Annotated in this window: 118 protein-coding genes, 6 tRNA genes and 1 other annotated feature (1 of these 125 running past the window's edge); of the genes, 13 read left to right on the forward strand and 111 right to left on the reverse strand. The window is 50.3% G+C overall.

Features of this window, described 5'->3' with window-relative positions; all coding sequences use genetic code 11:
• From BM159_RS00005 to glmM, 5 genes are all read left to right on the forward strand, one after another.
• A partial coding sequence (locus BM159_RS00005; RefSeq protein ID WP_143089364.1) for an autotransporter outer membrane beta-barrel domain-containing protein occupies positions 1-1,793 on the forward strand: 1,793 nt, incomplete at its 5' end.
• Positions 1,794-1,829: 36 nt separating this feature from the next.
• On the forward strand, positions 1,830-2,723 hold the full coding sequence (locus tag BM159_RS00010; RefSeq protein ID WP_177205828.1) for a radical SAM protein: 894 nt from the start codon (positions 1,830-1,832) through the stop codon (positions 2,721-2,723).
• Between the two features lie 425 nt (positions 2,724-3,148).
• Positions 3,149-3,952, forward strand: coding sequence for a glucosamine-6-phosphate deaminase (nagB, locus tag BM159_RS00015; protein ID WP_093912236.1), 804 nt, complete (start codon positions 3,149-3,151; stop codon positions 3,950-3,952).
• A 3-nt stretch (positions 3,953-3,955) separates the two neighbouring features.
• Positions 3,956-4,618 carry an acyltransferase gene (locus BM159_RS00020; protein ID WP_093912237.1) on the forward strand — a complete coding sequence of 221 codons (663 nt, stop codon included), beginning with the start codon at positions 3,956-3,958 and terminating at the stop codon, positions 4,616-4,618.
• 1 nt (position 4,619) lies between these two features.
• Positions 4,620-5,966: a phosphoglucosamine mutase gene (gene glmM / locus BM159_RS00025; protein WP_093912238.1), complete on the forward strand. Its 1,347-nt coding sequence runs from the start codon at positions 4,620-4,622 to the stop codon at positions 5,964-5,966.
• 72 nt (positions 5,967-6,038) lie between these two features.
• On the opposite strand, the gene BM159_RS00030 is transcribed toward glmM, so the two are convergent.
• From BM159_RS00030 to BM159_RS00110, 17 genes are all read right to left on the reverse strand, one after another.
• On the reverse strand, positions 6,039-9,116 hold the full coding sequence (locus tag BM159_RS00030) for an efflux RND transporter permease subunit (RefSeq protein WP_093912239.1): 3,078 nt from the start codon (positions 9,114-9,116) through the stop codon (positions 6,039-6,041).
• Complete coding sequence (locus tag BM159_RS00035; protein ID WP_093912240.1) at positions 9,113-10,225, reverse strand: efflux RND transporter periplasmic adaptor subunit; 1,113 nt, start codon at positions 10,223-10,225, stop codon at positions 9,113-9,115. The genes BM159_RS00030 and BM159_RS00035 overlap by 4 nt, the downstream gene beginning before the upstream one ends.
• Positions 10,226-10,344: 119 nt before the next feature.
• Positions 10,345-10,980 (reverse strand): TetR/AcrR family transcriptional regulator, encoded by a 636-nt coding sequence (locus tag BM159_RS00040; protein ID WP_093912241.1) that lies wholly within the window; start codon positions 10,978-10,980, stop codon positions 10,345-10,347.
• 208 nt (positions 10,981-11,188) lie between these two features.
• Positions 11,189-12,349, reverse strand: coding sequence for a S41 family peptidase (locus tag BM159_RS00045; RefSeq protein WP_245763590.1), 1,161 nt, complete (start codon positions 12,347-12,349; stop codon positions 11,189-11,191).
• A gap of 131 nt (positions 12,350-12,480) precedes the next feature.
• Positions 12,481-13,617, reverse strand: coding sequence for a murein hydrolase activator EnvC family protein (locus tag BM159_RS00050; RefSeq protein WP_093912242.1), 1,137 nt, complete (start codon positions 13,615-13,617; stop codon positions 12,481-12,483).
• Between the two features lie 13 nt (positions 13,618-13,630).
• Positions 13,631-14,518: a permease-like cell division protein FtsX gene (gene ftsX / locus BM159_RS00055; RefSeq protein ID WP_093912243.1), complete on the reverse strand. Its 888-nt coding sequence runs from the start codon at positions 14,516-14,518 to the stop codon at positions 13,631-13,633.
• A complete protein-coding gene (ftsE, locus tag BM159_RS00060; protein ID WP_093912244.1) occupies positions 14,502-15,194 on the reverse strand; it encodes a cell division ATP-binding protein FtsE in 693 nt (230 codons plus the stop codon). Before ftsE ends, ftsX begins: the two co-directional genes overlap by 17 nt.
• Before the next feature lie 96 nt (positions 15,195-15,290).
• Positions 15,291-16,382, reverse strand: coding sequence for a polysaccharide pyruvyl transferase CsaB (gene csaB / locus BM159_RS00065; RefSeq protein WP_093912245.1), 1,092 nt, complete (start codon positions 16,380-16,382; stop codon positions 15,291-15,293).
• Positions 16,375-18,522, reverse strand: coding sequence for a DUF5693 family protein (locus tag BM159_RS00070; RefSeq protein WP_093912246.1), 2,148 nt, complete (start codon positions 18,520-18,522; stop codon positions 16,375-16,377). The genes csaB and BM159_RS00070 overlap by 8 nt, the downstream gene beginning before the upstream one ends.
• Positions 18,523-18,583: 61 nt before the next feature.
• Positions 18,584-19,709, reverse strand: a protein-coding gene (gene prfB / locus BM159_RS00075; protein ID WP_177205854.1) for a peptide chain release factor 2 whose coding sequence is annotated in 2 segments (ribosomal slippage) — positions 18,584-19,639 and positions 19,641-19,709 — 1,125 coding nt in all. Because the reading frame shifts where the segments join, the coding sequence is not laid out codon by codon here.
• Between the two features lie 34 nt (positions 19,710-19,743).
• Positions 19,744-22,281, reverse strand: a complete 2,538-nt coding sequence (gene secA / locus BM159_RS00080) for a preprotein translocase subunit SecA (protein WP_143089375.1) — start codon at positions 22,279-22,281, stop codon at positions 19,744-19,746.
• 226 nt (positions 22,282-22,507) lie between these two features.
• Complete coding sequence (gene hpf / locus BM159_RS00085; protein WP_093912248.1) at positions 22,508-23,059, reverse strand: ribosome hibernation-promoting factor, HPF/YfiA family; 552 nt, start codon at positions 23,057-23,059, stop codon at positions 22,508-22,510.
• 254 nt (positions 23,060-23,313) lie between these two features.
• Positions 23,314-24,132 carry a hypothetical protein gene (locus BM159_RS00090; RefSeq protein WP_093912249.1) on the reverse strand — a complete coding sequence of 273 codons (819 nt, stop codon included), beginning with the start codon at positions 24,130-24,132 and terminating at the stop codon, positions 23,314-23,316.
• 80 nt (positions 24,133-24,212) lie between these two features.
• A complete protein-coding gene (locus BM159_RS00095; protein WP_425443203.1) occupies positions 24,213-24,950 on the reverse strand; it encodes an amino acid ABC transporter ATP-binding protein in 738 nt (245 codons plus the stop codon).
• Positions 24,947-25,603, reverse strand: a complete 657-nt coding sequence (locus BM159_RS00100; protein WP_093912250.1) for an amino acid ABC transporter permease — start codon at positions 25,601-25,603, stop codon at positions 24,947-24,949. Before BM159_RS00100 ends, BM159_RS00095 begins: the two co-directional genes overlap by 4 nt.
• A 214-nt stretch (positions 25,604-25,817) precedes the next feature.
• Positions 25,818-26,591 carry a basic amino acid ABC transporter substrate-binding protein gene (locus tag BM159_RS00105; RefSeq protein ID WP_093912251.1) on the reverse strand — a complete coding sequence of 258 codons (774 nt, stop codon included), beginning with the start codon at positions 26,589-26,591 and terminating at the stop codon, positions 25,818-25,820.
• A 135-nt stretch (positions 26,592-26,726) separates the two neighbouring features.
• Entirely contained in the window at positions 26,727-27,542 is an 816-nt protein-coding gene (locus BM159_RS00110) for a basic amino acid ABC transporter substrate-binding protein (protein WP_093912252.1), read from the reverse strand.
• Positions 27,543-28,193: 651 nt separating this feature from the next.
• On the opposite strand from BM159_RS00110, the gene BM159_RS00115 reads away from it, so the two are divergent.
• Positions 28,194-28,916 carry an HD-GYP domain-containing protein gene (locus BM159_RS00115; protein ID WP_093912253.1) on the forward strand — a complete coding sequence of 241 codons (723 nt, stop codon included), beginning with the start codon at positions 28,194-28,196 and terminating at the stop codon, positions 28,914-28,916.
• Between the two features lie 47 nt (positions 28,917-28,963).
• Here the strand turns inward: BM159_RS00115 and BM159_RS00120 are convergent, their stop codons facing one another.
• Complete coding sequence (locus BM159_RS00120; protein ID WP_093912254.1) at positions 28,964-30,094, reverse strand: CaiB/BaiF CoA transferase family protein; 1,131 nt, start codon at positions 30,092-30,094, stop codon at positions 28,964-28,966.
• Between the two features lie 148 nt (positions 30,095-30,242).
• Here BM159_RS00120 and BM159_RS00125 point away from each other — a divergent pair, with 148 nt between their 5' ends.
• Positions 30,243-30,719 carry a YbaK/EbsC family protein gene (locus BM159_RS00125; RefSeq protein WP_093912255.1) on the forward strand — a complete coding sequence of 159 codons (477 nt, stop codon included), beginning with the start codon at positions 30,243-30,245 and terminating at the stop codon, positions 30,717-30,719.
• Between the two features lie 160 nt (positions 30,720-30,879).
• Here BM159_RS00125 and BM159_RS00130 read toward each other — a convergent pair whose 3' ends face one another.
• The 6 genes from BM159_RS00130 to BM159_RS00155 all read right to left on the reverse strand — a co-directional run bounded on the left by BM159_RS00130 (position 30,880) and on the right by BM159_RS00155 (position 37,707).
• Positions 30,880-32,355 carry a tripartite tricarboxylate transporter permease gene (locus BM159_RS00130; protein WP_093912256.1) on the reverse strand — a complete coding sequence of 492 codons (1,476 nt, stop codon included), beginning with the start codon at positions 32,353-32,355 and terminating at the stop codon, positions 30,880-30,882.
• A 10-nt stretch (positions 32,356-32,365) separates the two neighbouring features.
• A complete protein-coding gene (locus BM159_RS00135) occupies positions 32,366-32,836 on the reverse strand; it encodes a tripartite tricarboxylate transporter TctB family protein (protein WP_177205829.1) in 471 nt (156 codons plus the stop codon).
• A 102-nt stretch (positions 32,837-32,938) separates the two neighbouring features.
• A complete protein-coding gene (locus tag BM159_RS00140) occupies positions 32,939-33,901 on the reverse strand; it encodes a tripartite tricarboxylate transporter substrate binding protein (protein ID WP_093912258.1) in 963 nt (320 codons plus the stop codon).
• Positions 33,902-33,980: 79 nt separating this feature from the next.
• Entirely contained in the window at positions 33,981-35,123 is a 1,143-nt protein-coding gene (locus tag BM159_RS00145) for an exo-alpha-sialidase (RefSeq protein ID WP_093912259.1), read from the reverse strand.
• 212 nt (positions 35,124-35,335) lie between these two features.
• Entirely contained in the window at positions 35,336-36,421 is a 1,086-nt protein-coding gene (gene serC / locus BM159_RS00150; RefSeq protein WP_218149463.1) for a 3-phosphoserine/phosphohydroxythreonine transaminase, read from the reverse strand.
• 32 nt (positions 36,422-36,453) lie between these two features.
• Positions 36,454-37,707 carry a DUF1015 domain-containing protein gene (locus BM159_RS00155; RefSeq protein WP_093912261.1) on the reverse strand — a complete coding sequence of 418 codons (1,254 nt, stop codon included), beginning with the start codon at positions 37,705-37,707 and terminating at the stop codon, positions 36,454-36,456.
• Between the two features lie 335 nt (positions 37,708-38,042).
• Here BM159_RS00155 and BM159_RS00160 point away from each other — a divergent pair, with 335 nt between their 5' ends.
• The 3 genes from BM159_RS00160 to BM159_RS00170 all read left to right on the forward strand — a co-directional run bounded on the left by BM159_RS00160 (position 38,043) and on the right by BM159_RS00170 (position 40,870).
• The gene (locus BM159_RS00160) at positions 38,043-38,738 is read left to right on the forward strand and encodes an AzlC family ABC transporter permease (RefSeq protein WP_093912262.1); all 696 of its coding nucleotides are present in this window, start codon (positions 38,043-38,045) and stop codon (positions 38,736-38,738) included.
• A gap of 75 nt (positions 38,739-38,813) precedes the next feature.
• Positions 38,814-39,143 carry an AzlD domain-containing protein gene (locus tag BM159_RS00165; RefSeq protein WP_093912263.1) on the forward strand — a complete coding sequence of 110 codons (330 nt, stop codon included), beginning with the start codon at positions 38,814-38,816 and terminating at the stop codon, positions 39,141-39,143.
• Between the two features lie 62 nt (positions 39,144-39,205).
• Positions 39,206-40,870, forward strand: a complete 1,665-nt coding sequence (locus BM159_RS00170) for a serine hydrolase domain-containing protein (RefSeq protein WP_093912264.1) — start codon at positions 39,206-39,208, stop codon at positions 40,868-40,870.
• A gap of 145 nt (positions 40,871-41,015) precedes the next feature.
• Here BM159_RS00170 and BM159_RS00175 read toward each other — a convergent pair whose 3' ends face one another.
• Entirely contained in the window at positions 41,016-42,860 is a 1,845-nt protein-coding gene (locus BM159_RS00175; RefSeq protein WP_093912265.1) for an HAD-IC family P-type ATPase, read from the reverse strand.
• Between the two features lie 241 nt (positions 42,861-43,101).
• Between BM159_RS00175 and amrA the strand changes: the two genes are divergently transcribed.
• Positions 43,102-44,493 carry an AmmeMemoRadiSam system protein A gene (amrA, locus tag BM159_RS00180; RefSeq protein ID WP_093912266.1) on the forward strand — a complete coding sequence of 464 codons (1,392 nt, stop codon included), beginning with the start codon at positions 43,102-43,104 and terminating at the stop codon, positions 44,491-44,493.
• A gap of 84 nt (positions 44,494-44,577) precedes the next feature.
• On the forward strand, positions 44,578-45,405 hold the full coding sequence (gene amrS / locus BM159_RS00185; protein ID WP_093912267.1) for an AmmeMemoRadiSam system radical SAM enzyme: 828 nt from the start codon (positions 44,578-44,580) through the stop codon (positions 45,403-45,405).
• Positions 45,406-45,494: 89 nt separating this feature from the next.
• Here the strand turns inward: amrS and BM159_RS00190 are convergent, their stop codons facing one another.
• The 79 genes from BM159_RS00190 to recD2 all read right to left on the reverse strand — a co-directional run bounded on the left by BM159_RS00190 (position 45,495) and on the right by recD2 (position 108,152).
• Positions 45,495-47,399 carry a fructose-1,6-bisphosphatase gene (locus BM159_RS00190; RefSeq protein ID WP_093912268.1) on the reverse strand — a complete coding sequence of 635 codons (1,905 nt, stop codon included), beginning with the start codon at positions 47,397-47,399 and terminating at the stop codon, positions 45,495-45,497.
• A 281-nt stretch (positions 47,400-47,680) separates the two neighbouring features.
• Positions 47,681-48,118, reverse strand: a complete 438-nt coding sequence (locus BM159_RS00195) for a hypothetical protein (protein ID WP_093912269.1) — start codon at positions 48,116-48,118, stop codon at positions 47,681-47,683.
• A gap of 83 nt (positions 48,119-48,201) precedes the next feature.
• A complete protein-coding gene (locus tag BM159_RS00200) occupies positions 48,202-49,386 on the reverse strand; it encodes an MFS transporter (protein ID WP_093912270.1) in 1,185 nt (394 codons plus the stop codon).
• Positions 49,387-49,559: 173 nt separating this feature from the next.
• Positions 49,560-50,012 carry a hypothetical protein gene (locus tag BM159_RS00205; RefSeq protein ID WP_093912271.1) on the reverse strand — a complete coding sequence of 151 codons (453 nt, stop codon included), beginning with the start codon at positions 50,010-50,012 and terminating at the stop codon, positions 49,560-49,562.
• Positions 50,013-50,104: 92 nt separating this feature from the next.
• A tRNA-Val gene (locus BM159_RS00210) sits at positions 50,105-50,181 on the reverse strand.
• Positions 50,182-50,263: 82 nt separating this feature from the next.
• Positions 50,264-50,656, reverse strand: a complete 393-nt coding sequence (gene rpsI / locus BM159_RS00215; protein WP_093912272.1) for a 30S ribosomal protein S9 — start codon at positions 50,654-50,656, stop codon at positions 50,264-50,266.
• A gap of 19 nt (positions 50,657-50,675) precedes the next feature.
• The gene (gene rplM / locus BM159_RS00220; RefSeq protein WP_093729224.1) at positions 50,676-51,113 is read right to left on the reverse strand and encodes a 50S ribosomal protein L13; all 438 of its coding nucleotides are present in this window, start codon (positions 51,111-51,113) and stop codon (positions 50,676-50,678) included.
• Positions 51,114-51,466: 353 nt separating this feature from the next.
• Positions 51,467-52,222, reverse strand: a complete 756-nt coding sequence (gene truA / locus BM159_RS00225) for a tRNA pseudouridine(38-40) synthase TruA (RefSeq protein WP_093912273.1) — start codon at positions 52,220-52,222, stop codon at positions 51,467-51,469.
• 93 nt (positions 52,223-52,315) lie between these two features.
• Positions 52,316-53,125 (reverse strand): energy-coupling factor transporter transmembrane component T family protein, encoded by an 810-nt coding sequence (locus tag BM159_RS00230; RefSeq protein ID WP_093912274.1) that lies wholly within the window; start codon positions 53,123-53,125, stop codon positions 52,316-52,318.
• Positions 53,126-53,983, reverse strand: coding sequence for an energy-coupling factor transporter ATPase (locus BM159_RS00235; RefSeq protein ID WP_093912275.1), 858 nt, complete (start codon positions 53,981-53,983; stop codon positions 53,126-53,128). It lies immediately after the preceding gene.
• A 106-nt stretch (positions 53,984-54,089) separates the two neighbouring features.
• Entirely contained in the window at positions 54,090-54,920 is an 831-nt protein-coding gene (locus BM159_RS00240) for an energy-coupling factor transporter ATPase (protein ID WP_093912276.1), read from the reverse strand.
• 335 nt (positions 54,921-55,255) lie between these two features.
• On the reverse strand, positions 55,256-55,594 hold the full coding sequence (gene rplQ, locus BM159_RS00245; protein WP_093912277.1) for a 50S ribosomal protein L17: 339 nt from the start codon (positions 55,592-55,594) through the stop codon (positions 55,256-55,258).
• Between the two features lie 15 nt (positions 55,595-55,609).
• On the reverse strand, positions 55,610-56,596 hold the full coding sequence (locus BM159_RS00250; protein ID WP_093912278.1) for a DNA-directed RNA polymerase subunit alpha: 987 nt from the start codon (positions 56,594-56,596) through the stop codon (positions 55,610-55,612).
• Positions 56,597-56,665: 69 nt separating this feature from the next.
• Positions 56,666-57,259: a 30S ribosomal protein S4 gene (gene rpsD, locus BM159_RS00255; protein ID WP_093912279.1), complete on the reverse strand. Its 594-nt coding sequence runs from the start codon at positions 57,257-57,259 to the stop codon at positions 56,666-56,668.
• 25 nt (positions 57,260-57,284) lie between these two features.
• Positions 57,285-57,677: a 30S ribosomal protein S11 gene (rpsK, locus tag BM159_RS00260; protein ID WP_093729232.1), complete on the reverse strand. Its 393-nt coding sequence runs from the start codon at positions 57,675-57,677 to the stop codon at positions 57,285-57,287.
• Between the two features lie 24 nt (positions 57,678-57,701).
• Entirely contained in the window at positions 57,702-58,064 is a 363-nt protein-coding gene (gene rpsM / locus BM159_RS00265; RefSeq protein WP_093912280.1) for a 30S ribosomal protein S13, read from the reverse strand.
• A 17-nt stretch (positions 58,065-58,081) separates the two neighbouring features.
• The gene (rpmJ, locus tag BM159_RS00270) at positions 58,082-58,195 is read right to left on the reverse strand and encodes a 50S ribosomal protein L36 (RefSeq protein WP_009015366.1); all 114 of its coding nucleotides are present in this window, start codon (positions 58,193-58,195) and stop codon (positions 58,082-58,084) included.
• 28 nt (positions 58,196-58,223) lie between these two features.
• Entirely contained in the window at positions 58,224-58,442 is a 219-nt protein-coding gene (infA, locus tag BM159_RS00275) for a translation initiation factor IF-1 (RefSeq protein ID WP_093729234.1), read from the reverse strand.
• Positions 58,443-58,448: 6 nt separating this feature from the next.
• The gene (locus BM159_RS00280; protein WP_093912281.1) at positions 58,449-59,105 is read right to left on the reverse strand and encodes an adenylate kinase; all 657 of its coding nucleotides are present in this window, start codon (positions 59,103-59,105) and stop codon (positions 58,449-58,451) included.
• 14 nt (positions 59,106-59,119) lie between these two features.
• Positions 59,120-60,376, reverse strand: coding sequence for a preprotein translocase subunit SecY (gene secY, locus BM159_RS00285; protein ID WP_093912282.1), 1,257 nt, complete (start codon positions 60,374-60,376; stop codon positions 59,120-59,122).
• A gap of 2 nt (positions 60,377-60,378) precedes the next feature.
• Positions 60,379-60,819, reverse strand: coding sequence for a 50S ribosomal protein L15 (rplO, locus tag BM159_RS00290; RefSeq protein ID WP_093912283.1), 441 nt, complete (start codon positions 60,817-60,819; stop codon positions 60,379-60,381).
• A gap of 19 nt (positions 60,820-60,838) precedes the next feature.
• A complete protein-coding gene (gene rpmD, locus BM159_RS00295) occupies positions 60,839-61,024 on the reverse strand; it encodes a 50S ribosomal protein L30 (RefSeq protein WP_093912284.1) in 186 nt (61 codons plus the stop codon).
• 17 nt (positions 61,025-61,041) lie between these two features.
• Positions 61,042-61,560, reverse strand: coding sequence for a 30S ribosomal protein S5 (rpsE, locus tag BM159_RS00300; RefSeq protein ID WP_093912285.1), 519 nt, complete (start codon positions 61,558-61,560; stop codon positions 61,042-61,044).
• Positions 61,561-61,577: 17 nt separating this feature from the next.
• Positions 61,578-61,937 carry a 50S ribosomal protein L18 gene (gene rplR / locus BM159_RS00305; protein WP_093912286.1) on the reverse strand — a complete coding sequence of 120 codons (360 nt, stop codon included), beginning with the start codon at positions 61,935-61,937 and terminating at the stop codon, positions 61,578-61,580.
• Positions 61,938-61,958: 21 nt separating this feature from the next.
• Positions 61,959-62,507 carry a 50S ribosomal protein L6 gene (gene rplF / locus BM159_RS00310; RefSeq protein WP_093912287.1) on the reverse strand — a complete coding sequence of 183 codons (549 nt, stop codon included), beginning with the start codon at positions 62,505-62,507 and terminating at the stop codon, positions 61,959-61,961.
• Positions 62,508-62,531: 24 nt separating this feature from the next.
• Entirely contained in the window at positions 62,532-62,930 is a 399-nt protein-coding gene (gene rpsH, locus BM159_RS00315; RefSeq protein ID WP_093912288.1) for a 30S ribosomal protein S8, read from the reverse strand.
• 30 nt (positions 62,931-62,960) lie between these two features.
• Complete coding sequence (locus BM159_RS00320) at positions 62,961-63,146, reverse strand: type Z 30S ribosomal protein S14 (RefSeq protein ID WP_093729243.1); 186 nt, start codon at positions 63,144-63,146, stop codon at positions 62,961-62,963.
• A gap of 17 nt (positions 63,147-63,163) precedes the next feature.
• Positions 63,164-63,709, reverse strand: a complete 546-nt coding sequence (gene rplE, locus BM159_RS00325) for a 50S ribosomal protein L5 (RefSeq protein ID WP_093912289.1) — start codon at positions 63,707-63,709, stop codon at positions 63,164-63,166.
• 27 nt (positions 63,710-63,736) lie between these two features.
• Positions 63,737-64,066, reverse strand: coding sequence for a 50S ribosomal protein L24 (gene rplX / locus BM159_RS00330; protein WP_093729245.1), 330 nt, complete (start codon positions 64,064-64,066; stop codon positions 63,737-63,739).
• A gap of 38 nt (positions 64,067-64,104) precedes the next feature.
• Positions 64,105-64,473, reverse strand: coding sequence for a 50S ribosomal protein L14 (gene rplN / locus BM159_RS00335; RefSeq protein WP_093729246.1), 369 nt, complete (start codon positions 64,471-64,473; stop codon positions 64,105-64,107).
• Positions 64,474-64,516: 43 nt separating this feature from the next.
• On the reverse strand, positions 64,517-64,777 hold the full coding sequence (rpsQ, locus tag BM159_RS00340; protein ID WP_093729247.1) for a 30S ribosomal protein S17: 261 nt from the start codon (positions 64,775-64,777) through the stop codon (positions 64,517-64,519).
• Positions 64,778-64,809: 32 nt separating this feature from the next.
• Positions 64,810-65,004: a 50S ribosomal protein L29 gene (gene rpmC, locus BM159_RS00345; protein WP_093912290.1), complete on the reverse strand. Its 195-nt coding sequence runs from the start codon at positions 65,002-65,004 to the stop codon at positions 64,810-64,812.
• Complete coding sequence (gene rplP, locus BM159_RS00350; protein WP_093912291.1) at positions 65,001-65,456, reverse strand: 50S ribosomal protein L16; 456 nt, start codon at positions 65,454-65,456, stop codon at positions 65,001-65,003. Before rplP ends, rpmC begins: the two co-directional genes overlap by 4 nt.
• A 1-nt stretch (position 65,457) precedes the next feature.
• Positions 65,458-66,129: a 30S ribosomal protein S3 gene (gene rpsC, locus BM159_RS00355; RefSeq protein ID WP_093912574.1), complete on the reverse strand. Its 672-nt coding sequence runs from the start codon at positions 66,127-66,129 to the stop codon at positions 65,458-65,460.
• A 27-nt stretch (positions 66,130-66,156) separates the two neighbouring features.
• Positions 66,157-66,489, reverse strand: a complete 333-nt coding sequence (gene rplV / locus BM159_RS00360; RefSeq protein WP_093729251.1) for a 50S ribosomal protein L22 — start codon at positions 66,487-66,489, stop codon at positions 66,157-66,159.
• 10 nt (positions 66,490-66,499) lie between these two features.
• Positions 66,500-66,781 (reverse strand): 30S ribosomal protein S19, encoded by a 282-nt coding sequence (gene rpsS / locus BM159_RS00365; protein ID WP_093912292.1) that lies wholly within the window; start codon positions 66,779-66,781, stop codon positions 66,500-66,502.
• Positions 66,782-66,806: 25 nt separating this feature from the next.
• Positions 66,807-67,637 (reverse strand): 50S ribosomal protein L2, encoded by an 831-nt coding sequence (rplB, locus tag BM159_RS00370; protein WP_093912293.1) that lies wholly within the window; start codon positions 67,635-67,637, stop codon positions 66,807-66,809.
• 13 nt (positions 67,638-67,650) lie between these two features.
• On the reverse strand, positions 67,651-67,941 hold the full coding sequence (rplW, locus tag BM159_RS00375; RefSeq protein ID WP_093912294.1) for a 50S ribosomal protein L23: 291 nt from the start codon (positions 67,939-67,941) through the stop codon (positions 67,651-67,653).
• Positions 67,941-68,570, reverse strand: coding sequence for a 50S ribosomal protein L4 (gene rplD / locus BM159_RS00380; protein WP_093912295.1), 630 nt, complete (start codon positions 68,568-68,570; stop codon positions 67,941-67,943). The genes rplW and rplD overlap by 1 nt, the downstream gene beginning before the upstream one ends.
• A 29-nt stretch (positions 68,571-68,599) precedes the next feature.
• Positions 68,600-69,238 carry a 50S ribosomal protein L3 gene (gene rplC, locus BM159_RS00385; protein WP_093912296.1) on the reverse strand — a complete coding sequence of 213 codons (639 nt, stop codon included), beginning with the start codon at positions 69,236-69,238 and terminating at the stop codon, positions 68,600-68,602.
• A 13-nt stretch (positions 69,239-69,251) separates the two neighbouring features.
• Entirely contained in the window at positions 69,252-69,563 is a 312-nt protein-coding gene (rpsJ, locus tag BM159_RS00390) for a 30S ribosomal protein S10 (RefSeq protein WP_093729257.1), read from the reverse strand.
• Between the two features lie 181 nt (positions 69,564-69,744).
• Positions 69,745-70,938, reverse strand: a complete 1,194-nt coding sequence (gene tuf / locus BM159_RS00395; protein ID WP_093912297.1) for an elongation factor Tu — start codon at positions 70,936-70,938, stop codon at positions 69,745-69,747.
• 62 nt (positions 70,939-71,000) lie between these two features.
• On the reverse strand, positions 71,001-73,109 hold the full coding sequence (gene fusA / locus BM159_RS00400) for an elongation factor G (protein WP_093912298.1): 2,109 nt from the start codon (positions 73,107-73,109) through the stop codon (positions 71,001-71,003).
• 37 nt (positions 73,110-73,146) lie between these two features.
• The gene (rpsG, locus tag BM159_RS00405) at positions 73,147-73,617 is read right to left on the reverse strand and encodes a 30S ribosomal protein S7 (RefSeq protein WP_093729260.1); all 471 of its coding nucleotides are present in this window, start codon (positions 73,615-73,617) and stop codon (positions 73,147-73,149) included.
• Positions 73,618-73,679: 62 nt separating this feature from the next.
• The gene (gene rpsL, locus BM159_RS00410; protein WP_093729261.1) at positions 73,680-74,060 is read right to left on the reverse strand and encodes a 30S ribosomal protein S12; all 381 of its coding nucleotides are present in this window, start codon (positions 74,058-74,060) and stop codon (positions 73,680-73,682) included.
• Positions 74,061-74,124: 64 nt separating this feature from the next.
• Positions 74,125-74,376 (reverse strand): ribosomal L7Ae/L30e/S12e/Gadd45 family protein, encoded by a 252-nt coding sequence (locus BM159_RS00415; RefSeq protein ID WP_093912299.1) that lies wholly within the window; start codon positions 74,374-74,376, stop codon positions 74,125-74,127.
• A gap of 307 nt (positions 74,377-74,683) precedes the next feature.
• Entirely contained in the window at positions 74,684-78,718 is a 4,035-nt protein-coding gene (gene rpoC / locus BM159_RS00420; protein WP_177205830.1) for a DNA-directed RNA polymerase subunit beta', read from the reverse strand.
• A gap of 18 nt (positions 78,719-78,736) precedes the next feature.
• Positions 78,737-82,525, reverse strand: a complete 3,789-nt coding sequence (gene rpoB, locus BM159_RS00425) for a DNA-directed RNA polymerase subunit beta (RefSeq protein ID WP_093912300.1) — start codon at positions 82,523-82,525, stop codon at positions 78,737-78,739.
• 321 nt (positions 82,526-82,846) lie between these two features.
• Positions 82,847-83,221 carry a 50S ribosomal protein L7/L12 gene (gene rplL, locus BM159_RS00430; protein ID WP_093912301.1) on the reverse strand — a complete coding sequence of 125 codons (375 nt, stop codon included), beginning with the start codon at positions 83,219-83,221 and terminating at the stop codon, positions 82,847-82,849.
• Between the two features lie 76 nt (positions 83,222-83,297).
• Positions 83,298-83,828: a 50S ribosomal protein L10 gene (gene rplJ / locus BM159_RS00435; RefSeq protein WP_093912302.1), complete on the reverse strand. Its 531-nt coding sequence runs from the start codon at positions 83,826-83,828 to the stop codon at positions 83,298-83,300.
• Between the two features lie 37 nt (positions 83,829-83,865).
• Positions 83,866-84,010: a sequence feature (ribosomal protein L10 leader region), on the reverse strand.
• 18 nt (positions 84,011-84,028) lie between these two features.
• Positions 84,029-84,733, reverse strand: coding sequence for a 50S ribosomal protein L1 (gene rplA / locus BM159_RS00440; protein WP_093912303.1), 705 nt, complete (start codon positions 84,731-84,733; stop codon positions 84,029-84,031).
• A gap of 57 nt (positions 84,734-84,790) precedes the next feature.
• Positions 84,791-85,216 carry a 50S ribosomal protein L11 gene (gene rplK, locus BM159_RS00445; RefSeq protein ID WP_093729274.1) on the reverse strand — a complete coding sequence of 142 codons (426 nt, stop codon included), beginning with the start codon at positions 85,214-85,216 and terminating at the stop codon, positions 84,791-84,793.
• 18 nt (positions 85,217-85,234) lie between these two features.
• Positions 85,235-85,840 (reverse strand): transcription termination/antitermination protein NusG, encoded by a 606-nt coding sequence (gene nusG / locus BM159_RS00450; protein ID WP_093912304.1) that lies wholly within the window; start codon positions 85,838-85,840, stop codon positions 85,235-85,237.
• Between the two features lie 39 nt (positions 85,841-85,879).
• The gene (secE, locus tag BM159_RS00455) at positions 85,880-86,104 is read right to left on the reverse strand and encodes a preprotein translocase subunit SecE (protein WP_093912305.1); all 225 of its coding nucleotides are present in this window, start codon (positions 86,102-86,104) and stop codon (positions 85,880-85,882) included.
• A 40-nt stretch (positions 86,105-86,144) separates the two neighbouring features.
• The gene (gene rpmG / locus BM159_RS00460) at positions 86,145-86,294 is read right to left on the reverse strand and encodes a 50S ribosomal protein L33 (RefSeq protein WP_093912306.1); all 150 of its coding nucleotides are present in this window, start codon (positions 86,292-86,294) and stop codon (positions 86,145-86,147) included.
• Between the two features lie 212 nt (positions 86,295-86,506).
• Positions 86,507-86,583 (reverse strand) — tRNA-Met (locus tag BM159_RS00465).
• 8 nt (positions 86,584-86,591) lie between these two features.
• Positions 86,592-86,667 (reverse strand) — tRNA-Thr (locus tag BM159_RS00470).
• A 10-nt stretch (positions 86,668-86,677) separates the two neighbouring features.
• Positions 86,678-86,753 (reverse strand) — tRNA-Met (locus BM159_RS00475).
• A gap of 6 nt (positions 86,754-86,759) precedes the next feature.
• Positions 86,760-86,844: transfer RNA gene (locus tag BM159_RS00480), tRNA-Tyr, on the reverse strand.
• Positions 86,845-86,856: 12 nt separating this feature from the next.
• Positions 86,857-86,932, reverse strand: a tRNA-Thr gene (locus BM159_RS00485).
• A 127-nt stretch (positions 86,933-87,059) separates the two neighbouring features.
• Positions 87,060-88,163: a 6-phosphofructokinase gene (locus tag BM159_RS00490; protein ID WP_093912307.1), complete on the reverse strand. Its 1,104-nt coding sequence runs from the start codon at positions 88,161-88,163 to the stop codon at positions 87,060-87,062.
• A 15-nt stretch (positions 88,164-88,178) separates the two neighbouring features.
• A complete protein-coding gene (gene brxF, locus BM159_RS00495; RefSeq protein WP_093912308.1) occupies positions 88,179-88,637 on the reverse strand; it encodes a BREX-3 system P-loop-containing protein BrxF in 459 nt (152 codons plus the stop codon).
• Positions 88,638-88,814: 177 nt separating this feature from the next.
• Complete coding sequence (sigH, locus tag BM159_RS00500) at positions 88,815-89,537, reverse strand: RNA polymerase sporulation sigma factor SigH (RefSeq protein WP_093912309.1); 723 nt, start codon at positions 89,535-89,537, stop codon at positions 88,815-88,817.
• Between the two features lie 178 nt (positions 89,538-89,715).
• Entirely contained in the window at positions 89,716-90,228 is a 513-nt protein-coding gene (locus BM159_RS00505) for an NYN domain-containing protein (RefSeq protein ID WP_093912310.1), read from the reverse strand.
• The gene (gene rlmB / locus BM159_RS00510; protein ID WP_093912311.1) at positions 90,225-90,974 is read right to left on the reverse strand and encodes a 23S rRNA (guanosine(2251)-2'-O)-methyltransferase RlmB; all 750 of its coding nucleotides are present in this window, start codon (positions 90,972-90,974) and stop codon (positions 90,225-90,227) included. The genes BM159_RS00505 and rlmB overlap by 4 nt, the downstream gene beginning before the upstream one ends.
• 120 nt (positions 90,975-91,094) lie before the next feature.
• Positions 91,095-91,826, reverse strand: a complete 732-nt coding sequence (thyX, locus tag BM159_RS00515) for an FAD-dependent thymidylate synthase (RefSeq protein ID WP_093912312.1) — start codon at positions 91,824-91,826, stop codon at positions 91,095-91,097.
• A gap of 45 nt (positions 91,827-91,871) precedes the next feature.
• Entirely contained in the window at positions 91,872-92,252 is a 381-nt protein-coding gene (locus BM159_RS00520; protein ID WP_245763591.1) for a Mini-ribonuclease 3, read from the reverse strand.
• 83 nt (positions 92,253-92,335) lie between these two features.
• Positions 92,336-93,781, reverse strand: coding sequence for a cysteine--tRNA ligase (gene cysS / locus BM159_RS00525; protein WP_093912313.1), 1,446 nt, complete (start codon positions 93,779-93,781; stop codon positions 92,336-92,338).
• A gap of 20 nt (positions 93,782-93,801) precedes the next feature.
• Positions 93,802-95,274, reverse strand: coding sequence for a glutamate--tRNA ligase (gene gltX / locus BM159_RS00530; RefSeq protein WP_093912314.1), 1,473 nt, complete (start codon positions 95,272-95,274; stop codon positions 93,802-93,804).
• Between the two features lie 129 nt (positions 95,275-95,403).
• On the reverse strand, positions 95,404-95,883 hold the full coding sequence (gene ispF / locus BM159_RS00535; RefSeq protein WP_093912315.1) for a 2-C-methyl-D-erythritol 2,4-cyclodiphosphate synthase: 480 nt from the start codon (positions 95,881-95,883) through the stop codon (positions 95,404-95,406).
• A gap of 94 nt (positions 95,884-95,977) precedes the next feature.
• The gene (ispD, locus tag BM159_RS00540) at positions 95,978-96,688 is read right to left on the reverse strand and encodes a 2-C-methyl-D-erythritol 4-phosphate cytidylyltransferase (RefSeq protein WP_093912316.1); all 711 of its coding nucleotides are present in this window, start codon (positions 96,686-96,688) and stop codon (positions 95,978-95,980) included.
• Positions 96,685-97,887 carry a PIN/TRAM domain-containing protein gene (locus BM159_RS00545; protein WP_093912317.1) on the reverse strand — a complete coding sequence of 401 codons (1,203 nt, stop codon included), beginning with the start codon at positions 97,885-97,887 and terminating at the stop codon, positions 96,685-96,687. The genes ispD and BM159_RS00545 overlap by 4 nt, the downstream gene beginning before the upstream one ends.
• Before the next feature lie 196 nt (positions 97,888-98,083).
• Positions 98,084-98,572 carry a CarD family transcriptional regulator gene (locus BM159_RS00550; RefSeq protein ID WP_093912318.1) on the reverse strand — a complete coding sequence of 163 codons (489 nt, stop codon included), beginning with the start codon at positions 98,570-98,572 and terminating at the stop codon, positions 98,084-98,086.
• A 165-nt stretch (positions 98,573-98,737) separates the two neighbouring features.
• A complete protein-coding gene (gene radA / locus BM159_RS00555) occupies positions 98,738-100,102 on the reverse strand; it encodes a DNA repair protein RadA (protein ID WP_093912319.1) in 1,365 nt (454 codons plus the stop codon).
• On the reverse strand, positions 100,095-102,665 hold the full coding sequence (locus BM159_RS00560; RefSeq protein ID WP_177205831.1) for an ATP-dependent Clp protease ATP-binding subunit: 2,571 nt from the start codon (positions 102,663-102,665) through the stop codon (positions 100,095-100,097). The genes radA and BM159_RS00560 overlap by 8 nt, the downstream gene beginning before the upstream one ends.
• Before the next feature lie 60 nt (positions 102,666-102,725).
• The gene (locus BM159_RS00565) at positions 102,726-103,133 is read right to left on the reverse strand and encodes a CtsR family transcriptional regulator (protein WP_093912321.1); all 408 of its coding nucleotides are present in this window, start codon (positions 103,131-103,133) and stop codon (positions 102,726-102,728) included.
• 466 nt (positions 103,134-103,599) lie between these two features.
• The gene (locus BM159_RS00570; protein ID WP_093912322.1) at positions 103,600-105,042 is read right to left on the reverse strand and encodes a hypothetical protein; all 1,443 of its coding nucleotides are present in this window, start codon (positions 105,040-105,042) and stop codon (positions 103,600-103,602) included.
• A 37-nt stretch (positions 105,043-105,079) separates the two neighbouring features.
• The gene (locus BM159_RS00575; RefSeq protein WP_093912323.1) at positions 105,080-105,850 is read right to left on the reverse strand and encodes a ComF family protein; all 771 of its coding nucleotides are present in this window, start codon (positions 105,848-105,850) and stop codon (positions 105,080-105,082) included.
• 151 nt (positions 105,851-106,001) lie between these two features.
• On the reverse strand, positions 106,002-108,152 hold the full coding sequence (gene recD2 / locus BM159_RS00580) for an SF1B family DNA helicase RecD2 (protein ID WP_093912324.1): 2,151 nt from the start codon (positions 108,150-108,152) through the stop codon (positions 106,002-106,004).
• Between the two features lie 199 nt (positions 108,153-108,351).
• Here recD2 and BM159_RS00585 point away from each other — a divergent pair, with 199 nt between their 5' ends.
• A complete protein-coding gene (locus BM159_RS00585) occupies positions 108,352-108,804 on the forward strand; it encodes an S-adenosylmethionine decarboxylase family protein (RefSeq protein WP_177205832.1) in 453 nt (150 codons plus the stop codon).
• Positions 108,805-108,935: 131 nt separating this feature from the next.
• Here the strand turns inward: BM159_RS00585 and BM159_RS00590 are convergent, their stop codons facing one another.
• The 7 genes from BM159_RS00590 to holA form a co-directional block, all read right to left on the reverse strand.
• Entirely contained in the window at positions 108,936-109,391 is a 456-nt protein-coding gene (locus BM159_RS00590) for a hypothetical protein (protein WP_093912326.1), read from the reverse strand.
• Positions 109,392-109,535: 144 nt separating this feature from the next.
• On the reverse strand, positions 109,536-110,087 hold the full coding sequence (gene pyrR / locus BM159_RS00595) for a bifunctional pyr operon transcriptional regulator/uracil phosphoribosyltransferase PyrR (RefSeq protein ID WP_093912327.1): 552 nt from the start codon (positions 110,085-110,087) through the stop codon (positions 109,536-109,538).
• A gap of 137 nt (positions 110,088-110,224) precedes the next feature.
• Positions 110,225-111,154 carry an RluA family pseudouridine synthase gene (locus BM159_RS00600; protein WP_093912577.1) on the reverse strand — a complete coding sequence of 310 codons (930 nt, stop codon included), beginning with the start codon at positions 111,152-111,154 and terminating at the stop codon, positions 110,225-110,227.
• A gap of 65 nt (positions 111,155-111,219) precedes the next feature.
• A complete protein-coding gene (gene lspA / locus BM159_RS00605; RefSeq protein ID WP_093912328.1) occupies positions 111,220-111,663 on the reverse strand; it encodes a signal peptidase II in 444 nt (147 codons plus the stop codon).
• A gap of 120 nt (positions 111,664-111,783) precedes the next feature.
• Complete coding sequence (locus tag BM159_RS00610; protein ID WP_093912329.1) at positions 111,784-112,923, reverse strand: acyl-CoA dehydrogenase family protein; 1,140 nt, start codon at positions 112,921-112,923, stop codon at positions 111,784-111,786.
• 227 nt (positions 112,924-113,150) lie between these two features.
• The gene (locus BM159_RS00615; protein ID WP_093912330.1) at positions 113,151-115,055 is read right to left on the reverse strand and encodes a type I glutamate--ammonia ligase; all 1,905 of its coding nucleotides are present in this window, start codon (positions 115,053-115,055) and stop codon (positions 113,151-113,153) included.
• Positions 115,056-115,275: 220 nt separating this feature from the next.
• Positions 115,276-115,343: the 3' end of a DNA polymerase III subunit delta gene (holA, locus tag BM159_RS00620; RefSeq protein ID WP_093912331.1), read on the reverse strand. It continues 1,030 nt past the right edge of the window; 68 of the gene's 1,098 nt are visible here — the last part of the coding sequence; its start codon lies off the right edge, out of view — the gene reads right to left on this strand; it ends in the stop codon at positions 115,276-115,278.

Raw genomic sequence — 115,343 nt, forward strand, 5'->3', positions numbered from 1 at the left:
TTACGGCGACCATTGAGACGGATGGCATGACCGTTCCCACGGTGAATCCCGGAAAACATATCGATATCCTCCAAAGCGATACGGACCATTTCTTTGCCGGCGCAGCCATCAACGGGGCTAACGCATACAAGACAACGCCGTTTACGGAACAGGATACGGCGCAAAGCGTGACGGTAGCAGGAACCCAGAGTAAAGGCGTGACCCTGAATTCCGAAAAGAAGCATATCATCTACGCCGTGAGTACGAAAGATGTGAATACCGTCACCTTTGGTAAGGCGGACTTTGTGAAGGACGCTGTACTGCTGGACCGCAGCGGCGCGGAGTATAATTATGCACCGGTAACGGCGTTAGGCACAGATGGCTTTAACGTTACCTATGCCGCGCCGGAAACGGTAACGGCAGGAGAATCCATGACGCTGCTGAAGGCGAATGCAACGCTGAAAGAGATGGCGGCGCTGACAAAAGAGACGGCTTACAGTTTCGCACCGCTTTCCGGCGTGACGATTGACGCGAGCATCACCGGCAGTCTTACCACCAGCAAGGGCATGGTGACCTACACGCCTTCGGCGAACCGGGCATCGAAACTGACCTTTGGCAGCGTGGCGTGGGATGAAAGCAAACCGTTGCTGACCCGTCCGGCCAACATCACCTTCGCAGGGGCGGACGTGGATACTTCGAAAATCAGCTTTACCGGCGTTACCTCGCTGGAAGCAGACAAAAAGATGACGCTGGTTGCTGATTTCGGCGACAGCGTGGGAACCGTCACCGGCACTACGTACAAGATAGGTACAGGATTTGTAGGCGAAGGTTCGGCAGAGATCTCCGGAGACGACCTGATCTTTAAGACGAAGAGAGGAGCCAAAATTTCTGATGAGACCCACAACGCCGTAATGGCTATGGAAGCGGGTATGGCAACATTGGTTGCGGGTACTGAACACCTGGGCAACGTAATGGACGGGCTGGGCCAGGCGGCCAACGCGGGTACGGACGGCACATCCACCGCGGCCTCCGTGGGCGGCGAATCTTCCCGTTACAAGACAGGAAGCCATGTGAATACCCGCAGTTGGAACGCGGCAGTAGCAGTAGGCCGGAATAATGAGACAAAGAAAGGCAGTCTGGAATATGGCATCTTCGGGGAATACGGCAAAGGCAGTTACACCCTCCACAGCGATGCGGGCCGGGGGGATGGCGACGGCCATTACGCAGGCGGCGGTCTCCTGGCCAGGTGGACGAATAAACACAATGTGTACACCGAGGCCAGCTTCCGTCTGGGGCGCATGAGCGACACCGCTTCCGATATCCTGCACGACGTGGCAGACAACAGATACGGCTATGATGTACATGCCAATTATTTCGGTGCCCATGTAGGAATTGGTCTGGTGACCAATTACAGAAACGGCAGACGTCTGGACGTGTACGGGAAGTATTTCTATACAAGACGGGAGGGCGTAAGCTTTGACGCAGGCGCGGATCATTATGACCTGGACAGCGTATCCAGCAGCCTATTGCGTATTGGTGCCCGCTACGGTACTACGGTAAAGAGGTGGAACTGGTACAGCGGACTGGCGTTTGAATACGAGTTCGACGGCAAATCGGAAGGCACGGTAAGTACCGGAGGCAACAGCGCGGCAATCCGCGCGGCCAGCGTGAAAGGCGGCAGCGTCCGGGGTGAGATCGGCCTGCGTATGGACGCCACGAAGGACAACCCCTGGAAAGCAGATATTGCTATCTACGGATACGGCGGTAAACACCAGGGCTTCGGCGGCAACGTGACCGTGGCCTATACGTTCTGATAATGAGTCGTTTAAAAGGAAAGGAAGTCATCCATTATGTTATGTTACGTTTGCCCTCACCGCTGCGGAGTTGACCGTCCTGTCAGCATCAACGATACCGACGGCATGTTCGGCTGCTGCGGCGTGGGAATCCTGCCTGTTGTTTCCCGGGCCGGTGTCCATATGTGGGAAGAGCCCTGTCTCAGCGGTACGCGGGGAGCCGGTACCGTGTTCTTCACCGGTTGCAATCTGCACTGTTGTTATTGCCAGAATTACGAGATCAGTTGCCTTAACAAGGGGAAAGAAATCTCCGTGGCACGACTGAAAGAAATCTATCACGAACTGATTGCCAAGGGCGTACACAACATTGATCTGGTCACCCCTACACATTTCGCTTATTCCATCCTGCAAAGCCTGGAAGAAAAGCTGCCGGTTCCCGTGGTATACAATACCAGTGGTTTTGAAGCTACGGACACGCTGCTGAAATTCGAAGGAAAGATACAGATCTGGCTGCCGGACCTGAAGTACAGCGACGATATGCTGGCACTGAAATACAGCAACGCATACGATTACTGGAACATCACCCGGAAAGCCATTCTGGAAATGTTCCGGCAGGCCGGCCCCTACAAACTGGACGCAGACGGCATCATGCAGAGCGGCGTAATAATCCGCCACCTGGTATTGCCGGGTTTTATGGACAACACGAAACGCGTCATTGACTGGGTGGCTCAGACCTTTAAACCCGGAGATGTGATGTTCAGCCTCATGCACCAGTATATACCCTGCGGCCGTGCGTCAGAATACCCGGAGTTAAACCGCAAGGTTACTATGGAAGAGTACAAAGAAGTGGAAGATTATCTCTTTGCCAGTGGCATTGAAGACGGCTTCGTGCAGGAAGAAGACTCTGCCTGCGGCGAGTTTATCCCCTGTTTTGACGGAACCGGAGTGTAATGCTCCGGTTTTTCGCTTCAGAGAGTACCTTCGGAAAGTTTTGAAATGTTTGTAAAAACAGTGATTTTTCATTGACTACATTGCGATTTCTTACTATAATTAGTAGTGGTTTGTATGTTACCATTCAACATATAGTTTTGGAACCATTGCAGTGTTTCTGACAGAATCATTGCCTGACCAGGTTCCTTAACAGTAAATGGAATCTCTGACCGGGGAGGATAAGCAGGAGATTCTATAGCGCCAGGCCCTGAACGGGTGACGAGGAATGGCAGTTGTCGAAAGACTCGGCGGATGCTGCCACGGCGTACAGTGCGTCGTGAAAGGGAAAGCAAAAAGCGGAATCAAAACCGTAACAGAGGTTCCCTCATCACTGACAGAAGTTACTAAATTATTAAACCGTAAAAGGACAAAAGGAGAATGAAATAATGAGAGTCGTTATTCAGGATAATTATGAAAAAATGTGCCTCTGGGCCGCTAACTATATCGCAAAACGCATCAAAGAACACAACGCCGGTCCCGAAAAGGACCGCCCGTTTGTACTGGGTCTGCCCACCGGTTCTTCCCCCATCGGCGTGTACAGGGAACTGGCCCGCATGAACAAGGCCGGAGAGCTGAGCTTTGCCAATGTGGTGACTTTCAACATGGACGAATATCTGGGCCTGCCCCACGAACATGACCAGTCTTACTGGTACTTCATGCACGACAATTTCTTTAACCACCTGGTGGACATGAAACCGGAGAACATCAACATCCTCAACGGTATGACCACCGACCCGGTGAAAGAATGCGCGGATTACGAAGCCAAGATTGCTTCCTACGGCGGTATCGACCTGTTCATGGGCGGCATCGGCGTGGACGGTCACATCGCTTTCAATGAGCCTTTCACCAGCCTGGCTTCCCGTACCGGTCTGCGGAATCTGACCACGGACACCCGTATCGTCAACTCCCGTTTCTTCGGCAACGATCCGGAAAAGGTTCCGTCCCTGGCTCTGTCTGTCGGTGTTGGCACCGTTACGGATTCCAAAGAGGTGCTGATCCTGATCAACGGCCATAACAAAGCCAGAGCCCTGGCCGCTACCGTAGAAGGCAGTATGTCCCACAAATGGACCTGCAGCGCCCTGCAGATGCACAACGGCGCCATCATCGCCTGCGATGAAGCAGCCTGCGGCGAATTGACTGTAGATACCTACAAATATTTCCTGGATATCGAAAAGAAGGAGAGATTGTAATTCATGTATACCATTACCGATCTGTATGATCTGGATCATACCCTGGCTGCCGATTATCTGAAAGGCTTCACCTATCCCTGGGAAGCCCTGAAAGGCATCAAGGAACTGATCCTGAAGCTGGGTCCCACTCTGGGCGCTGATTATGAAGAGGTAAAGCCCCAGGTCTGGGTGCACAAAACCGCAACCGTCTTCCCTACCGCTTACCTGGGCGCGCCCTGCATCATCGGGCCCAACACGGAAGTCCGTCACGGTGCTTTTATCCGTGGTACCGCGTTAGTCGGTGCGGACTGCGTAGTGGGCAACTCCGTGGAATTGAAAAATGTAATTTTATTTGATCACGTACAGACTCCCCATTACAATTATGTCGGCGACAGCATCCTGGGCTATTACAGCCACATGGGCGCCGGCAGCATAACCAGTAACGTAAAGGCAGATAAAAAGCTTGTTATCGTCCACAACGGGACGGAACAGATTGAAACCGGCATCAAAAAGTTCGGTGCCATGCTGGGTGATCATGTGGAAGTTGGCTGCAATGCGGTTATGAATCCGGGCACGGTCATCGGCCGGAACAGCAATGTCTATCCCACCTCCTGTGTGAGAGGCGTTGTACCTGCTGATTCCATCTGGAAGAACAACGGGGAAATCATCCATAAGGGGGAAATGTAACATGGGTAAATATTTCGGTACAGACGGCTTCCGCGGCGAAGCCAATAAAGACCTGACCTTTGAACATGCGGTAAAAATCGGCCGTTTCCTGGGCTGGTACTACGGCGCCAGACTGGGCAAAAAGGCCAAAATCGTTATCGGTAAAGATACCCGCCGCAGTTCTTACATGTTTGAATCGGCCCTGTGCACGGGCCTGGTAGCATCCGGTGCGGATGCCTACATCATGCATGTGACTACTACGCCCTCCGTAGCTTACATCACCCGGGTGGATGATTTTGACTGCGGTATCATGATTTCCGCCTCCCACAACCCGTTCTATGATAACGGCATCAAACTGCTGAACAGCAACGGCGAAAAGATGGACGAAGAAACCATCCTGAAAGTGGAAGACTATATTGACGGGAAGCTCGAAGTTCCCATGGCGGAACGTGCCGCCATCGGCCGCACGGTGGATTACGTGGCAGGCCGCAACCGTTACATCGGTTACCTGATTTCCCTGTCCAAATTCAGCTTCAAAAATGTGAAAGTAGGCCTGGATGTGGCCAACGGCGCTGCCTGGCAGATTGCCAAAGCGGTGTTTGACGCCCTGGGAGCCAAAGTATATGTGATCAACAACCAGCCGGACGGCTGCAACATCAACACGGACTGCGGCAGCACCCATATCGAACACCTGCAGAAGTTCGTAGTGGATAACAAGCTGGACATCGGCTTTGCCTTCGACGGCGACGCAGACCGCTGCCTGTGCGTGGATGAAAAAGGCAACGTAGTCACCGGTGACCACACCCTGTACATCTATGGCCTGTACATGAAAGAACGGGGCAAGCTGCTGAACAACAAAGTGGTGACAACCATCATGTCCAACTTCGGTCTGTACAAAGCACTGGATAAGGTGGGCATCGAATACGAAAAGACCAAAGTCGGCGATAAATATGTATATGAAAACATGGTAAATACCGGCAACCGCATCGGCGGCGAACAGTCCGGCCACACCATCTTCATCAAATACGCCACTACCGGCGACGGCATCCTCACTTCCCTGAAGCTGATGGAAGTTATGCTGGCCAAAGAAAAGCCCATGAGCGAACTGGCAGCGCCTGTTGTGTTCTATCCGCAGGTACTGAAGAATGTAAAAGTCAAGAGCAAACCGGATGCCCAGAACGATCCGGACGTACAGGCAGCCGTTGCCAAAGTGGCAGAAGCTCTTGGAGACACCGGCCGCATCCTGGTACGGGAAAGCGGTACCGAACCGGTCATCCGCGTCATGGTGGAAGCGGAAAGCGATGAGGTCTGCGAGAAATACGTGGATGAAGTTATCGAAGTTATTAAAGCCAAAGGACACATTGCGTAAAGGAATCTTACAAAAATATAGAGGCTGGACAAAAGTCCAGCCTCTTTTTAATTATAAATGTTGTAAATCTTCTTATTCCTCATTGCCTATCTTAAACACCATGCAGTAAACAACGGGCAAAACAATCAATGTAATCAGCGTAGCCACGGTAAGCCCGCTGGAAATGGCTATAGCAAGTCCGCGCCAGAAGGCGCTGGGGAACATGGGAATCAGCCCCAGAACAGTAGTAAGGGCTGTCAGCATAATGGGACGAAACCTCACCACCGCAGATTCTTTTACAGCTTTCAGCGGAGGCATTCCGGCCGCCAGGTGCTGGTCGATCTGATCTACCAGCACAGTAGCGTTTCGGATGACCGTACCGATTAGGGCCAGGGCCCCTACCACCGCCATTATGCCAAGGGGTGTATTAAAGAGGAACAGCCCCAGGAAGACACCGATAATACCCAGTGGCGCAGTACACAGTACCACAAAAACTTTTTTCACGTCCATCAGCATCAACATCAACAGCACCAGCATGATGACGAGCATTATGGGAACCGGCCCCAAAATAGAGCGTAGAGAATTGGCGCTCTTTTCCGACGGACCGTCCAGCTCGATGCTGACGCCCGCAGGCAGGTTTTTCCGCAGTTCTTTGGCCTGTTCCATTATTTGTTCCGCAACGTCGTTTCCGGTTACGCCGTCAATGATACCGGCGTTGACCGTAATGGTAGGAAGCAAGTTTCGCCGCCAGATCATGCCGTCTTCTTTTTCATAACTCAGATATGCCACCTGGTTCAGCTGCACTGCGCCTCTGGCAGTGGGTATGCTCATAGCTCCCAGGTCGCTGATATTCTCATGGTTCCTGGGTTCCAAACGGAAGACCATGTCGATGGCCTGATCCCCTTCATAGTACTGACTCACGGTGTAACCGCTGATTTCCGCATACAGAGCGGAAGCTACTGTCTTGCGTGTCAGTCCCATCTGCCGCAACTTGTCATCATCCAGTTCCACCTTCACGGCAGGAGCTTTTTCCATCCAGTCATACCGCACCATGGTAACATTCTTGTTCTGCAGCATAATCTGTTTCAGCTGCCCCGCATATTCTTTTGCCTGGGCATCTGTTAATGCACGGACGCGAATCATGACCGGGTATGGTGTAGGCGGACCAAGGGGAATAGATCGGGAATAACTCTGCACATTGGGAAGCTGTTCTTCCACCATAGTTTTAATCTTCTTTTCCAGCGCCATCCGGGATTGCAGGTCTTCGGCCACTACCACCAGCTGGGCGTAATTATCACGGGGTTGCACCGGATCCAGTACCAAAACAAAACGTGGACTGCTTTTCCCAACGTACGTTGAAATACTGGCTACGCCTTTTTCTTTCATTACCAGCTGCGTCAGCTTTTTCGCCGCCTCGTCACTGGCCTGCAAGCTGGAGCCTTCGGGCAGGTTCAGCTCCACCAGCAGTTCCGGCCGCACAGATGCCGGGAAAAACTCCCGTTTCAGAAGTTTACTGAGCAGCAGCGACCCACAGAAAATGCAGACCGTAATGATAAGAACGGCAACGCGGTGCTTGAGCGCCCAGTCCAGTAATTCCCTGAACACGCCGTAAAACCCGCTTTCGTATTCCAGGCTTTTGTTTTCGTTCCCTTCTGTTACGCCCGTCTTTTTTTTATCATTATTTAAATCGGGTGGCACAAGCCAGGCGTGGGCCAGGGCAGGCGCTACCGTAGCCGATACCAGCCAACTGCTCATCAGGGTAACAGTGATTACGGCAAACAGGCTGCCGGCATATTCCCCTACATTAGATTTGGCAAAAGCAATGGGCATAAAGCTGACGCAGGTAATCATAGTCCCGGTCAGCAACGGCCTGGCGCAACTTTCAAAGGCAAAAGAGCAGGCCCTGATCCGATCCCATCCCTCATTGATCTTGGTTTCAATCATTTCCACCACGACCACGGAATCATCCACCAGCATCCCAAGAGAAACAATCAGAGCGCCGAGGGACAGCTTATGTAAATCTATGCCCAGCAGGAACATGCCAGCCATGCTGCACATCAGCACCAGCGGTATGCAGGCGGAAATCACATATCCGCTCTGCCGGCCCAGGGTCATCAGACTTACCACGAGTACGATCATGATAGCTTCGATCAGGCTTTCCATAAATTCACTGATGGAATTTTTTACCACCTGGGGCTGATTGAGCACCTGGTTGAGTTCAAAACCAAGGGGCAGGCCTTTGCGGATCTCCCTGCATTTTTTATCCAGGTTTTCTCCCAGCGTTAAGTTGTTTCCTCCGTCTACCATGGAGATTGCAATTCCTACCGCGGGCTTTCCGTTAAAATACATCTTCGGTTCTGCCGGATCCGCGTAATCACGCTTTACAGCCGCCACGTCGCCCAACCGCAGGGTGCGCCCGTTGCCACTGATGGGAAGATTTTCTATATTTTTTACCGTATCCGGTATGCCTGTAAGACGCAGGTACACGTTGCTTTGATCATCGTGCTTCATGGCCGCCGGGGCAACGGATGTTTCCGCCTGGATGACCGCGGCGAGCTGATCCACGCTCATGCCCAGCTGGGACAGCTTGGCGTTATCCAGCTGGATATAGATTTTTTCAGGCTGAACCCCCAGCAGTTCCACTTTTTTTACGTCCGGCACCAACACAAACTGATCCTTGATCCGGCTGGCCACCTTCCGCATCTCTTCATAGGAAAAGCTGTCGGAGGTGATTGCGTAGACGTTCCCGAATACGTCATCAAAGTGGTCGTTGAAAAACGGCCCGTACAAATCGGAAGGCAGTGTGCGCCTGCCGTCGTTCACCAGGTTCCGTACTTCCTGCCAGCGCAGCCGTGTGGTTTCCGGGGAAACAGAGTCCTTCAGGTATACGTTGACTACACAGGTCCCGGGGCGCGAGTAACTGGTAATATAGTCCACGTCTGGCACGGTCTGTATGATTTTTTCGATTTTATCGGTAACCTGCATCTCCATCTGCTTCGCAGTAGCTCCAGGCCAGGCAGCGGATACCACCATCTGCTTGACAGTAAAATTCGGATCTTCCTGGCGTCCCAGTATCAGGTAGGAAAAAATGCCCATAATGGCAATAAGTACGGAAAAAAAGTAAACAACCTGCTTATGTTTAATCGACCATTCCGCCCAGTTTGTGTTCATTTCGTATCACTGCCTTCCAGCCGTACTTCCTGCCCTTCCGCCAACTTATTGACGCCACCCGTCACCACAACGTCACCATTGGCAAGACCGCCGGCAATAATTACGTTGCTGCCCTCATAGCCTGCTGTCTTTACATTTACCAGTGTTGCTTTTTTATTCCGGATTACCCATACCTGGGGCTGTTCCCCAGTCTGGTATACTGCACCGGAAGGAATCGCTATCACGTTTTCTGTACCGTTTTGCAATGTCACCTTGGCTGTCATGCCCAGTTTTACCGCTTCCGGCATAGTATCTACGGCCACTTTTACTTTATAAGTGCGGGTCACAGAATCCGCCATGGGCGCGATCTCGCTGATGTGCCCGGAAGCCATGCTGTCATTCAATGCCCAGAATGTTATTTTGGCAGGCTGGTTGGGACGGATCTGACCTAACCTGTTTTCCGGAACATAAATCTGGATTTCACGGCTGCCATCTCGCACAATGGTAACCACAGGCGTGCCGGCGCCTACTACCTGGCCTATCTCACCGGAAATGGCTGCTACTGTGCCGTCATGGTCGGAAACCAGCTGTGTATATTCCATCTGATTCCGGCTGGCGTTCCATTTAGCCCGTGCGCTTTTCAGTGTCGCATCTGCCGCATCAAGCTGCGTTTTGTATTGATCCCGTGCCATAGCGCTTACAGCGTTCTGCTCATACAGTTTGCTGTAACGGGCGTAGTTCTCTTTTGCCAAATTGTAATTAGAAAGAGCCGCCTGATAGGCCGCCTGGTCCGCATCATAGCTCTGCCGTACATCCTTGGGATCAAGCTCCATCAACACCTGCCCGGCGCGGACCGTATCTCCCAGATTAACGGACCGGGACACAATCTTGCCGCCTGTCTGAAAGGCAAGATTGCTTTCATACTTTCCCCGCACTTCGCCCGGATACGTAGCTGTACCGTCCGCAACTGTTTCCCCGACGGTCATGGTGCGCACCACCGGAACGGTCCTTTTTTCTGTTGCAGGCGGCTTCAGTACAGAAACAACCCGCCATCCCACAAAAGCAATCACAGCAATACCAAGCAAAATAAAATGTTTTTTTGTCAGTTTAATATCCCTTAAAAAATTCATGCCCTGTTCTCTCCAATCTGCCGTTACAACTTTCTTTTCTTTATATTATATTACAACCAATCTGTTCCAATCTAATTCAAACTTTATATTCCTGGTGATAGCAGCCAATTAAATCATTTTTATTGCAACTGTTCTCTTCCCGTTGAAATGGTATTCAGGTAATCAAGGTACACAGACCTCAGCTTTTCAGAATCATCTGCGCCAGGAAGTCGTTTTGATTCCGATATGGCTTCGTAGCTGTAGGTCACCAGATAAAAAGCAAAAATACTGATAAGCACGAAGGCCGTGCGCCGACTATCCGTTTCTGCCTTTACGTACTGACTGTCCTTTGCCCTGTCGAAAGCCTCCGTCAGCCTGTCGTAAAAAGCAAGCATCTGTTGCCTGACGATATCGTTCCCTACTGCTGTTGGTGTCAGGAACTCCCGATAAATGACATGGATACTCTCCGGTTCCTTCAGGAAAACATTCTTCACCTCATCCAAAAACGCCAGGATACAGGCCAGCGGGGTCTGCCCCGGTTCTTTTAATATTTCCGCAAGGCGAAGCAGCTTTTCTGCCTGCTGTTCCAACACCTTCCGGTACAACTGAGCCTTGCCACCGAAATGATATGAAACCAACGCGCTGTTGGCACCTGCCTCCTCGGTTATTTTCTTAACGGAAACTCCGTGGTAGCCGTATTGAGCAAAAAGCCATTTGGCGGCCTGCAAAATCTTTTCAGAAGTGCCTTTGGCTGATTGCGATGCAACTGTCTTCATGTCCGGTTCCCCAATCTTCCTTTCATAATAGTCAAGAAGAATATATAATTAATTAAACGTTTAATTTATTATAACATAGATTTTACTGCACGCAAGGGTCAATAATAAAGCGCTGCAGTAAAATGTATCTTACACATTTTACTGCAGCGCTTCTTGTTTTACGGCTCACTACGTAAAGCTTGGGTACACATTTTTTTATTGCCACTGCTTAACTTCTTTTCTTTTCCAGTTCTTCCTTCAAATACTCTTCCGCCTTTTTCAATTGCACGTCATTGGCAGCCTTCTCCGGCAATTCGATTTCCACATCGGGTTCCACGCCCACTTTGTGGATGGACCGGCCGGAAGGCGTATAATACATGGCCGTGGTCAGCTTCAGCCCCGTATCGGCCGTGATATGGAACACCGACTGCACGCAGCCTTTTCCATACGTTTTCACACCAAACAGTTTTCCTGCTTTGGTATCCTGTACCGCACCGGACACGATTTCCGAAGCGCTGGCGCTGCCATGGTCGATCAAAACCGCCAGCGGATATTTTACTTTTTCCAGTTTGGACTTGTAGACCTGTGTTTTTCCTTTTTTATCTGTAATAGAAACCACCGGGCCATTAGGTACGATGTAATTTGCTACTTTAACGCATTCCCCTAACAGGCCCCCGGGATTGTGCCGAAGATCCAGCAGAGTCGCCTGCATGCCTTCCTGTTCCAGTTTTTCGTAAGCTTTTTTAAATTCCTCGCCGGTGTTTTCGTTGAACATGGAGATACGGATATAACCGATTTTGGAATCCGGCAGCATTTTTCCCGCTACCGATTTAATCTTTATATCGTCCCTTACAATATCGGCCGTAAACTGCTCTCCGTTCTTGTGTTCCAGCAACAACTTGACATTAGTCCCCTTTTTACCGCGGATGGTACTGACCACATCCTCAAGGGAGCGTCCTTTCGTATCTACATCATTCACCTTCAGAATCTTATCCCCGGCTTCAATGCCTGCTTTCGCCCCGGGAGACCCTTCCATGGGAGACACCACTACGAACTCCTTGTTGCGTTGTCCCAGCACTACGCCAATACCGCCGAACGTTCCGTCCGTCATCTCGTTCAGACGGGCAAAACCCTCCTCATTCAGATACTCGGAATACGGATCGTCCAGGCTTTCCACCAGCCCGTGCATGGCGCCTTCGAACAGTTTTTTATCTGTATACTCCCCTACATAACCGGAATGGATACGTCCCAGCGTATAAAGGAACTGCAACGCCCCTTCCGCGTTATGGGTCACCTTCTGCAGGCCCCAGGCCATACCAATAACCGTCATTGATACGGTCAGTATAACTACCAGAGGAATCACCCAGATACTGACTTTTTTATTAAACACCTGATTCCCTCCACTGCAAATTACAAAATAAAGCGTGATATCAAAAAGGAGGAAGGAGGACAAGCCCCTTCCTCCTTTTAACGTCCCCGTACAGTCAGCGGCAAGACGCCGTTACAAAACGTTTTTCTTAATCAAGGCAGATAATTCAGCGGTTCCGTCACTTCGCCGTGAAGGCGGACCTCAAAGTGGCAGTGGGGACCGGTGGAATACCCGGTACTGCCTGCCAGGGCCACAACCTGACCCTGTGATACCCGCTGGCCTTCACCTACAGACAGACTGGAATTATGTCCGTAAATAGTAACCAGCCCGCCGCCATGGTCGATCATGATAGCATAACCGTAACCGCCCATCCAGCCGGAATACACAACCACCCCGGCTGCCGCCGCATGAATAGGTGTGCCGTAATCTACCGCAATATCCATGCCGGAATGATATTTCCGTGTACCGAAAATCGGATGTACGCGCCAGCCGTAATAAGAAGTAATAGTACCGGAGCAGGGCCATACGAAAGAGCCGTTCCCTCCGCCGGAAGGCATCACGGAAGCAGTTTCCATCCCCTGCAACATCGCCTTGATATTATCGGAAATAGCAAGCATACGGTCATATTCTTCCTCTGACTTACGCTTTTCTTCTTCCGCTATGTACAGTTTCTGGGCACGCTGCTGGCGCATCTCTTCCGCACTGCTGCGTTTCTGTTCCAGAGCGGCTTTATCCTTTTTGATTTCGCCCATCTGGCCGTCCAGCTGATCCTGCCGTTTCTTGATTTCCGCAGCCTCTTTTTCCACAATGGCAATCAGGTCCAGGTCGCTGCGGATGATTTTCTGCAAAAGGTACATACGGGAAGCAAAATCACCGAAGTCCTTGGCCCCCAGCAATACGTCCAGGTAATTGATCTGTCCGTTCTCATATATATCACGGAGGCGCTGACGGTAGATCAGCATCCGCCCTTCCATTTCCTCTTTCTTTTTATTCAGTTCGGCCGTGTTTTTATCAATATCCTTCTGCAGCGTGTCTGCTTTTTTCTGCAGCACATCGATATCCTGCTGCAGGCGGCTTAACTTACTGACGATTTCGCCCAGGCTTTCTTTTGCCTCTGCGACTTTATGTTTCGCCTGGTCTTTCTTTTCTTCTGCCACCTGCACATTATGCTGGGCCTTGTCCAGTTCTTTCTGTTTTTTCTCCATTTCGCTGGCGGCAAAAGCAGGCAGCATATTCAGCAGGAACAGCCATACTGCGAAGAACGCTGCCAATAATCTACGTAATCTCATAGGGCAGCTCCTCCTAAACCCGCAGGAACTTCTTCAGGGAAAGGTAGCTGCCCAATGCCCCTATCAGCGTGCCGCAGGCAAGGATGAAAATATCCGCATACAGCAGGGTTGGCCAGGACGGCAACACCGGGAAAAACGCAAAGGTCGTATGCAGCCTGCCGCTGAGACTGACATAAATCAAATCGACTACAGCACAGGCAATGATACCGCCCCCCAGCCCCAGGGTCATGCCTTCCAGCAGGAAGGGCCAGCGGATGAACCAGTCAGTGGCGCCTACGTACTTCATAATAACCACTTCACGCCGCCGGGCAAACACTGTAAGACGAATAGTATTGATAATGATGAACAAGGTCGCAAAACAGAGGAATACAATCAGCACTGCACCCCCGATACGCATCACCTTGGTAAGGGCGAAGAGATGCTCCACCACTTCCTGTCCGAATTTTGCTGTTTCTACCTTGGGCCAGTGTTCCACCTGGGAAACCAATGCCTTGATCCGTTCCGGCCTGTCTACCTGGACCTCGAAAGAAAACGGGAAAGGATTGTCCTTGCCCAATGCCTTCAATAAAGTTGCCTGGTCTCCCAAACGATTTTTAAAGCGTTCCATGGCCATGGCTTTTGTTACTTCCGTAACCTGGACTACGCCTTCCATCTTTTTCAGTTTTTCCCGCATCTCGGCTACTTCTTCCCCGGTAGCGGTATCCTCCAGATAGACCGTCATCTCCACCTGGCCTTCCAGATATTTCGCCAGGTTGTCCGTATTCAGGTACATCAGCAGGAACAACCCCAGGACCAGAAGAGAAACAGCAACCGTAGAGACAGATGCAAAACTCATTATACCGTTTCGTTTAATGGATTTGCCTGTCTCACGGATAAAATATTCTTTACTGCTCAGACTCATATCCGTATACTCCGTTCAATTCGTCACGAACGATTTCACCGTGTTCGATTGCGATGACCCGCTTGCCCATGCTGTCGACAATTTCCTTGTCATGAGTGGCCATGATGATCGTCGTGCCGGTATTGTTGATTTCCTGGAAAATCTCCATAATCTCCATACTGGTTTCCGGATCCAGATTCCCGGTAGGTTCGTCTGCAATCACCAGACTGGGGCTGTTGACAATAGCCCGGGCAATAGCGATACGCTGCTGCTCTCCGCCGGACAGTTCGTTGGGCTTGGAATACGCCCGGCGTCGCAGACCTACCAGGTCCAGCACATTCATTACACGCCGTTTGATCTTGCGGTAAGGCGCTTCAATAACCTGCATGGCAAAGGCTACATTATCATACACCGTACGGTCCGGCAGCAGACGGTAATCCTGGAATATGATCCCCAGCTGGCGCCGCAGGTACGGTACTTCTTTCGCTGTCAAATTCAAAATGTCCACATCATTCAGCCGTATACTGCCCGAAGTGGGAAGCACTTCCCGGAACAGCAGCTTGATAAATGTAGACTTACCGGCCCCGCTGGGACCTACAATGAATACAAATTCACCCTGTTCAATTCGAATATTAATATTACGCAGCGCCACATTCCCGCCGGGATATGTTTTGCTGACATCTGTCATTTCCAGCACTGGTTAAACTCCCTCCAAAACGCTTCAAAAAAAGTAATTCACCATTTATAATATACTACTTTTTGTGTACACCGTTTGCAAAATAATTGCGAATTATTACTTATGCAACAGAGCAAAAGCTTTGGACACCGTGCTTTGGGCAAGCTCCCGCATAGCCACAAGATGTTCCTCCTGCAGCTGGGGTTTGCGCCCCCACAGTTCTTCTGCTTCCCTTTCAACATTTCCGGCATCCAGTGTTTCCACCGTTCCCACCGCCTCTGTCCCGATAGCTTTCAGAAAACTGTCCACTTTGGGATCATAGGATATGGCCATCAGCGGCACTTTCATCACAGCGGCAAAAATCAGCGCATGCAGCCGCATGCCGATCAGCAACCGGAAGCTGCCAATGATACTCAGAAATTCCTCTGTGGAATAATCCCCCTGGAGCAGGGCAACCCTGTTCCTGATTTTGGGAAGATAACTCTGAAGCAACTGGCTGTCTTTCAAGTCTTTGGAAAGCTGCAAAGGCAAAATGGCTATCTGGGCATTATATTCTTCGCTGAGTTTTCCCAACGCCTCCGCGAGTTGTTTCAGACAGCGCTGATTTTCCGGCCATTCCCGCACGGAAACGCCGATAATCGGTTTGTAGGGATCCAGACCGGCTTCTGCCAGTATGCTTTTCCCCATTACTTTTGATTCAGGATTTAACATCAGAACCGGATCCGCCGTAACTTCCACTTTTGCAGCAGAAACGCCCATACGCGCGAGTTCTTCTGCCGAATCACGGTCCCTCACCGTAATCACGTCCGCCTTGTTTACTACCAGACGGGTCAGCAGCCGCATGAACCGGCTGCGGATCGGACCGATACCCTGGGCGAACAGCATAACCTTCTTCCGTTTCCATTTTGCCGCTGCAATCACGGAAAGATAATAGGCAAGGCTGCGCTTGCTGGTCACATCCTGCAGCAGGCTGCCGCCGCCACTGATGACCAGATCCGCCTCGCGGATAGCCCGCAACAGACGCACCGCCGCAAAACGGTACAGGGATTTAACCTGATGTTTAGCTATTGTATTTCCCGGATTTCCGGAAATCACGGTAATATCCGCCTTCGGTTCTTCTGTACGCAAAGCAGCCAGAATCGCCGTCAGCAACGCTTCGTCACCGGCGTTATTGAACCCGTAATAACCGGAAATTACGATTTTACTCATTAACAGAAAATCTCCTTAGCCACGGTTTAACATATGGCATTAAAATTGAAACTACGATTACCGCAATAATTCCCAGAACAGAACCCAGCAGATAGCCGTCTGCCGCACGGATGTAACTCATCATAGCCGGTGTTCGCATATGGCAGAACGTCTGCACCAGGGAGCCCTGACCGATGACAGCCCCCAACACCAGTGCCAGTTTACACCAGTTGGGCGCCATACGGTATGCGGCCAGAACGGCCAGGAAGAAGGCCGGATGACCAATCATGAATTCCTTTTCACGGGGACGGGCATACATTACCTCTTCCAGGAAGAGGCGCAGTTTGATTTCGATGGCAGGCACCGGCACGCCGCCGGTATGTCCGCTGCGGCCTACAAAGATATACGCTACAAACAGCAAGACGCCTAATATCACAAAATGCCCCAGGGTCAGGCGCATCTTACAGATCCGTACCAGCTGGGCAAACAGGTCGGCTGCTTTTCTCCCTGTTTCCTGAAAGATGCTGTACTGCCGCAAAAACAGCAGCAATGTTAACAGCACCGGCATAATAAAAGTAAGCTTTACGCCACGATAAATGTCCGCTTCCAGCAGAAAACGCAGGTCTCCCATGATAGAACCGTTCAGGGTCGCACCAATCAGGGAAAGGGCAATAGCCAGAGCCAGCTGCCATAAAGCGGTAAAAATTACGCCTGCAGTTGATTTAGTATCTGTTTTTATATTTTCCCACAAGGTCAGAATCACACTGATGGAAAGGACCGGATACAGCACCGCCGATAAAAAGGCCAGTCCCTGCCGTATGGACAGACCGCGTCCCATGAACAAGCTATATGCCGTGATCAGCATACCGGCAATGACCAGCAAGTACTGCTTCGTGCCTTTACAGGATGGCAAAATCATTCCCATATATAACGCCAGCGCCGACCAGGCTCCCAAAGCGACTAACAGCAGCGCTTTACGGTCCGGATCATAAGACCCGGCAAACCCCGGATTACCATTGGCAGAAGCATCTGTACCGCCCGGTTTCTGGAACACACCGGCCACGTCGATCTTATAACCGCGGCCTTTCACCTGCTGCGTGATCTGCCGCATATAGTCCAGATTCAGGTCAATAATATCCACCCCGTTCTGCGGTTTCAGGAACAGGCGTACATAATTGACCCGGATATTCCGTTCCTCGTCTGCCAGCGCCCAGCGCCGCAACGCGTCCGGCATCATCAGTTTGCTGTTTTCCTGGGCGTCAATGTTCAGTACGCGTACCGCATTGTTGTCCACACTGCGAAGCAGGGCGTCCAGCCCCGCAAATTTGGCAAACTGCAACTGGGTCACATGCTCCAGCAACCCCAACCGGATATTCCGCTCCCGCAGTTTCCTCCCCATATACTCTATATCGGCAGGAAAACCGATTACGTCCGTACCGCAGGGAATATAGGTGGTCACCTGCACACCCGCTTTATCAATCCGGGCAAACAGGCTGTCCACTCCCTTTTGTGTATAAGGCAGATAGTTTTGCGGACGTACCGCAATATAAAACCCCTTTTCCTTAACTTCCCGCAGTTCTTTCACGGACAGACCCAGCGGCGCCTGCATCATAGGCGTCTTGGCCCTGTAATCCGGTTCCAGCAACAGACGGGAGTCACCCTTCACTTCCAGAATTTCCGGAGTCTGGCTGAACTGTTTCACCCGCTCTGTACCGTAACGCAGGAACAGGTCTTCTTTCACCTCGTTCCAGGCCTCTTCATCCTGACCCCGGGTCACATATACAGCGTCTGGGTCAAGAGCCGGTGAAACAAGGATTGTGTCAAAATCGCCCCGGTGTACACCGGCAGCCGACTTTTGCAGCACATCTCCCGGCATAGCGGAAACACGTTTTTCCCTGTCCAGCCGTTCCAGCGTGGTGTCGTACACAATCAGCGTAGTTACACCGGCGTCCTTAAACTGCCGCAGCAACTTTTCGCTGCTGTAACCTTCCCGCTGGGCCATCATCAGGATTGCCTGATAGTCCAGGGTCTGTTCTACCGTATCGTTGCGTTTTTCAATGCCCACGCGGATCTGCATCAGATACAGCGCCGCACAGAACGCAACGGCGATGCACAGGACCAATATGGGGTTGTAACGTTCTTTCCAATTCTGTAAACTCATTCTTCTTTTTCCGCATAACTCACAGCGGCGTATATCTCCCGGCATACGTCGCTGTTACTGATTATATTTGTTTTGCCGCCAGTCTTTTGGCTTCATATTCCTGACGCAGGTAGGCTTCTACAAATGGACGCAAATCCCCGTCCATCACACCATCCACGTTGGAAGTTTCATAAGATGTACGATGATCCTTCACCATGGTATAAGGCTGGAAGACATAGGAACGGATCTGGCTTCCCCATTCGATGGCCTGGTAATCCCCGGCCAGGTCGCTGATTTTGGCGTCCCGCTTTGCCTTTTCAAATGCGTACAGCTTACCGCGTAACATCTGCAGCGCTTTTTCACGGTTCTGGATCTGGCTCCGCTCGTTCTGGCACTGCACCACGATACCAGTAGGCAGGTGGGTCATGCGAACGGCTGAAGAAGTCTTGTTGACGTGCTGTCCGCCGGCGCCGCTGGCCCGGTATACATCCACACGCACTTCGTCCATGTTAATTTCCACATTGACCGTATCGTCCAGCTCCGGCATTACATCCACTGCGGAGAACGACGTATGGCGGCGCGCATTAGCGTCAAAAGGTGAAATACGTACCAGGCGGTGCACCCCCTTCTCACTGCGGAAAAAACCGTAAGCATTGTGCCCGTTAATCTGCAACGTTACGCTCTTGACTCCTGCTTCATCCCCTGCCAGATAATCCAGCATTTCCACCTGGTAACCGTTCCGTTCCGCGAAACGGGTAAACATGCGCAACAACATGGAGGTCCAGTCCTGGGCCTCCGTCCCGCCGGCACCTGCATGCAAAGTCAGGATGGCATTGTTGGCATCATACTCTTCCGACAACAGCATCCCCAGCTCCAGATGGTGCAGATTCTCTTTGATTTTATTTAACGTTTCATCCAGTTCCGAAATCAGGGACTCGTCCTGTTCTTCCGCTGCCATCTCTTGCAGCACTTCCAGATCGTCCAACCCTGTTTCCAGAGCTTTATATTCATCAACTTCCGATTTTAAACCGTCAACATCTTTGGAAATCTTCGTGGCCTTCTCCGGATTATCCCAGAAGGAAGGCTCGCCCATCAGATGTTCAAGCTCGGCAATCTTTTCCTCTTTGCTGGGGATGTCAAAGAGACCCCCTCATTTCGTCCAGTTTTTTCTTGAGAGCTACGATTTCAGGTCTGTATTCTTCAAGCAGCAACTTTCTCACATCCTTTACTGGTTATTTTTAATCATTTCCCTTTGCCGCAGCAGTTTTTATATTTCTTTCCGCTGCCGCAGGGACACGGATCGTTCCGTCCCACTTCCGGTCCTTTGTTAACTACCGGTTGTTTTACGGCTTCCTCCTCCGGGGTATCCACCGTCGGATTATTCATGGTAGCGTTTTCCAGAGGGTCGTCCATGGTCATGGAAGGCTGGGATATCACATTGACGCGGTACATATACTTTACTACGTCATCTTCAATAGCCTCAATCATGGCCTCAAACATATCGAAGGCTTCAAACTTATATTCCACCAGAGGATCTTTCTGCCCATACGCCCGCAGGCCCACTCCTTCACGCAGCATGTCCATGGCGTCCAGATGTTCCATCCAGTGGTTATCAACGACCTTCAGCATTACCAGGTTTTCCAGTTCCCGCATGATTTCGGGGCTGATTTCTTCCTCACGGCTGGCGTAAATATCCTCCGCCAGCTTATGCAGGTACTCTCCGATTTCTTCCCGGCCCAGGTCTGCCAGCATTTCTTCTTTAAGCTCGCCAAAAGGAGCAAAGAACTCCTCGCAGTAGCGAACCATGTTCTTCAGATCCCAGTCTTCGGAATAGGATTCCGGCGGACAGTACATGGTCATGGCCCGGTCCACAATCTTGTGCGTGAATTCCATGACGGTAGAACGCAGGTCCTCCTGATCCAGCACCTTGCGGCGTTCTTTGTAGATAACCTCGCGCTGCTGGTTCATGACATCGTCATACTCAAGAACCATCTTACGAATGTTAAAGTTGCGTTCTTCCACTTTCTTCTGGGCGTTTTCAATTGAGCTGGTCACGATTTTGTTTTCAATAGGCTCGTCCTCTTCCATGCCCAGTTTATCCATCATGCCCTTAATCTTATCAGAGCCGAACAAACGCATCAGATCGTCTTCCAGGGACAGATAGAAACGGGAAGAACCGGGATCGCCCTGACGGGCGCAACGTCCGCGCAGCTGGTTGTCGATACGGCGGCTTTCGTGCCGTTCCGTGCCCAGGATGTGCAAGCCGCCCTTTTCGGCCACGCCTTCACCCAACACAATGTCGGTTCCGCGGCCCGCCATATTGGTAGCGATGGTAACCTGGCCCGGCTGGCCTGCATCTGCCACGATCAAAGCTTCTTTTTCGTGGTACTTGGCATTCAGCACGTTATGGGGAATCCCCTGCTTTTTCAACAGCGCGCTCAGATCTTCGGACTGGGTGATAGAAGTAGTTCCTACCAGTACCGGCCGTCCGGACTTGTGCAGTTCTACGATTTCCTTTACTACCGCCCTGTACTTGGCAGCCTTGGTCTTATAAATCACGTCCGGATAATCGGTACGAATCATGGGCTTGTTGGTGGGAATCACAACAACGTCCAGACCATAAATCTTCTGGAATTCCTGTTCCTCCGTCTTGGCCGTACCGGTCATGCCGGCCAGTTTTTTATACATGCGGAAATAATTCTGGAAGGTGATAGTGGCCAGGGTTTGGCTTTCGCGTTGCACCACTACGCCTTCCTTGGCCTCGATGGCCTGGTGCAGGCCCTCGGAATAACGGCGCCCGTACATCAGACGTCCGGTAAATTCGTCGACGATGATGACCTCTCCGTCTTTCACCACATAATCCCGGTCACGGATCATCAACTCCTTGGCTTTGATCGCGCACATGATATGGTGGGAGAAGTCCACGCCGTGTTCCGTATCATACAGGTTGGTCACGCCCAGCGCCTTTTCCGCTTTGGCGATACCCACTTCCGTAGGCGCCACCTGCTTCTGCTTTTCATCGACGGTGTAGTCCTCGCCTGGTTTCATGTTGGCAACGATACGGGCGATAACTTTGTACAAATCGGCGGATTTTTCGCCGGGGCCGGAAATGATCAGCGGGGTACGGGCTTCATCAATCAGAATCGAGTCCACTTCGTCCACGATACAGTAATTCAGTTCCCGCTGTACCATTTGGTCTTTATCTACCACCATGTTATCGCGGAGATAATCAAAGCCGAATTCGTTGTTGGTTCCGTACGTGATATCAGCCTGGTACGCAGCCTTCCGTTCCGTGAAATCAAGATCATGGACGATCAGACCCACTGTCAGTCCCAGGAAATTATAAATACGGCCCATATCCACACTGTCACGGCGGGCCAGATAATCGTTGACGGTAACTACATGGACGCCGCGACCGGTCAGCGCGTTCAGATACACCGGCAGCGTTGCTACCAGGGTCTTGCCTTCACCGGTACGCATCTCGGAAATCTTGCCCCGGTGCAGTACCACGCCGCCGATCAGCTGCACATCAAAATGGCGCAGACCGGTGGCGCGCCTGGACGCTTCCCTTACCACCGCAAAGGCTTCCGGCAAAATATCATCCAGCGTCTCGCCTTTTTTCAGGCGCAGTTTAAACTCAGCCGTCTTTGCCTGCAGATTGGCGGAGCTCATCCGTTCCATTTCAGGCTCCAGCGCATTGATTTTGTCTACAATCGGCTGGATGTTTTTTAATTCTTTTTCATTGGGATCTCCGAATATCTTCTTTATTAAAGATTCCAGCAAACTAATCACTCCTTAACCTGGGAATTTTCATTAATGGTTATATTTTTCTTCATGTTTTTAGCAAACAATTATCCATTATTGTCTATCATAAAATTTTAACAGAAAGAGCCGCAAAAGTCAAAAAAACACCGCCATTTCTGTAGTAAAGTTTGTGAAGTTTACGTGAAGAATAAAAACAAAAAACGCAGGACTTTCGTCCTGCGTTGAATATGCAACAGATGTTTTACTCCAGCTTGGGCTCCAGCAGTCCGTAATTGCCGTCTTTACGCCGGTACACTACGCTTACTCCTCCAAAATCCGGATCATAGAATACAAAGAAATCATGATTCAGCAGATTCATCTGCAAAATTGCTTCTTCCGGTGTCATGGGATTCATGGTAAAACTCTTGCTGCGGATAATCTTAAAATCTTCTTCCGCTTCCGCCTGAACCGGAACCGCTTCCACTGCAGGCGGGGTTTCTACAGGAACTTCCCGGAAGTTGCTGTATTTCCGTTTCATTAATTTGGTCTTATATTTGTGTACCTGCCGCTCAATCTTTTCCACCACCAGATCGATGGAAGAATACATATCTTTTGTAGATTCCTGGGCCCGCAGCAGGATACCCTTAGCCGGAACGGTGATTTCAGCAATATGGTTTCCGTTTTCTACCTTAAGTACTGCAGTAATATCTCCCACCGCTTTAAACTGCCTGGTAACTTTATCGATCTTTTTCTCCAGGTACGCTTTGACCGCCGGTGATACAACTGCGTTTCTGCCTTTTACGATAATTGCCATACTGAGTCCTCCTTGAACGTCCAAGGTTACTTGGTTATTACAGGCTCCGGATCAGGAAGCTGCGGCCCGTCCTCTAACTGATCTGTAATGCCTCCTCTTTGCAAATCCTGTCCGCAGGGCTCCTCCCCTTTGTCTGCTATCTATTCATTCGACGTATTACATATTATTCCTGTTTGTAAATACAGATTTCTAACTTTTGTCACTTTTTTACTAAAAACTGCACAATTCGTTACAACTCGTTGTTTCATTAACCCTTAATGTTGAAATGGATTGCCGCATTCCGGACAAAAATTGGGCAGGTTATTGGGATCTGCGGAAGCCCAGCCACATTTGTTGCATTTAACAACAGGCGCGTTCATTTCCGCAGGTCTCCGGATACCGCAGTTGATGCAGAACTGTCCTTCATGGTTCAGGGTTCCGCAGTTACCGCACATCCATTCGGTGGGAACAGGAGGAACCGGATTCTGCTTTTCCGGCTTAGCCGGTTCTTCTTTTGACGGTTGCTCCCCGACTTCCGTCTTGGTCATTTCCACTTTATATTCCAGTACCCGGCTGCCAATCGCCCCGGTCACTGGATTGATCTTAATATCTGCCGTAAACCGCTGTGTTTCCACTTGCGCCTCATAATAGCTGAGGTTCCCTTCGTATTTCTGTTCAATTGAGGTTATCTTCCCGTCCGGATACTCCAGCCTTACTATTTCTTCAATGTCTTCCACTGTTTTATTAACGGTTGTGCTGCCGGGAATATTGCTGCCCCCGATTTTAACGGTTTTCACTTTATTGATTTTTTTAATTACAGTAACCTCATAGGCACGGAGTGTATTATTATCAAAAAACAAAAAAGCAACAGTCGTATCAGTTTCCTGTTCATTTAACAATCCCTGAAAAACTGCTGCAACCGGAACTTCCGCTTTCGCAGCAAGGATCGCCTTTTCATAAGCAGCCGGATACTTACTTTGTTCTGTCTTCACAGCCTTCCCGGTTTTGCCATTCGCGTTTTCTGCAGCAAAACCTGCAGATGCGCTGATTATGAGGATCAACGCCAGAAACAACATTACCGTCTTTTTCAACATGGTATTTATCCTCCTGTAAAGCGTAACACAAACACGTTTTCAATCTTTCCCCTGCAGCGTTTTCGCAAACGCCCCCTGTATTACAGAATCTTGGACAGGAAACTCTGGGTCCTGGGGTTCTGCGGATGGTCGAATACCTGCTCCGGTGTTCCTTCTTCCACAATATACCCGCCGTCCACAAACAGCACCCGGTCACCCACTTCTTTGGCAAAACCCATTTCGTGTGTAACAACAACCATGGTCATGCCTTCTTTGGCCAGCTGCTTCATAACTTCCAGCACTTCGTTGATCATTTCCGGATCCAGCGCCGAAGTCGGCTCGTCAAACAGCATGGCTTTGGGTTTCATGCACAGAGCCCGGGCAATAGCCACACGCTGCTGTTGCCCGCCGGAAAGCTGGTCCGGATAGTTATTCGCTTTTTCCGCCAGCCCGACTTTTTTCAGGTACGTCATGGCCAGTTCTTCCGCTTCCTTCCGGCCGGTTTTCCGCACCTTCATGGGAGCCAGCACCAGGTTTTCCAGCACCGTCATGTGGGGGAACAGGTTGAAACGCTGGAACACCATACCCACTTCCTTGCGGACCTCATTGATATTCGCTGACCCGTTCAGAGGGATGTTGTCAAACACAATCTCCCCGCCCGTGGGTTCTTCCAGGTAATTGATGCAGCGCAGCAGGGTGGACTTGCCGCTGCCGGAGGGCCCGATGATGACCACCACTTCTTTTTCTTTGATATACAGGTCAATGCCCTTCAATACATGGAGGTCGCCGAAACTCTTTTTCAGACCCGTAATTTTAATAATATCCTGTCGTTCTGTCATTTTGTATCAAACTTCCTTTCCAGGAGGCCGGTAAGCCGGGCTACCGTAAATGTCAGGATCAGGTAGATGATCGCTACCGCCATCCAGATCTCAAAGGACGCATACGTACGGGCAATAATCAGCTGACCCCGGCGGGTCAGTTCCTCAAATCCGATTACGGAAACCAGGGATGAATCCTTCAGCATGGCGATGAATTCGTTGCCCAGCGGAGGGATGATTCGCTTGAAGGCCTGGGGTAAAATGATATAGCGCATCGTCTGCCACCAGGTCATGCCCAGACTGCGCCCAGCTTCCATCTGACCCACGTCAATGGACTGGATGCCGCCCCGGAACACTTCCGCCACATAGGCACCGCTGTTGATGGAGCAGGCGGAAATCGCCGCGAAGAACGCGTCTACCCGGTGCCCGATAATGCTGGGCAGCGCGAAGTAAACCAGGAAAATCTGGATCAGGAGCGGTGTTCCCCGGATAAAATCCACATACACATTGCCCAGCCAGCGCAAAATCTTAAAATCAGACAGGCGAACCAGGGCCACGACGATACCAATCAGCATACCGAAGAAAACACTGAGAGCCGTGATTTCAATCGTAATGCCGGCGCCCGCAACCAACAGTGGGAACGCGTTTTTCATCAAATCAAAATTAACGTCCATAAGGCAAACCTTCTTATTTTTGTATTTTTTTACATTTTGCAATCCATCGCAAATGCAAAGGCACTCTGCCGCAACGCACCTGAAAAGGCACGGCAGAAAAGCTTTTCAAATATTATACTACATAAATAAAAAATACAAAAGGGAATTTATGCAAAATTCCCTTTTGCATTATTACGAATAGCAAAACAAAGATTTATTGTAAAAACTTAACAACTTATTTTTTTACAGCGCCGAACCATTTCGTGTAAAGTTTTTCATATTCGCCGTTTTTCTTCAGGTCCAGCAGGGCCTTGTTGATGTCTTTGGTCAGCGGGCTGTTTTTCTTCAGGGAGATGCCATAGGATTCCGCTTCCATAGTGTCGCCCACGATCTTGGCATAATCTTTGCCGCCGCCGGTAGCCAGGAAGTATTCCGCGACCGGTTTGTCAATGATGACTGCTTCAACGCCTTTATTCTTCAATTCCAGGAAAACTTCCGCATTGGTATTGAAGTTTTTAACCTTGGCGCCGGGGACCTTGGCCGCCCGTTCCGCACCGGTGGTGCCGATTTGTACCGCGATTCCCTTATCGTTCAGGTCATTTACGCTCTTTACTGCAGCGTTGTCTTTACCCACTACAACAACCAGGCCGGAAACGTAGTAAGGATCGCTCATGTCCACGGCTTTCTGACGGTCCGGTGTAATGCTCATACCGGCGATGGCCACATCGATATTCCCGGCATTGATGGCGGGAATCAGTGCATCAAAGCCCATGTTCAGGATTTCCACTTTCATGTTCAGCTGCTTGCCGATAGCGCGGATCAGATCCATGTCGAAGCCGTCAAATTCCTTGCTGCCTTCTTTCTGGAACTCAAAGGGAGCAAAGGTGGGTTCTGTCCCAACTTTCAAAACTTTGGGCGCCTGCGCTGCTTTTTTTTCACCGCCGCCACAACCTGCTACCATCATAACGGCCATCAACAGAGTCATCATAAGCACTAATGCTTTTTTCATTTTTTGTTCTGCCTCCTCGCATTAATTAATTGTTCAGCATAATTTAAGTTTACATAAAATCAAACGGATTCTTTCGTTGCTAAACAAATCGTGTAAATCCTTATACTACTTAACCACAACCATGAACGCTGTATCTTATTTTGCAGGTTTGCTGCCAAACCATTTTTCATACAGCTTGTCATAGGTGCCGTTCTTCTTCAAAGCATCCAGCGCTTTGTCAATCCCCTTGGCCAGTTCCGGATTCTTCTTGGAAATTACGATACCGTAATCTTCCGCGGTCAGAGGCTCGCCGGCCAGCTTCGCGTATTCGCTGCCGCCGTTCTTCAGGAAGTACTGTAATACAGGAAGGTCGCTGATAACCGCATCCGCGCCCTTGTTCTTCAGTTCCATGCAGGCCAGATCGCTGGTGTTGAAGGTCTTCACAACAGAGCCCTTATCTTTCAGTTTTTCCCCGTACAAAGCGCCGGTCGTACCCAGCTGTACCGCAATCGTCTTTCCTTTCAGATCTTCAAACTTCTTGACATCGTTCACATCCTTGCGTACTACAAAGGCCAGGCCGGATTTGTAGTACGGCTGGGAAAAGATGACCTGTTTTTTCCGTTCTTCTGTAATGCTGAAGCCCGCAATCGAAACATCAATATTGCCTGCGTTGATGGCAGGAATCAGGGCATCAAAGCCCATGTTTTTGATGGTGCACTTTTTGTAACCCATTTCTTTGGCGATAGCGCGGATCAGGTCCATATCAAAGCCGGTAAATTCCTTGGAATCTTTTTCCGGGAATTCAAAAGGCGCAAAGGACGGTTCCGTACCTACGAGCAGTTCTTCTTTGGCTGCCGGAGCCGGTGCAGCCGCCTGCTTCTTTTCATCCTTCTTGTCCCCGCCGCCACAGCCGGCAGCCAAAATACCCAGCGCCAGGACCAGAACGCTTAACAATACCGTAATTTTTTTCATTTACTTCCCCTCCAAACCTGTTATTCAATACCGATACTCCGGGCAGATACTTTTTATAAGGCCAGGCTTTGCCTGGCACAGGATACCGGAAAACCGGTTCAAGCACCTGCCTGAATAAAAACGCCCCGGCTGACCTGGTTTTCGCCCCCACACCCGCCTGCTGGAAGGTTCGCTCCTAAGCAACTGCTCCCCACTACTACTCCTCTCGTTATTGACGGCAGGACTTACTTCTAAGCTGCACCGTGCTCACAGTAATCTTACTGCTTACGTGGATCGTTTCGCCTGCAACTGGCATCGACTTTCAACCACAGACCCGGATTGTTTTTATTCACTAAATATAGCACACAAAGCCGAATAATTCAAGCATTTCATAACATTGTTTACGGCTTTATCATTATGTGTTTAATAATTAACATTTTGAGCATAATATGACGAACCTGCTTTTGGCGAATTACAGTTTGTCTTGACGGATTCTTCCAAAGCCACTATACTATACTTACCTGAAAAAACTGAAACCATAACCGGATCCGTTCCGGTTTTATTTATCTGATAAGCAATAAAAAACTCATGGAAATGCCGGTTTAACGTATTTACGCGGACCGGAAAAAGCCGGCCAATCCAAGCAATACAATTAAGTACGGACGTGATATTATGCTTTCTATTCCTCAGTATCTTGATTTTGCCTATACAGGGAAGACGAAAGAGATCTGCAGCTTTTTTCTTGAACTTTTACAGCGTAAGAACGAAGTTCTGTATCTGCATTCGCAACAGGTAGCTAATTATTCGGCCAGCGTGGCCGCCAAGCTGGGACTATCCAGAAAGGAAATCGGCATCATCCGGACAGCGGCGCTGATGCACGACATCGGCCTTTTAAGCGTTCCCAACAGCATCATGAATAAATTCCCGTATCTGAGCACCCGTGAAATGGCCCAGTACAAGCGGCACTGTATCGCAGGCTGCAGTATGTTGGAAAACATGGAAGAATTCTCCGGCATCATCGACCTGATCCGCAGCCATCATGAAAAATGGGACGGCACCGGATATCCAAAGCGCCTGAAGGGCGTGAACATTCCTCTCGGTGCAAGGATCATTGCCGTAGCGGATTATTACGACAGTGTGATCAATCCCTGCGCGACCCAGTGGCAGAAAAGCCATCAGGAAGCGTTGCAGGAACTGTTAAGCGCTATGGGGACCGCTTTCGATCCGGAAATCGTGAAAGCCTTTATTGAAGCCATCGTTCCCGGCAATACCATCAAACCGGTTCCGGTTTTCAATAAAAAAGGACCTAAGGAAAAATCAAAAACAGCTGCCGCGTCCCTGTCTTCGGTTGCAACAAAGGTAGCTGAAACAAGTGAACTAAAAGAATACGAATAAATCAAACAGCAGGTTACGGATTGCTCCGCAGCCTGCTGTATTTTACTTCACTCCATTTTTATTTCTTTCAGTAATTCTTCTGTATTTTCTCCCAGACGGGGGGCTCTCCGGTAAAAGGCACAAGGCGTTTTGGAAAATTTGGGAACGAAACCCATGGTCCTGTAATGGCCCAGTTCCGGATCCTCTATATCCAATACCATTTCGTCAGCTTTCGCCTGCCCTGTTGCTACGGCCTCGTCATAATTCAGCACCGGTTCAAAGCAGGCGTCGGATCCTCTGGCCAGTTCCACCCACTCCGCCATGGTTTTTCCGGCAATGATAGCGGCCAGTTCTTCTTTCAATATGGGATAATTCTTCTCATCACGGATTGCCGTAACCAGATCCGGCCGTTCCAACACCTTGCACAGCTTTGTCCAGAATTTTTCCTCCAGACAGCCCACACTCATGTACCTGCCGTCCTTTGTCCGATACACGTTGTAATTGGGGTTGGCGCCACTGAGCCAGTTGTTGCCCCGCACATTCACGAACCCGTTACCGAAATAGGTTGCGCTGACGCCGGGCACCAGCGCCAGGCAGATATCAAACAGGGAAATGCTGATTTCCTGCCCTTCCCCTGTCCGGTCCGCATGCCGCAGCGCAGCCAGGATCGACATGCCCGCCAGGGCGGAAGCCTGCATGTCCGCTGCCAGTACGCCGGGTATGGATGGTTTTCCGTCCTTTTCCCCGCTGAGGGATATCAGGCCGGCAAGGCTCTGATAACCGATATCGTGATCTGCCTGCTTCATCAGGGGCCCCTGTTTTCCATAACCGGTAATAGAACAATAGACGATCTTCGGATTTACTTTTTTTACAGTGGCAAAATCAACTCCCAGCTTTTCCATTACGCCGGGACGGTAACTCTCCACCACTACATGAGCGGTTTTTGCCAGTTCAAGGAAGATTTTCCTGTCTTTTTCCTGTTTCAGGTCCAGGGCCACGCTCTTTTTGTTACGGTTCACTTCCATAAACCAGCAGGCAAAATCACCCCGCCGGGGCACGAAGTCCCGGGAGTAGTCACCTTTAACCGGTTCTTCAATTTTAATGACATCCGCCCCCATATCCGCGAACAGGCGGGTACAGAAAGGGCCGGGCAAAAGCCGTGACAGGTCAAGCACTCTGATGTCCTGTAAGGGTCCCATGGTTTCACTCCTATCTTGTCCTAACCTAGCATATTTCTATTTGCTATTCTTATTTTAATCTGTTGAACATCGGTTGACAAGTGAAACAGAAAAACGTAAACTTTAAAGAACAACGATTACAAAATTAAAATGCAAAGGAGTTACAATCATGTCTGTGGAACGCGCCAGTGAGTTTCTGTCCCGGTTCGGGATGGAAGATAAGATTATTACCTTCAAGGAGTCCAGCGCTACGGTAGAACTGGCTGCCAAGGCCGCCGGTACGGAACCGGCCCGCATTGCCAAAACGCTTTCCTTCGCAGGAAAGGAACAGCCTGTTTTAATTGTAACTGCCGGGGATACAAAAATCGACAATGCCAAGTTCAAGCACTTTTTCGGCATGAAAGCCCACATGCTCCCCTTTGCCGAAGTGGAGGAACAGATTGGCCACGCTCCGGGCGGCGTCTGTCCCTTCGGCGTGAACGAAGGCGTCAAAGTGTATCTGGATATTTCCATGAAACGCTTCCCCACCATGTTCCCCGCTGCGGGAGAAGAGAACAACGCCATCGAACTGACGCCGGAAGAACTGGAAAAGTACACGGTTAACGAAGGATGGGTGGATCTCTGCAAAGGATGGCAGGAAAACTGAAAGACAGCTGGCTGGTGCATCTGCCATCAATTTGTCTATATGCCTGCCGCCAATTGAATCAGTTTACTATTTCAGCACTGTTTTGAAATGACAAAAAAACCGTAATGCTTCGGAATGCATCTTTCCATAGTATGCTCTCCGGACATTACGGTTTATTTGTTTATCTTTTCTTTTTCATTACAAAAGGCGCAACCAGGGAAATCACAGCAGCTGCCAGGAAGAACAGGCAGATGGGCCGCGTAAAGAAGATTGCGGGATTACCGTCGCTCATAATCAGGGACCCCACAAAATTCTGTTCCGCCATACCGCCTAAGATAATGCCGATGATGACAGCACTCATGGAAAACTTCAGCTTATTCAGAAAATATCCCAGAATACCGCTGGCCACCATAATGTACACGTCTGTCATGGAATTTCCATAACTGTAAGTACCTACAAAAGTCATCAGCATAATGATGGGGAGCAATATCGTATTCGGTACGTTGGTCAGTTTCACGAACAGCCGGATCAGGGAATAGCCCATGCAGGCCATAATAATGTTGGCCATAAGTAAACCGATAAAAATCGCGTACACATCCGGAGCTTTGTCAATGAACAGCAAGGGTCCCGGCTGCAGGCCCTGTACCATCAGGGCTCCCATCATAATTGCGGTAGCCCCGTCCCCGGGAATACCTAATGTCAGTACGGGGATAAACGCCCCACCGCTGACGGCGTTATTACCTGCTTCCGGCGCAGCCACCCCTTCCGGTTCACCGTGTCCGAAATTATCGCTGTGTTTGCTCCATCGCTTCGCCTGGTCGTAGGACACAAAACTGGCAATATCCCCGCCCGTTCCGGGGATACAGCCGATAAATGTACCGATGGCGCTGCTGCGCAGCATAGTTACAAAACAGCATTTCAAGTCTGTCAGGGACGGCAACACATTGTCAATGGAAACATGCTGCTGAAGTTGTGTTTTCCGCCAGCAGTCCTCCACACTCTGCAACGTCTGCGAGAGGGCAAACACACCAATCAGGATGGGGATGAAACTGACCCCACCCAACAGATAAGTAGTGTTTAGTGTAAATCGGATGGCTCCGCTCATTGCATCAATACCGACCGTAGCTAAAAACAGACCGATGATTCCCCCCATGATCCCTTTGATCACGTTACCGCTGGAAACACTGGTAATTATGGATAACCCGAATACCGCAAGGGCAAAATATTCCGGTTTGGAGAACTGTAGTGAAATCTTGGCCAGAAGCGGTGCGCAGATAATCAGGCAAACGGTACTGAAGACTCCCCCAAAAGCACTGGCCGTAGTGGAAAGCCCCAACGCCCGGCCAGGCTGCCGCAGTTCTACTGCCATGGGATAACCGTCCAGGGTCGTAGCCACACTGGCAGGGGTACCCGGAGTCTTTAACAGGATAGCGCTGATGCTTCCCCCGTAAATCGCGCCGCAGTAAATTCCCAGCAGCATCAGTATGCCGGCCATGCCTTTAAACGCAAAAGCCAGAGGCAACAGCAACGCCAGTCCCATATTCACGGAAAGGCCCGGCATAGCGCCGAACATAATTCCCACGCCCACGCCAAAAATCAGGCACACAAAATTGAAAGGATCTGCTATCATTCCCAACGCTGTAATAATATCCGCCATTTTCGTCCTCCTACTCTAAAAACACAGAGGACGGGAGCGACGTATGGAGAAGCTGCCCGAACACAAGGTAAATAAACAGCGTTACTCCTACCGCGGTAAAAAGCATCAGCTTCTTATCCCGGCACTCCAGCCGGTGCATAATGCAGGGAATCAGAACCACAGCCGCAGCATAAAAACCAATCAGATGGATCAGTCCGCAAAATAGTACCAGCAGAGCCATCATCACATAAACCTGCCGGTTGGCCGCAGTGCCCAGAATCACTTTTTCCACCGTCAGTTCCTTACGGTGGCATAACGTATAAACAGCTAAAACCAGGGCCGCGACGGTCAGCGCTAACCCCAGCAGGAAAGGCCAGAAACCGGGGCCGGGCCCCTGTTCCGTAATCTCCATGGGAAAGCCGGCAGATGCACCCATTATCGCTCCGCCAATAACCACACCCATCAAAAACACCACAAAATTGCACAATTTCATGGAAACCATACTATAACTCCCCGATTTGAAGAAGCCGTAGCGATATTGACATACCGCTGCGGCTTTTATAAAGGAAGTACGGATCATCTCTGCCGCACTTCTGAAACGGTTCTACTTTTTCAGGAATTTAGCGTACATCGCGTCGTCGTCCGCCATCATCTTATCACAGGCATCACCGATGATTGCCGTGGGATCAATACCCTGTTTCTTGAAATAATCCTTAAATTCCTTGCTGTTGCATACTTTTTCAGCAGCCTTGCGCAGCACATCCAACTTTTCCTTCGGCGTACCCTTCGGAGCTACCAGAGCAGCCCAGGCGCGGATTGCCATCGGATGGCCCAGTTCCTTAAATGTCGGAACCTTGGGATAGAATTCGCTGCGGGTATCCGCCATCACAGCCAGAATTTTCAGCGTGCCTGCATCAATCTGGCTCTTGAACACGCTGGGATCCGCCAGGGTCGCTTCGATATGTTTGCCTGCCAGAGCGGCCGCAATGTCGGCGCTTCCCTTCGGGTAAGGAACGTGTTTAAACTTTACGTCAAATTCCTTTTCAAAATTCAGCGCGGCAATATGCCAGATTGCGCCGGTGCCGGAGTTACCCATGGAAATTTTGCCGGAATTCTCTTTTGCATATTTTACAAACTCATCCAGCGTATTGTACGGCGCTTCCTTCGTAACAATCAGGGCAGCGGGGGCCGCAATGGGGGCACATACAGAAACAAACTCCCTGTTGGTCACGGTTGCTTTTCCCTGATGGGGGAACATAGCCAGTTCCACCGTCACCATGCCTAAAGTATGCCCGTCCGGTTTCGCCTTGGACAGTTCCACCATACCGGTGATACCGCCACCGTCCGGTTTATTTACGGGAACAAACTTGCTTCCCTTCAACTCCTTTTGCAGGAACGAAATCAGCCCGCGGGCACTGGTATCCGTACCGCCGCCCGGTGCTTTCGGAATAATGACAGTAATGTCGCCGTCTGCCGGATACGCTGCTTTCTTTTCCGTACTGCCACCACAGCCGGCCACACCTAAAAGCATCGCTGTCAGCATTAATAACGTTATAAGTTTCTTCATTGATCGTCCTCCCTTTTTGATTGATTTCAATACAATTTATTTTATCATATTCTGCAGTTGCCTGCTATATCAAACCGCGTCATGTTATCCTGAACTTACGGCATTGGGCGATTTCCTTCCAAGTCAGAAAGACAACAGCAATGTTTTCCCGGTTGTATGTGTAAGACACCCACAATCCGTTAAAGACGTACGTTAAGGACGGATAACTGAATTCGCCCTTCCCTTTTTCCAGCCGCAGGAACATCTCCCAGCGGCTGCCGTCTTCCCGGCCCATAAACAGAGCCAGCGGCGTACGGGCGCCCCAGTTGCCCCGCACCGGGTTGCAGGCCAGAAACAGCCGGCCGCCCGGCACACGGATCACATCAAATCCGCTGTTGTTATTGTACAGTTCCGTAGGCTGGGGGTCTGTCCAGTGTTTTCCTTCATCATCCGAAACGCTGCTGTAAATATAGCCTTCCGTGCTGCGCATATACATGTGCAGCCTGCCTTTGTCCTGCCAGAGGACCGGCTGGATCACGCCGCGCCCATTAAAGCTCTGGGCGCTGAGAGGCGGCAGTTCGGAAGCCGTTACCGGTTCCGTCTGCCCGTGTTCCCCTGCTTCCGGCATATTAAGCGCCAGCAGGTTCAGTCCCAGTAACGCGGTACGGTTCCAGGTGATGCCGTAATTATCGCTGTAATCGCAGAAGCACTGCCAGTCGCCCCGCTCAATGCTCCCCCCGGCGCAGATACGCCCGGAAGGAAGGAGGATGGGTTTTGTCCGCACCGGCCCACGGCCTCCGGTGGAGTCGCCCGGTACCAGCGGACGAGGATGTCCCCAATATACCGGGTCAGTCCGGCTCAGCATGACCATGGTCTTCCAGTCCGCTATTTTATTCCCGGTTTTGAAAAACAGCAGCACATGTTCGTGCTGGACCAGCAACACCGGGTTCCAGCATGCCTCCGGCATGTTCGTGATGCAGACCGGTTCCGTCCATTCACAGGATACCGCCAATGTTTCCTGCACACGGCCGTCATGGATATGCTCCCGGCCACTGTCCTGCTTTTTCTCTTTCACCGCAGTATAACGGGGCCTGCCTACAGAGAAATAGATCTCCGTATCCGCCGCGCCTTCCCGGCTGCCGCCGAACCAGACGCACAGCAGGGAACCGTTTGGCAGCGCCGTCAGACAGCTGCCGTGGCACATGGGTGTGGGCAATGTTTTGCATATCAGTTGTTTAAACAAAAAAGGTCACACCTTTCCTTGTTCATTGCTATTCCTATTTTACCATTTCATCTAAAAAATCGCAAAAAAATACAGGGCTTCGGAATAAAACCAAAGCCCCGGTTCACAAACTCAGGTATTAGCAAGGCAGTCCGTCTGCCCCTTTGAAAGAAACGGTTTGCCTGTAAGATACAGGCAGTTACTCCGTTTAAACACGGATCGCAACCGGTTCGTTATTTGTTTTTCTGATAGAACTCTTCCATGAACTGCGCCAGCGCCTCGCAGCCTGCCAGCGGCATGGCGTTGTAAATGGAAGCCCGGATACCGCCTACGCTGCGGTGCCCTTTCAGTCCGCCCAGCCCGCGCTGTTTGCCTTCCTCCACAAATTTTGCTTCCAGTTCTTTGGAAGGCAGGTTGAAGGTCACGTTCATGATGGAACGGCTGGCCTTTTCCGCCCGGCCTTTATAAAATTCCGGATACTTGTCCAGCAGCGCGTACAACAAAGCCGCTTTTTTCCGGTTCACGGCTTCCATAGCTGCCAGGCCGCCCTGTTTCTTCAGCCACTTTGCCACCTTGCCTACGATATAGATTGCAAATACCGGCGGCGTGTTGTACAGGGAATCCTTGTTCAGTATAGTTTCATAGTTCATCATGACGGGCAGCTTTTTGTCGCGGCCGGCCACGTAATCTTTCTTCGCAATGATCAGCACCACGCCGGCGGGCCCGATATTCTTCTGTGCCCCGCTGTAAATCAGGGAGAACTTTTCTACCGGGAAAGGACGGGACAGAATTTCCGAAGACATGTCCGCGATCAGGGGCACGTCTCCCGTTTCCGGATAGGCAAAATACTCCGTGCCTTCAATGGTATTGTTACCGGTAATGTGCAGGTATGCGCAGTTTTCCGGCAGCTTCACTTCTTCCGGACGGGGCACCCGGTCGTAGCCCCGGTCTTTGGAGCTGAACACCTTCACCGCCCTGCCCACTTTTTCCGCTTCTTCAAAGGCTTTGTCGGAGAAAGAACCGGTGTCGGCATACGCCGCCGTCATCCCTTCTTTCAAAAAGTTGCAGGGCACGCAGCTGAACTGCAGGCTGCCGCCGCCGCCCATAAAGAAGATGCCGTAATCGTCCGGCAGATTCAGCAAATCTTTTATATCCTGTTTGGTTTCTTCCAGCACTTTTTCAAAAGCAGGGCTGCGATGGCTGATTTCCAGGATGGACATCCCGGTATTGTTAAAATCCAGCAGTTCCGCCTGTACTTCTTCCAGTACTTCCAGAGGCAGGGCCGCAGGGCCCGCGTTAAAATTGAATATCCGGCTCACGTTGATTACTCCTTTTCAAAAAATTAACTTAATTACTGTAAATCTTCCAGCAGATGCACCACCATACCGTCTCTTAATTTGGGTTCAAACCAGGTGGACTTGGGCGGCATGATCTGGCCCGCGTCCGCAACGGACATGACTTCCTGCATCAGGGTGGGGTACATGGAGAAGGCCACGGCAAATTTGCCGCTGTCCACTTTACGTTCCAGTTCCTCCAGGCCCCGGATGCCGCCCACAAAACCAATACGGTCATCCGTGCGGGGGTCGCCGATTTTCAGGACCGGCGCCAGCAGATTGTTTTGAAGAATGGAAACATCTAATGCGGCAATCGTATCCTTCGGGTCAAAGGTACCCTCTTTGGCTCTCAGTTCATACCAGCGTCCCGCCAGATACATGCCGAAGGTGTGGCGCTTCTCCGGATGATACGCTTTGCGCATGGGCTTAATCAGGAACTTCTCTTCCACGGCCCGCATGAACGTGATTTCACTGTAACCGGCCAGATCGGCCACAACACGGTTGTAGTCCAGTATCTCCATCATGTTGTCGGGGAAGATGACGGCCTGGAAATACTCATATTCAGCATTCGCATCCTTTGCGCCCGCTTCCTTTTCCCTTTGGTCCGCCACGCGCATGGCGCCGGCGCAGCGATGATGGCCGTCCGCAATGTAAAACGCGGGCACCGCCTCAAAGAGACGGGTGATCTCCCGGATCTGCACCGGGTCGTCTACCACATACAGGGTATTGCGCACGCCGTCTTCGGCGATAAAGTTGATGACCGGTTCCCGCTCCGCCATCAACTTCAGAATGTACGAGCTGATTTCCGGACGCTGCCGGTAGGTCAGGAACACCGGACCTGTCTGGGCTTTTGTCACGGTAATGTGACGTACCCGGTCCAGCTCCTTTTCCGTGCGGGTCAGTTCGTGCCGGCGGATGGTGCCGTTGCGGTATTCTTCCACCGCTGCCGTTGCCACCAGTCCGATCTGGATATGCTGGTTCATCCGCTGCCGGTAAATATAAAAGCAGGGCGTCTTATCCTGTTTCATTTTGCCGCTGGTAACATAGCTGACCAGATTTTCCCTGGCCTTTGCGTAGACTTCATCACTGTAGGGGTCTGTACCTTCGGGCAGCGTGGCTTCCGATTTGGTTACTGTTAAAAAACTGAATGGATCCGCCGCGATTTTTGCGCGGGCTTCTTCCGTGTCCATTACGTCATAGGGCAGCGATGCGATTTTTGCCGCCAGTTCCAATTCCGGTCTCAATCCTCTGAAAGGTCTTACCGTTGCCATAGAAAAACCTCCTGTATAAAACTATAAACACTGTTCTCAGGAAAAGCATTCGCAAAACCGTGCATAATTATGCCATTTCCGATATTTTACTCATTTCTTTTCCCGATTTGTAGTTCATTATTATAATTAATATCTAATTATAGTAGTAAAAAGAGACGAATGTCAATATATGTTGTGTATCTTTCACAATTATGCTATGCTTTTTCACAAATCCGGTTTTGTATTTGTAAAAACTGAGACAAAATCAAATTTTATTTCCTGTACAGAATTGCAGAAAACAGGAACTCGCTATATAATTAAATATTATCACAGTTTTCAAAAGGACGGTTTTTACCTTGCATTTTAATAAAAAAGTGATCCAACGGGCCATGCCGATATATATCGGTTACCTGTTCCTGGGGCTGGCCTGCGGTATTTTGGGACAGCAGGCGCATATCGCTCCCATCGAAGCGTTTATCATGAGCATTTTGGCTTATTCGGGCAGCGGGCAGTTCATCTGCATCGCCATGCTGCTGGACAACGCCTCGCTGTTTTCCATCCTGGTTACCAATTTTATGGTGAGCCTGCGGTACATGTTCTTTTCCACAGCCATGTACCCCCACATTAAAAACTGCTCTCTTCCTTATTCGGTAATCTTCGCCCAGAACATTACCGACGAAACTTTCGCGGTAAACCTGGACAGTTTTAATAAGGATAAGGACTGGGATCCGCACCAGGGACTGGCATTAGGTTTTTCACCCTGTCTGGTCTGGGCCAGCGCCAACTTCATCGGCTGCACGGCGGCGGCCTGGCTGAACCCTCCCACTGAACTGGTTTCCTATATCCTGGTCGCCATGTTTTTAGGCATCTGGAGCAGTTACCTGCATGATACGGTGTTGCTGATCGCCGGGCTCCTGGGCGGCATTCTTTCTGTGCTTCTTTCCTTTGTGGTACCCTTTAAATTGCACATCGTGCTGGCCACGCTGATCGTTTCTGTGATTGCCTGCTGGCTGGAAGTAAAACATTCGAAAAAAGAAGAAGCTGACTCCTGATAATAAACAATTCAGTTTCTTTATTTACAAAGATTAACACTTGCCGGAAAACAACCGGCAGACTGGAGAATCTCAATGGATAACGAATCCTTATATATTTACGGCGCCACCCTGATGATGGTAATCGGCACCTTTTCCTGCCGGGAACTTCCCCTTCTTTTACTGCGGGGCCGTAAGCTGCCGGACTGGTTCAGCATCTGGCTGAAATACATCCCTACCGCGATTTTCGGCGCGCTGATTTTCCCCGACATATTCCTGAAGGACAATGCACTGAACTTTTCCCTGCAGAACTACGGTCTGTGGGCCACCATCTGCGCCTTCCCTGTCGTGTATAAAACACAGTCACTGCCGGTGGCTCTCGTGGCGGGGACGGTTTTCTTCTGCATTTTTAAATACCTAATTTAGCAAAAAATATTTTCTTTCAGAATTTCAAACTCCATGTTTGTCATAAATTTTATGGGGGTTTCATGATGTTTCCTGCAAGCAAAAAACAAATCAGTACAATTGCCGTTGCACTGATTTTTTCTTTTTATACGGCTGCAGCAACTGCCGCCCCTGTGGCGCCGACGGTTCGCGCCCCGGGCGCTTCTGCCGGAACGGTTCCCCGGCAAATTTCCGCGCAATCCACAGCAACCGCTCCCCAGCCTGCTGCGGAACCTGAGCAGGCATTGCAGTCCGCAACAGAAAAACCGGAAAGCACACCAGTGACAACAGCACCCGTTGAAACAACGCAGCCTGTCACTGTTTCGGCCGCCGCAACGGATACTGCGCCTGCTGCAAGTAAGCCGGTCACAACATCACAACCAAAAACAACTGAAGCAGTCAAATCAGCCGCAGCGCAGAAACAAAGTGCAACCGTCGTCCCCGGCCACCCTTTCCGCATCCAGAATAAAGAGGAGAATTACAACTCCCTGCTATCCAAGACGGCAACCCGGAAACTGGACGCCGCCCTGGCAGACATGATTGGCGGCTACGGGGAAAAAGTTCCGGGTCTGGCGGTCATCGTGTTCAAGAACGGCAAGGAAGTATACCGTAATATGATGGGCAACCGTTTCCTCAGTCCCCGGAACAAAAACTGGAACCTGCCCGTCACCTCCGAAAGCCGTTTCCGTGTTGCATCTATCTCTAAAATTTTTACTGCCGCAGGCTATATGAAACTGGTGGAAGAAGGCAAAATCAATCTTGACGAAGACGTGAGCCGTTACCTGGGCTTCACGCTGCGGAATCCGAACTATCCCAACAAGCCGATTACCTCCCGGATGCTTTTGTCCCACACTTCTTCCATCCGGGATTACCCCACACCTTATGTGCCTTTTAAAAGTAACGTCAAATCCTTTTTCACTTCAGCAGACTGCTGGACACGAGGCAAAGCTCCCGGTTCGTACTTCAGCTATTGCAACCTTAATTACGTGCTGCTGGCTACCATCACAGAAAAAGTGTCCGGCCAGCGTTTTGACAAATACATGACGAAGAACGTGCTGAGGCCTCTGGACATCAAAGGCAGCTTCAATCTCCGGGATTTTTCCTCTTCTGACCTGCAAAAAATGGGAACCCTGTACCGAAAGACAAAAGGAGAATCGGGCCGCTACTACGCCCAGATCGACGACCGGCCTATCGATTTACCAAGCGCTTCCCTGCTTTCCAGTTACCGCCCCGGAACCAATGCCGGCATCTTTTCTCCCCAGGGAGGACTGCGAATTTCTCCGGAAGAACTGGCTCACATGCTGGAGATGCTGCTGAATCAGGGGAAGTTCAAAGGAAAAGAACTCCTAAAACCCACTACGGTACAACTGATGGAAAAACCAGTGTGGAATTACAATCCGGCCCAACCTAACGGAAACATCGAAAACGACTCCATCGAAAGCTACGGCCTGGCCCTGCAATACTTCAGCGGCAACGGTTCCACCAGACCCGCCCCCAACCGGCCTGACTTTGACCTGGTTGGTCATCTGGGAGAAGCCTACGGTTTCATCGGCGGCCTCATGTGGCAGCCCGGCACAAAGAATGGATTCCTCTTCCTGCAGAACGGTTTCGCTACAGACTACAAACATAACAAAGGACGTTACAGTCGCAACTACCGCTGGGAAGAGAATTTCATGAAGACTATTATTGAAAATGTATTCCCGAAATAAAACGAATCCGGTCACTTAAGTGACCGGATTTTTTTCGCAACTTCAGGCGTGGCGCGGCTTTCGAGCCTGCTTTCTGTTAATATAATAAAGACAACGTCAAATATCTTGTTGTTCATTAACTTTCCATACCTGCGTTCTAACTGTATTATTCGGGAAAGCTGTCATTGCGCCGACCCGCCAATTTCGTTTTTTTCAGTTTCCATGTGTTATGTGTTACCAATGCTGCTGCCACAATCGTAACCATAAGCAGCATCCAGGGCTTCAGCATGGGACCGCCAAACAGGGTTGCAATACCCAGGGCAAAGGGCAACAGTACAAGATTACAGATACACACCTTTCGCACGTTGTCTTTAACGGTTTCCACGCAGGCGCGGCTCAACGTAAAGGTAGCCGCCACGTTGCACAGATCATTGTCGGTCAGTACCACCTGGGCTGCTTTCCACACGGTTTTGGTACCGCTGCCTACGGCAAATCCGAAGTCCGCGCACTCCAGCGCCGGGGCATCGTTGTCGCCATCGCCAACCACTGCCACCACTTCCCCGCCTTTGCGGAAAGTCTGTACCAGCTGCGCTTTATGGGTGGGCAGCAGTTCCGCCGCCACACGATCTGCGCCGGCCAGCCTGCCTAAATACAGACCGGCCCGTTTATTATCCCCGGTCATCACGGATGTGACAATGTTCATCTCTTTTAACCGGCGCATAGCTTCCGGCGTTTCTTTCCGAAGCTCATCGGAAAACCCGAAAATAGCATACAGGGTGCGCCCCACCGTCAGGTACCACACCGTCTTGCCCGCGTCGGACATCTGTTCCACGTACCCGTTGGTCTCCGCCGGAATCCGGGCATAGCGTTTAACAAATTCCAGGGAACCCAGCCGGATGTTTTCCTTGAAACAGCGGGCGCTGTGCCAGCCTTCCGGTGTGGACCGGACCTCTGTTACCAGAGGCAGTTTACATCCTTCCGCCGCCCCCCGCACTGCCGCAGCTTCCGGCAGTTCGCTGTCCTGCAGCATGGCTGCTGCCAGACTCAGCAGTCCGGGTTCAGAACCGTTGTTGAAGATATGGATATCCGTCAGCACCGGGTGCCCGATGGTCAGGGTTCCTGTTTTGTCAAAAATAATCAGCGATGTTTCGCCGGCATCCCCTAAAATGGTTCCATCCCGCAACAGGATGTTCTGCGCCGCCGCTTTCTGCACTGCGGTAAAGGCAGCTGTGCTGACAGCCGGCAGCAACAGTATCGGGCAGCAGCAGACAAAGATGGACACGGCAACCTGCCAGATGGGGAAAGTCGCTTTTCCGGTAAAGAAAAAGCTGAGGCAGGCCACAATAGACAACAGGATAGAGCTGCTCACCAACCACATAGAGGGCATATCCAGAAACTGTGGCAGGGGCGCCTTACACCAGCGATCCAGATAAACGCTTCCCAGCGCTGCCGTCACGCATACACCAATATAGAAAAGAAACAGCGGCGGCAGATTCCCGTATGGCTGCCCCAGCACAAGATGGACAGCAGTAAACAATCCGCCCGCCACGGCAGCAATGGTGCTGATGAGCAACAATACCTCCGCCGAAGGAATACGCTCCTGCAGATCCTGCAACGCCTGCTGGTAAAACTGACGGCCTGCGTAGAGTATGGGAACTAACAACACCAGTTGAAGCACGCCGCGTAAATTGACTGTATCATATGCTCCCGGCAAGTCAAACAGGCTGGCCCGGATACCGGCAGACGCCAGTAACGGCGCTACTTCTGTCCAAACCGCAATCACCAGCAACGGTATCAGACTCAGCAACGCCAGTTTTAACCGGGAAATTTGTCCGGCAACCGCACGTCCCTTTTGTTTAGGCCGCTGCCGACGTTTCGGCTGTGGTGTCGCGTCCTGCTCCGCAGCGTTAATAGACGCAGTGTCAACTTCCTGGACTGCGGAGGCTGGTTGTACTGATTCGTCCGTGCTTTTATTATTTATTTCATTCTCTGTTACGTTTTCTGATTTCATGCACACAAGACTCCGAAATTTAGTATCGTGATTCACTTCATACTAATCTTAACAAGGCAGACTTTTCTTGTCAATTTTGCTGATACGTTTCTTCGCATTTTGCTGTATAATGTAAGAAAGGAAAACAATTAAAGCGTGATGCATGTAATGTTTTCTAATGTCTCTCAATTTCACCAAAATCTGCACCAGAAACAGACAGATTATTCAATTTGTAAACAGCAATGCAGAAAGGAGTCTCACCATGGCAATCCTCGGCGCAGTTCAGGTCCCCCACCCGCCCCTCATCCTTCCCGAAGTGGGCCACGGGGAAGAAAAACGCATCCAGTCCACTATCGACGCATTTGAAGCCGCTGCGAAATTCATAGCAGATTTAAAACCGGACACGGTCATCATCTCCAGCCCCCATTCCATTTTGTACTCTGATTATTTCCATATTTCACCGGGCGCCTCAGCAAAAGGAACCATGGCCCAGTTCGGCGCGCCCCAGGTCAAGTTTACGGCAGCATATGACGAAGAACTAGTCCATGCTATTGACGCAGCTGCAAAACAGGAGGGCATCCCTGCCGGCACTTTGGGCAACCGGCAGCCGGAACTGGATCACGGAACCATGGTGCCCCTGTATTTCCTCGCCAAATACTGCAAAACCTGCAAAATCGTACGGCTGGCCCTTTCCGGTTTTTCCCTGAAAGAGCATTACCGGGTTGGCATGCTCATTGCGGAAACGGCAGAAAAGCTGAGCCGGAAGATTGCCTGGATTGCCAGCGGCGACCTGTCCCACAAACTTACAAAAAGCGGTCCTTACGGTTTTAACCCCGCAGGTCCGGAATACGATAAAAGAATTATGGACGTAATGGGAAGCGGCAACTTTGCCGAGCTGTTTTCCTTTAAAGATACGTTTCTGGAAGAAGCCGCCGAATGCGGTCACCGTTCTTTCGTTTTAATGGCCGGTGCCTTTGACGGGCTGGCAGTGAAAGCGGAAAAACTGAGCTATGAAGGACCCTTCGGCGTAGGGTACGGCGTCACCCTGTTCACCCCAACCGGCACAGATGAAAGCCGTCACTTCCTGAGCGCCTACGACACCATCCGGGGCAGGATGAAAGCAGAACGGCTGGCCAAAGAAGACGAGTACGTGAAACTGGCACGGGAAGTCATCGAGCATTACGTGAAAAGCAAAGGCGGCTACCTGCGTTCCCCACAGCATATTATCCCGGAGATGACGGCGCAGAAGGCCGGCGTGTTCGTTTCGCTAAAGATCCGCGGCGCATTGCGGGGCTGCATCGGCACCATCGGCCCCATGTACGACAACGTGGCGGAAGAGATTCGGCACAATGCCATTTCCGCCTGCAGCCGCGATCCCCGTTTTACCCCGGTGCTGCCCGATGAACTGGGAGAACTGGAATACAGCGTAGACGTGTTAGGACCCATGGAACCCATCAGCTCGCCGGCCCAGCTGGACGTAAAACGGTACGGCGTGCTGGTGACCAAAGGCAGTCGCAGCGGGTTGCTGCTGCCCAACCTGCCCGGCGTGGATACCATTGAGCAGCAAGTCGATATCGCCAAACAGAAAGCCGGCATCCGTCCGGAAGAAAGCGGCTGCCAGCTGCAGCGCTTTGAAGTGATACGGCATTTCTAGTCTTTTGTTAAGCAGATAACCAACCTGCAGATACCGCCTTCACATTGTAACTTTTACCGTTTTTACATGCAAGGAGTAACAATCATGTCATACACCTGTCCCTACTGTCACCACCACTGCACGCTGCAGGAAGGCAAGACCGGGTTCTGCCGCGCCCGCACACTGAAGGACGGAAAGAATGTCTGCGGCAATTATGGTTTTTTGACTTCGCTGGCGCTGGATCCGATAGAAAAGAAACCGCTGAACCGGTTTTATCCCGGAACGACGATTTTGTCTTTGGGAAGTTATGGCTGCAACCTGCGCTGTCCTTTCTGCCAGAATTTTTCCATTTCCCAAAACGGACGGGATGCCTTCCAGCCTGTTATCGCCAGACCGGAACAGATTGCGGCCAAAGCGCTGGAACTGAAAAACCGGAACAACATCGGCGTCGCCTTTACCTACAATGAGCCCCTGTTAAGCTGGGAATTTATCCGTGACACCGGTGAACTTGTACATAGCAAAGGACAAAAAAACGTAGTGGTCACCAACGGGAACTTTTCTGTAGAAATCGCAAAGAGTCTTGGAGGCATTGTGGACGCCTACAACATTGACCTGAAAGGCTTTACACCGGAATGGTACAAAAAGCTGGGCGGCGACCTGGAAATGGTAAAAGCTTTCATTACGGAAGCATGCAAAACTGCCCATGTAGAACTGACTACGCTGATCGTACCCAAAGAGAATGACAGCCCGGAAGAAATGGAAGCCATCGCCCAATGGATCGCCGGACTTTCGCCGGACATTCCGCTGCACGTAAGCAAATTCTTCCCCCGCTGGAACATGGTGGACAGAAATGAAACGCCTGCTGCCCGGGTATACCGGTTGGCAGATGTAGCACGCAACTATTTAAAATACGTTTATACGGGAAATTGTTGAAACTCTACATTAAATAAAATAGTGAAGAAAAAGAAAAAGCCTGCGCAAAACATCATGAACGGTTTTGCGCAGGTTTTGCTTTTTATATCTTATCTTTTCTCCATAATCTTTCCATCTCTGTACGCCTTCAGCAGATCTGTCAAATCCGAGATTTGCTGTTTTAAATTCTGGCCGTTATCCGTGTCGCCAATCATCACCCGCTTGGGTTCCATCTCCACCTGGGTGGTGACGGAGTCGATGTCCGCGTTGGTAGTAAGCACGTGTTCAATATCCTGGAAGGGGTAATGGGCTTTGATGCGGATGCCGTGGGAATTGAAAATCAGCGTGTAACCCGCGATGCCGGTGGATTTCTGATAGGCTTTGCAGAAACCGCCGTCAATGCAGATTTCCTTGCCACCGGCACGAACCGGTGTATCCCCCTTGGCTACCTTTACCGGTGTGTGGCCGTTAATGATGTGAGACTGGGGTGAATCCAGACCGAATTCATGTAGTACCTTTTCGCAGATTTCTTTCTTCCGGTGCAGTTTGTAGTAAGGATCCTGTGGCTCCGGCCAGGTGCTTTCGTCGTCGATATAGCTGCGTTCAAAGGTCTTGATAGTACGCCCGGTCACCGGGGAATCGGGATGGATCCACATAAACCAGAAGAAATCCTGGTCTTCCAGCTTACGCCGCCTGTAGCAGACGCGGCACAGGTGATCCACCCAGTCCATATAGGCGCGGCCTTTCAGGGTTTTACCCCACAGGGTAACGTCCCGGAAATTGCCTTCCTCGTCCATGGGCAGACCGCCATGGAACATAAGGTTGCCGTTCATGACTTTGTACAGTGACCCGTGGCTGAAGAAGAAATCCATATGCCGCTGCAGGGCTTCGCTGTTCATGAAATCCCACTGCCAGTCTTCAATAATCTTCTCTTCTTCCGGGGAATACTCATAGGGATGCTCCGGATCATAGGTGGGAAAGTCTGTGGTATTCATTTCATACTGCGCACCGTCCGACAGCGTGGCAATTCCTTTCACCGGATCGATTTTGTCGAAGAGCAGCCGGTCTTCCATTTTAAACTCCGGATGGCGCAGCATGGCCTGTCCTTCCGCTTTGAACAGCATCACGTTGATAGCCTTCACTAATGCGTTCTTGCTTTCATCCTTACGGTAATTTTCCGCGGAAAAGACCACAAAATCCCGCATACTGATGCCATACCCGTTTTCCAGGATTTCCCAGTTGTTATAGCGCACGTTATTACGGATCACGTTGATGATGCAGGGGATACTGCCGGCCGCTGCCCCCATCCACAGCACATCGTGGTTACCCCACTGCACATCCACGGAATGGTGCACCATCAGCCGGTCCATAATTTTATGGGCATAGGGACCGCGGTCATAGATGTCGCCTACGATATGCAGGTGATCCACCGCCAGCCGTTTAATCAGATAGGTCAGCGCATAAACGAAGGGCCGGAAACTGCCGGTTTCCCAAATCGTATCCAAAATTTTGGCATGGTACACGTACCGGTTCTGATCTTCATCCGGCAACGCGTGCAGCAATTCGTCCAGCACATAACGGAAGCCTTCCGGCATGGCCTTACGTACCTTGGAGCGGGTGTACTTGGAAGACAGCAGGCGGGCCAGCCGCAACAGCCGGCGCAGGGTCATTTTCGCCCAGGTTTCCGTTATCGGATTATCTTTGTCCATCATGTCCAGTTTTTCTTTGGGGTAATAAATCAGGGTACAGAGGTTTTTGCGGTCCCGGTCGTTCATGGTTTCAGTGAACAGCATATCCACTTTTTCCCGGATGACACCGGAGCTGTTGTTTAAAATATGATAAAAGGCTTCGTATTCCCCATGCAGGTCGCTCATAAAATGCTCCGTGCCCTTGGGCAGGTTGATGATGGCCTGCAAATTGATGATTTCCGTAATCGTCGCCTCCTGGGTGGGAAACTCCCGCGCCAGCAGTTCCAGATATTTTCTGTGTTCCTCTGTCCGGTTCTTACTTTCCATAATACTTCGCCCCACCTTTCACAAAACGTTCAGCCCCTTCTCCCGGCGCCTTCAGGATTATCGTATCGTTACGCCGGCACACCTACGGAGCAAGATAAATTGAGTACAACGTAATTTTCACTTTATTATATATATTATACATTAAATCATACTATTTGTGCTACATATTTTTGCAGTTTTCAGAGAAAAGAAAGTCTCCTTAAAACCGTAACCGGTATAAAAACCGTAGAAAAGGAAAAACCGGATGCGCATTCATCCTGCATCCGGTTTTTTATTGTGACCTACTTACTTTCATTACCGAGGGCTTCAACCCGTTTAGCCAGACGATCCAGCACCGTGCCCTGTTTGATAGGCTGCGGATTATATTTCAGCTGGTCATACGATTTGATTGTTTTCAGATTCTCGTCCTGCACCGCGCCCTTTTCCATATAAGCAGTGTAATCGTCATAATTAATACCGTATCTGACAAACACATAGTGCATACCTTTGCCCAATGCGTCGTCTACCCAGGTGTACGTGCACACCCAAACTTTCTTTTCATTCCTGTCGGGAACTTTTTCTACACTTGTGTAATCAAAAAACGTTCCCTGATAATCCGTAGAACTGAGCCACAACCACTTACTCTGATCCAGTTTGCAATAGTTGGAAACCGGTTCCGCGCTGCACACGGATGTAAACAATGCAACCAGCAACGCACACAGAACAAATATCTTTTTCATTGTCATCCCTCCAGGAGTCTTTAGCTTACTAATATATTATAACACAACAAGCAAAAAAAGAAATTATTTTATATCCAATATGCTCAGGACTTTGTCCCAATCACCCTGTAGCAAAGACCCGCGCTGGCCAGCAGCATGGCCGCCGCCAGGAAAAACAGCACGGGAATACCGAAGCGTTCTGCAATAAATCCCCCAAAAATAGCGCCGGAGCTCATGCCCACAAACTGGAAAGACTGATTGATGCCGTACATGCGGCCCAGGAATTCCTGGGGAACAAACTCTTTGATAAGGTGGTTGACAGAAGGCATAAGCCCCGCCACCGCGATACCGTGGATAAAGCGTAAAACACCTAACTGCCAGGGAGCCGTAACAAAAGCCTGGGGAACTGCCACAACACAAGCTGTCAGAAGTGCACAGAATAAAACTTTCTGGGCCCCGATCCGGTCAGAAAGGGAACCCAGACGCGAGCCGAACAGAGCGCTGGCAAACCCGGCGCTGGAAAAGACCGCTCCGGAGATCAGAGCGATGTGGTCTGACCGCGGGGCCAGCCCCGCAATATAAACCGTAAGAATCGGCTGGATGCACATCAGAGAAAACTGAAAGGTAAATGTAGTCACAAAAACTCCGTACAACGCCGAAGGCCGCGGCAGGGAAGCAAAGGCCTCCCGGTTGGAAGTTTTCACTGCCGATGCACCGGCAGCTTTGCGGCTCTCATGTATACCCATAATAGCAAGGCTGCTCAGCAGACAGAGCGATGCCACCACAAAATAGGTGTGGCGGTAGCCCACAGTTTCCGCCAGCCAGCCACCCAGCAGGGGACCGAGCAACGCTCCGCTGATCTGACCGGTATAAAACACGCCTAAAGCCCAGCCCGCCCGGTGGACCGGCGATTCTGAAGAAACGAGAGGAATCGCGGTAGCAAGGAACCCGCTCAGGGCTCCCTGCATAAGGCGCAACACGACCAAATGATACACATTTTGCGCCATGCCCATGCCGAAATTGATGACGGCCAGCCAGATGACGGCCCGCAGGCACATAATCTTCCGTCCGAACCGGTCAGAAAGCCTGCCCCAGATAGGCGAAAAGATGGACAGCGTGACAAAATTCATGGCAAAGATGATACCGGCCCAACGCGCTACCTCACCCGGATCTTCCACACCCAGCGAACGGATATACAGCGGCAGCATGGGCGCCAGCTGGCTCATGCCCAGCGACGTGATGAATGCCGCCAGCGTGCAGATATATACGTTACGTTTCCACTGTTCCATACAGTAACACTTCCTGAAAACTCATCCGTTGCAAAAAAGTATTTTCTGCATTTAAATTATATCACTGTGGCTTTCTTTTGTGTATGCACGGCAGCAACACTTATAAAAAACACCGGACGTTCCATCGGAAGGAACTGTCCGGTGTAATTTTTCATTGTCAGTTTCTCAAATTATTATTTTGCTGGTGCGTTCTTCTGCGGTTCAATCGGCGTTACCTGGAACGCTGTTACTTTCGGTGCACCGTTTTCTTCAACAAATGAAACAAAAATCCTTGCGAATTTATCCCTTGATACGGTTCCAAAATACACCAGTTCATCTACTCCGCTGTAACCTTTTTGCAAATCGTATTGCTTATTCAGGAGAACCAGATTTGCATTTTTGATTGTGCCAATCTGTTTCTTGACCCCGTCCTGGACAGCCTTGAAATTCTCTGCCGTAAGTTTCTCTTTTAACGCCTTGCTAAAGCTTTTGCTGACCTGCGCATAGGTCGCCTCGCCGCCGGTAAGTGCTGCTACCAAAGCATCCGCAGCTTTTTCCTCAGCATTGAACCGGCCTGCTGCACCTGCTGCAAAGCAACTGGCGCTAATGGATAATGATAACAGCAACATCATTAACATCTTTTTCATCTTACCTAATCCTCCAATTAAAAAATATTGTTATTATAACATATGCCTTTTAACAGTATCAGAAGATAATTTTTCTGAACTGTTAAATGAACTGGTGCGCAGAGTGGGGCTCGAACCCACGACCTCCGCCATGTCAAGACGGCACTCTAACCAGCTGAGCTATCCGCGCAACATTACAAAATTATTATACAACAAATAAAAGATCCCTGCAACCTTTTGATTGCAGGGAAAAGTTTTGTAACTCGCAGCAATTAACGCTTGCTGTACTGGGAAGCCTTGCGGGCTTTCTTCAGGCCATATTTGCGACGTTCCTTTTCGCGGGGGTCGCGAGTCATCAGGCCTGCTTTTTTCAATGCCGGACGATATTCTTCGTCAACTTTGCACAGAGCACGGCTGATGCCGTGACGGATAGCACCGGCCTGGCCGGAGATACCGCCGCCGATTACGTTAACAAGAATGTCGTATTTATCTTTGGTTTCAGTCAGTTCCAAAGGCTGGTTTACAATCAGCTTCAGGGTTTCCAGACCAAAATAATCGTTCATTTCGCGGCCGTTAATGACCACTTTGCCTTCACCCGGTACCAGGCGGACACGGGCAACGGAAGATTTGCGACGGCCGGTCGCGCTGTATACTACTTCTGCCATGATGTTTTCCTCCTCCTGATTACCGTACGTTGATTTCTAATACTTCGGGCTGCTGCGCTGCATGGGGATGTTCCGGACCAGCGTATACGTGCAGTTTCTTGTAAATCTGGTCGCCCAGACGGTTTTTCGGAATCATGCCGCGTACTGCGATTTCAACCATGCGGACCGGATTATTGGCCAGCATGTCTTTTGCCAGTACAAAACGGTCGCCGCCCAGATAACCGGTATGATGGAAATAGGTCTTCTGGGTCAGTTTTTTGCCGGTCAGCACTACTTTGTCAGCGTTTACGATGATTACATTGTCGCCGGTATCCATATGCGGGGTAAAGGTAGGTTTGTGTTTACCACGCAGGACTTTGGCAACTTCCGCAGCCAGACGGCCCAGCGTTTTATCAGTGGCGTCCACCACGAACCATTTCCGTTCGATGTTGGACGGGTTTGCCATGAAAGATTTCATTTCAATATCCCTCCCAGGATTATTTCTTGAAGTATTTACATAATAATGAAAAAACGTGAATGTGATGATGAGTCATTGCATTCCCTGCATCGGGGCTAATCGAATTCGGGACGCAAAATCACGTAAATATATTTTAATCACTTTTTATGTGTTTGTCAACAGGATAGAGAGTATTTTTATAAAAATTTTAAAGGAAAAGACATCGCAAAAACGTTCACGATTGCTATTTCATGAATTCATGTGCCTGTGGCTTCGAAACTCAGGCTTCGCCTTCAGACAGTCTCGCCACGACGGCACGTTTCATTTCATGAAATGACGCAATCGTTCCCTATGTTTTTCTCATGCCTTTTCCTTTAATCTTTATATAATTCGTATTCAACTCTTGCCAGATACAGTCCCTGCGCCGGTGCCGGAGAGTTTTCAAATTCTCCCCGTTTTTGGGTCAGCTCTTCTGCCATCGCCTGAGGCGGTTTTTTCCCCAGCCCAATCTGCACCATGGACCAGACTAAATTGCGTACCATATGATATACAAAGCCGTTGCCTGCAATATGATAGACCAGCGTACCGTCCGCTTCCGTTTCCCAACAGGACCTGTAAATCGTTTTAACGGGAGATACCTGCGTGCTTCCGGTGCTTTGGAAACCGCTGAAATCATGCCGGCCGAGGAGCAATTCCGCTGCTTCATTCATTTTATTCATGTCCGGTTTCTCTTTCATCTGCCACACATAGTTGCATGTAAACGGATCCGGTTCCGGCGTGAAGCGGATCCGGTATTCGTATTCTTTCCGGCGGGCATCTTTACGTGCATTAAAACCGGGCCGCGCTTCTTCTGCACGCAACACCCGTATATCCTCCGGCAGGATGCTGTTCAGAGCCCGCGGCATGTTCGCCGTTGGAATCGTTCCCTCTGTAGAAAAGGAAACCACCTGGCAGCGGGCATGCACTCCCGCATCTGTCCGGCCGCTTCCGGTAACGGTTACGGGTTCGCCGCAAACACGCGCCAGTTTTTCTTCCAGTTCCTGTTGTATGGTTTTTTCTTTCGCCTGCCGCTGGAAACCGGAGTAATTGCTTCCGTCGTAGCAGACAGTAAGTTTAATCGTTCGTTTCATTCTGCATCCTGATTCTTCGCAAAGAGTGCCGCAAAACAGTTCGGGAATTATCGTTTTTATAATCGCTGGTCAACACACAACAGCAAAACACGTTTAAACCAGTTTCGGCCCCCAGCGCAGAAACGCCAGCAGCCCGATCATGGCAAAAGCAAACACAAACGCCATCACGTCACCGGAACGGTAGGCCAGCTGATGCATCCGCGTCCGTCCTTCCCCACCCCGGTAGCAGCGGGCTTCCATGGCAACGGCCAGGTCGTCCGCCCGGCGGAAAGCGCTGATGAACAGTGGCACTAAAATCGGCAGCATGTTTTTTGCCCGGACCAGCAGGTTACCGCCGGAAAAATCCGCGCCCCGCGCCGTCTGCGCTTTGATGATACGATCCGTTTCTTCCATTAAAGTAGGTATAAAGCGCAGCGCGATGGTCATCATCATGGCCAGTTCGTGGGCCGGCACGCCGACGACACGGAAAGGACGCAGCAGCGCTTCGATACCGTCCGTCAGTACAATAGGCGAAGTGGTAAAGGTCAATATGGAAGAAATCATCAGCAAAAGGATCAGGCGCATGGCCATCTGAACACCCAGCTGCAATCCTTCTTCCGTAACTTTTATAAATTTCCACTGATATAATACGTGTTCGCCCTGCCCCATGACCGCATGAAGCACCAGTGTCAGCACAATGATAAACAACAGTGGCTTTACAGATTTCAGCACCAGCATGAAAGGCAGGCCTGAAACCAGGATGATAAACAGCACCATGGCACAGAGCGCTGCGTAACCGATCGCCGTGTTGGCCAGAAACACAGCCACGATCAGGAGCAGCGTTGAGAGAATTTTAGTCCGGGGGTCAAGGCGGTGAATAAAGCTATTGCCCGGATAATATTGGCCCAGCGTTATATCCAGCATCTATTTCAGCCCCTTCCTGCGTTTCACTTCCGCCAGCAGCAGTTTCGCATCGGTGATCTCATGCGGCAGGCGAAGGCCTTTCGCCCGCAGCGCATCTGCCAGCTTATAGACTTCGGGAACGTCCATCCCCACCTCCAGCAACCGGTTCTTTTCTTTCAGAAATATTTCTCCCGGTCTGCCGTCAAGAATAATCTGTCCCTTATTGATCACCAGCAGCCGTTTGGCATATTTCGCCGCGTCTTCCATGCTGTGGGTCACCATGATGATAGCGATGCCCCGCTTTTTGTATAGTGCCATGATTTCCGCAAAAACAGCCCTGCGGGAACCCGGATCCAGTCCGGCTGAGGGTTCGTCCAGAATCAGGTAGTCCGGATTCATCGCCACTACCCCCGCGATGGCGACACGCCGCATCTGTCCGCCGGACAGGGAAAAAGGCGAGCGATGGGCATAGGTTTCAAAATCCAGGCCGACAAACTTCATGGCTTCTTTAACACGGGCATCCATTTCGTCGTTGTCCAGTCCCAGATTCCGGGGACCAAAAGCAACGTCTTCGTACACAGTCTCCGCAAATAACTGGTGTTCCGGATATTGGAACACCATGCCGATGCGGCCCCGCGCCTGCTTGGCTTCCTGCGTTTTGCCGGACAGGTCAGTGCCGTCCAGCGATGCCGTCCCTTTTAAGGGATGCAGCAGGCCGTTCAAATTTTGTACCAATGTGGATTTGCCGCTGCCGGTGTGCCCGATGACGGCTACAAATTCACCTTTATCAATTTCGAGGGAAACATCCTTCAGCGCTTCCTTTTCATAAGGTGTCCCCGGCATATATACATAAGAGACATGTTCCAGTTTAATTGACACGATAACCGTTCCTTACTGCTTACCTGTATTTTTCAATCAGCACAAGCTGCTTGCCTTCATTGTATAAACTAAATCGCTACCCCAATAATGCGTTAATCGCTAAATTTCACGCAAGAGCCGCAGCCAGTTCTTCGTTGGTAATAATACCAGGGGGCAGCTTCGCGCCGCTTTTGCGAAGTTCAAAAGCAAATTTTGCGGCCAGGGGAGCTTCCAACCCCAGTTTTTCCAGCTCATCCACCTGCGAGAACACTTCTTTTGGGGTTCCCTGGAATTCAACCTTTCCTTTACTCATCACGATGACACGGTCAGCCAGCAAAGCCTCTGTCATAAAATGCGTAATATAAACTACAGTGATACGCTTTTCCCTGTTCAGTTTACGCATCGTGTTAAGAATCTCTTTCCGGCCTTTCGGATCCAGCATAGCCGTAGGTTCATCCAAAACAATGCAGTTAGAACCCAACGCCAGGGTTCCGGCGATGGCTACCCGCTGCTTCTGGCCACCTGACAAAAGGTGCGGGGCGTGCTCACGGTAATCCAGCATATCCACCGCCCGCAAGGCATCTTCCACTCTTTTCTTCAGTTCCTCCGTGGGAACGCCGATATTTTCCGGTCCGAAAGCCACGTCTTCTTCCACTATGGCCGCCACGATCTGGTTGTCCGGATTCTGGAACACCATGCCAGTGTCCTGACGGATCCGCCACAAATTGTTTTCATCCAGCGTGTCCAGCCCATGGACTTTCACACTGCCCTCCGTAGGAAGAAGCAATGCGTTGAAATGACGGGCCAGCGTGCTTTTTCCGCTTCCGTTGGCGCCGATAACCGCCACAAATTCTCCCGGCCGGATTTGAATCTCAATTCCGTCCAGCGCCGTGACCTGATTATTATCAGCGTCTATATAAACATGTTTAAGCCCCTGGGTTTCAATTACCGGCTCCATAGTTCCCCCTGATATCGTAACAGAATATCCTTCCTATAAGACAGTATTTCATTTAGTTATAACCCTGTATACGGACAGGTTTCTTCTATAATAAACACGTATATTATAACTTTACTCCCGACAATCGTCAACCCGATTTGTCGTATGAGTTAACAAATTTATTTCATGTAAGGGAAGAGAATTCTCATAGCTCAAAAATCAACCATTATAAAAAGCGCTGCAACCGGTAAGGCGTTGCAGCACTTTCTTTGCGAAGATTTTTCCATTACTAATAATAAAAACTGCTTACCTTATTTCAGATAAGCAGTTTTCTATTGAATTATCTCTTCCGAATCTTACAGAAGTTCAATAATCGCCATTTCGGCTGCGTCGCCGCGACGAGGACCAACCCGGTAGATACGGGTGAAGCCGCCCTGTCTTTCCTTGTATTTCGGAGCCAGTTCGTCAAACAGTTTTCTGGTAGCGGTTTCGTCTACCAAAGTGGCCAGCACCTGACGGCGTGCATGTAAGTCACCAACTTTAGCCAGGGTAATCAGCTTTGCCACATTCTTGCTGGTCTCTTTTGCTTTTGTGATGGTGGTCTCAATTCTGCCATTCATGATTAAGGCGCTGGACAGACTGCGGAACAGAGCTTTACGGTTACCGGACGCGCGGTTTAATTTTCTGTATGCCATTTTCCGTCCCCCTTATTATTCTTGATCGTCCTTACGCAAGGACAGTTGTAAATCAACTAACTTTTTAATAATTTCTTCTAAAGACTTGGTACCCAGGTTACGGACCTTCTTCAAATCGTCTTCCGATTTGTTGATCAGGTCACCTACTGTATTGATACCGGCACGGCGCAGGCAGTTGTTGCTGCGCACAGACAAATCCATTTCTTCAATCGACATGGACAGTTTCGGATCCGGTTGTGCAACTTCCGGATCATTCGCCGCCGGTTCTGCAACCGGAACAGATTTCTGTTCAACAACTGTGCCGTTTTGGAAGAGATTCAGATAATCAATCAAAATCCCTGACGCACGGCTGATGGCATCTTCCGGATTGATGCTGCCATCGGTCCATACTTCCAGTGTCAGTTTGTCATAATCAGTCACGTTGCCTACACGGGTATCGGTCACGCCGAATTTGACGCGGGTAATCGGGGAATAGATGCTGTCGACGGGAATCCAGCCGATCCCCATATCATCCCTTTTATTTTTATCACCGGGAACATACCCCCTGCCAAAATCGACATAGATATCGATTTTCAGGCTGGCGTCTTTATCCAGTGTCGCAATATGCAATTCGGGATTCAGGATTTCAACATCACTGTCGGGTTCAATGTCTGCAGCCGTAATTTCCTGTTCGCCTGCCACATCGATGTGCAGAATCTTCATCTCATTTTCCGGAGAATGCAGCTTCATGCAAAGCCCTTTGATGTTCAGGATGATGTCCGCTACGTCCTCCCGGATACCGGGAATCGTTGTAAACTCGTGCAGTACCTTCGTCCCCTCACCATATTCGATCATAACGCCGATTACTGCCGCCCCTTTCAGGGAAGATAACAGAACCCGGCGCAAGCTGTTCCCTAACGTAATACCGTAGCCACGTTCCAAAGGCTCCCATACAAACTTACCATAGCGTCTGTCTTCAGAAACCTCAGATGTAACCAATTTCGGGTCAATAATATCAATCATGCGGAAAGCCTCCTTCTCTCGCGTATTACCACAATACGCCAACTGGTTGGTGGCAAAAGATGCTCATCATTACTTGGAGTACAGTTCGACGATGGACTGTTCCACTACCGGAACATCAATTTCCTCACGAGTCGGGAAACGGTCAACTTTTGCGCATAATGCTTCAGCGTTCACAACAAGCCAGGCCGGAGCGGTAACAGCGGCCAGCTTTTCGTTCATGCCTTTGAAATAAGCCTTGCTGCGGCTGTTCTCGATTACAGAGATTTCATTGCCTGCTTTAATCAGCGCAGAAGGAATATCAACCCGTTTGCCGTTTACGGCGATATGGCCGTGGGTAACAAGCTGACGGGCCTGGCGGCGGGTCGTTGCCAGTCCCATACGGTATACTACGTTGTCCAGCCTTCTTTCCAGTAACAGCAACAGGTTTTCACCGGTGATGCCGGGCATCTTTTTCGCTTTTTCGTAGTACAGGCGGAACTGTTTTTCCAGTACGCCGTAAATGAATTTAGCTTTCTGTTTTTCTTTTAACTGGGCGCCATATTCGCTCACTTTACGGTTCGCATGATGGGGCTGACGGAAAGAACTTTTGGCCAGGCCGACAACAGCGGGTTCCAGACCCAGCGAACGGCAGCGTTTCAGAGCAGGTACTCTATCAATTGCCATCTGTGTTTTACACCTCCTGCAGTAATTATACTCTACGACGTTTCGGCGGGCGGCAGCCGTTATGCGGAATCGGAGTTACGTCTTTAATGGAGTTAACTTCGAGACCGGTAGCCTGTAAAGCGCGGATTGCAGCTTCACGGCCGGCGCCGGGGCCTTTAACATATACTTCAACGGTTTTCATGCCATGTTCCATTGCGGCTTTGGTAGCTGTTTCAGCTGCCATCTGCGCCGCAAAGGGCGTGCTTTTGCGACTGCCGCGGAAGCCCATTTCGCCGGCAGAAGCCCAGCTGATTACGTTGCCGTTCAAATCAGTAATCGTAACCAGCGTGTTGTTAAAAGTGGATTTAATATGCGCAGCGCCGGCAACGACGTTTTTGCTTACTTTCTTTTTGTTGCGAACTACTTTTTTTCCTGCCACTTCTTTTTTACCCTCCTCTACTGATTACTTCTTACCCTGACCCTTTTTGGGACCCTTGCGGGTACGGGCGTTGTTTTTGGTATTCTGACCGCGTACGGGCAGACCAGCGCGATGTCTTCTGCCACGGTAGCTGCCAATTTCTACCAGACGTTTGATGTTGAGGGATTCCTCACGACGGAGGTCGCCTTCCACCTTGTAATCTCTGTCCACAACTTCACGAATTTTAGCAACTTCACTTTCGGTCAGGTCGCGGACACGGGTATCGGGGTTGATACCGGTCTTTGCCAGGATCTCACGGGATAAGGTAAGACCGATACCGAAAATATAGGGCAACGCGTATTCTACACGCTTATCATTCGGTAAATCGACACCAGCAATACGTGCCATTCAAGTGTACCTCCTTCTTAACCTTGTCTTTGTTTATGTTTAGGATTTTCGCAAATAACCATAACGCGGCCTTTGCGTTTGATAATTTTGCATTTTTCGCAAATACGTTTTACAGACGGTCTGACTTTCATTTTCTACCTCCTCAGTGTCTGTGCCGGTTTATTTATACCGGTAGGTAATTCTTCCACGGTTCAAATCATAAGGTGTCAGTTCCACTGTCACTCTGTCGCCGGGTAAAATTTTGATGAAGTTCATACGGATCTTGCCCGAAATATGCGCCAGTATCTCATGATTATTCTGTAATTTTACCTTGAACATAGCGTTGGGAAGCGATTCCAAAATCGTGCCTTCCACTTCGATTACATCCTGCTTTGACACAGATCCTTACCTCCCTGCCCGCTTTTCAAGGCTTGCCTTTACATCGGCATAAACTTTGTCGATAGCCTGCGTTCCGTCAATTTCCAGATAAACGCCCTGCTTCTTATAGTATTCGATCAGGGGTTCCGTCTGGGAATGATATGCCTTCAGGCGGTTTTTAACAGTCTCTTCTTTATCATCGTCACGCTGATAAAGGCTGCCGCTGCATTTATCGCAGACACCATCCACTTTCGTGGGATTGAAGGAAACATGGTAGGTTGCGCCGCAGGCCTTGCAGATGCGCCGCCCCGTTACACGGGCTACCAGTTCGCCATCCGGTACGACAATATTTACTACGCCGGTCAGTTTGATCCCAAGATCGTTCAGGATACCATCCAGTGCAACAGCCTGTTCTTCCGTACGGGGAAACCCGTCTAAAATGAAACCTTTTGCACATTCCGGTTTAGACAAACCTTCCCGTACAATTCCGATTGTTACAACATCCGGTACCAGTCCGCCGGCATCCATGTATCTTTTTGCTTCTTTGCCCAGCTCCGTGCCCTGCTTTACAGCAGCCCGGAACATATCCCCGGTAGAAATGTGGGGAATTTTATACGAATCGACAAGCTTTTCAGCCTGAGTACCTTTTCCGGCACCAGGAGGTCCCATTAAAAGAATGTACATCTGTTCATCCTCCTTTACTTCATAAAGCCCTGGTAATGACGTACCAAAGCCAACGACTCAATCTGTTTCATTGTATCCAATGCGACACCGACGACGATCAGCAGGGATGTGCCGCCGATGTAAATACCCTCGATACCGGTCAGGTACACGATAATATGCGGCATCATGGCTATCAGGGCCAGGAATATGGCGCCGGACAGAGTAATGCGCGTCATAACGTTATCCAGATAATCGGTAGTCGGTTTACCGGGCCGCAGCCCGGGGATAAACCCGCCCATCTTCTTGATATTTTCGCTCATGTTCTTGATATCCAGCGTTACCGCGGTATAGAAGAACGTGAAGAATATAATCAGGATGATATACAATGCAGTTTGCAGCGGCGTGCCCCAAGCAAAATACCCTGCAATTTTCTGTACCCAGGGTACTTTCACAAACTGTCCGATCGTAGCCGGAAGCATCAGGAGAGACGAAGCGAAGATAATGGGGATTACGCCTGCCTGGTTTACCTTTAAAGGAATGTAACTGCTGTGACCACCATACATCTTACGACCCACGATACGTTTCGAATACTGCACGGGAATCTTGCGGACGCCCTGGGAAATCGCAACAACGAAAACGACCATGGCCAGTGCAATGAGCAGGAACAGGATAACATTCAGGATGTTAATCGTACCCACATTCAGATATTTCGCCAGCGTGGAGATTCCGTCCGGAAGGCGGGATACGATACCCGCAAAGATGATCAGGGAGATACCGTTGCCGATACCTTTCTGCGTGATTTCCTCACCGATCCACATCAGCAGGCAGGTACCTGCCGTTAAGGATACGACTATCATCAATACCGAGAACACGTTCGGGTTATTGATGGCGGACCGCAGACCGAAGGCCATACCAAAGCCCTGGACAGCAGCAAGGACCACTGTAAGGTAACGGGTTACCTTATTGATTTTCTTGTAACCTTCCTGCCCTTCCTTGGACCATTCTTCCAGTGTGGGAATGACCACTTTCAACAGCTGCAAAATAATGGACGCGTTGATGTATGGGGTAATACTCATTGCAAAAATGGAGAATTTGCTCAGGGCGCCGCCGGAAAATAAATCCAGCAGGCCGAACAGATTTCCATTGTTAAATAACTGTTCAATCATCGCGGCGTTGACACCGGGAACCGGGATATGGGTTCCCAGACGGAACACCGCGAACATCACCAGGGTGAAGATGACTCTCCGCCTCAGTTCAGGGACCCGAAGAACATTAGCTAAAGCAGCTAACATTATCAGATCACCTCTACTTTTCCGCCGGCAGCTGTAATCTTCTCTTCAGCAGTCTTGCTGAAGCCGTTTGCCTGTACCGTCAGTTTTTTAGTCAGCTCGCCGCCGCCTAAAATACGCAGTCCGTCGCGAATGTTCTTGATCAGACCACATTCAATCAGCATTACAGGTTCTACTACAGTACCGTCTTCAAAGCAGTTTAAAGTACCTACGTTAACTTCTACATATTCTTTGCCGAACTTGTTATAGAAGCCGCGTTTCGGAAGACGCAGATATAACGGTCTCTGGCCGCCTTCAAATCCCGGGCGTTTTACACCGCCAGAACGGGACTTCTGACCTTTCTGGCCTTTACCGGAGGTCTTACCCAGACCGGAACCCAGACCACGGCCTACACGGACACGGGCTTTATGGGAGCCCGGCGCGGGATGTAATTCATGTAATTCCATTGTGCTGCACCTCCTTGTATTAAGCTTCTACTTCTTCAACCTTCACCAGATGTTCCACTTTATGGACCATGCCGCGAATAGTCGGATTATCTTCCTGCACTACAGAAGTGCCGATTTTTCCTAAACCCAGAGCTCTTACGGTTGCGCGCTGATCTTTTTTATAGCCGATTAAGCTGCGGGTCAGCGTGATTTTTAATTTTTTCATCAGGCTTCCTCCTTAGCTTAACCTAAAATTTCCTGCGGGGTCTTGCCGCGCAGCGCTGCAACAGCATTCAGGTTTTTCAGGGATTTCAAACCTTCCAGTGTTGCGCGTACCATGTTATTGGGGTTGTGGGAACCCTGGCATTTCGTCAGGATGTCATGGATACCAGCCAGTTCCAATACGGCACGTACCGGACCGCCGGCAATAACGCCGGTACCTTCGGAAGCCGGACGCAGGAACACGCGGCCTGCACCGTACACACCGATAACTTCATGAGGAATGGTATTGCCTTTCATGGTTACTGTAATCAGATTCTTCTTAGCGTCGTCAACGCCTTTCCGGATTGCTTCCGGAACTTCAGCAGCTTTGCCCAGGCCCATGCCTACATGGCCTTTTCCATCGCCAACCACAACCAGTGCGGCAAAGGTGAAGCGACGGCCGCCTTTAACAACTTTCGCAACGCGGTTGATGAATACAACTTTCTCGGTAAAGCCGTCATCAGGTTTTTCGCGTCTGTCGCGCTTATCAAAATTAGCCAAGATACTTCCTCCTTCCGTTAGAATTGCAGTCCAGCTTCACGAGCTGCTTCTGCTAATGCGGCGATACGACCGTGATACAGGTAGCCGCCGCGGTCAAATACAACTTCTTTTACGCCTTTTGCCATTGCTTTTTCAGCAATCGCTTTGCCAACGGCTTTGGCAGCTTCCACGTTGCCGCCGTAGTTTTCAAAGGTTTTTTCTACAGTGCTGGCTGCCGCAATGGTCTCGCCGGTTTCATCATTGATGACCTGTGCATAGATGTTGCTCAGGGAACGGTATACGTTCAGGCGAGGTCTTTCAGCAGTGCCAACAACATATCTGCGGGAACGAACATGACGTTTCTGACGTTTTTCGTTCTTGTTCGGTTTGTTAAACAAGAGGTTTCACTCCTTCCTTAATCACTTCTTAGCCTTAGCGCCTGCTTTGCCGACTTTGCGGCGTACATGTTCGCCTTCATAGCGGATGCCTTTTCCTTTATAAGGTTCAGGCGGACGCAGGTTACGGATATCTGCTGCCACAGCACCGACCATTTCCTTATCCGCGCCGCTGACAATAATCTTGTTCGGGGACGGTACTTCAAAGGTGATGCCGGCAGGCGGCTCTTTTACAACCGGATGGGAGAAACCCAGTGTGAAATTAATGTTATTTCCCTGTTTCGCTGCACGATAGCCAACGCCCTGAATTTCCAGGGTCTTGCTGAAGCCTTTGGTCACACCTTCCACCATGTTGTTGATCAGGGTACGGGACAGGCCGTGCATGGCGCGGTTTTCTTTTTCATCATCAGGACGTTCCACGGTAATTACGCCGTTGTCCATGGTGATCTTCATTGACTGGCTGATCTGGCGCTGCAGTTCGCCTTTGGGGCCTTTTACAGTTACCAGATTGTTTTCAACCGTAACCGTTACGCCAGCGGGAACGGTGATCGGCATTTTACCAATTCTAGACACTTAAACGGTACCTCCTTTATAGTATTACCAAACGTATGCCAGAACTTCGCCGCCCAGACCAGCTTTGCGGGCCGCTTTGTCGGTCATCAGTCCCTGAGAGGTGGAGATGATGGCGATACCCAGGCCGCCGAGAACCTTCGGCAGCTGATCTTTCTGGGAATATACGCGCAGGCCAGGCTTGGAAATACGTTTGAGGCCGGAAATTACTTTTTCACGGTTTGCGCCGTATTTCAGGCTTACTTTGATAACATTCTGTTTGTTATCTTCGATTACTTCAAAATCTTTAATAAACCCTTCGTCCTTTAAAATCGTGGCAATCGCCTCTTTGATTTTGGAACCGGGGATTTCAACTTTATCATGATGAACCGAGTTTGCGTTACGGATACGGGTAAGCATATCGGCGATCGGATCAGTCATTACCATTATTCAATGGCCTCCTTTCTTTGATGGTTGTTACCAGCTTGCTTTTGTTACGCCGGGAATTTCGCCTTTGTAGGCATATTCACGGAAGCAGATACGGCACATACCGAACTTACGCAGGTAAGCATGGGGGCGGCCGCAGATTTTGCAGCGGTTGTAATGACGAACTTTAAATTTCGGTTCTTTACTCCATTTTTCAATCAGTGCTGTCTTAGCCAAAATTCTTTCCTCCTTACTTAAGCTGCGAACGGCATACCCATAAGCCGCAGCAATTCGCGGGCTTCTTCGTCGGTCTTGGCAGTAGTCACGATGATGATGTCCATGCCATGAACTTTGTCAACTTTATCATACTCGATTTCCGGGAAAATCAGCTGTTCTTTCAGACCCAGGGCATAGTTGCCGCGTCCGTCAAAGGAAGTCGCGCTGACACCGCGGAAGTCACGTACCCGGGGCAGTGCTACATTCATCAGTTTGTCAAGGAAATAATACATACGGTCGCCGCGCAGGGTAACTTTTGCGCCGATCGGCATGCCGGCACGCAGTTTGAAAGCCGCGATAGATTTCTTGGCTTTGGTGATAACAGGTTTCTGACCGGCGATGGTTACCAGTTCAGAAACTGCAGTTTCCAACGCTTTGGCATTGGCAACCGCTTCGCCGACGCCCATGTTGATGATAACTTTTTCAACTTTGGGGATTTCGTTTACATTTTTATATTGGAATTTATCTACAAGTCCTTTTACGACTTCAGATAAATATTTCTCTTGCAGTCTGGTCTTTGCCATTTACAATGTTTCCTCCTTTCCCGGATATTATTTATCGATTACTTCGCCGCAGTGCTTGCAGACTCTCTTGGACTTGCCATCTTCAATCTTATGAGCAATACGGGTCGGTTTTTTGCAGCTGGGGCAAACCAGCATTACCTTGCAGGAAGCAATGGCTGCTTCTTTTGTTACGATGCCACCCTGGGGGTTGGTCTGGGACGGTTTGGTGTGACGTTTTACTTTATTGACGCCTTCCACGATAACTTTGCCTTTTTTCGGCAGGGCGGTCAGGATTTTTCCTTCTTTGCCTTTATCTTTACCGGACAGAACCTGAACGGTATCGCCTTTTTTAACATGCAGCTTTACAGCAGTACTCATGTTTTAAGAACACCTCCTAATGTGCTTTATCTGATTTCTTACAGCACTTCCGGTGCCAGAGAAATAATCTTCATAAAGTCTTTTTCACGCAGCTCGCGGGCTACAGGCCCAAAAATACGGGTTCCGCGGGGGCTCTTGTCGTCTTTGATCACTACTGCGGCATTTTCATCGAAACGGATGTAGGAACCGTCTTTACGATGAAGCCCTTTGGTAGAACGAACAACAACTGCCTTTACAACGTCACCTTTCTTAACAACGCCTCCGGGTGCTGCATCTTTAACAGAACAAACAATGATGTCGCCGATATTGGCATATCTGCGGAAAGAGCCACCCATAACGCGGATGCACATAACCTTCTTAGCGCCGGTGTTGTCGCCGACATTAAGAATCGTCTGTTGTTGAATCATGTTTAACCTCCCTTGTCAGATCTGATATAATCTGGCAACTACATTATTTAGCACGTTCTAAGATTTCAACCAGGCGCCAGCATTTATCTTTGGACAGCGGGCGGGTCTGGGTGATTTTAACCAGATCGCCGATATGCGCTTCGTTGTTTTCATCATGTGCTTTGAATTTAATCGTGTTCTTTACGCCTTTTTTGTAGAGCGGGTGCTGAACGAAACGTTCGATAGCAACAACGATGGTCTTCTGCATCTTATCGCTTACAACTCTGCCTACACGGCTGACACGTGCGTTTCTTTCTACGGTCACGACTGTTTCCTCCTTAATTAAGCTTCAAAACCTTACGCGTTGATTTCGTTCTGACGCTGAATGGTTTTGATTCTGGCAATGGATTTCTTAACTTCGCGGATCTTCATGGGATTCTCGCACTGTCCGGTTGCCATCTGAAAACGTAAGTTGAACAGTTCTTCTTTCAATTCTGCTAACTTTTTGTCTAAATCTTCAGCAGACATTTCTCTGATTTCATTGATTTTCATTCAGCTTCACCACCCTTTGCTTCTACGGCAGTTTCGGCTTCCAACTGAGCCTTTGTCATAAATTTTGTCTTGATGGGGAGCTTATGACCGGCCAGACGCATAGCTTCTTTTGCTTCGGTTTCGCCAACGCCGCCCATTTCAAACAGGACGCGGCCGGGTTTTACTACTGCTACCCAGTACTCCGGAGAACCTTTACCGGAACCCATACGGGTTTCAGCCGGTTTTGCAGTAATAGGTTTGTCCGGGAAAATCTGAATCCATACCTGACCGCCACGTTTGATGTAACGGGTCATGGCAATACGGGCCGCTTCAATCTGACGGTTGGTGATCCAGGCAGGTTCCAGCGCAACCAGGCCAAAATCGCCATGGCAGATGGTGTTGCCCCGCATAGCACGGCCTTTCATACGGCCTCTGTGTTGTTTACGGTGTTTAACTCTGTTCGGTAATAACATATTACTTTGCCTCCTTTGCGGATGCAGGCTTGGCTGCCGCTTTGGTTCCCGGCAGAACTTCGCCCTTGTAAATCCAGACCTTTACGCCGATACGGCCATAGGTTGTATGCGCTTCCGCGGTGCCGTAATCAATGTCAGCACGCAGCGTATGCAGCGGGATAGAACCTTCGCGATAGCTTTCGCTGCGGGCGATTTCAGCGCCGCCCAGACGGCCGCCAACTTTAACTTTGATGCCCTTGGCGCCAACACGCATGGTGCGGCCAACGCACTGTTTCATAGCGCGGCGGAACGCGATACGGCGTTCCAGCTGGCTGGCGATGTTTTCAGCAACCAGTGTCGCATCCATATCCGGCTGTTTGATTTCCTGGATGTTGATGTCTACGTTTGCATCGGTCATCTTTTTCAGGTCTTTTTTCAGCAGTTCGATGTTGCTGCCCTGACGGCCGATAACCATGCCCGGTTTTGCGGTGTAGATCGTAATGCGGGCCTTGTTGGAGGCGCGTTCGATATCTACCTTGGAAATTCCGGACAGGAATAATTTTTCTTTAATGAACTCACGGATTTTAATATCTTCCAGTAAGAATTTTTCATAGTCTTTGTCGGCATACCAGTTGGATTCCCAACCTTTGATTACGCCAACACGGAGACCATGCGGATTAACTTTCTGACCCACTATCATTACCCTCCTTATCCGGGATTATTATTTCTCAGAAACACATACGGTCACGTGGCTGGAATGCTTCAAAATTTTGAACGCCTGTCCACGGGAACGCGGATGAATACGTTTCAGGGTGGGACCCTGGTCTACAAAGCAGGTAGACACATACAGGTTGTCCACATTCATATCGTTATTATGTTCAGCATTGGCAACCGCGCTGCGCAACACCTTTTCCACAACTTCAGAGCCAACTTTCGGAGTGAATTTCAAAATTGCGAAAGCTTCAGACACTTTTTTACCGCGGATCAGGTTCATAACAATGCGCAGTTTGCGAGGAGCAATGCGGATATATTTTGCAGTAGCGTTAACTTCCATTACTTATTCCTCACTTTCCTGTAGTATCTGCTTTCTTATCCTGATGACCCTTAAAAGTACGGGTCGGAGCGAATTCTCCTAATTTATGGCCTACCATATCCTCGGTAATGAATACCGGAACATGTTTGCGTCCGTCATGCACCGCAATGGTGTGTCCTACAAATGAAGGTAAAATCATAGAAGCGCGGGACCAGGTCTTTACAACCTTCTTATCATTCGCGGCATTCAGTGCATCAACTTTTTTCAGCAGGCTGGGATGCACATAAGGTCCTTTTTTAACTGATCTAGACACTGATAAGCCTCCTTTCTTTTAACGATTATTTCGTTCTACGGCTTAAAATTAACTTAGTTGAAGATTTCTTGTTCTTGCGGGTGCGAACACCAAACGCAGCCTTGCCCCAGGGGGTTACCGGACGCTTGCGTCCTACAGGGCTGTGACCTTCACCGCCTCCGTGCGGATGGTCATTCGGGTTCATAACTACGCCGCGGTTGGCAGGACGGATGCCCAGCCAGCGGGAACGGCCCGCTTTACCGATGGTGAGGTTTTCAAATTCCAGATTGCCAACCTGACCGATAGTAGCACGGCAGTTGATATGTACTTTGCGGACTTCGCCGGAAGGCAGACGCAGCAGCGCGTAATCTCCTTCTTTAGCCATCAGCTGTACTACCGCACCGGCAGAGCGTGCCATCTGGCCGCCTTTGCCGATTTTCATTTCCACATTGTGTACCAGAGTACCAACAGGGATGTTCTTTAAGGGCAGGCAGTTGCCGATTTTGATATCGGCATCCGGACCGCTTTCCACTTTGTCGCCAACCTTCAGGTCCAGGGGAGCCAGGATGTAGCGTTTTTCGCCGTCTACATAATGCAGCAGCGCGATGCGGGCATTACGGTTCGGATCGTATTCGATGGTAGCAACTTTTGCGGGGATCCCGTCTTTGTTGCGTTTGAAATCAATGATGCGGTACTGTCTTTTCGTGCCGCCACCCTGATGACGTACGGTCATTTTACCGGTGTTGTTGCGGCCGGCGTGTTTGTTCAGCTTCTCAAGAAGCGGACGATAGGGTTTATCAGTCGTAATCTCTTCGAAGGAAGACGTTGTCATGAAACGTCTCGAAGGAGAATACGGATTGTAGCTTTTAATCGCCATTTAGCTTACCTCCTTACATTCCTTCAAATATCGGCAGTGTCTGGCCTTCCGCCAGTCTTACGATTGCCTTTTTATAGTCAGATGTCCGGCCAATGTTTCTGCCCATCCGTTTCATTTTACCGTGTACGCGGATTGTCGTAACGGATAAAACCTTTACATTCCAGATGGATTCCACAGCCTGGCGGATTTCAGTCTTGTTAGCGGTTACAGGAACCTTAAAAGTATATTTGTTTTCCTGCATCATCAGGGAAGTTTTTTCCGTGATGAGCGGGCGGAGCAAAACGTCGCGAGGATTAGCAGCCATTATGCAAGTACCTCCTCAATCTTTTCTACGGCGTTCTTGTCCAGGAACACCTTGTTATTGTGCAACAGGTCAAAGCAGTTCAGACCGCCGTTGTTGATGACGGTAACTTTGCGCAGGTTGCGTGCGGACAGTTCTACGTTTTCATTCTCACCGTTGGTGATGATGAGGGTTTTGTTTTCAGCAGCGCCAAAAGCTTCCAGCATTTCAACGGTGCGTTTGGTCTTGAAATCATCGAAAGCAATGTTGTCGATGATGACCATCTGGCCTGCCGCAACTTTAGCGGACAGTGCGCAGCGGATAGCCAGGCGACGGGCCTTACGGGGCATATCCTTAACATAGCTGCGGGGCTGCGGGCCAAAAGTAACGCCGCCGCCTACCCACAGAGGAGAGCGGGTGGAACCAACACGGGCGTGACCGGTTCCTTTCTGTCTCCAGGGTTTCCGACCGCCGCCGCGAACCATGCCGCGGGTCTTGGTAGCGGAAGTGCCCTGGCGTTCGTTAGACTGCTGTCTTACGATAGCCTGATGAACAACAGGTTCATTAAACTCTACGCCAAATACTTCTTCGTTCAGTTCAATTTCTTCGCCGGTAGTTTTGCCGGCCATGTTATATACAGATAACTTCGGCATATGAAGCATCCTCCTTTCTCTCGGTTAAATTACTTACCTTTAACGGCTTCCCTGATAACTACGCAAGTGCCGTTAGCACCGGGAATAGAACCGTGTACAAGGATAAGGTTGCGTTCAGTATCTACCTTAGCAATGGTCAGAGACTGAACGGTAGCATTCGTGCCACCCATACGGCCAGGCAGTTTTTTGCCTTTGATTACTCTGCCGCCGGGGCCGGAATGCATCGGTCCCATGGAACCAGGTTCACGATGGGATTTGGAACCGTGTTTCATTGGGCCACGACCGAAATTGTGGCGCTTCACCGTGCCTGCAAAGCCTTTGCCGCGGCTGATGCCGCTTACGTCAACCAGATCTCCGGCTGCGAATACGTCGGCTTTGATTACGTCACCCGGTTTTAAGTCGGACGGAGCGTCCAGACGTAATTCCTTAACAAATTCAGCAGGAGCAACACCTGCTTTTGCGAAATGACCCTTTTCCGGTTTGGTCACTTTCTTCTCGCTTACTTCGCCGAAACCAACCTGGATTGCATTGTATCCGTCGGTTTCTTCCGTTTTATTCTGAATTACAGTGCAAGGACCTGCTAACACAACCGTAACAGGAATGAACTTGCCATCAGCTTCAAAAATTTGGGTCATGCCCAGTTTTTTGCCAATAATTCCTTTAGCCATTGTCAGCACCTCCTCACAGTTTGATTTCGATGTCTACGCCGGCCGGCAGGTCTAAGCGCATCAGCGCGTCAACCGTTTTCGGAGTCGGCTCCAGAATGTCTACCAGACGTTTGTGAGTACGCATTTCAAACTGCTCACGGGAATCTTTGTTGACATGGGGGGAACGCAGAATCGTATAAATGTTCTTTTCGGTAGGCAGCGGAATCGGGCCGGAAACCTGTGCGCCGGTACGTTTCGCCGTCTCAACGATCTTTGCAGCGCTCTGGTCCAGAGCGGTGTGGTCATACGCTTTCAGGCGTATTCTGATTTTTTGTGTCTTAGCCATTAATTTTTTCCTCCAATCGCCCAGTTTCTAAGAACGGACATACTCCGTGAAAATCTCCCCGTCTGCAAGGCAGGACAGGCAAGCAACCTTTCACATCATCGCAGGTACCAATAAACATAAGAATATGAGGGGCTGTCTTAAGCCCCTCATACCGGGATCTAAGATCAAATTTAATTCAAAATTAGTCGATGATATCGCCAACAACGCCGGCGCCTACGGTGTGACCGCCTTCGCGGATAGCGAAACGCAGGCCCTGTTCCATAGCGATCGGGGTGATCAGGGTGATCTCCATGTCAACGTTATCGCCAGGCATTACCATTTCGGTGCCTTCCGGCAGTTTTACGGAACCGGTAACGTCGGTGGTACGGAAGTAGAACTGCGGACGATAGCCGTTGAAGAACGGGGTATGACGGCCGCCTTCTTCTTTCTTCAGTACGTAAACCTGGCCGGTGAAGTGGGTGTGCGGATGTACGCTGCCCGGTTTCGCCAGAACCTGACCGCGTTCGATTTCTTTGCGGTCAACGCCACGCAGCAGAGCGCCTACGTTGTCGCCTGCCAGCGCTTCGTCCAGGGTCTTGCGGAACATTTCCAGACCGGTGATAACGGTAGCTTTCTTCTCGTCTTTCATGCCGACGATTTCAACGGGGTCACCAACATGGGCAGCGCCGCGTTCGATACGGCCGGTAGCAACGGTGCCGCGGCCGGTGATGGTGAATACGTCTTCTACAGGCATCAGGAACGGTTTGTCAGTCGGGCGTTCCGGAGTCGGGATGTAGTTGTCTACTTCTTCCATCAGTTTCAGGATGCTGCCTTCGCCGATTTCGCTCTTGTCGCCTTCCAGGGCTTTCAGGGCGGAACCTACAACGATAGGAATGTCGTCGCCGGGGAATTCGTAGCTGCTCAGCAGGTCACGAACTTCCATCTCTACCAGTTCGATCAGTTCCGGATCGTCAACCATGTCAGCCTTGTTCAGGTATACTACCATAGCAGGTACGCCTACCTGACGGGACAGCAGGATGTGTTCGCGGGTCTGCGGCATCGGGCCGTCAGCTGCGCTTACAACCAGGATAGCGCCGTCCATCTGGGCTGCGCCGGTGATCATGTTCTTTACATAGTCAGCGTGGCCAGGGCAGTCAACATGCGCATAATGACGTTTGTCAGTCTCGTATTCTACGTGTGCGGTGTTGATGGTGATACCACGTTCTCTTTCTTCCGGAGCCTTATCGATCATGCTGTAGTCCATGAACTGTGCGCCGCCTCTTTCAGCCAGAACTTTGGTGATTGCAGCGGTCAGGGTGGTTTTGCCATGGTCAACGTGACCGATGGTGCCGATGTTAACATGCGGTTTTGTTCTTTCAAACTTTGCCTTTGCCATTTTTTCCTTCCTCCTTAGAAGTTAAAATATATTTAAAAATTTATTAGGATCAGCGTAACTGATTATTCAGCTTTTGTGCCTTTGTTTTTGGCTACGATGTCGTCCGCGATACTCTTGGGAACTTCTTCGTAGTGGTCAACCTGCATGGTGTAGGTGCCACGGCCCTGGGTCTTGCTGCGCAGGTCCGTTGCATAACCGAACATGGAAGCCAGCGGTACGAAAGAGTGGATAACCTGTGCGCCGTTGCGCGCTTCCATACCTTCGATGCGTCCACGGCGGGAGTTCACGTCGCCGATAACGTCGCCCATGTATTCTTCCGGCACGGTGATGTCAACCTTCATATAAGGCTCCAGCAGAACCGGGGAAGCTTTTTCAGCACCGGCTTTGAAGCCCATGGAACCGGCAATCTTGAAGGCCATTTCCGAAGAGTCAACTTCGTGGTAAGAACCGTCGTACACGGTAACTCCGATGTCTACCATCGGGTAACCAGCTACCACGCCGTTTTCCATTGCTTCTTTGACACCAGCTTCGATCGGAGCGATATATTCTTTCGGAATCGCGCCGCCCACGACTTTGTTGTCGAAGGTAAAGCCCGCGCCCATTTCCAACGGAGTGATTTCCAGCCAGCAGTGGCCGTACTGGCCTTTACCGCCGGACTGACGGATGAACTTGCCTTCCGCCTTAACCGATTTGCGGATCGTTTCACGATACGCAACCTGCGGATTGCCTACGTTGCAGCCTACTCTGAATTCACGGAGCAGACGGTCAACGATGATATCCAGGTGAAGCTCGCCCATACCGGAGATGATGGTCTGCGCGGTTTCCGGATCCGTATGCACCTTGAAGGTCGGATCTTCTTCAGCCAGTTTCTGGAGCGCGATGCCCATCTTTTCCTGGTCGGCTTTCGTCTTGGGTTCCACCGCTACGGAGATAACCGGTTCGGGGAACACCATGGACTCCAGAATAATCGGAGCTTTTTCATCGCAGAGCGTGTCGCCGGTCGTTGTAAACTTCAGGCCTACAGCAGCCGCAATGTCACCGGAATACGCTTCCGGAATCTCTTCACGGTGGTTAGCATGCATCAGCAGGATGCGGCCCATACGTTCGCGCTTATCTTTGGAAGAATTGTAAACGTAGGAACCTGCGGTGATCATGCCGGAATATACCCGGAAGAATCCCAGCTTGCCGACAAAGGGGTCGGTAGCAATCTTGAATGCCAGCGCTGCGAACGGTTCGCTGTCGGAAGTCGGCCGGGAATCTTCCTCGCCGGTTTCCGGATTGATGCCTTTAATGCTCTCGATATCCGTCGGAGCCGGCATATAATCCACAACTGCGTCCAGCAGGGGCTGAATACCTTTATTCTTATAGGAAGAACCGCAGAACACAGGATTCAGTTTGCATTCGATAGTTTCTTTACGAATCGCTGCTTTCAGCTCTTCGTTGGTGATTTCTTCGCCTTCCAGATATTTCATCATCAGGTCGTCATCGCCTTCGGCAACGGTTTCCACCAGAATGCCGCGGTATTCTTCAGCCTGTTCCAGCACCTCGGCAGGAATATCAACGAACTTTTCGTCTTTTCCCATGTCGTCGCCATACACAATGGCTTTCATGCGGATCAGGTCAACCATACCCTGGAACTGGTCTTCGCAGCCGATGGGCACCTGAAGGGCAACCGGGTTGGCGTTCAGCCGGTCCCGCATCATGTCCATGACATGGAAGAAGTCAGCGCCGACGATGTCCATCTTATTGACATACGCCATACGCGGTACTTTGTACTCGTCAGCCTGACGCCATACGGTTTCAGACTGGGGTTCTACGCCGCCTTTGGCAGAAAATACTGCAATCGTTCCGTCCAGCACGCGCAGGGAGCGTTCTACTTCAACCGTGAAGTCAACGTGGCCCGGGGTATCAATAATGTTGATACGGTGCGTATCGTACTGTTTTTCGGAGCCCTCCCACATGCAGGTGGTTGCAGCGGAGGTAATCGTGATGCCACGTTCCTGTTCCTGTACCATCCAGTCCATGGTGGCTGCGCCGTCATGAACTTCACCGATCTTATGTGTCTTACCGGTGTAGAACAGGATGCGTTCCGTGGTGGTCGTCTTACCGGCGTCGATGTGAGCCATGATGCCGATATTTCTTGTTCTTTCAAGCGGAATTAGTCTGCCCACTCTTTTATCCTCCTCACTCGTTCAACAGGACAGGCCGTTACCAGCGGTAATGTGCAAACGCTTTGTTTGCTTCGGCCATCTTGTGGGTATCTTCACGCTTCTTAACGGCAGCGCCGGTACCATTGGCAGCATCCATGATTTCGCCGGCTACGCGTTCGCACATGGTTCTTTCACCACGGAGGCGTGCATAATTTACCAGCCAGCGGATACCCAGGGTGGTTTTGCGGTCTGCGCGAACTTCTACAGGAACCTGGTAGTTCGCACCGCCCACGCGCCGCGCCCGTACTTCCAGCAGGGGCATTACGTTCTTCATAGCGGTATCAAAAACTTCCAGCGGATCCTTACCCGTTTTGGAACGGATTACGTCAAATGCATCATATACGATGCGTTCAGCAACGCCTTTCTTACCGTCCAGCATTACTTTATTAATAAATCTGGTTAATAATTTAGAACCGTACACCGGATCCGGCAGTACGTCTCTTTTTGGAACTGCGCCTTTTCTCGGCATGCTTTTTCACTCCTTTTATATCAATTCGTAATTTCTCAAAAGTTTTGGTTTTTGCGCATCAATTATTTCTTAGCTTTAGCGCGTTTTGCACCGTACTTGGAACGGCCCTGGTTGCGGTTGGCAACGCCGGCAGTATCCAGAGAACCACGAATGATATGGTAACGCACGCCGGGCAGGTCCTTTACACGGCCGCCCCTGATCAGAACAACGGAATGTTCCTGCAGATTGTGACCGATACCCGGAATATAAGCTGTTACTTCGATGCCGTTGGTTAAACGTACACGAGCAACTTTACGCAATGCAGAGTTAGGTTTCTTCGGGGTGGTGGTGTATACACGGGTGCACACACCACGTTTCTGCGGGCATTCTTTTAATGCCGGAGCAGTAGATTTGGTCTTCAGCACCTCTCTGCCTTTACGGATCAGCTGATTGATTGTTGGCATATCGGCACCTCCTTTCTGTCAATTAGATTTAGTATTTATAAAAATTCCGTTTCCGGAATCCCTATCAGTGTTTCAGTATCGCCGCCGCGGAAGCGCCCGCATGGATGCCGCAGGCTTTACCTAACGCCTGCATGCTTTCCACGACCAGGCAGTCGACGTTTTGTTTTTCACACTCCGCTTTAATGGGAGCAGTGATCCGTTCCTCCGCATCTGCCGCGATATACACGGCTGAGGCCGTCTGTTTCTGCAGCGCTTTCGCTGTCTGCTTAACTCCTACAACCTTGGCCACGGCTGTCTTCAAGTCGTCCAGACTCATTGAATTCACTCCTTAAAAATGAGCGCACTTATCCCGTGAGACTTGTGTATTGTAACATCTTTTACACAACGTGTCAACACTTTTTTAAGTTTTTTTATTACGCCAAGCAGTGTTTTCATGGGATTCTCTTTTTACACGTACCCGAGTGTTTCAAAATAGTAAACAAAAAATTCCCAATTCATGTGATATGTTTGTCCGTTCCCCTTTAAAAAGCTGGCAGGACAACAGGAGAAACGACAAAATAACCGTGGTACTTTGTTTAGTACCACGGTTATTCATACTTAAAACTTTTTTCAAATCCGGCCGCTTATTTGTCCCTGTTCACAGGAATTTCATCTGCGCTCACATCAGCCAGGTATTTCACCCTGACATCACGATACCGGCTCATTCCGGTGCCTGCCGGAATCAGTTTGCCGATAATAACGTTTTCCTTCAGGCCCAGCAGCGGATCAACCTTTCCTTTAATAGCAGCATCGGTCAGGACACGGGTCGTCTCCTGGAAGGAAGCCGCTGACAGGAACGAATCGGTTGCCAGGGAAGCCTTGGTGATGCCCAGCAGGATTGGCCGTCCTTTTGCCGGTTCCTTGCCTTCGGCTACAGCAATGGCATTCTGCTCGTTGTAGTCGCCGATATCGATATATTCACCCGGCAGCATAGATGTGTCTCCAGCGTCTTCAATGCGGATCTTGCGCATCATCTGACGCACCATTACCTCGATATGTTTATCGTTAATGCCTACGCCCTGAGATTTATAAACGCTGAGTACCTGCTGCACAATGTAACGCTGTGTCGCCTGAGGTCCCAGAATCCGCAGAATGTCGTGGGGATTCAGCGAGCCTTCCGTCAGACGACCCCCGACTTCCACTTCGTCGCCTTCCTCCACAGACAGCTTGGCGCCGTACGGAATGATGTAGGTCTGTTCCGGCACTTCATCCTCAGGACTTCCCGTAATGATGACCTTGCGCTGTTTCTGGCCGGCTTCTTCCACAATGTGGACTGTTCCCGCATTTTCTGCCAGAATGCCAGGATGTTTGGGCTTGCGGGCTTCAAACAGTTCCTCAACACGAGGCAGACCCTGGGTAATATCATCCGCACCGGCAACACCGCCTGTATGGAAGGTACGCATGGTCAGCTGGGTACCCGGTTCACCGATTGCCTGCGCGGCAATGGTACCCACTGCTTCACCGACGTCAACGTTGTGGTCTGTCGCCAGGTTGCGTCCGTAACATTTGCGGCAGACACCGAATTTGGATTTGCAGGTCAGTACCGTGCGGATCTTGACTTTGTCACGCATCACCGCAATCTTATCTGCCATGTCTTCCGTAATATATTCATTGATGTGGAACAGCACGTTGCCTTCCGCGTCTTTGATATCTTCCGCCAGGGTCCTGCCGATGATACGGTCGTGGAGGGATTCGATTTCCGTCCCGTTTTCCGTGATGGCTTCTATTTCAATTCCGTCAATCTCATTATTCCGGACAGAAACCTCACTCACCGTGCCGTCCAGCAGAATCCGGTCGATATCCGCTTCCGTCAGCGTGGCGCCGGCACCGACCAGTACTTCACCGCTGCCGTTGACAACATCTTCGGAAACTTCCTTATTTGCATAGTGATGCATCAGCATATCTTTGAGCTTACTGTTGGCAAAATCTTCAGGGATGTTGATAGAAACCTCTTCACGGGCTTCTTCAACGTCACCTTCGCCATTCGGAACATAGATGCTGATCGAAGTTACCTTCGCGTCCATCAGACGATTGTAAACATCATTGGTGATGATGGTATCGGATTCCACAATCGGCGCGCCGGTTTCTTCATTAATAATAGTTGCTGCCAGCATGCGGTTGATTACTTTTGAACGGATCTTCTTCGCGCTGGCTCCCAATTCTGCCTTGCACAGGCGGTTCCGTTCCTTCACCAGGTTGCAGGTGTGGATATCGCAGTCGTCTTCACGGACGATGACATCCTGCGCCACATCTACCAGACGGCGGGTCAGGTAACCGGAGTCTGCCGTACGCAATGCGGTATCCGCCAGACCTTTACGTGCGCCATGGCTGGAAATAAAGTATTCCAAAATCGTCAGGCCTTCACGGAAGTTCGACTTAACAGGCCGGTCAATGATACGTCCGGAAGGATCAGCCATCAAACCACGCATACCGGCCAGCTGTTTGATCTGGTCAATACTGCCGCGGGCGCCGGAATCGGCCATCATGGCAATAGGATTAAATTTATCCGCTGTGTTAGCTTCTTTCAACAGGTCTGCTACATCATCCGTCGCCTTGTTCCAGATTTCAACAACTTTCTTATAACGTTCATCGTCCGTCATCAGACCGCGGCGGTACATGGCTTCCGTCTGGTCAACCTGTTTTTCCGAAGTCTGGATAATTTCCTGCTTTCCAGGTGGTACATGGATATCGGATACTGCGATGGAAATACCGGAATTGCAGGCATTATCATAGCCCATTTTCTTCACAATATCCAATACATTGGCAGTGCCCAGATTGCCGAAAAGCTTATGCGCTTTGGCAACCAGCTTGCCCAGTTCCTTTTTGGTGATCAGCTGACCCAGATGCCAGTATTCTTCACCGGTTTCTTCGTTTTTCCGTTTGCTGAAGAAGCGCAGTTCCTTCGGCAGTTCTTCATTATAAATTGCATTGCCGATGGTGGTTTCGACCAGGCTCATGCCTTCGTTTTCCGGCTCCTCAACAATATCTGCATTGGGAATCAGGATCCAGATCTTTGCCTGCAGATCAAGATATTTATGATAATAAGCCATCAGGGCTTCATGCAGACTGCTGTAGCGATTGCCTTCCCCTTTTGCGCCGGGACGCTCAATCGTCATGTAATACGCGCCCAGAACCATATCCTGCGTAGGTACCGCTACCGGTTTGCCGTCTTTCGGAGCCAGGATATTATTCACGGACATCATCATCAGACGGGCTTCCGCCTGCGCCTCTACAGACAGGGGCAGATGGACAGCCATCTGGTCACCGTCAAAGTCGGCATTATACGCAGTGCAAACCAGCGGATGCAGCGTGATGGCACGTCCTTCGGTCAGAACCGGCTCAAATGCCTGGATGCCCAGACGGTGCAGCGTCGGTGCGCGGTTCAGGAGTACCGGATGCTCTTTGATAACTTCTTCCAGGACATCCCATACTTCCGGAGTCGCCCGTTCTACCATGCGTTTTGCGGCACGGATATTCAGGGCGGGATCGTTATCCTGCAAACGTTTCATAACGAAAGGTTTGAAAAGTTCCAACGCCATTTCTTTCGGCAGGCCGCACTGGTGCATCTTCATCTCGGGACCTACCACGATTACAGAACGGCCGGAATAGTCGACGCGTTTGCCCAGCAGGTTCTGGCGGAAACGTCCCTGCTTGCCTTTCAGCATATCAGACAGGGATTTCAGAGGACGGTTGCCGGGGCCCACAATCGGGCGGCCACGGCGGCCGTTGTCGATCAGCGCATCAACCGCTTCCTGCAGCATACGTTTTTCATTGCGGACAATGATGTCAGGCGCATGCAGCTCCAGCAAGCGTTTTAACCGGTTATTGCGGTTGATTACGCGGCGGTACAGATCGTTCAGGTCACTGGTCGCGAAACGCCCGCCGTCGAGCTGTACCATAGGACGCAGGTCCGGAGGAATAACAGGAACCACATCCAGAATCATCCAGGACGGCTTATTGCCGGATTTCAGGAACGCTTCCGCGACTTCCAGACGGCGTACAACACGAACCTTCTTCTGACCGGTAGCGTCCTTCATCTCTTCCCGCAGTTCGTCAACCAGCGCCGGAATATCAATCTCCTCCAGCAGTTCTTTAACAGCGGAAGCACCCATCTCCGCGCGGAACTGATCGCCGTACTTGTCCCGGGCGCTCATATATTCCGCTTCTGTCAGCAGCTGTTTTTTCTCTAACGGGGTATCGCCAGGATCCAGAACAATATAGTTTACAAAATACAAAACTCTTTCCAGGCTCCGGGGAGAAACATCCAGGATCAGGCCCATACGGCTGGGAATTCCTTTAAAATACCAGATATGGGAAACCGGCGCCGCCAGCTCAATATGACCCATCCTGTCACGGCGGACCTTGGAACGGGTTACCTCAACGCCGCATTTGTCGCAGACGATCCCTTTGTAACGGATGCGTTTATATTTTCCGCAATGACACTCCCAGTCCTTAATGGGGCCAAAGATTCTTTCACAGAACAGACCGTCTGTTTCGGGTTTCAATGTTCTGTAGTTAATGGTTTCAGGCTTTTTTACTTCCCCATAAGACCACGAACGGATCAGTTCCGGAGAAGCAAGCCCAATGCGCATGGAATTAAAATTGTTAACGTCTAACAAGAATCCCTCGCTCCCTTCTTAATTAATATCATCAGCAGGACCGGACAGTTCTTCGAGTGTCGTTTCGCTCAGATTGCCTAAGTCGGCAATGCTGTCTTCTTCTTCCTGTTCGGTACCATTATATTCTTCATCTTCATTATAGGCGGTAGATTCCCTTGGGGCGTCCGGAATGACGGTCTGGCCTTCACCCTGCAGCTCAGCAATGGTTTCCGGGGAAGCTTCCACTACATCTTCCTCTTCTTCCTGCAGGGAAATGTCTTCACCGTCTTCATCCAGCACCCGGATATCCAGACCGATGCTCTGCAGTTCTTTTACCAGTACCTTAAAGGATTCGGGAACGCCGGGTTCCGGAATGTTTTCGCCTTTAACGATGGATTCATACGTTTTTACACGCCCTACTACATCGTCGGATTTTACCGTCAGGATTTCCTGCAACGTGTATGCAGCACCATATGCTTCCAGCGCCCAGACTTCCATTTCACCGAAACGCTGCCCGCCAAACTGGGCTTTGCCGCCCAGGGGCTGCTGGGTAACCAGGGAGTACGGGCCGGTAGACCGGGCATGGATCTTGTCGTCTACCAGATGATGCAGTTTCAGCATATACACACAGCCGACGGTTACGGGGTTGGCAAAAGGCTCGCCGGTGCGGCCGTCATAAAGGATCGTTTTGCCCATCGGGCTTACGCCGGACAGCTTCACCATATTCTGCAGGTCTTCTTCGTTGGCACTGTCAAATACAGGAACAGCCATTTTGACCGCGCTCAGTTTTGAATTTCCTGCATACCCGATATCTGTCAGCTTTGGCATACCGTACTGGGCACGGTCATAACCGGTGCTTTCCAGTTGCTCGCCAATGCCGGCTTCTTTCCGCTGGATTTTCATACCTAAAGCCAGGGCAGCCCATCCCAGATGGGTTTCCAGAATCTGGCCGATATTCATACGGGAAGGAACGCCTAACGGGTTCAGAACGATCTGGACCGGTTCGCCGTTAGGCAGGAACGGCATATCTTCCCGCGGTAAAATACGGGATACTACGCCCTTGTTTCCGTGACGGCCGGACATCTTGTCACCGGCGCGGATCTTACGTTTCTGCGCAATCTGGATGCGGACCTGTTTGTTTACTCCGGGCGGCAGTTCTCCGCCGTTTTCACGGGTAAATACCTTCGTATCCACTACAATACCGGATTCCCCATGGGGAACGCGCAGGGAGCTGTCCCGTTCTTCGCGGGCTTTTTCATTAAATACCGCTCTTACCAGACGTTCTTCCGCGGATAATTCCGTTTCCCCTTTAGGCGTAATTTTGCCAACCAGAATATCGCCGGGGCGAACCTCGGTACCTATTCTGATAACACCTATATAATCTTTGTCGTTTTCATCATTGCACAGATTTGCGACGGCTTTATCGGAAACATTCGGGATCTCACAGGTTATCTCCTCAGGCCCCAGTTTCGTGTCCCGCGCGTCACAGGTGTACTCTTCAATATGAATAGACGTGTACGTGTCATCCCGTACCAGGTCTTCGGAAAGCAGGATCGCGTCTTCGTAGTTATAACCTTCCCAGGGCATGTAAGCTACGATAACGTTATGGCCCAGCGCCAGTTCACCCTTATCAGTAGCGGGACCGTCTGCCAGTACCTGTCCGGCCTTCACATAATCGCCTTTGAAAACGATCGGTTTCTGGTTGACACAGGTGCTCTGGTTGGAACGTTTAAATTTTAAGACTTCATAATGATCAATATCGCCATTATCCGTACGGATCTGGATCTCGTCGCCGGTTACCCGGATGACTTCGCCGGCATGTTTTGCCAAAATGCAGTTGCCGGAGTCGGTTGCCACCTTGTATTCCATACCGGTACCGACGACAGGTGCCTGCGGAGTCAGCAGAGGTACTGCCTGACGCTGCATGTTGGCGCCCATCAGCGCGCGGTTAGCATCATCGTGTTCCAGGAACGGGATCAGGGCCGTTGCGATCGAGACTACCTGTTTAGGCGATACGTCCATATAATCCGCCCGTTCCGGGCGGATGCTGAGAACGTCGTTCTTACGGCGGGCCGTAACACGTTCGCCCAGGAAATATCCGTCATCGTCCAGAGGTTCGTTGGCCTGCGCCACGATATATTTATCTTCTTCGTCCGCAGTCAGGTATTCAATTTCATTGGTAACGCGTTTATGCACTTTGTCTACTTTGCGGTAAGGCGTTTCAATAAAACCGAACTTGTTGATAACCGCAAAAGTTGAAAGGGAACCGATCAAACCGATGTTAGGACCTTCAGGGGTCTCAATCGGGCACATGCGTCCATAATGGGAGTTGTGAACGTCACGGACTTCATAGCCGGCCCTTTCACGGGACAGACCGCCGGGTCCCAGTGCAGAAAGACGGCGTTTGTGGGTCAGCTCTGCCAGCGGATTGTTCTGGTCCATAAACTGGGAAAGCTGGCTGCTGCCGAAGAATTCTTTAATAGCAGCCACTACCGGACGGATGTTGATCAGCGCCTGGGGAGTGATCACATCTACGTCCTGAATGGTCATGCGTTCTTTTACCACACGTTCCATACGGGCCAGGCCGATGCGGAACTGGTTCTGTAAAAGTTCGCCAACGCAGCGGACACGGCGGTTTCCCAGATGGTCGATATCGTCTTTTTCGCCATGTCCGTCCATTACGTTCAGAAGATAGCCGAATGCGGCAAAAATATCTTCCCTGGTAATCGTGCGGAGAGATTCGGGAATGCCGGACGTAAAGACGATGCGCAGAACCTTCCCGCTTAATTCTTTAATTTTCAGCTGGTAGAGTCCGTATTCCTTGTAAACCTGGCTCTCTTCCACCTTATCCAGCACTTCGCCCGTCATCAGCGTTCCTTCCGGAACGATGATTTCACCGGTTTCCTTATCAACCAGCGGCTCTGCCAGCACACAGTTTTCCAGCCGGTTTCTCCAGCCTAATTTCTTGTTCAGCTTATAACGGCCTACATAGGCCAGGTCATAGCGTTTGCTGTCAAAGAACGTCTGCTCGATGAGCTGCTTGGCATTTTCAAAGGCAGGCGGTTCACCGGGGCGCAGCTTTTTATACAGTTCGATCATCGCTTCTTCGCAATTCGTCGTACTGTCTTTTTCCAGCGTTGCCTTTACCGCTTCAATAATCTCGGTTCCGTCTTCCGTATGGTTTTCAATCTGGGTATCGCCAAAGAAGGTTAAAATTTCTTCATTGGATTCCATCCCCATGGCCCGCAGGAGCACAGTGGCGGGAACCTTACGGGTCCTGTCCACACGCGCATAAATCACATGGTTTAAATCCGTTTCAAATTCAATCCATGCGCCACGGTTCGGGATTACAGTGGTCCCATAGAGAAAAATCGCGCTGGGATCCATCATCTTATCGTAATAAACCCCGGGGGAACGAACCAGCTGACTGACAATGACACGCTCCGCCCCGTTAATGACAAAGGTTCCCGTGGGGGTCATCAAAGGAAAATCGCCCATAAACACACGGGATTCCTTAATTTCTCCCGTATCTTTATACAGCAGATGAACATTGACATTCAACGGCGCAGAATAAGAAGCGTCCCGTTCCTTACACTCTTCAATGGTATATTTTGGCTCACCGATTTCAAAGCTCTGGAAAGAGAGTTCCAGATTCCCGTTAAAATCTTTTATAGGGGAAATATCGTGGAAAATCTCATTCAGCCCATCGCTCATGAACCACTCATAGGATTTCCTCTGCAGGTCAATCAAATGAGGCATTGGCAAAACTTCTTTAATTTTGCCAAAGCTATACCGGGTCCTGTCACCTGTCTGAACCGGTTTAAACATGTAGGTCTTCACTCCTTGTTATATAAGTCAGGCAATACAAAACTATGCACGTTGTCCAAAGCCAAAAAAAACAAGGTTCTTACCGCAAGATCACCCTGTTATTCAGATCAGACGAACGTACTTCATCCCTACGATATGGCAGCCGATGTGAACCACTACACTATCTGGCCGTTGTAGTCAAGCCTGCATTTTGGTCACAAACACAAAAAGCATAATTGTGGTAAATAATGATACCACAAGCATCAGGAATTTGTCAACAGGTTTTTTAAACAAAAAAAGACCGGCCCCCTTGGGGACCGGTCCTGATGACGTACAGTCAAATTATTTAATTTCAACAGTTGCGCCAGCAGCTTCCAGTTTTGCTTTGGCATCGTCAGCGTCAGCTTTGGAAACTTTTTCTTTAACAGCTTTCGGAGCGCCGTCAACCAGAGCTTTAGCTTCTTTCAGGCCCAGGCCGGTGATTTCACGAACAGCTTTGATAACGTTGATCTTGCCCTGACCAGCTTCTTTCAGGATAACGTCGAATTCGGTCTGTTCTTCTTCAGCAGCAGCAGCAGCCGGAGCAGCGCCAGCAGCAGCAACAGCTACCGGAGCGGCAGCGGATACGCCAAATTTTTCTTCCAGAGCTTTAACCAGTTCAGCCAGCTCTAATACGGTCATTTTCTCAATTGCTTCAATAATCTGATCTTTATTCATTATAATTTCCTCCATTTATCAATTATTTTTAAAATTTTATGGTTTTTAACTATCAAAAAATCTTCTCAATCATGCATTACGCAGATTGTTTTTCTTTTTGTTCGCGCACAGCATCCAATGCGTACACGATTTTTGCAACGGTACCGTTGAGTGTGCGAACCAGACCGGAAATCGGGGCGTTCAGGCTGCCCAGCATTTTGGCAACCAGCACTTCTTTCGGCGGCAACGCAGCAACTGCCTTAACCTCGTCAACAGAAATCACTTTGCCTTCTACAACGCCGGCCTTCAGCTGCATCTTTTTGTGATCTTTTACAAAATCACAGATTACTTTGCAGGCTGCTACCGCATCTTTGGCAGAAGAGCAGATTGCAGTGTTTTTCTCCAGTACGGGAGTCAGGGCGTCCAGGCCGTATTCTTTTGCGGCCAGAGCAATCAAGGTGTTCTTGTAAACGGTGTAGGTAGCACCGGCTTCGCGAACCTTACGGCGCAGTTCTGTATCTTCCGCAACGGTAAGACCGCTGAAGTCAACTAACACTGCTCCTTTAGCTTCAGCAAGAACATTTTTAATCTCAGCTAACTGAGCCTGTTTCTCTGCTTTTGTTTTCAATGAGTTGCACCTCCTTCTTTCAGATTTTGACTTACTTTTATAAATCAAAAAGACCTCTCGGCCGTAGCAGCCGGAGGTCGTGAAAGAACTGATCTATCTTTAACGTCTCCAGCCTCGGCAGGCGTACACTGCTGCACTTGCGCTTACGCACCTGCTGTCTGTGGCCCGATTATCTTCTGATTTAAAATTTGTGTTCCGGATTATTTTGCGCTGTCCGCTTTGAGCACATCAATCTTGATGCCAGGTCCCATCGTAGTAGATAAGGTAACAGATTTAATGTACTGGCCTTTGGCTCCGGACGGTTTTACTTTAATCAAAGTAGTAACTAACGCAATGTAGTTATCCAGAAGGGCTTCTTCCGAGAAGGAAGATTTACCGATCATAGCCTGTACGTTACCGGCTTTGTCAGCACGGTACTCTACTTTACCGGCTTTGATCTCGTTGAGTGCTTTGGTCACGTCCATGGTAACGGTGCCAACTTTCGGGTTAGGCATTAACCCTTTGGGGCCCAGCAGTTTACCAAGACGGCCAACCTTGCCCATCATATTCGGGGTCGCTACGCAGACTTCAAAGTCAAACCAGCCGCCCTGAATTTTTGCTACCAGGTCATCCCCGCCAACATAATCCGCGCCGGCAGCTTTTGCTTCCTCGGCCTTCGCGCCTTCCGCAAATACCAGAACCTTTTTGGATTTGCCGGTTCCGTGAGGCAGCACCATCGCGCCGCGTACCTGTTGGTCAGCGTATTTCGGATTGATACCCAGACGGAAAGAGGCTTCTACAGAACTGTCAAACTTGGTAACTACGGTTTTCTTTACCAGCTCAACTGCTTCTTTCGGGGAATAGAGTTTAGTCTCATCAATCAGTTTTAACGCGTCAACGTACTTTTTACCGTGTTTCTTTGCCATTATAATTTCCTCCTTGTGGTCCGAACGGCTTCCGCCTCCCACTCATTAAACTGACGGTCAGTCAGTAATTACAATGCCCATGCTGCGGGCTGTGCCTTCAATCATACGGGTTGCTGCTTCCACATCGGCCGCATTCAGGTCCGCCATCTTGCTTTCCGCAATTTCACGGGCTTTGGCGCGGGGCAATGTAGCTACTTTTTTCTTGTTGGGTTCGCCGGAAGCTTTTTCCAGGCCAGCCGCTTTTTTCAGCAGCACCGCTGCAGGCGGGGTCTTGGTAATAAATGTAAAGGAACGGTCTTCATACACCGTGATCTCAACAGGGATGATCAAACCAGCCTGCTGTGCTGTACGGGCATTGAAGTCCTTTACAAAAGCCATAATGTTAACGCCAGCCTGGCCCAGTGCAGGACCAACCGGAGGTGCCGGAGTAGCTTTACCGCCAGGAACCTGTAACTTTACAACCTTAGCAACTTTCTTTGCCATGTTTCTTACACCTCCTTATCATTCAATTTCTTCCACTTGGGTATAATCAATATCAACAGGAGTTTCGCGGCCAAACATATCAACCAGAACCTTCAGTTTCCCGCGTTCTCTGTCAATTGCCGAAACAACGCCTTCAAAATTGGAGAAAGGACCTGTTTTTAAGCGGACTCTCTGTTGTAATTGCAAATTAATCTGGGGTTTCGCCTTCGGCCGGTCGGCAGGTTCCTCTTCCTGCAACCCCTGGCCGTTAATGCTGCCGGCCATGATCCGTTTGACTTCTTCATCTGACAGCGGAACCGGCTGCTTGTTATCAGGACCCACAAACCCCGTTACGCCGGGTGTGTTCCTGACCACATACCAGGTGCGGTCATCGATGATCATCTCAACCAACACATAACCCGGGAAAACCTTACGGGTCACGATCCGTTTGGCACCGTTTTCATCGGCTACTACTTCATTCTCCATCGGGATCATAATATGAAAGATCCTGTCGCTCATGCCCAGAGAATGAACCTTACGTTCCAGATTTGCGCTGACCTTATTCTCGTATCCGGAATAAGTATGGATGACATACCAATGCCGTTTTCCTTTTTCCAGCGTTTCAGCATTTTTATTTTCGTCCATTTTTTCAGCGGGAGTTCTCTCCCTTCCTCCTTGTACTCCTTACCGTAAGATGGTTCTGATCAGAACAGAGAAGAACGTATCGGCTACCCAGATACAAACTGCTACCAGCACTACCGCAATCAATACTACAATAGTATTCATAAACAGTTCCTGCCGTGTCGGCCAGGTAACCTTTTGCAATTCTGCCTTTGATTCTTTGATGAACCCCGTAACCTTCTCCACCGAGCCTACTTCGTTCGTCGTAGTAGTTTCCGGAACGGTCATTATTTCACATCCTTGCTATCAAGACACTTCCAAATAAAAATTATTTGGTTTCCTTATGGGTAGTATGCTTTTTGCAGAATTTGCAATACTTTTTAATCTCGATGCGATCGGGATCATTCTTTTTGTTTTTGTTTGTCTGATAATTCCTCTGTTTGCACTCGGTGCAGGCCAAAGTAATCAACACACGCATTCTTGCCACCTCTTTCGAACTCTAAAATACAGCAAATCAAATTGTCACTGAATGATAATACCACAGTTACCTTTTTCTGTCAATAAAATTACAAATATTTAAGAAAACACTGATCAAAAGAGTTCATACATTTAAAGATGAACCGATCAGGGCTTTCCAAAATAATGTATAAAAAAGCTCACGCAAAAATTTGCATGAGCCTTTATTTCAAATGGTGGCGGCACACGGATTTGAACCGCGGACACAGCGGGTATGAACCGCTTGCTCTGGCCAACTGAGCTATGCCGCCTTATATAATGGAGCTGATGACCAGGATTGAACTGGTGACCTCATCCTTACCAAGGATGCGCTCTACCATCTGAGCTACATCAGCATCATCATTATGGTTGCGGGGGCCGGATTTGAACCAGCGACCTTCGGGTTATGAGCCCGACGAGCTACCAACTGCTCCACCCCGCGATAAAATGGTGGAGGGGGTTGGATTCGAACCAACGAAGCGAAACGCGGCAGATTTACAGTCTGCTCCCTTTAGCCACTCGGGAACCCCTCCATTAAAACCTTCTGGAGCTGACAATAGGAATCGAACCTACAACCTACGGTTTACAAAACCGTTGCTCTGCCTGTTGAGCTATGTCAGCATGATTTCAGTGACAGTAAGTATAATACATGAAACCGAAGAGTTTGTCAACTGTTTTTTATAACTTTCTTGACAATAACCCAAAAAATAAAGACGCACCTGCATAAACAGGTGCGTCCCGGTAACACCTATTCTTCATCGCCAAAGCAAATTCCGATGCTTCTTGCAGCCTGGACAATTTCATTGTCCGGAGTGACGGACCTGGGTTTTCCTCCCGCTTCCTGCAGGGGAACCGTACCGATCGAATCATTGTGGAGGGAAACCATAACATCAAAATTCCCTGCAATGCACGCTTCTATGGCAGCCACGCCGTACCGGGTACATAAAACCCGGTCAAAGGCAGTCGGCGAACCGCCTCTCTGTAAATAACCTAAAATCGTGCTGCGCGCTTCAATCCCGGTCAGCTCTTCCAATTGCTGGGCCAGCTTATTGCCAACCCCTCCCAGGCGGATCGGCTCAAAACTGTCTTTGACAATACGGGCCACCGTCATTTCGCCGCCTTCCGGTTTAGCTCCTTCCGCCACAACGATGATGCTGAACATCTTTCCTTCCTGCTGGCGTTTGAGGATTTTCTTCGCCACGGCATCCAGATGATAGGGTATTTCCGGAATCAAAATTACATCCGCCCCGCCTGCGACACCGGAATGAAGGGCGATCCAGCCGGCATACCGGCCCATGACTTCCAGGATCATGATCCTGTGGTGGGATTCCGCCGTAGTATGCAGACGGTCGACAGCCTCAGTGGCTACCGCCATGGCAGTATCAAAACCGAAAGTACGTTCCGTGCAGGGCAGGTCATTATCTATCGTTTTGGGAACACCGATTACTTTTACGCCGCATTCCCGGGAAAGCTGGGCGCCGATAGCCAGACTGCCGTCCCCGCCAATCACAATCAGCGTTTCGATCCCGCGTTTTGCCAGATTCTTTACAATCGTTTCACTTTCATCTGTATAAGTAACAGAACCGTCTTTTTCAATATGCGCAAACTTAAACGGGTTATCCCGGTTGGTAGTTCCCAAAACCGTGCCGCCCCGCGGCAAAATACCTGACACATCATCATAGGTCAGGAGTTTCATTCTGTTCTTGATCAGCCCGTTAAAGCCGTTTTCAACACCATAAATCTGATATCCGTGTCCCAACGCAGCCTTAACCACCGCGTTCAGGACCGCATTAAGCCCCGGACAGTCGCCGCCCCCGGTGAGAACAGCCAATGTCCCTTTCACATTTATCATTTGTCCCCTCAAACGTTAATCAACGTTCCAAATCGTAAAACCGTCCTGCGGAATCCGGATGGATTCAGTGCCGTCAAATTTGTCATAGCACAGCATGCCGTCTTTCACATATCCGGGCCAGGCGGCAACCAGTACAAACTTCTGCCCCAGTTCTTTAAGCAGGGCAGCAACGTCCAGGTTAAATACCGGCACAAACAACGTCTGTAAACGATCTAACAAGATAACATCGGAATTATAACTGGCAAGCGCTTCGCCCATCATTTCCGGCGCTTTGGCATTCCGTTCTTCTTTCGGTACCGCCAGGAACTCTTCGCTGATCAGTAAACGGCAATCTACATAATCCCATTTCTTGTCTTCGGCGGCTTCGCGCAAAACCTTGCTTTTGCCGCTGCCGGGCTTACCAGTTACAAAAATAACTCCTTTTGCTTCTTTTGCTGCCTCTACAACCTTTACGAATTCTTCTGTCTGACTCATTTTAATTACCTCCTAAATCTGTTAACAGATCATTATTTGGAAATGCCGGAACATTTAATTCTTTATAACGATAATCATTCGCTGTTTCCGGATAAAATCCTTTAAAGTCACTTATATTTTATACTATTCTTCATTTCAATACAACAGTATGTTTCAGATTTATCAATTTCATTTGTTTCAACTGTCTTTTCTTTTGTCCCGCTTACGGGGCTCAATGGAAAGGATGCAGGAACATACCGCGTAAATATCAGCATCACCGCTATGGGCCTCTTTGTATTTTTCCACCTTCCTTTTGACGCGCTGCAACGCATTGTCAATGGATTTAATATGCCGGTGCAGCTCTCTGGCCGTCTCCTGGTACGATTTTCCGTCCAGGTAATTCATGAAAACTTCCCACTCCAGATCACTGAGGATCATGTTCATCTTATTTTTAATTTCGATAAACTCTTCCCTCCGGATGATCATCTCTTCCGGATTCACCACTTTGGTGCCGCTGGAAATCACGTCCAGCAGGGTCCGGTCCGAATCCTGTTCATAAATGGGCTTATTCAATGACACATAGGAATTCAGCGGAATATGCTTTTGCCGGGTCGCGGTTTTAATGGCCGTTATAATCTGACGGGTTACGCACAACTCCGCAAAAGAGCGGAATGACGCCTGTTTTTCCCGCCGGAAATCCCGGATTGCTTTATAGAGGCCTATCATCCCTTCCTGAATGATATCTTCCCGTTCCGCCCCGATCAGGAAATAACTTTTAGCTTTTCCCCGCACAAAATTGCGATACTTATGCAGCAGATATTCCTGGGCCAATACACTGTTTTCCGCATTTGCCAGTTCAACAATGTCCTCATCCGGCATATCGGTAAATCTGGCGTAGGGATCGCCGGTCACCCCGTTCATCTATTCTCCACCTTCCAGTAATAGCAAGATAATTCTCTCCCACCCGGGCGGCTGTTTCTTACGTATATTTAAATTATACACGACAGACTGTTGCAACGTCAAACAAAGCGCAGCTCCAAGACCGGAACTCACGTTGCCAGGCTGCAGCATCCGTTATTATTAATAACGGTAAGCCGGCTTATCCACGTCTTAACCTTTCCAGATGCGATGCCACATCCCCGTCAATACGGCCACCCAGTTCCCGCCGGCCTGAACTGCCCGGCAGTTTGTCTATTTTTTCTTTAATTTCTTTTTTTGTCTTATAATAAATTTCCCGGAACTCACGGGCGGAAATGCGGAGTGCTCCGGAGCCGAGCACGCTGTCCTGTTCGGCTTTATCGCTGGTAACAACAAAGACTTTGATCCCCTTCCTGGCAATCTGATACGTTTCCCGTTCGATCCAGCTGTCCGCCGTTTCCTGTTCGGCAGTATAAATTACCGTACACCCGCGGATGTGTTCTGTTGCTTCCGGTCCTTTTGCATCCATCGCGTCAAACACAACAACGGCGTTATAGCCATGAAAGGACGAAAACTCCGCGACCCTGTCTATCAGCATATCACGCGCGTGTTCCAGGTCAGTATCCCGTGTCCCCGCAAAATCCTGCCAGTTATTGATGACGTTGTATCCGTCAACCAGGTAATACTCTTTCATTTCGCGGCCTTCTGCATCCGCTGCCGTACCACTTCATACAGCAGAATGGCTCCTGCCGCGGACGCATTCAGGGAGTTTACGCCTCCCTGCATGGGTATCCGGACAAGCATATCGCAGTTTTCCTTTACCAGATGTCCCATACCTTTGCCTTCTGCGCCGACTACCAGTACAAGAGGACGGTCCAGATCTGTTTCAAAATACAGGCTGTCCCCTTCCATGTCTGCCCCGACGACCCAGAATCCCTGTTCTTTTAAGCTCCGCAACGTCTGGACAATATTACCGATTTGTACTACCGGCACATAATTAACAGCTCCGGCAGAGATCTTTGCCACAACCATGTTCAGCGGGCAGCTTCGCCGCCTGGGCAATAAAACACCGTGTACCCCGGCAGCGTCTGCGCTGCGGATCAGGGCACCGACGTTCTGCGGATCCTGCAATTCGTCCAGCAGAAGCAAAAACGGCATTTCGTTCCGGGACGCAGCCCGTTCCAAAACCGTTTCCAAAGAACTGAACGCAATGGGGGATGCCAATGCCACAATCCCCTGGTGACGTATTCCCGGAGCCAGCCTGTCCAGTTTTTCGGGCTGTACATATTCTACCGGTACGGCCGCACTCTGTGCCGCCACGATAATTTTTCCCAGGCTGCCGCCCTGCAGCCCCGCTTTAATGAGAATCTTATTGACCGGACGTCTGCTGGACAAAGCCTCAAACACCGCATTACGCCCGGCAACGATTTCTTCTGTCATAAACGCTCCTTTAAGGGAACTCTGATTAACCCATCAGGCACACCTGCCTGATCAGGTTCTCCTTAAACAAACCGGCAGCAGAAATACCGCCGGATATAAAAGCCTGAACCTGCGCTTTTCTTAATCGTTTTTGCCAGGCAAAAACAGTTCCGCAACCTCTTTGCCTTCGGCCTGATGCTGTTTTACTTTCGGCAAAATACCGCAGCTCATCTTTCCTTCTTTACAGGTACCTTTGGCCACACAGTCCGGGCCCGCTTTTTCAAACAAAACAGGCGCCACTTTACGGCATTCCGTCAGCATCTTCCAGGCCAGTTCGCGGATTTCCCACTGCGCACGGTTGCAGCAGCGTAAATTGAAGAAATTGTAGAGTGAACGGGCATTAAAGGTGCAGACGATTTTCGTTTCTGCCGCATTCGGCAGTACATACCGCGCATCTTCGTTGGCAATGCCGTAATGGTCCGTCAGATCATTATACAGATCCTGCAGATTCTGCATGCATGCCTCAAATTTAGCTTTTGCTTCGGGAATTGCCGCAATAGCAGGAGGCATGATCGATTCAAAATTGTGTTCTTTTACATACCGCTGGGACTGCTGCGAATACGAAGCGATCCTGTGACGGACAAGCTGATGCGTCAGAACACGGGAAACGCCCTCGATAGCAAACGTAAAGGTTACATGTTCAATCGGAGAGAAATGGCCCATGCGCACCAGCATACGGACCAGGCGCGCCGCTTCCTCATCGCTCATCTTTTCCTGGAGTTCCGTAACTCCTACCGGAGAATAACACAGGCGTGCGCTTAATGCCACTGATTTGTCCGGATCCGGAGTATGTCTTACTAATACAACCTTCATGATAGTCCCTCCCCTTTTCAGATCTTCTCTTCTATATTAATTCCGTTATAGTAACGAAAGGTCCCGCATTTCCCGGGAAATCACCTGAAACGACTGTTCCAGCAAACGCTCCAGCCGTTCCTCCTGATCTGTCAGAAGCAGCCAGCCGCATAAGGCTTCCAGTGCTGTGGCCGAGCGATATTCGCTCACGCTGGCGCTTTTGGGCACCATGGACTTGGCGTTGCGGCCCCTGTGCACAACCGCCGCTTCCTTTTCTGACAAACCTGCTTCCAGAATGTGCATGGCTTTGGCCTGCATCACGGCAGATACCATTTTTGCCGCAATCGTATGGATCACTTGTACATGACTGGAAGACGGCAGCAGGCGCATACGGACATAAAACGTAAACACGCTGTCACCGATCAGGGCCAGTACAATCGGATTCATCTGACCGGGATCAGGCAATGGTCTTCCTTCTTCCTGACAGATTGCCAGTGCGTGCTGTTTTAACTGTTGAAATCGGGTAAATTTCACTGCTTTTTCCACCGTGCGCCCTGGGGCGTATCTTCAATCACGATGCCCAGCTCGCCCAATTTATTGCGGATGGCATCCGCCTGGGCGTAGTTTTTAGCCTTACGGGCATCCTGGCGCAATTCCAGCAGCAGCTGCATCAGCTGTTCCGTCAGTCCGCCATCACCATCGTTCCCTGCAGCTTCCGCTTCCCCTTCCAACACGCCGATAATGGAGCAGAATTCAGCAAAAACTTTGCTCATCATATCCACTAATTTCCCGTCCGTGGCTACATTACCGGAATCAGCCTGCGCTTTGTAAACGTTAATCTCTTTTGCCAGCGCGAACATATGGCTGATAGCCAGAGCCGTATTGAAATCATCACGCATGGCTTCCATAAAATCATTGCGAAGCTGTTCGACTTTGCCGCGTAAAGCCATGCTCTCTTCGGTCGGACCGCCGCTGATGACCTTTCTCAAGGCTGCCAGATTTTCTTTTGCCGTACGCAGGCGCTGCAGGCTCGCATCGGCCTCTTTCAGCCGCGCATCGCTAAAGTCCAGCGGACTGCGGTAATGGGTGGAAACGATAAAGAAACGTAATGTTTCCGGGGCAAAATGTTCCAGAATGTCTTTTACCGTAAAGAAATTGCCAAGTGATTTTGACATTTTTTCTTCATTAACAGTAATAAACCCATTGTGGAGCCAGTAGCGCACAAAGGGATGAACACCGGTGGCCCCTTCCGACTGGGCAATTTCATTTTCATGGTGCGGGAAGATCAGATCGCTGCCGCCGCCATGGAAATCAAAGGAAGAGCCCAGATATTTCATGCTCATGGTAGAGCATTCAATATGCCAGCCGGGCCGCCCTTTGCCCCAGGGAGAATCCCAGGCCGGTTCACCGGGTTTGGCCGCTTTCCACAGAGCAAAGTCCATGGGATTCTGTTTCCGGTCGTCCACATCCACCCGGGCCCCTGCCAGCATATCGTTCAGATCCCGGCCGGAAAGGCAGCCGTAACGCGGGAATTTTTCCACGCTGTAATATACATCGCCGTCCACCACATAGGCGAATCCGTTATCGATCAATGCCTGGACCGTGTTGATAATGTCCGGAATATGGCGGGATACCCGGGGATAAATCTGAACGCGGCGGACATTCAGCTTGTCCATCACCTCAAAGTACGATTCGATGTAACGGCCGCAGATATCACTCCACTGTACACCCTCCGCATTCGCTGTATTGATAATCTTATCATCCACGTCGGTAAAATTCTGCACATGCAGCACATCGTACCCTTCATGTTCCAGGAAACGGTGGATCACATCCCAGGTCACAAAGGGGCGGGCGTTGCCGATATGCGGATGGTTATACGGGGTTACGCCGCAGACATAAATGCTCGCCTTCCCCGGATTCATTGGAACAAATTCTTCTTTTTTGCGTGTCATCGTATTGTAAACTTTAATTGCCATTCTGTGTTACTCCTTGTCAGTTATAAAGAAACCCCTGCTTTTTCCAGGCTCTTCAAGATTCTCTTCTCCGTGCGTTCCAGACCGAACAGCGGGATCATTTCCGCCAGTTCCGGACCGTGCTGGTTCCCTGTCAGCGTTACACGGATCGGCATGTACACCTGCTGCCCTTTCAGCTTGTTTGCTTTCTGGACTTTCTTGAAGGCGGCTTTTACCGTATCCCGGTTTAATTCCGGAAGTGCTTTAAGTTCTTCCAATAAAGCTTTCATGACCATGGGAGCCGTTTCTTCCTTCAGCACGGCAGCGGCTTCTTCGTTTTCAAACTCGAAGTCGTCGCTGAAATACATGGAAACCTTTTCCGGTATCTGGGCGCCGTAATCAATCTGGGTCTGGGCGGTTGCCACGACCTTCTTCAGCCATTCCAGCTTTGCACCGTCCTCATCGCCGGTCATATAGCCGGCTTCTTTCATAAACGGCACAGCCAGTTCCCAGAACGCTTCGGCAGACATTTTGCGGATATGCTGCCCGTTGATCCAGTCCAGTTTCTTAAAATCAAATACAGCAGGATTTTTAGCCACACGGTCCAGGGAAAATTCCTGAATCGCTTCTGCCATGGTAAAGATTTCCTTCTCCCCGGGAGGAGCCCAGCCCAGCAACGCAAGGAAATTATTCAGGCCGGCCGGAATATATCCCTTCTGGCGGTACGCGTCCAGAGAAGTCGCGCCATGCCGTTTGCTCATCTTCGTATGGTCAGTTCCCAGAATCAGGGAAACATGGCCGAACACCGGTTTTTCGAAGCCTAATGCATCATACACCAGCAATTGTCTGGGCGTATTGGATAAATGTTCCTCCGCCCGGATGACATGGGTCACATGCATAAGGCTGTCGTCAATAACCACAGCATAATTATAGGTAGGAATTCCGTCAGATTTGACAATGACAAAATCCCCGATGCCGTTGGAATCAAATTCCACATCGCCACGAATCAGGTCGTGGACAACGATCTTTTCGTTGGGCGGCACACGCAGACGGACCGAAGGTTTGCGGCCTTCCGCTTCATATTTCGCAATCTGTTCCGGCGTCAGTTCCCTGCATTTTCCCATATAGCGCGGCATTTTTCCCTCTTTCAGAAGGCTTTGCCGTTCTTCCTCCAGTTCTTCCGGCGTACAGTAACAGTAGTAAGCTTTCCCTTCTGCCAGGAGCTGGTCTGTATATTTCTTATAGATGTCCAGACGTTCCATCTGACGGTACGGGCCATACGGGCCACCCACATCAACGCCTTCATCCCAGTCCATGCCCAGCCACCGTAAGGAATTTTTAATATTCTCTTCCGATTCCGGCGTAGAGCGTTTCCGATCCGTATCTTCAATACGGAGCACCATCTTGCCGCCTAATTTTCTGGCCAGCAGCCAGTTAAACAGCGCGCTGCGGGCGCCGCCGATATGAAATGGCCCGGTAGGGCTTGGCGCAAAGCGTACACGAATTTCCTGTGACATTGAAAATCCCTCCAAAAATGATATTCAAACTCTTACTATAACTAATAATTATTAATAAACTTTATACAGACAGCCTTACAGAAAAAGTACCCGGCCGTCACATTATACATCATAAAAACTGCCTGAGCCTCAGGCTCTTATGATACTGGCCACCGCTTCCGCAGCGATGCCTTCGCCTCTTCCGGCAAACCCGAGTTTTTCCGTAGTCGTCGCTTTTATATTCACTGCGTCTTCCGTAATGCCCAGATCGTTTGCAACCAGCTCCCGCATGGCTGCGATATACGGAGCTAATTTAGGACGTTGCGCAATAATAGTCACATCCGCATTATTGACCTGCCATCCGTCTTTCTGGAGCATTTCCACAACAACGCGCAGAAGACGCCGGCTGTCGGCCCCCTCGTATTTATCATCCGTATCAGGAAAATGTTTCCCGATATCCCCTTTGCCCGCTGCCCCCAGCAGGGCATCCATCAGGGCATGCAACGCCACATCCGCATCGCTGTGCCCCAGCAGCCCTCTTTCATAAGGTACCCGGACCCCTGCCAGAATCAGGGCCCTGTTTTCCACAAGGGCATGTACATCAAAACCGGTTCCTACTCTGAACTGCATCTTTCAAATCTCCATTCACCCGTAAACGGCGTCAAAACATAGTAATGAATTATCGTTTCCCGCAATTATCCTTTAGCGGGACTCTCTTCTATCATTATTCAGAACGACTCTGTTTTTCCAAAATCTTTTCAGCCAACAGCAAATCTTCCGGTGTCGTAACCTTAATGTTTTCATAAGAGCCTTCCGCGACAGCCACCGGATGACCCGACGCCTCCACCAGAGATGCGTCATCCGTCACCGCAACAGGATGCTCTTTTAAAAAATCATAGCCTTTGCGCAACACATTTATCTCAAAAATCTGCGGGGTCTGGACAGCGCATAAAGAGGACCTGTCCGGTGTGGACACGACAATGCCCCGGGCATCCACGATTTTCACCGTGTCTTTCAAAGGTACGGCCGCAATGGCAGCCCCGCATTCTTTTGCCCTTGCGAACGTGCGGGCAAAGACTTCTGTTCCCGCAAAAGGCCGGGCTCCATCGTGCACCGCCACATAACCGCTTTCATCCGTGACCAGCGCCAGACCGTTGGCAACAGAATCCTGCCGTTCCCTGCCTCCGGCCGTAACCTGCCAGCTTAAACCCGGAAAACGGTCCCGGTATTCTTTCAGCATCAATTCTGTTTCCGTTATCTCCCAGGCTCTCGTCACAACAATTACACGCCGGACCATCCCGGTTTCCGCCAGCATCTTCATGCATAAGACCAGCAGCGGAATGTCCCGGATCGTGATAAACGCCTTATTTTTCCCAAAGCCCATGCGCCTTCCTGCACCGGCAGCCGGGACAATTACGGTCAGCAAATCTTTCATGTTCCCTCCGCCCCGGCCAATACATCATGGACTTCATGATTCTTAGGTACCTTGGCAAAAATCATACGGCCGGCCGATGTCTGCAGCACAGAGGTTACGGCTATACGAATCTTATTGCCTATATATTTGCGCCCTCCCTCTACAACGATCATCGTGCCATCCTGCAGATAGGCAATCGCCTGCCCGCTTTCTTTTCCTTCCCGGAGCAAATAGACCGTCATTTCTTCCCCGGGAATCACGACCGGCTTCACCGCGTTGGCCAGATCGTTAATATTCAACACCCGGATTCCCTGGATAGACGCTACCTTATTCAGATTAAAATCGTTGGTAACAATCATGGAACCGGTATCCTTCGCAAGGGCGATCAGCTTGCTGTCAACGTCCTTGATCATTTCATATTCCATATCATTCACGATGACAACGTGGGGAAAGATTTCCTGCAGTTCGTGAATAAAATCCAGCCCCCGCCGCCCTTTTGCACGTTTCAGATTGTCCGAAGAGTCAGAAAGACGCTGTAATTCATCCAATACAAAACGGGGGATCACAAGGTTCCCTTCCAGAAAACCGGTCTTCAGGATATCCGAAATCCTTCCGTCGATAATCACACTGGTATCCAGCAGCTTATTGGACGCTGCCAGTTCAACAGGCAGGGAATCCGCGTCAACCACCGCGTCCTCCTGCTGATCCAGCTCCATTTCCTCCGTCTTGACAGGAAGGTCCTTTCCTTGCGCCCGGGAACGGTAAAACAGCCCCAGGATGTCTTTGCTTTTGTGGGAAGCAACTTTGGCTCCCGTTAATGCCAGAATGATGCTCAGAACAATCGGAATATAAGGGCCTACAATAGGCAGACGCGAAAACGGGGCGCCAATCAGATTCGCCAGAATCAGGCCCACCAGCACGCCGATCAGGGAAACAATAATATCGGCAGAAGGCACTTTGGCAAGAACAGAGGCCACAATTTCCGAATATTTCAGCAGGAATTTAATCAGAAAGGGCGTAATGACCCAGCCGATCCAGCCGAAAAACAATACGCTTACTATGGCAAAGAGCCAGTGGATATAAGAATAACCCAACAGTCCTGTGGAATGGATATTATAGCCGAGAAAATATGAAATTTGAGGAAGCAGCTGTTCCATAAGTATAAGTCCGGTTACAGTTAAAAGCACGGCTATCGCTGCAGTGAGTATTCTTCGTAACATGGCTATCCTCCTTTCCTCAAAACTCATAAGCATTCAAAAGATAACACTTATCCATCATACTTATTTTTATATTTTACTACATATTTCGGTTTTATAACAGTATTAAAAGCGTTTTTTCACAAAAAATAAATGTCAGAACGTGAATTCTGACATTATTATCGAAGACTTGTATTTGATACCCGGTGCACACGGTATGTCACGCAATGTGCAGCGCCTTGTCGATCCATTTCTCTGCGGATTCAATATTGCTGTTTTTAACGATCATAATCTCACTGGCCAGAATCTGCCTGGCGTTCCCCAGCAGACGGCGCTCCCCGGTAGAAAGACGTTTCTGTTTATCCTGCCGCGCCAGAATGCTGATCACTTCTGCCAGATCCAAAACATCCCCGCTTTTCATTTTATCAATATAAATCGTAAAACGGCGGTTCCAGGTAATGCTTTTCAGATTATTGACCACTTCGGTTTCCAAAACTTTCTGTATTTCTTTCATCTTGCTTTTGGGAATAATCGGGCGAAGCCCGACCTTTTCCAGATTACATACAGGTATACGTACTTTCATGTTTCCCAAAAACATGGAAAGCACTAAATATTTTGTTGGCTGTGCTTCATACACCCGTTCCTCAACTGCTTCTATCTGACCTGCGCCATGCATCGGATATACTACTTTGTCACCAACCGAAAACATCGGAAACCTCCATACAGAATACCAGGGGAAAACTAAAAAACTTTAGTTAAACAAAGCATATTGAATACATACATATTATATCATGATTTTTTGCAGGCGTCAAAGATTTTCATTATATATCAGTGTATGCACGCTGTCAACCCATAATCGGCCGATTACATGAATTTATTTAAATAATGTCTGAATTGCCTCTTCCACTGTCCGTACTCTGATAATTTCACCCCTGAATTCTGTCGGCAGGCGCAGCTTTGCATCCGGGACAACAAATCTGCCAAAACCCAGCTTGGCCGCATCCGCAATACGGCGTTCCATGGCCTGTACGCGCCGCACTTCACCCGTAAGCCCTACTTCCCCGAAAATAACCGTTCCGCCGGGAACCGGACGGTTCCGGTAGCTGGAAAACAGCGCTGCCAGAACAGGCAGGTCAGCCGCGGTTTCATTGACTCTGATGCCCCCTACCACATTGACATAGACATCATGGGTTCCGAAATCCAGCCCCATCCGGCGTTCCAGGACCGCAATCAGCATATTGACCCGGTTATAATCAAAGCCAACCGCAGTCCTCCGGGGCATGCCATACGGGGTACGGGCCGCCAGCGCCTGGAACTCTACCATGACAGGACGGTTCCCTTCCAGGCAGCCTCCGATTGCCGTGCCCGGCACCTCGTTTACTCTCTCCTCCAGAAAAAGCCCGGCCGGATTGGGAACCTCCGCCAGTCCCCCCTGCTCCATGGAAAAAATCCCGCACTCCTCCGTGGAGCCGAAACGGTTTTTCAGGGCACGTAATACGCGGAATGCGTAGCTGCGTTCCCCTTCAAACTGAAGGACAACGTCCACCATATGCTCCAGCAGGCGCGGACCGGCAATGTTTCCATCCTTTGTCATATGCCCGATGATCAGCACCGCCGTGCCGGAAGTCTTGGCATACCGCAGCAGCCTTGCCGTGCATTCCCGCACCTGTCCCACACTGCCCGCCGACGTTTCCAGATCGCCTGTGTACATAGTCTGGATAGAATCGATGACCAGGAGCCCCGGTTTTTCATGTTCGGCCTGAAGCAGGATATTGCCAATCTCCGAAGCGGTCATGATCAGAAGAGAATCCGTGCAGGTCCCCAGACGGCCGGCCCGCATGGCAGTCTGCTCCTCCGACTCTTCGCCGGAAACATACAAAACTTTTATCTGTTTCTGGCTGAAACGCATGGCCGCGTCCAGAAGGATCGTGGATTTACCGATACCGGGATCGCCACTTAACAGCACAAGGCTTCCGGGAACAATCCCCCCACCCAATACCCTGTCAAATTCATGGATGCCGGTTTCCATACGGCGGACAGATCCGGCCGCGACGCTGCTGACGGTCCTCGGCCTGGTGTTCCCGGCATAATGGACATACCCCTGTTCTTTTGACTTGGTTTCCAATTGTTCGCTGAAAGAGTTCCATGTTCCACATTCCGGGCATTTCCCTAACCAGGAAGCCGTCACATAGCCGCAATTCTGGCAGACATAGCTAACCTTTGCCTTTGTTTTAGCCATAATTCTGTTCCTCTTGTACCGGCACCATGTTTTCCGTATCAGCCTCTTTCATACGGGAAAAACTGAAATCTCCCGCCATCACATCAATCAGTATTTCATCTCCGGCAGCAAACGTCCTTTCCAGATACAGATCTGCCAGTTTATCTTCAATTTCTTTCTGTAAAGCGCGCCGCAGCGGACGGGCGCCGTACCGGACATCCATCCCCGACTGCAGCAGCTTGTCTCTGGCGGCCGCTGTCATACGCAGGCGCATCCCCGTATCCCGGAGCCGCTTCTGCAGGTCCTCCAGCATCTTGTCCACAATCTGGGCCAGTTCCTTTTTGCCTAACGGGTCGAATACCACAATCTCATCCAGCCGGTTTAAAAACTCCGGACGGAAAATATCTTTGATCCCCTGCAGGACGTTCTGTTTCTGATTTGCCACAGCGGTATCCGCATCGGCCGCGAAACCCAGGCTGCGCCTGTCGCTCATCATCTCCGCGCAGGCATTGCTTGTCATCAGGATTACGCAGTTGCGGAAATCCACTGTCACGCCCTGGCCGTCGGTCAGCCTCCCGTCTTCCATAATCTGCAGGAGCAGGTTGAATATATCGGGATGGGCTTTTTCGATCTCATCCAGCAATACGATGGAATAGGGGCGGCGTTTCACAGCGGAAGTAAGACGGCCGCCTTCTTCATAACCCACATAACCGGGAGGAGCGCCGATAAGGCGGGAAGCGGTATGCTTCTCCATGTACTCGCTCATATCAAAACGCAGCAACGCTCTTTCATCCCCGAACAGATTCTCTGCCAGCGCCTTTGCCAGTTCTGTCTTCCCGACGCCCGTAGGCCCAAGGAACAGGAAAGAACCCATCGGCCGGTGGGGATCTTTCAGACCCGCCCGGGCGCGCCGCACGGCCTGGGCCACGGCTTTCACCGCCTTGCCCTGGCCCACGATACGTTCATGCAGGGCCTCCTCCAGCTGCAGCAGACTGCTGGATTCCGCCGCGTTCAGCCGAGTCAGCGGAATGTTCGTCCACTGGGAAATAATCTGGCGTACCGTGTCCGCATCCACAACCGGATCGCCCATCTGTCCCGAGTAATCCTTGCTGCTGTGGAGCCGCACGGAAGCACAGGCTTCATCCAATATGTCAATCGCCTTGTCAGGCAGGTTTCTGTCCGTTATATACCGGTCCGATAATTTTACGGCCGCTTCCAGCGCATCTTCCGTAACCTGAACATGGTGATACTTTTCATAGCGTCCGCACAGCCGCTTCAGTATTTTCAAGGCCGACGCCGCATCCGGCGCATCCACGCGGACCGGCTGGAAACGCCGCTCCAGCGCCGCGTCTTTCTCTACGCTTTTGCGGTAATCTTCCAGCGTGGTTGCCCCGATTACATGCAGCTCCCCTCTGGCCAGGGCAGGTTTGATGATATTGGCGATATTCATGGTGCCGTCGCCGCCGTTCATCAGCATCTGCAGTTCATCCATAAAGAGGATGATCCGGGGACAGCGTTTGACCGCTTCAATGATATCCCGCAAACGTTCTTCCAGTTCCCCCCTGTACTTGGCACCAGCAACCACATAGCCCAGTTCCAGGGAAAAAATAATCTTATCCGAGAGAAACTCAGGAGCCTCCCCGTTCACGATCCGCTGGGCCAGACCTTCCGCAACCGCTGTTTTCCCCACGCCGGATTCCCCGATCAGGACCGGGTTGTTCTTAGTACGCCGGCACAAGATCCGCATTACGTGCTCCAGTTCCTTTTCCCGGCCCAGCACCGGATCCAGCTTATCCTGTGCGGCCAGTTCGTTCAGATTGCGCCCGAAGCCTTTCAGAAGTTTTAACGCCTTTTGCATTTCCGCTTCTGCTTTTTCCTTCTTCGCCTGTGATTTGAACTTATTCTTTTCCGGCAGGGAATGGGTCTTGATAAACTCTTCGTGCATCATGACCTGCACCCGGTTCATATCGATAGCAAAACGTTGCAGAACCCGTTCCGCCACACAGCCGTCTTCCGCCAGCAGACCCAGCAGGATATGGCCGGAGCTGATCAGGTAGAGCCCGTCCGCATCCGCAAAGGATTTGGCGTATTCCATAGCCCTGGAAGCCTCTTTAGTATAGGTGACGGGATTGGCGCCTTCTGCGCTTTTCCCCATCCACGTCTCCAGTTCTCCCAGCAGCGTATACTTATCCACGCCGCACCGCAGCAGGAGATGCGCTGCCTGGCTTTCCGGCTCCTGCAGCATGGCCCATAAAATATGTTCCGTGCCGATTTCTTCCTGCTGACGCTGGTTCGCTGTACGGCGCGCGGTGGCCAGAATCCTTTCCGCCAACTCGGTATAGAAATGATTCTTCTGGCCAACAGCTTCTTCATAATAATTCTGTTCCGCCAGTTTGCGCAGCGGCTTAAAAATTTCTTCCAGAATATTGCGGGCCCCTTCCCCGTTCTGGCCGGACAGGACCCCTTCTGTCGCAAACTCTTTGGCGCAGGTCTCACAAAGCCATTTGCTGACCCGCGTATTGTTAACGACGCAAACTACATTTACCGTGGCTTCCCGTTTGCCACACCGTTCACATAACATCATATCCTCCTTGCCGGAAAAAACATTGTCCCGGCACATGATCCTTCACTCTGTTTTCTTCTGTCAGCCTGCATCCACCATGCGCTGTACCGCCTGGCGGAGAACGCGGCGTTTTTCCCTTTCCGGGATGTCCATGATACCCATCAGATAATGCAGCAGTTCAAATTCCCTGTCGGTCAGCATGCGGTTTTCATGCCAGTAATGCAGGATTTCATCCACAGTCGGCTCCTCCTGCTGTTCTTCTACCGGCAATATCCTGACGATACGGATAAAGCCTCCGCTGCCCCGGCGGGATTCTACCAGATAACCTTTTTCCGGTGTAAAGCGCGTGCTCAGCACGTAACTGATCTGGGACGGCGCGCAGGATAACCTGTCCGCCAGTTCATTGCGCTGCACCATTACCGTATTCTTGCTTGCCGCCAGCAGTTGACCTACAATAAAGCTTTCTATCGCGTCTGCCATATTTTTCATTTTTCTACCTGCTTTCTGTTTTACTGCCTGTTTTCATTCTTGCACAGGATTACAAATAAATATCTTTCCTACGCAAAATTAAAATATATATTGCCAAATTTCCTGTAGAGCATTTTATATTTGATATTATATTTGACTTTTTGACTTTATGCAAGTGCAACTATTATTTTTTCACAAACTCTTTGCAAAACTATATAAAATGTTACAAAAACAGAAGATAAAAAAAGACAAATTAAAAACCAGAAGCGGGGAAGAACTGCGCAAAACATCAGGAGCGTTTGCGTAATTTCATACGATGAAATCCGCCGTCGTGGCTAGACTGTCTAAGGGGCGAAGCCCCGAGTTTCGAAGCCACAGGCGAATGAGTCTTGAAATAGCAAACGGGCACGGTTTTGCAAAGTCTTTCCCGCTTCTGGTTTTTTCAACTTATCTTTTTCAATAAAACTTGTGCATAAATCTTTTTAATTTATCCTTTTGCCAGTTCCGCTTTCATAATGCGTTTGTAAGCTTCCACGCCGGGCTGGTCGTAGGCATCCACATCTGCCAGTTCTCCTTCGTACGCGATACTGTACATCAGGAACATGAGCAGCTGCCCGATGTAACGCGGCGCCAGTTCCGGCAGCACGTACCGGGCATTCAGCCTGCCGTCTTCCGTCAGGGCTGTTTCATTCGCTTTCAACGCTGCCTGCAACAACACGTTCATTTCCTTGCCGGCATATAAAGCAAAGGCTTTTTCTTTCGGGAACGGATTGTCTACTACAATCGTTTCCGCAGGTTTTTCCACTTCCAGGAACTGGATCACCTTGTTGCGTTTCCCGTCCTGATGCTGCTGGGTCATGGAATGCATATCCGTTGTACCTACGGCCACTACAGGCGTACGGCCGTAAAACGCAGTCTTGCCGTTCCGGTCCATCCGTTTGCCCAGGGACTCTGCCAGCAGCTGTACATACCAGGCGCCAAGGCACTGCAGGGTATCGCCGTAGCCCATCAGCACTTCAATATCCGCTCCCAGTTTTTCAGCAGCCAGATATTTCAGCGCGGCGTTCAGCAGCGCCGGGTTTTCCGCCCCTTCTGTGGCCAGGCAAAGTTCCGACATCTCCCGGGCGCCCTCCAGCAAGGCACGGATATCATATCCTAATGCGGCGCACATCAGAAGGCCGGGGTTACTCAGGATGCAGAAACGCCCGCCGATCCCTTCCGGAATACTGTACGCCGGCCAGTTGTTTTCCTGCGCCAGCCGGAACAGCAGGGATTCTTTCGGATCAAGACCGGTCACTGCCGTCACATCAATGGTAAACCATTCCGGATGCGCTTTCATATAATTCAGCAAAGCGGCAAAGCTGGTCAGCGGTTCCATGGTAGTACCCGATTTAGAAATCGGCACCAGCTGGATGTGCAGCGGATGTTTTACATGCTGCGCCTGCAGTGTCAGCTGGCGCATCAGGCCCTGCAAGGCCACGCCATCCACATTATTGCCCGCAAAATAAATCTGCGGATACCCGTTGCGCTCTTTTTTCGGCAGCTGGTTCCAATAGGGTTTTGCCGCCAGATCGAAAATTACCTTATCCCCCAAATAGGACCCGCCGATACCGATAAACACCGCCGCATCTACGGAATCTTTCCATGACGCTCCCAGTTCTTCGAGACGCTTTACCGAAGCCTCATCGTTCGGGTTCCCTTCCGCAAGATAGGCCTGACGCGGGAAATACACATGTTCCGGTGTCCCGTCCTTGGAAAGATGCGCTTTGGAAAAGCCTTCGCTGCGTATCGCCCGTACCGCTTTTACAGCCTGTTCCATAGCAGGCTGTAATGCCTGCAGCGCTTCTTCCGTAACCCGGCCTTCCCCAACCAGGTTCTGATACTGAAACCGGAATCCTTCCCTGATTCCTACACAGCCAGTCAACTTCATCTCTCTCCCTCCAGTTCTTTTTATATGTTATTTGCATTCATCGTATATTCTCAACCGAACCGCAAAAAGCAATCCCTTTTACCGTTTCCGCACCGGCTTTTTTCAGCGCCGCCGCAGCAGCGGAAAACGTGGTGCCTGTCGTAAAAATATCGTCCGCCAACACGATCGATTTACCACAGACATCGCGGGTCACGGCAAAACAGTCCTGCAGATTCCGTCTTCTTTCTTCCGGAGACAGTCCGTACATGGGCAATGTCTTCCGGGTCCGGCAGAGGGTCTGCGTCCAGATTCCCCCCAATTTCTGTGCCCGGGAAGAAAACAGCGCTGCTGGCAGATCAAATCCGCGTTCACGCAGGCGGCCGCTGTCTGTCGGTATCCCGCTCCAAAGCCAGGAACCGCATTTCTCACGGGAAACGCCTTTTTGGCAGATTGTCTGGCCAGCCTCTTTCTGACAGTATGCCTGAACCGTTTTTTCTCTATCATACTCTTTTTCTGCACTGCAAGGCTTTTTTCCTGCATCCGTCAGAAAATTTGTGATAATCCTCTGTCCGGACAAATCCGCCAAAAGCCGTTCCGTTTCTTCAGACAACTGATCCAGCAATTCTTTATCCCGCCCGAATTTGATTTTATGAATTGCTTCTTTAATATGGTTCTCATACGCAAAAAAGAACAGGATCCCGTCCAAACTGCCTGCGGGAGGAAACGCTTTCATCTGCAAAAGTCCTTTCCTGCATTCACCGCACAGGTAACCCGCTTCAATCTCCACACCGCAGCCGGCACAGCAGCGTGGAAACACCAGTTCCTTCATTAACCGGAAAAACAGTATGCTATCCCTCCTTGTATTATAAAGTATTAGTTTTTATCATCCCTTCGGGCTTGACTTTTAATAGTTTGTCTTCTGAGCGGCTCCGGTCATTTGCCAAGACGAGCACAAGCCTTTTTAACCGTTACCCCGGTTTTCACAAATCCCCGCTTTCCTGCAGCCGTTCCTTCAGCAGCGAATAGCGGCGCCGGGTCCGGTCGTTGGCCACGGCAGTCTGCAGCGCCGTTTTTGTCCCTACCAGTTCCACTTTTTCCCTGGCCCGCGTCACGGCCGTATACAGCAGGTTCCGCTGCAGCATGATATAATGCCCGGGCACCAACGCGAGTACAACGCGGGAATACTCGCTTCCCTGGGATTTATGGACGCTCATGGCGTAAGCCAGCTGCAACTCATCGGTTTCACCGTCCCCGTAGGTCACATATTCCCCGTCCGGACGCTCCGGATACCAGACCTTAACGGCTTTTCCCGAAATATCTGCAATCTGCCCGATATCCCCGTTATAAACATCCTTTTCGTAATTATTACGGATCTGCATCACCTTGTCCCCCAGACGGAGCGTCGCGCCACCGGGCTGTCGGATCTCTTCTTTCCGGGCAGAGGGGGGATTGACGCGGTCCTGCAACAGACTGTTCAGGTTCTGTACTCCGCAGGGGCCTTTATGCATCGGGGACAGGATCTGTAATGACTGCCACCCGCCGCTTTTGGTTGCGGCAGCATATAAATCCGTAATATAAGCTGCTGCCATTTCCTCGTCTGCAAATTCCGTCATGGAAAAATCGCTGTCCGCCGCGCACTCCGGAAGCAGGCCCCGGTTGATGCGGTGTGCATTGCGAACGATCGGGCTGACCTCTGCCTGCCGGAATACTTCTTGAAGACGGACCACCGGCATTTTGCCGCACCGGATAATATCTTTCAGCACGGACCCCGGTCCCACGGAAGGCAGCTGGTCCACGTCCCCCACCAATATCAGGCGGCAGCCCAGGGGCAGCGCTTCCAGCAGGTGGTAAAAAAGGTAAATGTCAAGCATGGACGCTTCGTCCACAATGACAGCCTGCGTTTCCAGCAGGTCGTCTGCGTTCTTGCCAAACTCCCCGGTAACGGTATATTCCAGCAGACGGTGCACCGTCTGCGCCTTATCCCCTGCAGCCATCTCCAGCCGCCGGGCCGCCCTGCCGGTAGGCGCTGCCAGCAAAACGGTGCAGCCCGCACGCTTCAGCACCGACAGGATGCCTTTGATTATGGTCGTCTTGCCGGTACCGGGACCGCCTGTCAGCGCAAACACGCCAAACTTTAACGAAGAACGGATGGCATCCTTCTGGGCCTCCGCCAGTTCGATACCGGCTTCCGCTTCCCAGTCACCGATAATTTTTTCCACATTGACTTTTCCCAGGCTGTCAGGATGGTCCCGCAACGCGCGGAGCATGCGCGCGGTTCCGGTTTCAGCCCGGTACAGGTATTCCGGATAAACAAACCGCTGCCCGCCCCAGTCTTCCGTCCGTAGCTGGTCATTGGCAATCATTTTGCGAAAAACCGTTTCCACGTCGGTGAAGTCGATCTGCAAAACCTGACTCGCATACCGCAGCAATTCTTCTTCCGGGATACAGGTATGCCCGCCGGAAGCAGCCAGGGTTAACGCATAGCCGATCCCCGCCCGGACACGTTCTTCCGATGCCGGTTCAAAGCCCAGTGACAAGGCAATACGGTCCGCAGTTTTAAAACCGATCCCGTCAATATCCGTAATCAGGCTGTAGGGATTCGCTTTGATTCGGGTAATCGCCGTATCGCCATAGGCAAGCTGTAATTTTGCCGCGTAATTGCCGCTTACCCCGTTCTCTTCCAAAAACAGCATCAGTTCCCGTAAATCAGAAATCATATTGTAGGCCTCGCCGATGCTTTTTGCTTTTTTGGCGCCGATCCCCGACACTTCCGCCAGACGCTCCGGCGCTTTTCCCAATATGTCCAGCGTGTCCTTGCCGAAATGCGCAACAATACGGGAAGCCATAGCTTTACCGATGCCTTTTACGGCCCCGCTGGCCAGAAAACGCTCCATCCCTTCTGCCGAACCCGGTTTGAGCGACTGGTACCCGGTAACACTGAACTGCCGGCCAAACCGCGCATGCTGCGTCCACTCACCGCGGGCCCGTATCATTTCCCCCATAAAGGGCGCCGGTCCCTTATATACCGTTGTGACCAGGCCAAGTGATGTGCACTTTGTCCTGAACACACAAAACTGCCTGTCATCGCTTTGAAATATTATGTTTTCGACAGTGCCTTCAATCGTTTCCATGCAAGCCCTCTGCATTCTTACTTATTATTAAAACTATTATATCACATATGCGTATTCGTTTTTACTATACTTTCTTATTTTGACAAGCTTATACACCTTTGCTATAATTACATTGAATACTACACTACTTCAAAAGTAGCAGAAAACACAGAACGGGCAGGATATTCCCCGCCGACAGTTTTAAAAAGGAGACTTTATTTTGAAATCTGGATTATTAGTCGCTGCCGACCTGTACGGCTGCGCGGAAGACGCGCTGGCTCAGGAATCACTAAAAAAAGTTCTGGAAGATTATGCGGAAAAAAACTCTATGCATATGCAAAGCATACGCACAGAACAGGAGAATGAAACCAGTTACGGTATTTACAGCATTTGCAAAGCCGGTCACATCATCCTGCACGTGAACTTGGAAAAAGGGTTTGTCGCCATAGACGGTTTTTCCTGCAGCGAAGACGCCGATCCGGAAAAGATGGTGCGGGAACTCTGCAGTTTTCTTGCCCCTGATAAAATGAAACTGACCTATGTTGACCGGGGTGATTTCGGCAAAAAAGCCGATATGAAACCACGGCACCGCAACAAATCCCGCAAAATCACCCAGATGCGCAATATGACCAAGCGTTTCGGGAAACTTCTGATGAAACCCAAATCTTTATAAATTACATACCCGCAAGCTAATAACTCTTTATAAATGCAACAGAGCCGGACAACAATGCCCGGCTCTTTATTATTGATTTTGTATGATGGAGTTAAAGGAAACATCGCTATGCGATGTTATGTTCTGTTGCGTCAGTTCCCGCGGTAACTCATAAAAGCCTGGTCCCCATATTTTACGATAACGTTCCACAAAACGGTACCCTTGCGGATATCCAGCTTATCCACATTGTTGACCATGGCGCCGCCCTGGATCGGCAATATCTTTCTGTCATAAATTACGTGATGGACGTAATACAGTTCCGAAGCTTTAACGTCAAACTGGATCATGCCCTTTTCATCGGCAACTGCTTCCTGACCTTTTTCCTTTGTCGTGTTATACAGCATGATAACTCCCGGCAGCGGTACGTTTTCCCGGGTCATAAACTGAAAGACAATCTTTGCCGTGCCCTGCTTTCGAATCGCCTGGGCTTCTTTCACATAGTGGTTTTTATAGGGATTTTCGTCGCTGGGCGCCGCAAACGCAACCATGGATAACGAGGTAATAAAGACAGTCAGTAAGCTTACTAACAACAAAGAAACTTTTTTCATGAGAAGGCCTCCCCAAAAATTAATATGTTAAAACTGCTGAAAACTGAATGATAAACAGTTCACTGTTCCAATCAACCGGCTCTGTGAAAAATATTATAACACACCGGCGCGCAATGATTATGAAAAAAATGAAAACAAATCTGTTTAGTCCGCGATTTCTCCCAAAATCACTTCATCCGTTTTGCCTTCTTCCTGCAACGCCACTTCAATGGTCTCCCTGCGGGACGTAGGAACGTTCTTTCCTGCATAGTCGGCACGGATTGGCAGTTCCCTGTGCCCCCGGTCAATCAGGACCGCCAGCTGGATGGATTTCGGGCGGCCCATATCGATAAGGGCATCCAGGGCGGCACGGATCGTCCGTCCCGTATAAAGCACGTCGTCCACCAGGACAATATGCTTCCCGGTTACATCAAAGTCAATTTCCGTTCCGTGGATCACCGGATTATAACCCATAGTAGTCAGATCGTCACGGTACAGGGTAATATCAAGGGAACCGGTCGGAACCGCCACATTTTCAATCTTCTGAATTTCTTCCGCAATCCGTGCGGCCAGCGGCACGCCCCGGGTACGGATTCCTACCAAAGCCACATTCTCAACGCCCCTGTTCTTTTCGGTAATTTCATGGGCGATGCGGATCAAAGCACGGCGGATGCCGTCCGCATCCATAATAGACGTTTTCTTAACAATGTTCTTCATTTGTTCCACCTCGTAATATATTTTAAACTACAAATTTGTCTTTTTATAGGCATCTGACTCAAAACAATCCGTATTTTTCATAATTCAATATGCCAATTGGCTCACGCCAATATATACAGGTGTTTTTCAGTGTTTTATTAGAACTGTCCGTTATGCAGACGGGTTAAAATTTTTTGCAGGTCCTCCGGCAAAGGCGCTTCAAAATGCATCGGCTGACCTGTCCGCGGGTGGATAAAATCCAGCGTCCGGGAATGCAGCGCCTGCCCTTTTATGGAAAAAGGTGTCTTCATGGGAGAATATTTGGGATCCCCAACCAGCGGATAGCCCAGATGCTCCATATGCAGGCGGATCTGATGGGTCCGTCCGGTCTTCAGCCTGCACAACACCACGGTAAAGCGTCCAAACCGTTCCAGCACCTCATACTCCGTAATGGCTTCGCGTCCGCCTTCCGTAACCACAGCCATCCGTTTCCTGTCATTTTTGTCCCTGTCCATGCGGGTTTCAATCAGGCCCCTGTCGGCTTTTACATTGCCGCGGACAACGCACAGGTACGTCCGCTTCGCCGTTTTGTCCTGAATCTGTTTGGACAGGGATACATGGGCGTCGTCGTTCTTCGCGACAATCATGATGCCGCTGGTATCCTTATCCAGCCGGTGCACGATGCCGGGACGGATCACGCCGTTGATCCCCGACAGATTCCGGCAGTGAAACAACAGCGCATTGACCAGCGTGCCTGTGTAATGCCCCGGCGCCGGGTGCACCACCATGCCCCTGGGTTTGTTAAGCACGATCACATCGTCGTCTTCATAGATGATGTCCAGCGGAATATTTTCCGGCTCCGCCTCCAACGGCACAGGCCTGGGCAGTATTACCTGAAAAACATCTCCTGCCTTAATTTTATAGTTTGGCTTGATCTGCTTATTTCCTTTGCAAACGCGGCCTTCATTCAGCAATATCTGAACATGGGAGCGGGTACTTTCCAGGACTTCAGCAAAAAACACATCCGCCCGCTTTCCGGAATCAGCTGCGTCCGCAGTCACTTCCCGTAAATCTTCCGAATCCTGCATGGCAATATCCGGTTCCTCTGCGGCGTCATTCCAGACACCGCTGACAGCTGGATCGTCCGTTTCATTTAATTGTCCATAAATCCGTTCTGAAGCATTCCCCATAAAATCAGCCCTACTCCTACACATATGGCTATATCCGCAACGTTAAATACCGGCCAGATGCGAAAATCAAAAAAGTCGATGACCAGTCCGGTCTGCACCCTGTCCCAGAGGTTTCCCAGGGTGCCGCCCAGAAACAAGGCCGTCCCGGCGCGTGTCCGCCAGCCTTCCGCCAGAATATCTTTCCGCATCCACCAGATTGCAGCCACAGCCAATATACCGATAACCAGAAAAAACGTCCGGTTATGGGGCAGCATGCCAAAAGCGGCGCCCGGATTTAAAACATAAGTAAGATGGAAAATGTTTTCAAAAACGGGAATGCTTTCGCCTTCCGTCATTTTTGAAACCACAGCCAGCTTGGTGACCCGGTCCAGGAACAGCACCAGCAGCGATAACCATAATAAAATCATAGCGGCTCCCAGAATTCTTTTCAGAAACTGCTGCGAACATTTTCCGCAGCAAATCCTTATACAGTATTATAACAAAAACCCCGCTGCCTGTCAGCAGGCAACGGGGCAGCTTCGCTTAAATCAGTACATAACTTTGTTGGCAATGACCAGACGCTGGATCTGGTTGGTGCCTTCATAAATCTGCATGATCTTGGCATCACGCATACGTTTTTCAGCCGGATTTTCTTTGGAGTAGCCGTAGCCGCCCATGATCTGCACGGCATTCGTTGTAACTTCCATGGCAGTATCTGCCGCAAAGCATTTTGCCATAGCCGCTTCCTTGGTGAACACAACTCCTTCGTCACGCATAGCACAGGCACGGTACACCAGCAGACGGGCCGCATCGATCTTCATGGCCATATCGGCAACCATTTCCTGGATCATTTCGAAGGAAGCGATGGGCTGGCCGAACTGTTTCCGTTCTTTTGCGTATGCAACCGCAACATCCAGCGCGGCCTGGGCCAGACCGACGGAAACCGCGCCCACAAACGGACGGGCGGAATCCAGCGTCTGCATGGCGATGCGGAAGCCCTGACCTTCACGGCCTACACGGTTGCTTTCCGGAATGACCACGTTATCCAGGATCAGTTCGCAGGTATTGGAAGGACGGATGCCCATCTTGTCTTCTTTACGGCCCACTTTGAAGCCGGGAGTTCCCTTCGGAACGATGAAAGCGGTCAGGCCGCGGATGCCGCCGTCTTTACGGGTATTGGCAAAAACCAGGTAGATGTCCGCAATGCCGCCGTTGGTGATAAACGCTTTTGTACCGTTCAGGGTATAGGTTTTCTTTTCCTTGTCATGGACAGCACGGGTGGAAACACCGCCGGCATCCGAACCGGCGCCGGGTTCCGTCAGGGCGAAAGCAGCCAGGCCGCCTTCGTTCAGGATATCACACCACATGCGTTTCTGTTCGTCGTTGCCTGCCAGCAGCACGGGAGCCGTTGCCAGAGCATTGGCAGCCATGGACGTCGCCACGCCGGCGCAGCCTTTTCCCAGCTCTTCATACATCATGGCAACCGTAACGCTGTCCAGACCTAATCCGCCGTATTCTTCAGGAACAATAACATTCAGCAGTCCCATGTCGGCAGCCATTTTAAACAATTCCGGACGGGTCGCGTTTTCCGCGTCCATCTCACCGGCAATGGGAGTAATTTCCTTTGCCACAAACTCGCGCACCATTTCCTGCAATTCGAGCTGTTCTTCCGTAAATCCAAAATTCATTGTTATCCTCCTAAATACGGCATCTATATTTTTTGCCAAGAAAGTCTTTATAAACTGTAAATCCAGCCAATACTTGTAGTATTTTACCACAAGTCTACTTATAAGACAACAACCCTGCAAAGAAAATTTCACAAAGTTCACAATCCAAGCAGGTTTCAACGGCAACACACACAACTATAGCGTCACACTCCGGCAAATCTCAGTATTCTTTTGCCGGACTACCGTTTTTAATCAATAATGTTCTGCCTGTAATCGTGATACAACGCATAGAGCTCATCTTTCAGTTTCTGCATCTCCAAAAACTTCGCGGATACCGCGTCGTAATCCCCGGCCTCTATGGCATTTTTGATCTCGGTAAATGTGCTGGTTTCTTTTGCGGAATCTTTCGCCAGTTTATTGCGCACGGCCTGGATCTTTTTCCAGACAGCATTGTCGTACGCGGTTCCGTTGCCGGCATCATGCAGTTTCTTCGTTGCCACCACATCGGCCCGGGCTTCCGGGATTAGCCGGTTCAGCAGCTCTGTCTTCCAGCGGATCATGGCGCCTTCCGCAAAGGAACGGATCACCGCTTCGCCAAAGATGCCGCCTTCCATGATAACCTTTTTCTTTTCCGGATATTTATCCCAGTTCCGGATATTTTCCCAAACGGTGGCAGGCGGTTCGCCAAAAAGCTTGGCCCGCTCTTCCGCCGTAAAGTCTTCAAACACATCGGCTTCGGTGCGGTACTCTCTGTCTTTTTCCAGATAGAAGCCTTTCTGCCCGGCCTTTTTGGAAATTTCCTTTTCCAGCTGGGCCAGGGATTTCTTACTGGTCACACAGGCTTTGATGCCGTCCAGAGCTGCCAGATAGAACGCCGCGATGGCGATATAGGTATTGGTGTAGGGATTCGGGGAACGCATCTCGATGCGGGTCGCCAGCGGATTGTCCAGGTCACGGATCAGACCGGCCAGAATGGTACGGTTCCGGGAAGGGATGTCCGGGGCCAGGCCCAGGGACGTCACGATGCACACCGGCGCCTCAAAGCCCGGTTTCAGCCGGTTGAAGGCGTCCGTGGTGGCGGAGATGAAGGGGTTGATGGCCTCATAATTCTTCATGATGCCCATCACAGCGCCATACCCTACCGCGGACAGGAAATCCTTATGCATGTCCGCCGGGGCAAACAGGTTGACCACCTTGCCGTTTTTCAGTTTGGCCGCAATGCCCACATGGGTATGCTCGCCGCTGCCGGCCACACCGGGGATCGGTTTCGCCTGGAAGGAAATGTCCAGACCGTTCTGGCGGAACACTTCCTTGACGATGATGCGGGCCAGAATTTCATTGTCCGCCGTCTGCAGGCCCGCATTATATTTCCAGTCTACTTCCAGTTGTTCGTTGATATGGGTCATATGGCCGGAGGAATCAATCTGTCCTTTGACGCCGCCGCATTCTTTATGCCCCATTTCCGGTTCCAGTCCGTACAGCTCCAGCATCTCAATGGTCTGCTCCAAAGCCGTGCGCACGTTGCCGCGGGTCCGCTGCCAGTACATCTCCTGCATGACCTGGGAGGAAGACAGGGCCTCGATGGGAGAGTTTTCCCGGGGAGATTTCACCCAGAATTCCAGTTCCGTCGCCGTGGTGAAGATCAGATGCGCGATTTCATTCACATCAATGTTCTCCAGCCCGGGAATGTGCGGATATTTTTTCAGAAGTGCCAGTATTTCGTCTTCCACATACTGCAGGGATTTCTTCAAAAGAGAACGGGAATCCACATACTCGCCGTTATGGGTCAGGAAGCAGGGCATGCGGAGCGTGCCTACCATGCGCCCCTTTTCGTCAAAATGCTCGTAGTTATAATCCACGTACCAGTTTACGTCCTTGTCCACTTCCATATCCACACGGGCATCGTTCAGGGTGGCGATACCGGGCAGTACCACGGAAGAGCCGTCAGTCTGGGCGGCGCTGCCGGTCAGGAACTTGTCAATATCATGCAAAAAAATGTTGACGGGAATCTTTTCATCCGTATCGTTCCCTGCCAGGTCCACGCCCATCAGAGAAACAAACTGCACCTCTTTATGGTCGGCCAATAACTGCAGCAGCGTTTCTTTTGTCTGCTGCGAAGGTTTAATCACATACAGCAATTCATTTTTTCCCATGATATTCCGGCAAAGAGCCGCTTCCCCCCTTTGTGCCGTCTGAAACGGACAGCAATTTTAACATTATATTTTATTTTAACAAATCCACTCTTAAATGTCTATAAAAGCTGGCTGCAACCAAAATGTATACATTTTGGTTGCGCGCTAACCTGTTTCAAATATCGCAACTATTGTTAAACGAATCCCTCACGGTTTAAACGTGTTTAAACCGACAGACAAATTACGCGCACAATACGGCAATGATTTCTTCCAGGCGGTCGTATTGCCGTCCGCCCAGGCTGATTTCCT

It is taken from the genome of Succiniclasticum ruminis DSM 9236, assembly GCF_900112895.1.
GTDB classification, from domain to species: Bacteria; Bacillota; Negativicutes; order Acidaminococcales; family Acidaminococcaceae; genus Succiniclasticum; species Succiniclasticum ruminis.

Excerpts from the sequence above, each read along its gene's own strand:
- rplQ (WP_093912277.1), bottom strand. The coding sequence starts at position 55,594 with ATGGCATACAGAAAATTAAACCGCGCGTCCGGTAACCGTAAAGCTCTG.
- rpmG (WP_093912306.1), bottom strand. The coding sequence starts at position 86,294 with ATGCGTGTGTTGATTACTTTGGCCTGCACCGAGTGCAAACAGAGGAAT.
- rpsG (WP_093729260.1), bottom strand. The coding sequence starts at position 73,617 with ATGCCGAGAAAAGGCGCAGTTCCAAAAAGAGACGTACTGCCGGATCCG.
- amrA (WP_093912266.1), top strand. The coding sequence starts at position 43,102 with ATGGCAATCCTCGGCGCAGTTCAGGTCCCCCACCCGCCCCTCATCCTT.
- rplN (WP_093729246.1), bottom strand. The coding sequence starts at position 64,473 with ATGATTCAACAACAGACGATTCTTAATGTCGGCGACAACACCGGCGCT.
- rplC (WP_093912296.1), bottom strand. The coding sequence starts at position 69,238 with ATGGCTAAAGGAATTATTGGCAAAAAACTGGGCATGACCCAAATTTTT.
- BM159_RS00545 (WP_093912317.1), bottom strand. The coding sequence starts at position 97,887 with ATGTTACGAAGAATACTCACTGCAGCGATAGCCGTGCTTTTAACTGTA.
- amrS (WP_093912267.1), top strand. The coding sequence starts at position 44,578 with ATGTCATACACCTGTCCCTACTGTCACCACCACTGCACGCTGCAGGAA.
- BM159_RS00100 (WP_093912250.1), bottom strand. The coding sequence starts at position 25,603 with ATGGACGTTAATTTTGATTTGATGAAAAACGCGTTCCCACTGTTGGTT.
- BM159_RS00200 (WP_093912270.1), bottom strand. The coding sequence starts at position 49,386 with ATGGAACAGTGGAAACGTAACGTATATATCTGCACGCTGGCGGCATTC.
- BM159_RS00175 (WP_093912265.1), bottom strand. The coding sequence starts at position 42,860 with ATGAAATCAGAAAACGTAACAGAGAATGAAATAAATAATAAAAGCACG.
- rplL (WP_093912301.1), bottom strand. The coding sequence starts at position 83,221 with ATGAATAAAGATCAGATTATTGAAGCAATTGAGAAAATGACCGTATTA.
- rpsL (WP_093729261.1), bottom strand. The coding sequence starts at position 74,060 with ATGCCAACAATCAATCAGCTGATCCGTAAAGGCAGAGAGGTGCTGAAG.
- BM159_RS00040 (WP_093912241.1), bottom strand. The coding sequence starts at position 10,980 with ATGAAGACAGTTGCATCGCAATCAGCCAAAGGCACTTCTGAAAAGATT.
- BM159_RS00090 (WP_093912249.1), bottom strand. The coding sequence starts at position 24,132 with ATGTTGAAAAAGACGGTAATGTTGTTTCTGGCGTTGATCCTCATAATC.
- BM159_RS00155 (WP_093912261.1), bottom strand. The coding sequence starts at position 37,707 with ATGGCAACGGTAAGACCTTTCAGAGGATTGAGACCGGAATTGGAACTG.
- rplX (WP_093729245.1), bottom strand. The coding sequence starts at position 64,066 with ATGAGTACTGCTGTAAAGCTGCATGTTAAAAAAGGCGATACCGTTCAG.
- rplP (WP_093912291.1), bottom strand. The coding sequence starts at position 65,456 with ATGTTATTACCGAACAGAGTTAAACACCGTAAACAACACAGAGGCCGT.
- rpsJ (WP_093729257.1), bottom strand. The coding sequence starts at position 69,563 with ATGGCTAAGACACAAAAAATCAGAATACGCCTGAAAGCGTATGACCAC.
- BM159_RS00110 (WP_093912252.1), bottom strand. The coding sequence starts at position 27,542 with ATGAAAAAAATTACGGTATTGTTAAGCGTTCTGGTCCTGGCGCTGGGT.
- BM159_RS00490 (WP_093912307.1), bottom strand. The coding sequence starts at position 88,163 with ATGATAAATGTGAAAGGGACATTGGCTGTTCTCACCGGGGGCGGCGAC.
- cysS (WP_093912313.1), bottom strand. The coding sequence starts at position 93,781 with ATGGCAATTAAAGTTTACAATACGATGACACGCAAAAAAGAAGAATTT.
- radA (WP_093912319.1), bottom strand. The coding sequence starts at position 100,102 with ATGGCTAAAACAAAGGCAAAGGTTAGCTATGTCTGCCAGAATTGCGGC.
- nusG (WP_093912304.1), bottom strand. The coding sequence starts at position 85,840 with ATGGACGAAAATAAAAATGCTGAAACGCTGGAAAAAGGAAAACGGCAT.
- brxF (WP_093912308.1), bottom strand. The coding sequence starts at position 88,637 with ATGAGTCAGACAGAAGAATTCGTAAAGGTTGTAGAGGCAGCAAAAGAA.
- rpmJ (WP_009015366.1), bottom strand. The coding sequence starts at position 58,195 with ATGAAAGTCAGACCGTCTGTAAAACGTATTTGCGAAAAATGCAAAATT.
- BM159_RS00250 (WP_093912278.1), bottom strand. The coding sequence starts at position 56,596 with ATGATTGATATTATTGACCCGAAATTGGTTACATCTGAGGTTTCTGAA.
- recD2 (WP_093912324.1), bottom strand. The coding sequence starts at position 108,152 with ATGGAAACGATTGAAGGCACTGTCGAAAACATAATATTTCAAAGCGAT.
- BM159_RS00550 (WP_093912318.1), bottom strand. The coding sequence starts at position 98,572 with ATGTTTTCGGTTGGTGACAAAGTAGTATATCCGATGCATGGCGCAGGT.
- rpsI (WP_093912272.1), bottom strand. The coding sequence starts at position 50,656 with ATGGCAGAAGTAGTATACAGCGCGACCGGCCGTCGCAAATCTTCCGTT.
- BM159_RS00575 (WP_093912323.1), bottom strand. The coding sequence starts at position 105,850 with ATGAAGGAACTGGTGTTTCCACGCTGCTGTGCCGGCTGCGGTGTGGAG.
- BM159_RS00560 (WP_177205831.1), bottom strand. The coding sequence starts at position 102,665 with ATGATGTTATGTGAACGGTGTGGCAAACGGGAAGCCACGGTAAATGTA.
- ispF (WP_093912315.1), bottom strand. The coding sequence starts at position 95,883 with ATGCAGTTCAGAGTAGGAACCGGTTTTGATGTACATGCCCTTGTGGAA.
- truA (WP_093912273.1), bottom strand. The coding sequence starts at position 52,222 with ATGAAACGAACGATTAAACTTACTGTCTGCTACGACGGAAGCAATTAC.
- rpmD (WP_093912284.1), bottom strand. The coding sequence starts at position 61,024 with ATGAAAAAATTAAAAATCACGCTGACCCGCAGCTTAATCGGCTATAAA.
- BM159_RS00610 (WP_093912329.1), bottom strand. The coding sequence starts at position 112,923 with ATGAATTTTGGATTTACGGAAGAACAGCTCGAATTGCAGGAAATGGTG.
- thyX (WP_093912312.1), bottom strand. The coding sequence starts at position 91,826 with ATGAAGGTTGTATTAGTAAGACATACTCCGGATCCGGACAAATCAGTG.
- lspA (WP_093912328.1), bottom strand. The coding sequence starts at position 111,663 with ATGATTTTATTATGGTTATCGCTGCTGGTGCTGTTCCTGGACCGGGTC.
- BM159_RS00505 (WP_093912310.1), bottom strand. The coding sequence starts at position 90,228 with ATGAAAGAGTATTACCTGGTTGACGGATACAACGTCATCAATAACTGG.
- secE (WP_093912305.1), bottom strand. The coding sequence starts at position 86,104 with ATGACCGTTCCGGAAACTACTACGACGAACGAAGTAGGCTCGGTGGAG.
- rplE (WP_093912289.1), bottom strand. The coding sequence starts at position 63,709 with ATGGCAAAGACCAGACTGCAAGAGAAATATTTATCTGAAGTCGTAAAA.
- BM159_RS00240 (WP_093912276.1), bottom strand. The coding sequence starts at position 54,920 with ATGGAGCCGGTAATTGAAACCCAGGGGCTTAAACATGTTTATATAGAC.
- tuf (WP_093912297.1), bottom strand. The coding sequence starts at position 70,938 with ATGGCAAAGGCAAAGTTTGAAAGAACAAAACCGCATGTTAACATCGGC.
- BM159_RS00095 (WP_425443203.1), bottom strand. The coding sequence starts at position 24,950 with ATGACAGAACGACAGGATATTATTAAAATTACGGGTCTGAAAAAGAGT.
- BM159_RS00565 (WP_093912321.1), bottom strand. The coding sequence starts at position 103,133 with ATGAAAAATATGGCAGACGCGATAGAAAGCTTTATTGTAGGTCAACTG.
- BM159_RS00170 (WP_093912264.1), top strand. The coding sequence starts at position 39,206 with ATGATGTTTCCTGCAAGCAAAAAACAAATCAGTACAATTGCCGTTGCA.
- rplA (WP_093912303.1), bottom strand. The coding sequence starts at position 84,733 with ATGGCAAAGAAACACGGTAAAAAGTACGTTGACGCGTTAAAACTGATT.
- rplB (WP_093912293.1), bottom strand. The coding sequence starts at position 67,637 with ATGGCGATTAAAAGCTACAATCCGTATTCTCCTTCGAGACGTTTCATG.
- ftsX (WP_093912243.1), bottom strand. The coding sequence starts at position 14,518 with ATGAGTCTGAGCAGTAAAGAATATTTTATCCGTGAGACAGGCAAATCC.
- BM159_RS00125 (WP_093912255.1), top strand. The coding sequence starts at position 30,243 with ATGTCTGTGGAACGCGCCAGTGAGTTTCTGTCCCGGTTCGGGATGGAA.
- BM159_RS00115 (WP_093912253.1), top strand. The coding sequence starts at position 28,194 with ATGCTTTCTATTCCTCAGTATCTTGATTTTGCCTATACAGGGAAGACG.
- BM159_RS00570 (WP_093912322.1), bottom strand. The coding sequence starts at position 105,042 with ATGAAGTTGACTGGCTGTGTAGGAATCAGGGAAGGATTCCGGTTTCAG.
- BM159_RS00035 (WP_093912240.1), bottom strand. The coding sequence starts at position 10,225 with ATGAATTTTTTAAGGGATATTAAACTGACAAAAAAACATTTTATTTTG.
- rlmB (WP_093912311.1), bottom strand. The coding sequence starts at position 90,974 with ATGACAGAAGAAATCGTTGCCGGGCGTAATGCGGTGTTTGAGGCTTTG.
- BM159_RS00520 (WP_245763591.1), bottom strand. The coding sequence starts at position 92,252 with ATGAATCCGATTGTACTGGCCCTGATCGGTGACAGCGTGTTTACGTTT.
- BM159_RS00415 (WP_093912299.1), bottom strand. The coding sequence starts at position 74,376 with ATGAGTCTGGACGACTTGAAGACAGCCGTGGCCAAGGTTGTAGGAGTT.
- BM159_RS00230 (WP_093912274.1), bottom strand. The coding sequence starts at position 53,125 with ATGCTGGATATAACGCTGGGCCAATATTATCCGGGCAATAGCTTTATT.
- BM159_RS00010 (WP_177205828.1), top strand. The coding sequence starts at position 1,830 with ATGTTATGTTACGTTTGCCCTCACCGCTGCGGAGTTGACCGTCCTGTC.
- glmM (WP_093912238.1), top strand. The coding sequence starts at position 4,620 with ATGGGTAAATATTTCGGTACAGACGGCTTCCGCGGCGAAGCCAATAAA.
- BM159_RS00030 (WP_093912239.1), bottom strand. The coding sequence starts at position 9,116 with ATGAACACAAACTGGGCGGAATGGTCGATTAAACATAAGCAGGTTGTT.
- pyrR (WP_093912327.1), bottom strand. The coding sequence starts at position 110,087 with ATGAAGAACATTGTTAAGAAAACGTCTATTATGGATGCGGACGGCATC.
- BM159_RS00600 (WP_093912577.1), bottom strand. The coding sequence starts at position 111,154 with ATGCAGGATTCGGAAGATTTACGGGAAGTGACTGCGGACGCAGCTGAT.
- BM159_RS00190 (WP_093912268.1), bottom strand. The coding sequence starts at position 47,399 with ATGGAAAGTAAGAACCGGACAGAGGAACACAGAAAATATCTGGAACTG.
- rpoB (WP_093912300.1), bottom strand. The coding sequence starts at position 82,525 with ATGTTTAAACCGGTTCAGACAGGTGACAGGACCCGGTATAGCTTTGGC.
- rplM (WP_093729224.1), bottom strand. The coding sequence starts at position 51,113 with ATGAAATCTTTCATGGCAAACCCGTCCAACATCGAACGGAAATGGTTC.
- BM159_RS00205 (WP_093912271.1), bottom strand. The coding sequence starts at position 50,012 with ATGAAAAAGATGTTAATGATGTTGCTGTTATCATTATCCATTAGCGCC.
- BM159_RS00020 (WP_093912237.1), top strand. The coding sequence starts at position 3,956 with ATGTATACCATTACCGATCTGTATGATCTGGATCATACCCTGGCTGCC.
- rplK (WP_093729274.1), bottom strand. The coding sequence starts at position 85,216 with ATGGCAAAGAAAGTTGCTAAGGTTGTAAAGTTACAGGTTCCTGGCGGT.
- BM159_RS00280 (WP_093912281.1), bottom strand. The coding sequence starts at position 59,105 with ATGTACATTCTTTTAATGGGACCTCCTGGTGCCGGAAAAGGTACTCAG.
- sigH (WP_093912309.1), bottom strand. The coding sequence starts at position 89,537 with ATGAACGGGGTGACCGGCGATCCCTACGCCAGATTTACCGATATGCCG.
- secY (WP_093912282.1), bottom strand. The coding sequence starts at position 60,376 with ATGTTAGCTGCTTTAGCTAATGTTCTTCGGGTCCCTGAACTGAGGCGG.
- rpsD (WP_093912279.1), bottom strand. The coding sequence starts at position 57,259 with ATGGCAATTGATAGAGTACCTGCTCTGAAACGCTGCCGTTCGCTGGGT.
- nagB (WP_093912236.1), top strand. The coding sequence starts at position 3,149 with ATGAGAGTCGTTATTCAGGATAATTATGAAAAAATGTGCCTCTGGGCC.
- BM159_RS00590 (WP_093912326.1), bottom strand. The coding sequence starts at position 109,391 with ATGAAAAAAGTTTCTTTGTTGTTAGTAAGCTTACTGACTGTCTTTATT.
- rpsH (WP_093912288.1), bottom strand. The coding sequence starts at position 62,930 with ATGGTAATGACTGATCCGATCGCCGATATGCTTACCCGTATCCGTAAC.
- rpsM (WP_093912280.1), bottom strand. The coding sequence starts at position 58,064 with ATGGCACGTATTGCTGGTGTCGATTTACCGAATGATAAGCGTGTAGAA.
- BM159_RS00120 (WP_093912254.1), bottom strand. The coding sequence starts at position 30,094 with ATGGGACCCTTACAGGACATCAGAGTGCTTGACCTGTCACGGCTTTTG.
- gltX (WP_093912314.1), bottom strand. The coding sequence starts at position 95,274 with ATGTCACAGGAAATTCGTGTACGCTTTGCGCCAAGCCCTACCGGGCCA.
- rplW (WP_093912294.1), bottom strand. The coding sequence starts at position 67,941 with ATGGCTGCTAATCCTCGCGACGTTTTGCTCCGCCCGCTCATCACGGAA.
- rplD (WP_093912295.1), bottom strand. The coding sequence starts at position 68,570 with ATGCCGAAGTTATCTGTATATAACATGGCCGGCAAAACTACCGGCGAA.
- BM159_RS00135 (WP_177205829.1), bottom strand. The coding sequence starts at position 32,836 with ATGGTTTCCATGAAATTGTGCAATTTTGTGGTGTTTTTGATGGGTGTG.
- BM159_RS00140 (WP_093912258.1), bottom strand. The coding sequence starts at position 33,901 with ATGAAGAAACTTATAACGTTATTAATGCTGACAGCGATGCTTTTAGGT.
- BM159_RS00105 (WP_093912251.1), bottom strand. The coding sequence starts at position 26,591 with ATGAAAAAAGCATTAGTGCTTATGATGACTCTGTTGATGGCCGTTATG.
- BM159_RS00130 (WP_093912256.1), bottom strand. The coding sequence starts at position 32,355 with ATGGCGGATATTATTACAGCGTTGGGAATGATAGCAGATCCTTTCAAT.
- hpf (WP_093912248.1), bottom strand. The coding sequence starts at position 23,059 with ATGGCAATTATCGTAAAAGGCAGAAACGCAGTTGTATCACCGGCGGTC.
- ispD (WP_093912316.1), bottom strand. The coding sequence starts at position 96,688 with ATGAAAGATTTGCTGACCGTAATTGTCCCGGCTGCCGGTGCAGGAAGG.
- rpmC (WP_093912290.1), bottom strand. The coding sequence starts at position 65,004 with ATGAAAATCAATGAAATCAGAGAAATGTCTGCTGAAGATTTAGACAAA.
- rplV (WP_093729251.1), bottom strand. The coding sequence starts at position 66,489 with ATGGAAGTTAACGCTACTGCAAAATATATCCGCATTGCTCCTCGCAAA.
- BM159_RS00195 (WP_093912269.1), bottom strand. The coding sequence starts at position 48,118 with ATGAAAAAGATATTTGTTCTGTGTGCGTTGCTGGTTGCATTGTTTACA.
- BM159_RS00615 (WP_093912330.1), bottom strand. The coding sequence starts at position 115,055 with ATGGGAAAAAATGAATTGCTGTATGTGATTAAACCTTCGCAGCAGACA.
- rplO (WP_093912283.1), bottom strand. The coding sequence starts at position 60,819 with ATGGAATTACATGAATTACATCCCGCGCCGGGCTCCCATAAAGCCCGT.
- BM159_RS00050 (WP_093912242.1), bottom strand. The coding sequence starts at position 13,617 with ATGAGATTACGTAGATTATTGGCAGCGTTCTTCGCAGTATGGCTGTTC.
- BM159_RS00165 (WP_093912263.1), top strand. The coding sequence starts at position 38,814 with ATGGATAACGAATCCTTATATATTTACGGCGCCACCCTGATGATGGTA.
- BM159_RS00070 (WP_093912246.1), bottom strand. The coding sequence starts at position 18,522 with ATGAGTTTACAGAATTGGAAAGAACGTTACAACCCCATATTGGTCCTG.
- csaB (WP_093912245.1), bottom strand. The coding sequence starts at position 16,382 with ATGAGTAAAATCGTAATTTCCGGTTATTACGGGTTCAATAACGCCGGT.